Genomic DNA, 115,343 nt, shown 5'->3' with positions numbered 1-115,343 from the left:
GTCGTAATCAATTTCAGTTGAAAAAATCAACTAACATGAAACTTTGATTAAACCGTACGGCACATCCACAAGCCTTTCTTCACCTTGGATCGAGCTTAAACAAAGCCGGGATAAAGGAGACCGATCGGCTTAGAAGTTTGCCCCAGCTCCTCGCATAGTTCATTCGGAGGCAGCATCCAAGCTTGAGGGGAAAAGGAAAAAACCAGCTTCCTGGCGAAAGCTGGTTGACTGCTATTTATACTCCATCGTCACGGTCCCGGCATATTGGGGCACGTTCTCCTTGGACAAGTTCAGCGTCTGAACGTGAGTCGTCTTCGCCCCTACAGCCTGGAGAAATTTATCCTCCTTAGCGAAGAACAATCGCCCGAGTAGGCCGAGCGCCTTCGTGCTGTAGTGCATCGGAATTGCCACGGTCGCCTGCAATTGCCGCATCACCTGTGCCGCCTCCGCCCCGTCCAGCGTCATCCTTCCGCCCACGGGAACGAGGAGGACATCCACCGAGCCGATGGCGTTCACTTGCTCCTCCGTTAGCAGATGGCCCAGATCCCCGCAGTGGCAGATCGTCAACCCGTCCATCCGGAAGCGGAACACGATGTTCGGGCCTCTTTTCTGACCGTTCACCTTGTCGTGGAACGTGCGGAAGCCGCTAATATCCACGTCTCCTACGCTGTACTCCTTCGGCTCGTTCACGACCAAGTAATCGCCTGAGGCGGCTTGAATCTTATTGTGATCGCTGTGATCGTGGGTCACGACGACGATGTCCGATTCGATCGGGACCGGCATGCGGTAGCCGAGGAACTTATAGTAGGGATCGATAAGAATCCTGGTTCCAGCGTCCGAAGTGAACAGGAATGACGAATGGCCATACCACTTGATCTGCATGATTGTATGCGCTCCTTTCGTTTATCGGGTCGCGACTCTGGCCCCTTGTTCTGTGCTTTGTTTCTTAGCGTTATTCTAGCAATTTCTCCCTCTGCAGCTCGCCGTACACTTTAAAGTAAACCCAAACGGCATTCATTAAGAGCAGTGCGCCAGTGACAATGAAAACATATCGGACGCCGAGATGCCCTGCAATTTGACCGCCAAGCACCGAACCGCCAAAGACGCCAAGATAGGCAGCCGACATATTCAATCCGAACACGCGGCCGGTCAGATTGGACGGCGTGATCTTCTTCAGTAAGACGTTAACCGATGGATTTAGCCCGCCTGCCGCCAATCCTAGCAGGAAGCGAAGCGCCAACAGTTCCCAAGGATTATGGACGAACGCCTGCGGGATGAACAATATACCTGCCACGAGCAGCGTGAAGAGCATGATCTTATGTGCCCCGATCTTATCTGACAGCTTCCCCAACCGAGGAGCAGCAATGATAGTAGCCAATCCCGAAGCCGAGAAAATCGCTCCTGAAATCAATGCGACGTGGCCCAGATCATGTGCAATCTGATCGACAAAGACCGTAAGCACCGGTTGGACCGAATACGTGGCGATCGACATTACGAAGTACGTAATGAACAAGGTGATCGTTAAGCTTGGCTGCGGAACTTGAGCCCAGACTTCCTTGAAGCTCGGCACCTTTTTTTCCGTACGGACGAACGTCTCTTTCACGAAGAATAAGGTCGTCAGGAAGGCGATGAACATGAAGCCACCTGTGATGTAGAAAATGTTCTGCATCCCGAAATGCTCTTCGATTAAGCCGCCGATCAACGGTCCGAGCAGAGAGCCCGCGATGTTGGCCGTTGATAGCGTGCCCAGAGCCCAACCCGAATGTTCCTTGCTTGTCTGGGTCGCGATCAGCGTTGTGCAGGCCGTGCCATAGCCTGTAATGACGCCTTGCAGCAACCTTAAGCCGATCAGCCAGTAGACATTCGGCGCGAAGCCCATGCAGCCGATGACGATCGCCATGCCAAGGCTGGCTCTGAGCAGCATAGGCTTGCGACCATATTTGTCTGCCGCGCGTCCCCAGATCGGCGAGAATATAGCGGAGATAATATAAGTCACACCGAATGCGACGCCAGACAATTGGGAGATCCAGGATGCGTTCTCAACGCCGAGCTGCTTAATGAAGAGAGGTAAAACAGGCGCGATCTGGCTCATGCCTACACCCGTCATAAACATGCCGAACCAGCAGACCCATAAATTTCTTTTCCATATCTGCATTACAAATGCGCCTTCTTTACACCAAAGTATCGACCCACGCGTCTACCGTCACAACATCCGCCCGTTTGGTGAATACTTTCTCGAGCAGAATGCGGTGCACTTCTGGATCGTGATCGAAGCAAGCATCGGATAGAACGGTAAGCTGATAATCTTTATCCGCTGCTTCCGTCAACGTCGACAGTACAACGCCGCTCGTGGAGATGCCGCTCAGAATAAGCTGGTTGATGCCCTTAGCGCGAAGAATCATCTCCAGATCGCTGCCGGCGAAGGCACTGACGCGCTTCTTGGTAACGATCGGCTCTCCTGGCTCAGGCGCCAGCTCCGGATGAATTTGCGTCGTCTCGTCGTTCACCGTCATGCCGCCGTATTGAGCCGCTCTCGCGAACATTCGGTTCATCGGGCTGATCTCCGGATAGCCTTCGCGGAAGGCAACTCGCACGAAGATGACCGGAATGTTGTGATTGCGTGCGGCTTCCAGCGCTATCTTGTACGGGAACAGCGCTTGCTTGTCGCCAAGGTGCCCGGCAATAGCGTTCTGCAAGTCCATAACTAACAAAGCAGAATTGATCTGTGTCATTCGTTGAACACTCCTAGTCCATATGGTATGATTAAGCGGAGAACCCTCCACTTCATATTAAGCGGAGACATCTCCACTTGTCAACCGTGATCGAAATCGAATTCAAGGACGTGATGTACAGATGAAAGAAACCGATACATCCCCACCCCGTTCCGAACGCCGCGACGCGGCGGCGAATCGTCAGCGCATCTTGGATGCGGCGCTTCGGCTGTTTGAACAGCATGGTGTAGAAGCCGTCAGCATGAACCAGATCGCATCGGAAGCGCAGGTCGGGCCTGGAACGCTCTATCGCCGATACAAAAACAAAAGTGAATTGTGCCTGGATTTGATCCGCGACAGCGCCGACCTTCTATTCGAAGAATACGAGTCCTACCTGGAGCAACACCGCACGGAGCCGGCGCAAGAGCAATTGAAATATTTTATCCGTTTGTTCATCCGGTTCCGGGAGAAGAAATCGCAGCTCTTGATCGGCGTCGAGGACTCCTCGCAGACAAACCGACCCAAGTCGCGGACAAGCAGCCCCATCTACAATGAGCTGAACAAAATTTTTGTGTCGTTATTCGATAAGATGGCAGCTTCCGAGACATTAAGTGCAGACAGTGACAGTGTTTTTAAAGCCGATATGCTCCAGATGGTGCTTAGCCGTGACTTTTATTCTATCCAAAGAGATGTCCGCGGCCTTTCGCCCGAGTCGATATTTGAACAGATCTGCTTCATGTTCCACTTATGATGAAAACTCTTGAGAACCCTCCGAATAGCTCTCCCTAATAAAAAACCCCTAGCGCTCGAACAGTTACGTTCAAGTCTAGGGGCAGTTTATCTAAAAGCTCGTATCCATTCCTTATTCATTTCCCTCAAAATATCAACCTGATTCGAGCGAAGACATTAACATCGATACGTCGATCAGCTCGCTGTTGCGGAGTGCATCGCCCGGGCAGCAGCAGAAGCTCTTTCGGTGCCTAATCGATAACATCGCTATAAGTGTGTATGCTGTCTAATAATTTTCCCCGCGATAATACCGTTCCAGCTTTTGTTCCAAATGGACGAGCTGGTTTTTCTTCGCTTCAATGTCATCCAGCAGCTTTTGCTTCTGGTCTTGAATCAGTTGAATTCGTTCCGGAAGGGTCGATGTACCCTCTTTGACCTTGTCATAATACATTTTGATATCTTCCACACTCATTCCGGTTTCACGCAGACATTTGATAAACACCAGCAAATTCAACTCGTTCTCCGTATATAAACGGTTATTCTGCTCGCTGCGCGCAGCCGGTTCCAGCAGTCCTTTTCTCTCATAAAAACGGATCGCACCGATGTTGATTCCGACTGATTTTGCTACTTCTCCGATTGTAAGCATATAACCCCTCATTTATAAAAAAGTTTATGTTGACCTACACTAAGTGTAGCATAGTAACTTATAAATCAGGTAGCATAACCAATATACAGAAAGAGGGATTTGAATGAAAAAAACCGCCTTCGTAACCGGAGCCAATAAAGGAATCGGATTTGAAATCGTTAAGCAGCTGAGTGAAGCCGGCTGGAAAGTCATTCTAGGCGCCCGCAGCACCGAACGCGGCGAAGCAGCCGTATCTGAGTTGACTTCCAAAGGGCTCGACGTAGAATTTGTACAAGTAGATATGGAATCCTTAGAGTCTATCGAACAAGCTGCCAATACGATCCAACAAAACTATCCTGACCTGAAGCTGCTGATTAACAACGCTGGCATGCCTGGTGCATTCTCACGCTCGTTTACGGATACTAAAGAGGAGAATTTGCGGAACGCCTTTGAAGTTAACTTTTTCGGTACTTTCCGTTTGAACCAGCGTCTGTTCCCGTTGATCAAGCACAACGAAGGAACTATCATCAACGTCTCAACCGACATGGCCTCCTTGGACCATATGCAAAATGCGGAATCCACTCTAAACGCTTTTGATTATAATTCCTCCAAAACGGCAAACAATGCCATGACCTTATCGATGGCTTATGAAGTTAGAAACAGCGGCGCTCAAGTATTTGCGGTAACGCCAGGGTTTACAACCACCGATCTCAACGGCAATGCAGCAGGCGGTAAATCCAAGGAAGCCGCTGCTGCCATTATCGTGGGTTATGTCATAGATGGCAAACGCCATAACGGCGAGTTTCTGGATGAGAAAGGCATTTACGCTTGGTAATCAACTTCTAAGCCTTGCGTTTAGCAAGAGCTTGGTCTAAAGTATGTAGTTCAGAGAAGGGAGATCCTAGGTGGATTTCCCTTCTTCATTATCGCATCCGGTTCACCTCCGGAAAGCGGCTATCCGCTCCTTTCATTAACTTTCCGCCTTGATTTTTCAGATACATATCGAAGAAATCCATCATATAGGCATTGATAACGGTGTTCGCTCTTTCCGGGGCTATCTTTCCTGTAATGCCCAGCATCTTAAAAATCGGAGAAATGAACTGTATGTCAGTAAAATTCAAATGCTCCGTATTCTCGATATAGAGGACTTGTCCCCCTTCCTCGACCGTTTCGCGCATCCGTTCAAGCTCCACCTTTTTATCCGCCGCTACTTGATCCTCCCACTCTCTTGTTGACCCCATACGGTTAAGCTCTTCATCCGTGTAGGCCCGGTTATTCATCACCCTTGTTAATTGTTCGAAATAGCTTTCCGAGTTGATGAATAAAAACGGCTTTCGCAGCCCCTCTTTGTCACGCAGACGATAAAGCCCTCCATCAAGGTCTATTCCCACCGCAATGCGCGGATCGTAAGCAGCATCATAGGCCGTCGCTCCGCCGATGGAATGACCGAACACTCCGACATGACCGAGGTCAATCCTCCCATGTAGTTGACTTGGTATCTGCCCCGATTGGATGAGCTCGAATTGGTCCAGCACAAAAGCCACATCGTCGGTTAACACTTTTCCCAACTTGTCGCGATTCTCTCTTTCCGTCGCGTAATCATGGTCGGGCGAGAATAAATGGTCGGTTGTGCTGGTCGTGATTCGACCGTCCGGAAACTCAGTTGCAAATGTATTGTAGGTGTGGTCGATCACGGCTACGATATATCCGTGGCTCGCAAGATTTTCGGCTTGCGACGTGTGGAGGAACCTGGAAGAACCGTTGCCGGGATTCGCAAGAATCAGCGGGTATGATGTCTGTGCCGAAGATATTTCAGCATCCGAATAAGCATGACTGGATACATACTTCAGGTGTTGAAATGTAAACCCGGGAAGGCCATAGTTCGCAGCCATATAACGTAAAATCGGGGTATCGGGAATAAAGGGAGCGTATTTGCCAGTGCCTGCTTGAGCTGGATACCATACCTGAACCATCAATTCTCTCTTACGATCTCTAGCTTCGTCGAAAATCTCTTCCCTTTTTGTATCCACGAGATGAAAAGTTTGCGTACCCACCTTAAAATTGCCTGTCGGCTCAGGTAGTTTAAACACCGGGAAAGCATACATGAGACCCGCTGTGATGACCAGCATGATTACTATTGCGGTATAAACGGATCTCAACATGAATCGCGGGATTTTCTTTGGGCCTTTTTTATTAAAATAACGATAACCTGATATGGCTAAAAACATGACCGTTATACCATATGAGAATAAGAGCTGAACTCTGTATCCTTCCACCGTCCAATGAATGACCAGTACAAGCGTGGCGATCCCGCTTACAACGAATACTGGAACTCGACGCCGTCCTTCTTTCAATAGGACTGTTATGATAAACAAGCCGATGTTTGACAACAAAAGCAACAGTTCAAACAGCCTCATCTCGATTCCTCCATTAAGAAAATCTTTTCGTTTGCTCCAATGTTATCCTGCGAGGCTGGCCTAAGCTATCGACTTTCCTTACATCTCCCTTTCAAATTAGTAAGACGCTTACTGTCTACGCAATCATCCATACAAAACAAAAAAAGCCCCGATCATGAGTCGGGGTCAGCGTAAAAGCCCTGAATGTAAAGAGGTACTTGTTTCTCCTGCCTATTGCTGCGACTGTTCGCCTGGCACATTCATATCGAATGTAACCACGAACTTTTGTCCTTCACTGTATTGGGATCATGAGTTCTAAACTATAGTAGCACGGTATCCGGTTTTCTTACCTTTTTTAACTGCCTCAATATAGCCGTCAAAATAATATGGAATCTCATCTTCTTTACTGTTCTGGATTCTGCCTTTAACTTTATCGAATGCAAATATAGAAATTGAATAATCAGGCTCACCGGTAACCAAAACCGGTTGCTCTCTATCCTGTACCCAATAGTATTGGCCTCCATAATTCCTTCTTGCCACTTCAAAGATGTAGCTTCCAGCCATAGATGAAACAGAATTCAATGCGTCGTTATCCAGTTTATAATCACATAACTCTTCGAGAATATCGTCTAGCTTTCGTAGACTTTGAATACTAAAATCAAAATGACCCCGATCCGAAAAATTTTCCGCAAAGCTCTCCGCTGTTGAAATAATGTCTTGTTCTAATTGATTTCTCATAAACTCTATTATCTTTTCCTCCTTGTTTCACTCTGCTTCAACGGTATGGGCAGATAATCTTAGATGAAGTATTTCGAGAAAGTCATCACGCTATCCTGCCCGTTAGCGTACGTTGTGCTTTATAAGCGGAATTGGCAGTGATGATGAAGAGCTCCGGTTTTCCAGGGGCTCTTCTTGTTGTGACCCGTTATATCCCTTCAGCCAATGCTCTCGCCTGGAAGTTAAAGTAACACTTGAATGCTTATTCCGATTACTTTCCAGGAGCCCTCTAGCTAACGATACATCGTAGGGAATTAACGATTTGTGTAAGAGTAAAGCGGAGATAATTTGAGGTAAAGCCTCTTCCGGGTGGGTTTTTATGGAAGAGGCTTACGTTTACCGTTCATATTTCAAGTAACTTAAACCAGCGTAGAACCGCCATCTACGACAATGATCTGACCGGTGGAATATTTCTCGCGCATTAAGTAGAGAAACGCCTCAGCGCCGTCCTCCGGTTCACCGACTCGCCCAACAGGCAATGATTTCCCAGTATGTTCATACATTGCGTTCCGTTGTTCCTCAGGAATATCGTCCCACAACTCGGTGCGCATAAGTCCGAAGCAAACGGCGTTGACGCGAAGCGGGCTCAGCTCGACGGCCAACGCCCTGGTGAGCGACTCAACGGCACCGCATATGCTGGCTGAGACAGTAAATCCCTTCTGTGGACGAACTCCGGCAACACCGGAAGTCAACGTGATTGACCCTCCCCGTCTGATATTTCGGCTGCCGTATTTAGCGGCCATGAACGCTCCCCAGTATCGCACGTTAAACCATCGTTGCGCTGTGTCGACGTCGGTGGCGTCCAGACTTTCAACCATCAATGGATCGCCGGCAGTAAAGACCAAGTGATCGAATTCCCCGATTTCGCTGAAAAATTGACGAACTTGTTCCTCATTTGTCATATCAACCGCATATCCCTGGGTACCTTCAGGCAAACGTGAAACAGCACGGTCCACTCTTTCTTTTTGACTGGACACTACGACCAAGGATGCCCCTTCCCGTGCAGCGGCTTCGGCTGCCGCAAACCCGATTCCGGACGTTCCTCCAAGAACAACAACACGCTTTCCCTTGAAACAATGCCTACGTTCGATCTGTTCCGATTTCACCATAATATTCTCCTCCGTTTTCGATAGTTGGACCGACCTTGCAATATGATTCTCTTCAGCCGCGAACAGCTGCTCAATGCGAATTTCGATACAGCTTGTCTTATCTCCGACTCTCCTTCACGACGGAAGATAAGTAGATTATAATGAGTCATAGTACCAACAAATAGATCTGAATTTATACTGCTATAAATTCTATCACCATATGGAGAGGGAACTTCGTGATGAATGATGAAAGAAGACGTAAACAATTGGCTGACTTTCTCCGGTCACGCCGCTTGCGTTTATCCCCAAGAGAGGCGGGGTTGCTGGTTGAAACATCGCGCCGTCGCATAACGGGCTTAAGACGGGAGGAAGTGGCAAGCTTATCAGGCATCTCCTTGCCGTGGTATACCGCACTGGAGCAAGGCCGGGACATTCATGTGTCTGAGCAAGTCTTGGAAAGCTTGGTACGAACATTACGGCTTAGCAGCGACGAACGTAACCATCTGTTCGTATTGGCCAATCATTCCTCACTTCCTCAGCCGAAAGCGGATGATTCCGTTCCCACTTCCCTTCAGCGGATTCTGGACAGAATGGGAACTTACCCGGCCTACATTATCGACAGGCACTGGAACGTTCTTGCTTGGAACCGAATATCGGGTACGTTGTGCGGAGACTTAAACCGAGCCCCGGAGCTCGAAAGAAATATGCTCTGGCGCGTCTTCGAGGTCGAAGACAACAAGTCCCGCATCGTTAACTGGGAGAATGTCTCCTCTACGATGGTGGCTTTTTTCAGAAATCGGTTTGCCTTGTACATGAACGATTCGTGGTTCCAAGAGCTATTCGACAAGTTATATGACAGGAGCGAGGAGTTCAGGACGTTATGGGATCGACAAGATGTTTCCGGTATTTTGGAAGGAGAACAAATAATCCATCTTCCTGAAGCTGGCCAGCTGACTTTCCGTTACCATACGTTTACAATTTCTGAAAGCAGCGCTTTTGCAATGAGGGTGTTCACGCCACTTGAAAACTCGGGAACCGAAGAACAGTTGGAAGAGTTGCTTAAGTAAGTTCATGATCCCGATTTTGTTTTTTCTTTGGGAACAAAATTCATTTACAATAATGATCTATCTAATCTTTAAACTTTTCTGCCCATCAGCTGAATAAAGGAGCAGCTGCCGCCGGCAAAACTGCTCCTTCATTTTTAACGCAATCAACCTTGCTGTTGAGAAATCGACTCTTTCAGGACCTCTCTAAAACTTTTCGGAGGCCGGCCGATCAAATCAGCCAGAGACGGATCGACTTGTGCGAAGTCGCCCTGCCGGCTTGCCAGAAACATCCCCATCCGCATATTTATACTCGCTTCCGGCACGCCTTGAGCCATCATGCGATCTCGAAACTCTTCGTCCGACACAACGATTCGGCGGATGGTCCGCCCCAAGACCTCGGAAGAGATTGATGCAATCCCTTCCATGTCAATGGCCTCGGATCCCGTGAGATTGGGGGTTATGCCATCCAGTTTCTGCTCGCTGATGATCGCCGCCGCAGCCTCGGCCAAATCGGAGTGGGCTGTCCAGGCAACCGGACCATCCTCAGGAGCGATCAGTTCCCCTGTTTTTATGGCTTCACCGATCAACAGGAGTGCCGATGCGGCGTAGTAGCCATTACGGAGCGATGTGAAGGCCATACCTGAAGCTTTCAACAGTTTTTCCATAGCCGCATGGTGAATCATAGGGGCGAAGTGTGATGTTGGGGAAGAACCTATATGACTTGTGTATAGCACCCGAGTAACCCCTGCCCTCTTTGCCGTGTCAATCGCGGTTTGATGCTGCTGAATGCCATGCGGGATGTCAGCCTCGCCCATGATGCCGGACGAAACGATGAGAACCTGTGACGCCCCCTCAAAAGCGTGGTGCAGACTCTCGGCATCGTCGTAGTCGCCCCGACGGACACGAACTCCACGTTCTCGAAGCTCTTGTGCTTGATTCGGATCACGGACGCTGACACCGATCTCCTCGGCTGGTACACGCTTGAGTAGTTGTTCTACCACGGCCCGCCCCAATTTCCCATTGGCTCCGGTAACAATAATCATAACAAACAACATCCTTTCATTTGTATGATCGTGTTTATACGGAAACAGTCTTCCCGTTTCTAAATTGCATATTGGGAAAAGAAGCGCCGGCGATCTCCTGTTCTGGTATTGCGTCTTCTATTTCCTTGATATCTTCTTCGGTCAAATGAATATCGAGTGATTGCAAAGCTTCTTGAAGATGAACCGGCGATACGGTACCGATAAGCGGTATGATGTCTTCCCCTTTGGATAATATCCACGCAAACGCCAGTTGGGATAACGTCATTTGTTTTTTTACGGCGATCTCTTCCAGTTTTTTGGCCAGGGCAACGTTCTTTCCTATATTCTCTTCAAAAAACAACGGAACATAGCCGCCCTTGCTCTTTTCGATCCGCTCATCTGTCCATTGGCCGGCAAGAAGACCATGAGCCAATGCCCCAAAAGCAACAACGCCGATGCCCAATTCCCTCGCAGTCGGCAAAAGTTCTTTCTCGATGCTTCGGTTAAAAAGCGAGTATTCGACTTCCACCCAGCTGATCGGATGCGTCACATGCGCTCTTCTCAACGTTTCTGCGTCAACTTGGCTGACTCCAATCTGTCCGACATAGCCGGCCTTAACCAAATCAGAAATGGCGCCGATCGTTTCTTCTACAGGAATACCCAGATCGATTCTTGCGGGCTGATACAGATCAATATAGTCAAGATTGAGTCGTGTGAGCGAATAGGCAAGATAGTTTTTAACATGTTGGGGGGAAACATCCAGTCCGTACAAGGAGCTGCTTGGCGTATTCAATGCACCGAACTTCAGCGATATAAAATAGTCATCCCTTTTGTACCCCTTGAGCGCTTCGGAGATGACCATCTCGCTTCGGCCGGCACCGTAAAAGTCCCCTGTGTTGAGATGATTGATTCCACTCTCAAAAGCGGTATGAATAGCAGCAACGCCTGCACTTTTGGCAGCTTCATTGACATTTGACATATGGCCGCAGCCGAGTCCGATTCTGGATAGCTCCAGTCCGCTTGGTTGATCATTCATTATGGAAACCTCCTGAACTTTAAAATAAAATTATGTAGCCGTCTACATATTTGTTCAAAAAAATAATCACATGTGGTAAACTCATCCATTCGGCGGCTATTTTTCGACGTTTTCAAAAGCACGGGTCAGCAAAGAAACAAACATGGCTTTTTCGGCATCAGACATCCCTTGTGTGATCAATTCTTCAGATTTCGAGAAGGCATCACTCCTCTCGCTAAGAAATTGTTTGGCTTTATCTGTTATGTCAATACGGAGGTTGCGTCCATCCTTAGGGTTGCTATTACGCGTAATGAATCCGGACTTTTCCAAACCGTTCAATAAATTCGTCACAGACGGACCGCTTAAAGCCATTGTTTTTTCAAGATACTTTCGATTGATCTCTATATGCTCCTCTATGGATTGATGAATATGCGAGAGAAGAATCGCTTGCGAGCTATTCAAGCCGTGGTCCTTCAGAAGCTGGTCGATGATTTCCCGGACCCGTTGTGCAATAACTTTGATGTATAGGCTATAGGGGTACATTTCGAATACGCTTGGCATAGGTTTCTCCTTGAATTCATGTAGATGACTACACTATATATGGGGTATTTATTTTTGTCAATGACTCGTATGTATTGTACGCCGTTCGTTTAACCCCGAACAGAAAACAGCCATCTCCCCCCAGCGGACGGAAATGGCTGATATAACGGTACCCGGGTAGACATTTTGCCGCCGTCATCGAGCCTTCGCGAGTTTCGTGCCGCGAACCGATGCTGCAGCGTATACGACAAGCGCTGTCCAGATGAGCGCAAAGCCGATGAGAAGAACCGGCGAGACCGATTCTTTGAACACGAATACGCTCAGTAACAGCATGATTGTCGGCCCGATATATTGTACGAAGCCGAGTGTAGACAGGGCCATCCGGGCGGCCGCACGCGCAAAGAAAAGCAGCGGTAGCGCTGTTACCACGCCGGAAAGTAGCAGTTCGACGAAAGTGGACACAGGCAGCGTCCATGCTGTCGTTTTTCCCACGGCGGCCAAATAGATCCAGTAGCCAAGCGCAACGGGCAGGACTACAGCTGTCTCCGACAGCAATCCTACAGAAGCGTCTTGTCCGATCTTTTTCTTCGCGAGGCCGTACAAGCCAAACGTCGCAGCCAGTGAGATTGAAATCCATGGGAACCGTCCGTAATCGATGGCGATGAGGAGAACCGCGGCGCCAGCGATGGCAATCGCGAGCCATTGGCCACGGTTTGGCTTCTCACGAAGGAAGACAACCGCAAGCAGCACGTTCACCAACGGGTTCAAATAATAGCCAAGACTTGTCTCAACGACATGGTCGTTGTTGACCGCCCAGATGAAGATGAGCCAATTGGCAGCGATCAGCAGTCCGCTAGCGGTGAGCGACAGCAGGAGCGAGCGGCTAGACGCAATCCGTTTCATGTCACCCCAGCGACGCTGGACTGCGACGAAAATACCCATAAAGACGAATGACCAGACAACCCGATGTGACAGTATCTCGCCTGCCGGCACATCGTTAAACAACTTCCAATAAAGCGGGAGAATCCCCCACATAATATACGCAATAATAGCATTGACCAACCCGTTGTTCATCATCAACTTCCCTCTCCTTACTCCGATGTCTTAACGGATTATACGCCTCGATCATCGATTAAGTAAAGGGATTAATATTTTGGCCCGAATAAATCGCCATAAGCTCCACTTCAGACCGTTAAATCATTTTCTGATTTTATATGAATAGCTTCTTGTAAAAGTCTTTGGAGAACCGCAGCAAACACGGCGATCACCAAAGAGGCGAAAATAATGACCCATCCCATTGGTATGAAACTTGGAGGGTCAACTCTCCTTCCCAAGAGATAGTAGAGTGGCATACCTAACAGGTACAGAGTACTGATTGTGATGGCACAGTATCTTATATTTTTTAATGCTTTTACCGATAATTCCGAGAACGCTTGGTTCTTATCAATATAGCTTAAAAGTGTAAAGGCATGATACAGAGCAAAGTAAAAAGGAATCGCTGCTGCGTACATATCCATTAAAACGAGAGATTTCATATAAGCTATTTTGGGATACAATTCACCAGCAAAATTCCCGATCTTAGGCACTAAAAATATGCAAAATGCGAGAATGGGTATCCCAATCATAATAACAGCCATCTTCAAAAAGAGTGTTGTTCCTCGTTTCATAAGTGCACCTCACTTATTTGATGTCAGTTTTTACTTTGCCACATCATTTATTGTTTTACAATAAATTAATATCGTTTTTATAAAAAAACAAAAAAGCATTTCTCATTATAAAGAAATGCTCTTCCTTTAAAATGATAAATTTACAACTCATTCAACGAACTGTCCGTTAGCTTAACGCCTGCAGCTCAGATATAGCATCGGTTTAACACCGGGCCTGCTCATTCTTAAGGGGTCATAATATTAAAATTAGGGTCAATTTTATCAATGGCTTCTAGGAATGAGTACCATTTGTGTTTATCTCCCTGGATAAGGATAATGGAGTTACCAAAACGGTTGTTTGTCGCAACAAGCTCATATAATTGATCTTTCCACATGGTGACTGTGACTGCTGAACTACCTATTAATTCACTCTTTAAGTATCTGAAGATTCCGCGTTTGACTTCAGTCGAAGCCTTTTCCTTTCGGTCAGGAATGACGAAGTTAATTTTGAAGTCAAAATTTCCTGCCTTAATACCATTTATTCTAATACTCAATAAATATAAGATGTTTTCAAGAGGGATAACATCCAGCACCTCTTTTGTTATCGTTGAAATAGGAATAGGTGTTTTTCCGAAACGCAGCTCTTGAGCTCCAGTTAAATATTCATTTCTCCATGGGCCTGATTCAGCTACATACCCTAATTGCTCTAATGCATCGGCACACAACAGCTTAGCCGCTTCATTGTTTGGATTTGAAAAAATCACATGTTTGGTTACTTCTGCTACCCATTGATATTCACCATCTTGGAAAGATTTTTTTGCTTTTTCTAAAACCGCCTCCTCACCTCCCATAAATTCCACGTATTTTACTGCGGATTCTTCTGGGAGTAGCTTATTCAAATCGACTGGGTTTCCGTTATACCAACCCATATATTTTTGATAGACGGCCTTTGAGTTGTGATTGACCGTTCCATAAAAGGAGCTATTATACCATTCGTTACTTAAGCTTTCTGGCAATGTTACCATTCTGCCGACTTCTTCCAATGTGTAACCAAGATTGATCAATCGCAAGGTTTGGTCATTGATATATTGATATACATCTCTTTGTTTTTCCATATAATCGATACAATTTTTCGTACCAAAACGCGGCCAATTATGAACACCGAATACACTGGTTAAGCGATCGCCAAATAAATCAATTGCTTGTTGCAAATAAGCTGCCCAAGCAACAGGATCCCTTACTTGAGCACCTCTCAGAGTATAAATATTATGCAGAGTTGCCGTACAATTCTCGGCAATACATAATGACTTCTCGTCAGGAAAATACAAATTCATTTCGGCAGGCGCTTCTGTTTCTGGAGTCAGTTGAAACTGGATATTCACTCCATCAATCACTTTTTCAACATATGGCTGAAAAGTATTGTTCGAAATTTCTTGTATATTGCGTATTAATGTCACTGTTCCTTTGGATAAGGTTTTACCAATTCCATCATCTATCTGGCCTTTGTCATCATTAGGTAAGGGTTCCCCGTACATAAAAACACTACGTCTAGACATGGCCACACCTGTGGTCACATTTTCTTGAATTACGGATTTCATAAATTCATTTGGCGCATAGACATTCACTGGCCGTTCTGATGGAAGGACTCCTAATACGCCTCCGTAATGATCCACATGTGAATGAGTAAAAATTACCGTACTGATATGAAAGCTTCCAAAATACCCTTTTAATAATTGTAGTGCAGCAGATGCCGTTTCTTGAGATGTCAAACAATCAATGACAATCCAGCCGTTTTTTCCTCTAACTACAGTCAAATTGGCTAAATCAAACCCTCTCACTTGGTAAATATTCTCGGTTACCTTAAACAATCCAGAATGAAGATTTAACTTTCCCTGTTCCCATAGCTTTGGGTGGACGGTTTCTGGGATTTGTTCTTGTAATAAAAAAGAATATCTAGTTAAATCCCAAACAGTCTGTGAGGTGTTTTTTCGGTAGATGACAGGTAAAGGAATTTGAACCAGCATGTTCTGACTAGCCAGTTTTTGTTCTGTTTTTAATTTTGCCCAATTCATTTGTTGATAAAAACTGTTATTGATTACACTGGTTTTGCTGGTCGCAGTTTTTCTTGTGTTATTGAGATCCATTTCACGTATATTTCCGTAAAGGGTCATTTTAGTACCTCCGTTAATTGGTACTATAAGATTTGATTTGTGCAAAACAAGAACCGAAATCAAATATTCGCAAAATTTTTAATTCTGCTTGTTCTCTCCTGGCATAATCAGATTGGGTTGAACGACCTCATCGATACATTTTGATCCGTTAACCGCTTACATAACGATAGTTCGTGTGTCCACTTCTCAAACCACTCTTTATCTTTCCAATCCAAGGAGAGATCTATAAGTTCCGGTAAATCGTCCATACATATTACAGCGTTGTTATTCCAAGAAATCCGATCCGTAGAAACTTCGATAATTCCCAAATCATTTGGAATTGTGGCTTGAACCAAAACCGTGGATTCCCGCATCAGCAACAAAAAGCCGGTGACCTTCTGCCCTCTGTAGCTGGCAAATACCCAATCTCCTTCGGTCATCATCCCATCAGCCTCCAATGAATCTGTTACTTAGAATTAAAGGTTCGCCTTTGTTTATGTTTATGCTTCATGTCATCAAATTAGAAAAAAGCGCCTTATTATTCCAAGCTACCTTTGGTTAGCGTCTGGTCAGTTTATATTATTGGAACGCGGATCTCTAACTCAAATCAACGTTGTCACCATTGGCTTTCTTGGCACGCATGGTGATTTTCCAGCTGATATCTACCTTGTCCTCTGAAGACAGCAAATCCCCCTTCAGAATAAATACTCAAAGGGGGATTTGACTATTTCGCTATTCTAATGCAAGTCGTTGACTACGATTGAAGCTTGCAAATCTCCTTATCCATAAGAAGCTTGATAAATAACCCGCCTTGTACCGATCTGTTCTGGAAACCAACCATCTTCGCGTCGGTCGTCTGGTACCAATCGGTCATCGGAACGCGGCTCTCCGATTGATCGTAAGCGAGCCATAGCCGATCGACGATCGTATTGAAATCATCCTTGTCTTCACAGAGCGCGGCACTCCACACGATCCAATCGGATTTGGTGTAGGTGTTGCGATTGTCCAGCATAAGGCCGTAGGTACCCGAATGCTTCTCGATATAGGCTTGCGTCTCTGCCTTGAACGTATCCTCAGGGAATAAGTTCAGGTCGAAGATTTTATCCCAGATGGCATTATACTTCATGCTAAAAGAGCCGGGGCGATCGAACGCCAGACGGAACGTACCGTCATCGTTTGCAGCCATAGACTTCCATTGCTCCGCCATCGATCGGGCAAGTTCCATGAGTTCCTCTGCCTTTTCCTCGTTTCCTGCCATGCGATTCAAGATAGAAAAGCTGGCGATACCCATAATCGCTTTAAGCGACAAGTTGCAGTTATGGGCCAGGTGCCCTGCAAAATCGTCCGTACACAGCTGGTTATCCGGATCGATGCCGTTTTGGATCAAGTACTGACACCAAGTTTCAAGATGTCCCCAGTTTTCTTGCGCAAATGAAACATCCTGCTCCGCTATCGCGACCGCCGCAGCGCATACTAACATATTGCCGCATTCTTCAACCGGCATTTGCCAGTCGGGCGTAGTTCCGTTGCTGTATACTTGCCCATTCAGAAGCGGGTAAGTGCCCACATCGTGGGGAGCAAAGTCAAAATGCCAAACATCGGTTGATGCGTACTTAAATATCGGCCGAAGCATCCCTTTCACCAATTCGGGATTATATAGCAAAAATTGTGGAATGGATGGGTAAGTCACGTCAAGCGTAGCCGCACAGCCATTGCTGAAGTTCTCCTTGGAAATGAACAGAACTTCTCCATCCGGACCCGCTACGATTTTGTGGGCGGCAATCGCTTGCCGGTAAGCGAGGGATACCAGGTCTGCATACTTTTCGCTTCCCGATGCCGAGGCGTCTTGATACAATTTTTCAGCAAACCGTTCGCATTTTTCATACAACGTATCATATTCTTTTAGCGCCTGCTTTATCGCCTCTTCAATCGTCTCTCCGTCTTTTCTCCAATAGGCATCCAGCTTTTCGTGAAAATATTCAATCGATTTAATATCGTCATAGCCGACTGCAAAAAGCCCTTCTGCATTCTGCTCCGTATCCAGAACGATCGATAGCCCCATGGCATGATTTACGGTTCCGTAGAGGTTTATATCTTCGGAAGCGCTTACTGAAGCGCCGCTATGATTGGATGCGAGATAGACGTACCCCCAGTTAATTCGAAGATCATCCCCGCTTCTGGTTAACGGATGCTGAATTCTGCTGCCCACCTTGCCGCAAGTAAAACCAGGTTCGCTCAGATCCGTGTACACGGTCGGAAACTCATATTTCAAGTTTTGGCATAGCTCTCCATCTACAGTGATGGCAACTGTGACGTCATGTTTTTTCCCGTCGTTCGACTCGGTTGTCACATGAATATAAGACACCGGTCTGGACATGAGTTTCAAATCATCCAACAGCAATGGAGTCGTGAACGTAACGGTTAACCGAATCTCATCACATGCAAATTCGTATTGGCTTGACAATGCATGAATATCCAATTTTGTCTGCTCCATGAGCAGGCTATCCGGCTTAACGCCCATGAAAACATATTCTTTTCCATCTACAAGCACAGTGCCGGTCATCCGGTGTGGCTTGCCCGTCCAATGCTTGGTGTCCGATTCATTGAGCTTGTCTGCCATAGACCAGATGGAAAAATAAGGATCAACCGTAATCAGCGGAACAGCTGGTGCACGAAGATTCATTTGGATTCCTCCCATTAATGCGTTTCTTAGTGTATAATTTATCATGTTCCAAAACGTAATTTAATAGGATTTATCATTGTATATGTGAGGATTATCATGATGAACGAAACCATTTTCAATTTTTGGCATCTTAATGATTCCAAGCTTCCACTCAATGTGCTCATGTCGGGCATCTCTTACTGTGATAAGAATTACCGGATCGAACGCCATGGAGAAAACCTGTACTCGTTTGAATATATCATCGACGGCAGCGGCGTTCTAGAGATCAATTCCCAAACGCTGTACCCTCAGAAAAACGACGTTTACATATTGACTAAAAACAGCGACCATATCTATTATTCCAGCGAAGATCAGCCCTGGATTAAAATTTGGATTATTTTTAATGGTGATTTTGCCGAATCTTTATTCAAACAATATCTCCCTGAAAATACGTATCTCATCAAGGAGTGCAACATTCTCTCCTATATGAATGAAATTATTAATCTTTCGTCGGCCACACATATGGACTATCCCAGCTTTATAGACGAAGTAACCGTCCTTCTTCTTAAAATCGTATTGCGCTTAAAGAACCATTTAAAACATAAAGCGCCAACCGTATCCGAGCAGATCAAATCGTATCTGGACGGCAATATCGAGAATAAAGTGGATTTGGACGATCTGTGTGAACAACTCGGCTATTCGAAAAATCATATGATCAAGATGTTTCGGGAAACGTACGGGATCACGCCTTACGCCTATTTTCGCAAACATAAAATTGAATTGGCCGAGCAATATTTACTGAATACCCATCTCAGCATTAACGAAATTTCAAACAAGCTGAATTTCGCCGATCAACATTATTTCTCCTCTGTCTTCAAATCTATCGCCGGTGTTTCCCCTTCAGAGTATCGGCAGATTAAATAATAAAGAATGACGACCAAGGCTCTCTACCCATCGCTGGATTCGCCGGATTTAACCCGGACATCATCAGAAGCCGCTGCGGTCATACCATAGGCTTTAGGCTTTACTGGTTATGGGATAACTCGAAAAATTTTATTAGATGACCGAGCAAAATCTGAGGTTGAGCAGAAATATACGAAACATGATCTCCAGGCACTACGATGAGGTTGGTGTGAAGCAGCTCTGCCATTTCATTGGCGTACTCTGGGCGAATAATATCTCTGTCTCCAGTGACAAGCAGAACGGGCGCGGTAATTTGTTGCAATCGCGTCGGCTCAAGAAAATCCTCTGTATTCGGGTTATTCGCCATTTCTGCACCTTTGGCAATAAGTTTGGACCAGTTATCAGGATGGGGGGCTACACGTTCGTATTCTTGCTTCATCTGTAATGGAAAAGATTCGGCAGAAGCATGCTTTATGCCTTCGACGATATAGGGAAAATAGCCATCCATACTATAAATAGTCGAGGCTAGTGCCAGCTTGCGAACAAGGTGAGGATTAGACTTCGCCAGATGCAGTGCAACTGTGCCACCAGCACTATATCCAAACACATCTGCTTCCGTGATTCCTAGCTGACTCACAAGTTCAGCGGTGTCACGACCCATTTGAGCAAAACTTAAGGGGCGGTTAATGTCTGCGGTATGACCATGGCCTTGCTGTTCAATTAATACTACCTGGCGGTGAAGAGCCAACTCCGGTAATATGGGATCGAACATGCTGGCAGTCGCAAACTGCCCATGGAGCAAAATTAGTGGTTTACCACTCCCATGGATTTCATAATACATATGTAATCCATTTACTTTCTCGTAACCACATTTTTTCCCATTCATGCTTAAGCCTCCTAGCGTTGTATTTGTAAGAAATTCCATTCAAGTTTCGACCAACGGACGACTGGTATTTTTAATAGTATCACAGCAAAAGTTTCCAAGTTCTTTTGGATTGCTATCTTCAACCATGTTCTTGTCGTCTTCCATCTATTCAGATAAATGCGCAGCCGATTTGATATCCTTTTGACTTAAAAATTTCATTAAGTCATGACTCAGCTGCACAATCTCATGGTTAGCACGATTCGCATAGTCCGGTAACATCATATCGCGAACCATTTTAGTTCGTAGCCATGTCATAAAGAACAGATCCAATAATAAGTTTGGAAATTTAAGCACCACTTTAAGCATGGGTGGATCAATTGAAACGCCTGCATTTTGTATGGCCCTTAGATACTCTTTTAAAGTGACTGTTATTTGGCGTGCCGTCTTTCTGGTTCTGACTGTTTTTTTGTCAATTATTTTATTCTCAGAATGTATAACGCCCAACATGGCAATGTCGGATACCGAATGTGTGATGAGATAAGCTTGCATATCCTTTTTAATAACGTAGGGAAGCTTTGCTGTTTTTAATAATTTTGCGAGTTTTTTGATACGTTCTGTCACTTCACCATTCACTTCTCCAAATGCAGTTGCCGCTATAATCTTTGGTAGAAATCGAGCATGCAATACTCCATCTTTCATCTGTCCGCCAAAGCCGGGAAAAGCGGGTAAAAGTCGATCCCCTACGATATCCAGCCACGAAGAAAACCCAATTGAATTACTAGTCATCGTAACGATATGTTTGCTTTGATTATCTTTTAGCGCTAACAACGCTGATTCGGACCGGTCATAACGAACGGTGACGAAAATAAAATCGTAAATATCATCATTTTCGAGCGTATCAATGACCTGCACTTGTATCGATTTAACTGAACCTTGTTCTTTATACTGCAGGCCATTTTCGCTTAATGATTTAAATCTTTTCGAATGGGCAAGTAGGGTAACATCAAACCCTGCTTCAATAAACTTCATTGCGTACATACTGCCGATGACACCTGCACCAAAAATTAAAATTCTATCTTGTTTTGCTGACATGAAAACCACCCCTACTTATTAACATTTCCTTTGGATTATCAGACAACGTGTTGTATGATGTGATCATAAATCTTTATTATTCCTTGATCAACCATCAGTATTTTAGAATTTGTCGGATGATATTTTTATTGGCTAGTAGGAGGGTAACATGAAAAAGCAACCGCAAATAACGGAGAAAACAAGACAAACGTTTATAGAAGTTTTTTGTGAGTTATATAGACAAAAGCCGATTGAGAAAATTTCGGTTCAGGAAATTGCGAATAAGTCAGGATATAACCGCAGCACCTTTTATCAATACTTTACTGATATTTACGAATTGTTAGACTCGGTTGAGAATGACTTATTGAATGACATGAAAAAAGAATTGGCGAATCAAGAGCTCTCGATGCATACGTTTCAAGATACGCTCTATTGTCTGGACAAAAGAGAACATCTCCTGGTTCTTAATGCCCTTTTAGGAGATTATGGAAGTGCCCGTTTTATAAAACGCTTAAAAGAAGAAATCACTGTGGGGCAATTAGAATTAAACGTTCCGCAAAACCATACCTTAACGCCATACTTCATTGAGTTTTACCTGACAACGTCCCTTTCTTTATTTCGGCTTTGGATCCAGCGTCAAAAGGATTTATCGTCAGAACAATTTTTCAAGCTAGTGGAGAACTTATATTCAAGCGGGATTACGCCCTATTTTAAAGAATGAGTCTGTCTTCAGACCGATGAATTCCCGGATCGGCTGTCGTCTATATAAACGAAGGCATAAATGAACACAGACTAATTTGACGAAGAGGTGTTTTGAAAATGGCATTAATGTCCGCATTCACGAGCTTCAACCTGCCTGTAAAAAACGTAGCACAATCGAAAGCGTTCTTCACTGGACTCGGATTCGATCTCAATCCGCAATTCCCCGATAACGAGAATTCGGCAGCCATCATCATCGGCGACAACCTGCAGGTCATGCTGATCAATCAAGCATTCTTTACTACGCTCACGGAGAGGGAAATCGTCGATACGAGCAAGTATGCGCAGATGACGATTGCGCTGGCCTTCGAGAGCCGGGAAAAGGTCGATGAAATCGTGAATACCGCGCTCTCCTTGGGCGGGAAATTGCACGCTGAACCTGAAGATCATGGGATCATGTATCATTGGGGCTTCGTGGACTTGGACGGCCATCTGTGGGCCATTAACTACATGAACATGGGTGCGGCACAAGGTTAAGGCTAACGGGGAGCATGCTCATACCAGGGTTTAAAAAGAAAAGACGCCGGGCATCTTCCCCGGCGTCTTCTTCGCGATGATTAGTTTTGTTCGGTATAGGCTTTGAAATTGTCCATGATCGCTTGCCAGCCTGCTTGCTGGAACTCAACGGGATTGGAGCTTTCCGCGTCGAACGTTTCAATGACCTTCGTCTCATTCCCTTGATCGACGAAAGCAATATCTACTCTTCTTCCGTCTTCCATCGTGTAGCCGATCGCCTCATGCCGATTCACAACATCGTAGACGCCGCCAAAATCAAAGCCCATGCTGCCATCCTTCGCTTCCATCCGTGTCGAAAACTTGCCGCCAACCCGCAGATCGTTTTCCGCTCTCGGCGCATGCCAGTCCTCGGACGCTTGATTCCACTTCGTAATGTGCTCCGGCTCGGACCAATAGCGCCATACTTTCTCGACGGGAGCTTGAATGACGGTTTGTACAGTTACTTTCGTTGGTTGATTCGTTTCCATTGGATTGGACACCTCTCTCATCATATTCGTCGTTTGGTTAATCTCAATGATATAGACGAATGCCAAATACGAAATTCATCGGTCGAGTCGCTCAGACAGCCCAAATCGCGAAAATAATTTTGTATTGATGAAGTTTTGAACGTGCAGGATTTGATTTTCTTTGATTTCGATGACGTGGATGCCCCAGGGAACCAGGCCGGAGCCGTCTTTGTCCGGCATATACTGGGCCAACGCCGGATAACCGCCATTCACCGTAATGGGCACAAAACGCGAACCTTCGCAATGCCAGCGAGTAAGCGAATAGAAGGCGGACAAATCTTCCTTGCCGTGGATCCACATCTCGAAGGGCGGCATCGACATGCAGCCTTCCTCGTGGAACAGCGCTACGAGCGCAGCAATATCGAATTGCTCGAAGGCCTCCACATACCGGGACAGCAGCTCTTGCTCCGGTTGAACGTCCATGCTGCTGAGCTCATCCGAGCGAAGCTGCGCCCGGTCCATCGTCTCTCGTGCTCTCTGTAAGGCGCTGTTCACCGCTGCCGGCGACATCGCCAACGTTTCTGCGATCTGCTTGGAGGACCATTCAAATACATCCTTCAAAATGAGTACCGCACGCTGCCGCGGAGGCAAGGTCTGCAGGAGAGCAATGAAGCACAGTTGAAGGGTATCTCTGCGGACGAGTCGATCCTCCGGATTGCCCCCAAAGTCGGAAGACGGCCAGATCCAGGCAGAGTCCGGCAGCGTGTGGCGCGGCTCGACGATGGCGACGGCCGGGTCGAACAGGTCAACGGGAAGCGCGCGGCGTTTGGATTGCCTCAGCTTGTCCAAGCACAGGTTGGAGGCAATCCGATAGACCCACGTTTTGAACGAGGAATCCTGTCTGAACGTGCTCCAGCTCTGCCAGACCCGAATACTCGTCTCCTGAACAGCATCTTCCGCATCGTCCATGGAGCCTAGCATTCGGTAACAGAACGAGGTTAAGCCCGGCTTCAAGCTTGCAAATAATGGTTCGTCAAATGCTTTCTCGTTCATCGTGTCCTCCTTTAACGATCTCCCCGAAGGGCAGTACCTTCATTATATGCAATGAAGCGGTCTAATTCATCAACGTTTCTGTGCATTCTTTGTTAATTTAACTTGCCCGCTAGTTCAACAAAAGCAGATGATCATGATGGTGAACTGCTTCCCTGGGTTTTATGAAGGATAATTAATTTGTCTGTTTGTATAACGTCCCGAAATACTCCACAACTACCTCACGGAATTCGAGAGCAGCCCGCGAAATGTACCGACTCCTGTGCCATAACAAAGCTATCTCCCGTACCAATTCATGATTCTCTACTTTGAGATATTTGATATGTTCCCCAGAATACCTTGCCGTACTTGGTATAAAGGCTATGCCAATTCCCGCTTCTACTAAAGAACTTAGCCTTGCAGGTTCGTCACCCTCATACACATATGTAGGTTCAAATCCAACCGATTTGCATATAGAATCCACCAGATCACGAGTACCGTAGCCTCTTTTTACACCAACAAAACATTCATCCCTTAGCTCAGTCAAAGATATGCTGTTTCGGTTAGCAAGCCGATGCCCTTGGGGAACAGCTACAAGAATCGGGTCGATGAACATGATTTGACATTCAATGTCTTCCCCTTGTATAGGAGGTGAGGACAAGCAAAAATCAACCTCTCCTCTATGAAGAAGCGTAACCATTTCCTGCGTGGTGAGCATTTGCACATGAAATTGGATATCGGGACGCTTGTTCCGAAACTCTCGAAGGATCTGTGGCAATGTGCTTGCGGTGGTCACCGCCAATTCGAGTGTGCCATGTTCTTGTCTGGACACATCGCTAATCTCCTGCTTCCCCTGTTCCAATTCAAACAACGCCCTTTCAGCACGGCGATAGAATCTGCTTCCAAACTCATTCAATCGCAGTTTCCTACCTATTCGATCGAATAACGGGACCCCCAAATCCTCCTCCAAGCGCCCAATCGTTTTGCTTAGTGACGATTGAGTGACATGCAGACTTCGTGCTGCTTCAGTCATATGTTCCAAACGAGCTACCTCGAGAAAATATTTCAGTTGAAGAAGTTCCATTTCACACTCTCCTTTCATTCCTTTGAGTCAATGAAATCATAACATAAAATGCGTTGGAATAAATAAATGATTTCAAGTACGATGATGACACTACATACAGATCGGAGGGATAAAAATGAGTATTCGCAATAGGTGGTTGATGATCTCCGTTGGACTAGGGATTCTATTGAACCCATTAAATTCTTCAATGGTTTCAGTTGCTATCCCAAGGCTACAACATGTGTTCCAACTCGACTATACAGTGGTATCCTGGATCATTTTTTCTTTCTACATTGCAAGTGCTATCGCTCAACCTATCATGGGAAAAGCCAGCGATTTATTCGGTCGGAGGAGGATATTTCTTAGCGGGCTTGTTGTATCCTTCGTTGCATCATTATTAGCTCCACTATCCCTAAACTTTGGTTGGCTCATCGTGTTCCGCATTGTGCAATCCATCGGAACAAGCATGATGGTTGCGGTTGGAATGGCCATTGTGCGAATTCATATTAGGGAGAAACAAGCGACTGCACTGTCAGTCTTGTCCATATTCCTATCCGGAGCGGCAGCGATTGGCCCCTTTATTGGCGGGGTCATCATTCACTGGTGGGGCTGGCCTGCTATCTTTTTGGTTAATATCCCCTTCGTAGTGACAAGCTTTTTATTAGCTTGGAGGCATATTCCTAATGATGTTCCGTCTATGACATCCGTTGCTCGCAACATGTCCTTTCGCAGATGGTCTGATTTGATTGATGCGCCAGGAGTTCTGCTATTCACCGTGGGTCTGGTTGCTCTGCTCGTTGGATTATTGTCCGCAAAATCATCTGGTCAAATTTCATTTAGTAACGTTATTGTCGGGCTGATTGGCTTCGTTGGACTGGCAGCTTTCGTGCGACATGAGTTAAAAGCGAAGGCACCCTTTATTCCTTTACGCACATTCGCTAAATATCCTGCAATGACTTGGGTCAATGTCGAATTCATGGTCGTTAACTTGCTTTTTTACTCTCTCTTTTTCGGACTTCCTTCCTACTTGCAAATCGTACGTCATGTCAGCGAGTTCCATACCGGGATGCTCATGCTAAGCTTAGGCTTGTGCTCGCTCGTTGCTTCTCCGATGGCAGGACGATGGATCGATAAATCAGGACCTCGACCAGCACTGCTTATGTCCGGAGTGCTGATGACATTTGGGTCCGTATGGATCGTGATCATGACACTGGATCAGACTTCACCGGTTATCAGTGTGTGTGTGGCTTTAGCTGCATTCGGTATTAGCAACGGGTTAAACAGTGTCGCTATGCAAGCGGCCTTATTCAAAAGTTCACCAAAAGAAATTATAGGTGTAGCATCTGGCATATTTAACACCTCAAGATACCTGGGAACCATTCTCTCTTCATTACTCATTAGCAGCGTAATGGGAGATAACTTCAGCTTCGAGGGATTTCGAGTACTTGGGATTATCCTCACGATAATTGCATTGTCCTTGGTATTCGTATTTTGGCGTCACAAGGAGTCCGGGCAGCTGCATGAGTCCTAGTTATCTGACAGATGTAGCTTACCCTTCGTTACTTCAACAGAAACTAAAAAAAAGCCGCATCAATGCGGCTGTTAAGTGTGTATGTTCTTGAAGGAGAATTCACGTAAATCATGAATATCCCTTATCGGGGGACGTCCAAATAACCGGGCGTACTCTCGATTAAATTGTGAAGGACTTTCATATCCAACACGGAATCCTGCGTTAGCTGCATCCAGGTTTTCCGTAAGCAGCAGTCGTCTTGCTGTTTGCAAGCGAATGATCTTTTGATATTGAAGCGGACTCATGGCCGTTACTTTCTTGAAATGTCTATGCAAGCTCCTCGGACTCATCTTGACCGTCTTAGCCAGCTCTTCAATGATTAGAGGCTCGGAATAATGATTTCTGATCCATTGTATGGCTTCGGATATACATTGAGCATAGCTTCCGATCACGGCAAATTGCTTCAGCAGCTCTCCCTTCTCGCCTTGAAGGACCCTATAAAATATTTCCTTAACGATCAAGGGAGCCAGCATCTCAATATCAGTGGGGGTATCCAGAAGTTCTACAAGGCGTAAAACCGCTTTAAGCAAGTCCGAGGTTGACGAATTGAGCAGGATTCCTCGTTCAGTCGTCATCTTCTTCGAAGGACTGGATGTTTTCGATATATCGAGAAGAAGATCCGGATCGAAGGTCAGTTGTAAACTTAGGTACGGATGGCTTGGCGATGCTTGAGTAATTTGTCCGATCACAGGCAGATGAACCGGAGAGACCAAATAGCTACCTGGGTCCACATTATATTTTTCCTCGGCTAATTCCACCGTTTTAGAACCTTGGACAACGATGTAAAGGGAAGGATGGCTGCTACTGTAAACTGGCCGTGACTGCTGAGATTGACGTCTGAAATAAAGCTCAGGAATTGCCATGCTGTGTACGCCATCCATCGGTGTAAGACGATCCATGTACTGGACTAACTCGGAAATGAGCTCTTTCAAGTTTATGCACCAACCTCTTTTGTTCAAAAATCAGTTAAACCCATTATACTTCTCTGGCGGGATTAGGCAAGGAACGGGCATGAATGATCTACCGGTTGAACCGCCACTTTTCTTAAAATGAAATGTGTAAGAGACATATATTATAGAAGAAAGAAGTGGTGAGTGTGTCCGGAATACAAGATAAAGTCATTGTAATAACAGGCGCAAGTGGCGGAATCGGTGAAGCAACTGCAATGCTGCTTGCCGAGAGAGGAGCCCAAGTTGTACTTGGCGCGCGGCGATCGGATCAGCTTGAAGCAATAGCTAACCGGATTGAGAAGTCTGGCGGTAAGGCTGCTTATCTCGTTACTGACGTGAAGCGGTCCGAAGACCTTTCAAACCTTGTCCAATTGGCAAGCGAGAAATTCGGCAAGCTTGATGTTCTTATTAATAATGCGGGTTTCATGCCCATGTCTCCCTTTGACGATCTGCGGGTCCAGGAGTGGGAAGACATGATTGACATCAATGTTAAAGGAGTTCTATATGGGATAGCAGCGGCACTACCCACTTTTCGGAATCAGGGCTCAGGACATTTTATTAACATTGCTTCCACGGCAGCTTATCGGATTTTGCCTAATATGTCGGTTTATGCAGGGACAAAGCTTGCCGTTCGTGCGATCTCAGAAGGTCTGCGTCAAGAGGCCGGCGATAAGCTTCGCGTAACGATTGTTTCACCCGGATTCACAAACACACCTGGATCCATGCAATCGGATGCTCTGGACGCTATAAGGGACCCAGAGATGAAAGCCAAACTCGAAGCTTATCAGAATATTGGGTTATCCCCCTACTCTATCGCTAAAGCTATTGCGTTCGCAATTGAGCAGCCCCATGACGTGGATGTCAGTGAAATCGTGGTCCGCCCCACAGCGCAAGGATAGGAGACGGATCATGCTGACTAAAAACATCAGGAAGCCACCATTTATCGTTACCTTAAAATTGCTCAAAAGTAAGGAATAGTTTTAGATCACATACATGAGTCAGGTTTCATCTACCAGTAAAAGGACGTACCACTGCACTGCGTTGCGGTTTCGGTACGCCCTTTTTATAACAGCTTATTTAACACTTCTTCTTACCCAAAACAGCAGCCTACTCCAATGCGGTGTGCCAGCAAACCAGATTAACGTGTCTTTAAGCAGCACTGCTGCAAATAGGACGAGAAGATTTTTGTATTAATTAGCATGTGCTTGTTATCCCCATCCAGCTTGCTCAGCAAAATCCCTCCCTCCAACAAGGAAAATGCAAATGATGCTAGCGCATCCACATCCAGATCCTCTCTAAACTCCCCAGCTTGAATGCCGTCACGAATGATACTTTTCATCATATCCAAGAACGTATGCAAACCTTGTCTTGCCCGACCACAAAGCTCTTTATGCGTATCGTCACTTTCTACAGCTGTATTCTGCATAGGACATCCGCCGATAAATGGTGGATTGTTTACAACGTCCTCATAGACACGAAAAAAAGCCATTAACTTTCCTGAAGCAGACTGCTCTTGGTCGATCGCCTCAGAAAATTTTCTGTTGACCATGCCGGCAGCGTAATTGTAAGCTTCCAGCGCGATCTCGTCTTTACTGGCAAAATGTCGATAGATGCCCCCTTTCTTAATTCCTGTGTCGGCAATGATATCGTTTAGCGATGTGCCGGCATATCCTCTCTGGTTAAAAATTTCAGCCGATTTCATAATGATAAATTCCCGTGTTCGATCCCCTTTTTTCATGTGCTCCTCCGTATGAACCTCTTTTATTTCAATAGATGTAAATAAATTATACAATTCTGGCCTTGTCATTTACTAGAATCCTGATAATATAAAAGATACCGTTTGGTCTCTTTTATTGTACAGCAAGCCATTCCAAAATGAAATAGCGCTGGGTTTGGAATAAATAAACTTTTTAGGAGGATTGTTCAATGAGTAGAAGTAGGCATTAGATCGCTAGATATGTAACCTCTCACAATATAAGAAGGAAAGAAGGAAATCTCATGGAGGATGCTCTCCACAAAACGAAGACCGAGAAAAATGAAGTTCTCTTGCTTCCGCGTGAAGGCTTTATTATTACGTTGCTTTGCATTACTGTTGTGTTAGTCACCATGAATACGGCCATGTTTAATTTGGCATTAAGCGATTTAAGCCATGATTACAACCTGCCTTCATCTATCGTTTCGTTGACCGTCACCGGCTATTCTATTATGTTCGCCATCTCCTCGATCACCTACAGCCGGTTGTCTGATTTGGTTCCGCTTAACCGATTGTTCGGCATTAGTCTGGTTTTGACGGGAGGCGCCTCGGTTGGGGCGATGCTGAGCAACCATTTCTGGGTGCTGCTAACTGCCCGCATCGTGCAGGCTGCCGGGGCTGGGGCGGCACTCTCCCTGTCCATAGTGCTCCTAGCCCGTTACATACCTCAGGTACGCAGGGGGAAATCGATGACGTTCATCATGTCCTCCGTGTCACTGGGTTTTGGACTTGGCCCGGTCATTGGCGGCTTTGTGGTGCAATATCTCGGTTGGAAATATCTTTTTGCCATTACATCCTCGCTGTTGTTCATTGCCCCGCTGCTTATGTGCTTTATTCCAAAAGAGTCGATGTCCAAACGGTCTTTCGATGTAATGGGAGCAGTGACACTGAGTGCAGGTACAGCAGGTCTGCTGCTATTTTTCACCAACTATCATCCCGTTGCCTTGTTGATCGGAATTTCAGGGATAATCGTCTTTGCTCTGCATATCCGCCGAGCGAAACATCCATTTGTGCTGCCATCATTATTAGCGAACAGAACCTATCTTACGCTTGCTTTCATCGGAGTCTTAGCCTATTTATGTAACTTTGCAACGCTTTTTTTGCTACCGCAAATGCTTTTGAAACATTTTGGTTTGAGCGCAAGTCATGCCGGATTTGTTATTTTTCCAGGTGCTATTTTGTCTACATTGCTATCAAGGAGGGTCGGGGCGATGATCGACGAGCGGGGAAGCAGCAGAATGCTGCGTACGACTCCTATGCTCCTATTATTGGCGGCCGTATTATTCGCAGGACTGGGAACCCACTTTTGGGTGGCCAATGTTTTTGTATACATGCTGATGAATTTAGGCTTTGCTATCATTAGCAGCAGCGTTTCTAACGAAATTTCGTGCATACTCCCCTCTTCTCAGATGGGTTCAGGAACGGGATTGTACCAACTGATGCAGTTTATCGGCGGCGCATTCAGCATTGCGGTGATGTCCAGTGCAATGGAATGGCAAAAGCATCTTCCGCCTAGCCAGACGTATGCCACCCTATTCTGGGGGCTTGCCGTGGTGGCGGCTATATCCAATTTGTGTGCCTTTCTATACCTAAGACGAATAGCCCCAAAAGCCACATCATCATCTTCATTTTAGCAAAGTGCAGTTGATTCAAGTCGAGCTGCTGTTCTAACATAGGGAGGATGCCACTTTGGTGTGAATGTCTGTAACTTCAATACCCTCAAAACGCTCTACTTTTACAAGCCTATATCAGGAGGTAAATGCCCATGATCCCAACAAGTGAATGGCTGTCCCATTGGGAGCAGCAGCGTTGCAAATTGAAATGCCCTGTAGATTTGAATGATTATTTTATTTTGCCTGAAATAGCAGGCAAGCAGCTGGCAGTTATAGATTTTGGTCCCACCTCCATTCCTACCGGCCAAATTCTTGTTCGCGACCCGCTATGTTATTTGGGGAGTATAGAGGAGCAGCCTTATTTCCAAACAGCGTCCGTTGGAACCTACTCAGCCGAAGCCTGTGTGGTGAAGCCGGACGAGGAGGGTGACTGTGCCCGCTATGCCGCCGTTCGTCTGCGATTTTCCGATGTTCCTGCCGTCCGGTTCGAGGAAGCTCTGATTGGACATGAAGATATTTTAGGGATGGGAGACGGAGAGTTTTTTGGATTCAATGTAGATGCCGGTCTGGCATGTATTTGCGATAAGCAGGCGCATCAAGCTTTTTGCGACTTTGCTAGTCGGTGGCATCAAGAACATCCTGATGGTAATCTTTACGATGATTATTTTGCAGCCCTGTTTGCCAACAGTTATCGCGAAAATCCACAGTATCAACGCAGTGGTGGCGATTGGCTAAACTGGAAAATCCCTGATACCGAGTACCATATCCCCATGTTCCAATCCGGATTTGGCGATGGCGCTTATCCGGTTTATTGGGGATACGATCAAGCAGGTAAAATTTGCCAAATCGTCGTTCAGTTTATTGACATTCAATTGGCATATACGTAAGTCAGTTCTAAGGAGAACGACCGTCATAGGCGTTCTCCTTCTCGTCACACTTAATCTTTTTATTGCCTCTCTTGCTAACTGCTGGGCGTAACCTTCACCGAGGCCACACCACCAAAAATTCCGGATGACGAGCTTCGATATATTCATCACTCAGTGAATACAGAGGGTTACCCCTGTTTGTTACATATGTACCACCCCTCCTTACTCCTCACAAACATCGGTAAGATTTTACAATGAGGATATGCTGTGAGTAAAATCAGTCTTTTGCTCGTTTACGATACTATCAAAAGGTAGGAGCAGGGAATTCATCAATTCTCAACCGAAGTAAACTATATGGTTTTTCCCGCAGGTCTTTCCCATAATGAAATCTCGCCTGCCGATGTAGTTGATTCACAATGACATATAAGTATTGATCGGGGCCAATCGAAAAAGTATCCGGCCATAAAATTCTCGGATCATGTGCGATGGTTTCCATTGCGCCATTCGGCAATATTTTCCGGATGCTATTATTTTCATAGTCTCCTGCATAAACAGTTCCTTTTGAGCCGGTGATCATTCCATCAGACGCACCTTTTTCCCCCCAATACTGCACATATTGAGATAAATTCATGTCCTGTATCCTTCTGTCTCTTAGGGCTTCTGTTGAGATCGAGAACAGATGACGGCTGGTTAACGGAGCATAAAATAAAACCTTACCATCAACAGAAATCGCTAAACTATCGGAAGCCATTCTAAAAGGCGAAGTTGAGCCGTCCGGGTTTCGATTCATCAAAATTCTACCCTCTACTTTTGGTAAAAAATGAGAATCAGGTGAAGTTGATACTGCCCCATTTAACCGTCTAAACGCGTTTCCATTGTCTAAATCCACGACGATAATAGCCCCTGGCCCTCTGGAAGAAGAATCCGTTATATATGCATAACCTGCTCTACCTACCCGAAAATCCAAACGGACGTCATTCAGATAAGTTGTTGGCAAAACAACATCTTCAGTAAAGGTATATACTCTCCTTATTGTGTTCGTGCTTAAATCAACAGCAACTAATTTTGCTCCCCCTTGAATAGGTTCAGAAAAATTTGGTGCCCCTGTATCCAGTACCCAAAGTGTTCCTCTTCCGTCAGCAACGATGCTTTGGACACTGACGAAAGACATCGTTATATTTGCAGTATTAACCAAATTGGTTTCTAAATTGGGATAAGGCTGCAACTCACCCTTTACAATTTCCGCCACAGTAAATTGGACATCGTCTCCCCATTTTGGAAAGCATACAAAAATACGACCGGTTTCCGAAACACTGACACCAGTAGGCATAGCCCCATAAAAAGCATGCACTAGCTCAAACTGTCCAAAATACTTTTCCATAGGTAACATAGGTTGCATGATATCCTCCTCATCAAATCTAAACGGATATCACCTATATATGATGAAAATTTGATGTAGTGCCTGGTTCTTGTTAAATTCATTTCATTTGTTTCTATTTTTTAACCAGCTGTCAAACTCAGTTGCAACAAGGCGTTCACCTGTTAATCCTTCAGATTGCTCGGAAGCAAGATAAACGATAGGTTTCGCCATAATTTCCGGCTTCAGAAGCTGAGAGTTTCCTTCAAATTCCCTTTTCACTTCCTCAGGTATCATTCCGGTTACGGTGGCCCCGCCAGGAAGAAGCATATTTACCGTCACTCCAAATTCACGCAGGTCTTCAGCCATGATAAATGACAGGGACTCTGTCGCGGCACGAGAAGGGCCATATGGGACAAATCCTTTTCGTTTCATCGTTTCATAATTCATCGATATATTGATGATTTTTCCTCTTCCCTGCTCGACCATCAGGGGAGCGAATCCCCGGGAGGTTAGGAAATAACCGGTCACATTTGTATCGATTAAATTTCGAAATCCTTCCGGAGTGACCTGATAGAAAGGCTGCGGTTCGGTAAGGAATTTTGGGTTAACAGTCCTCATGCCTATCCCGGCATTGTTCACGAGGACATCGATTTTCCCCCATTCCGCTTTTACCCAGTTCACTGCATCTTGCACCGATTCCTCAGACTTGACATCCAATGGAAGTTCAAAAACATTCGAATATCCCTTATCCTGAAGTTTTTTTACAGCTTCCGTCATTTTTGGTCCCGGACGGGATGCCACTGCAACCGTTGCTCCTTCAACAAGAAGTGCTTCTACCATGGCAAATCCTAAGCCGCTTGATCCACCTGTAACAACAGCATGTACGCCAGTTAATACTTTTGCCACACTTTATCACCTCATGTTGGGTTTAATTTTCTCCAAACTCAATCTTACTTTCAGTATCTAAAAAACCTGGAATGGTTAAAAATCAGGGAAATCCCTACTGTGCTACAGCTTTATTATAACCCCAATTCCTGTGAACAATAAAAAAGCTGACCCTGTCAGTGTTCATAACAACCTCAGGGCCAGCTTGACTTCATGACGATTTGGCTTGATGATTTGGGATTATAATGTGTTTCCATTAGTTTGGATCTGAAATATCAATTATACGAGTTCGACCCAATTAGATGATTGGATAATTCAACTTGTAACTTGGGTAGCAATAGTACGGTGGTCTAAGTCCAATTTTAGACATCGGCCAGGAATCCTCTATATAGACCATCTTTACTTTTTCATTTGAATGGTTTACTAGCAATAGCTTTACTTCTGGATTAAATTCATATCTCAAAGTGGTAACTCCCTTCCATTAAGAATGTGTGGATTCTCCCCCATCCACATGAAGAACTTGACCAGTAACAAAACGAGAATCATCGGAAGCAAGATAGACATACGTTGGTGCAAGTTCAAATGGATGGGCAACTCGTTCCATTGGATTAAATGCTCCATATACAGCGACTTGGTCAGACGAGAAACTTGCTGAAATAAGCGGGGTCCAAATTCGGCCGGGGGCGACGGCATTGACTCGGATGCCTTGTTTCACGACATTTTTTGCCAAGGCACGTGTCCAACCAACGATTGCGCCTTTTGTGGACGTATAATCAATCATTTGCTGCTCACCCACATACGTCACTACTGAAGAAGTGCCTATGATTGAGCTGCCTGGTTTTAAATGAGGAAGCGCTGCTCTTGTTGTGTAAAAATGAGAGTATATATTTACTTTGAAGGTGTCATCAAATTGCTCATCTGTAATGTCAAGCAGACTTAGTTGTTGGAATTGAATACCCACGTGGTTACAAAGAATATCTAGACGTCCAAACGTATTTACTGTTTGTTCTACAATGGAGATACATTGTTGTTTGTCTCGCAAGTCACCAGGCATTAGAATACAGCGTTGTCCGAGTTGCTCGATCCTCGTTTTTGTTCTATTTGCATCCTCATGTTCATCTAAGTACGAAATAGCAACATCTGCTCCTTCTTTAGCAAACGCAATTGCAACTGCTGCACCAATACCACTGTCACCTCCTGTAATAAGTGCAACTTTTCCTGTTAACTTTCCGCTCCCTTTATAATTCGGATTTTCGATAATTGGAAGGGGTACCATTAATTTTTCCACGCCGGGATGGCTCAACTGACGCTGTTCAGGCAAACTTATCGGAATTTCTTCGTAACGTGTGATTTTCCCATAGTTCGGGTACATAGGATAAGGTTGAGTTATCATGTTCGCTTTAAACATTTGTTGCATTTGCCTTATTTGGTCTAATTGACGACTTTGGTCCTTTGGATCCATGGAAACCTCCTATAGAAATCATTTTCTTCTACAGGATGTATATGTTGTTTACTGCAAATAAAGTAAAAAAATTGTTTGCTTTTCGACACAGATGCGTATTTTCCCTCATAAGAGACAGCATTTTACGTTATTGAACTGACCTTTAGACAAGGATCTTTACTCAAAGTTCTAGCTCCTTGCAGCATTTATAACGAAAAAAAGCCGCAACTCTGCGGCATTTTAAGCGTGTCCGTTCTTGTCATCTTACTGTTAGTTAAGCATCGGATTGCCCTCTGTTTCTCCATCACACGAGGCTTCACTAGCGTGGCCGTGGTTCGTTCAGGAATCGTTGCAACAGACATGTTCTATCTTTCTGAAAGTTAGGAAAAAGACAGCCGGCTTTTGGGGGCGGCTGCCTTTAATGTTCATTGAGTTAACGTTCCCCGTTAGCTGAGAAATATTGAGATTGCTACTCTGCCTTAGAAGGCAGCTTTAAAACATATTCTTCAACTTCCTCAGCACGTGCATTGGAAAACCCCTTGTCTTCACCACAAATCTTAAATCCGCATTTTTCCAATACCCGAATAGAAGCTGTATTATCTTTTGCTGCACGAGCAAATAAGGGACGAATGCTTACATACTCAAGAAGTTGAGAAAGAGATCTAGTTGCAATACCTCTTCCCCAATACTCTCGTCCGATCCAGTAACTGACTTCTGGTTCACCGAACTGTTCAAAACTCGAAACATGCCCCGCCACTTGATCGTTAAAAAGCACGGTCTTTTTTATAATCCGATCGTCGTCTAATATCTTGTGCCAGTGAGACATAAAGGCGATCTTGTCCGTTGGATCTTTGGCAGTAAAGGCAGCCATATGGTTGGCAATCTTGTCCAATTGCTGCTCAAAAAATATCGGCAAGTCATCTTTATTCACGTCTCGCAATATCACTTCGTTATTCATATTCCACCTCACTAAGTGATGTTTTCCGATCCGAACGAAAACGTCCTATTGAAAACGGCCTTTCACCAGACCAGGGAAATGAAAATATCAGTCCATAGACGTTGTCGTTATCGTCCCGCATCCGTTAAATGATGCGAAATGCTGAAAACAATGGTTCATTGCTGTTCGCAACTGCTTTGTTGGCTGTATGCCGTTCTCGTACCATATATTTTTAACAATGAGTGTACCGGTTTTTCGCTCCGCGATGATTTCAGCTCGTCCGATTAGGCTTTCTCCGTATAATAGAGGCAGCACATAATAACCGAATTTCCGTTTGATTGCGGGCGTGTAAATTTCCCAGGTGTAATCGAAGCCAAACAATTCGCTGATCAGCTTTCTGTCCCAAATCAAATTGTCCAGCGGGGCAATCAGCTCGCAGCGAAATTTCGGTTCCGGATTTTGCAGGACGGCTTCAATTAGCGGCAAGTCCTCTGCGCGGCAGTACAGCGTATCCTTCAATTGCTCTACGGCAATAGCAACAATGCGAGCTTCGTCCAACAACTGCCGGAAAACCTCGTTACGCTGCACCGCTTTCAATCCCCATATGTTCAGCCAAGCATCGGATGCCCGATTCCATAACAGGCCAACAGCACCGATCCGGCGCAGTACCCGCCACTTGTGATGATCAAGTTCGGCCATCAGCGGCTCCGGCGCATTCAGCAGATTTGGCGGTATGTATTTTTCGGCGATATCGTAATATTTACGTGTTCCTTTTTTGTGATGGATAATCAGCTCGCCTGTCGAGTACATCTGTTCCAGCACCGACCGGGAAGTATTGTTTCCGCTGCTCCAGTGGATGGCCGATTGCCAAGAGAAATTCCCATCCAATTGTAGATCATCCGAGCTTAGCGCACCGTGATTGTGGATGTGAATCCGCACTTGCTCAGTCAACTCTTCCATTCCGGGGTAGCGCTCGGCATGTTGTCGGGCGGCCTGCCTGTACCGCTCAAAATACGGCCAGTCCTCGAGAGGCATAATAGCCAGATTCTTGTCAGGATAGTCGATCAGGTATCTATCTTTATACAGCAGCTCGTCGAGCATGTTCTTGGTAAATCCTTTGATTCGCGACTGCAGCACCAATTCGGCGTTTTTTCCGCAAACATCGATGGGATCGTATTGAATACAGCCGACCTGCCGCACAAAATCCAATACTCCCTCTTTTCCAGCAAATTGATATTCACCTAGGAGCCCGTGCTTCAATAACAGAAATTGTCTTGCCTGGCGGTTTGTCAATTCGATCATGAACGCATCGACTCCTTAACGAAACATTCGGGAGCTTCGTCTGCAATCCTGTTCCCTAATACCGAAAAGGGCTCTTTTTCAACGATTCCAACCACGCCTATTCCCCCTATCTGTGGAAAACGCGAAAACAAACACACGTTCCCATACATTTTACCATTATTTAGAGAATAAAAACAAGAAGGATTGAAAAATAACACTCGCCCGATCAGATCTTCCAAGGAAAAGGGGCACCCGATTTCGAGTGCCCCTTCAACCTCTATCACCAAGCCCTCATCACCCGTTGGCAGCCGATGAATAGACGACCGGGAAATGATCGCCCATCAGAATGTCCCCTTTGTTAACCGTGACATATGACAGCATCGGATGGCTGCCGTCCGGTTCGTAACGGGTATGTCCCGGCATGTAGTGAACGGCGATTGCCCGCCGTTTAAGCTCCGAACGGTTATGGGGGCTTCCGTGCCAAGTCAGGCAATGGTGGTAGCCAACCTGCCCCTTCTTGATTTCAAACGGTACCGCTTCCACTTTTGCTTCCTTCGGCAACAGCTCGGGCTGACGATGAAAAGGCATAAAATCGGGCGTGTTCGCCAAATAATGTTGATGATTCCCCCACTTATGGCTGCCGGGCACCATCCACATGCAGCCGTTCTCGATGACCGCATCGTCGAGCGCGACCCAAGCGCTGACCAAGTCCGCGGGCTGAATGATCGGCCAAAGCGGGTGGTCCTGGTGCCAGAGTGTCGGACCGCCGGAGACAGGTGGTTTGTATTGGATTTGATCATGCCATATCCGCAGCGTATCGGTGCCGCACAGCTGGGCGATCTCCTCACAAATGACTGGGTGAGCGGCGTGCTGAAAGAAAGCGTCGCTGGCCATCCAAATGTTGACGATTTGCACCACTTTCTCACTGACCGTCATTTTCATCCCCTCATGAAGGGAATCGCTGCTTTCCGCGAGCATGTTTCGGTTCAGTACCGGTTTATTCACCGACTTCCCTTCCATGACTAAATCAAGCTCTTCTCGTAGTCGCTCCACTTCCTCGTCGTTTAAGACAATGCCGCCCTTCACAAAACCGTTTTTCTCGAATTCGGCCAATTGATTTGCATTCAGCAACTTACCTCACGCTCCCGCCCGTTTTATAATGATGGATGTAAACGCCTTCCTATAGGTTTATCATAGATGGTGTGCTCATTATTGTATTTTCCGAAATCCATCATCTTTTTGGGTATTTGCAAGTTTAAGCTTCAGACGGAGGAGATTGGTCATGTATACCGGTACATTAGATATGATTACGCCAACGGTCAATTTCTCTGCCAGGGCAACGGCGGAGGCGGGAACGGACTGGGGGTATCGGAAGATCCCCGACAATCAGCTTTTCTATGTCGTGTCCGGCTGCGCAGAGCTCGAGATTGGAGGACAACAAGTAACCATTCGGCCGGGAGAATGCGTTTGTTACGGTCCGGAATGCCAAACAAAGCTGACGGCTATTCGAACGACTGATTATATCAGCGTTCATTTCCATTGGCACGCCTCTTCTCCTTTGCCCGTCCATCCCGGACTCCAAATCAAATATGGCGATCCGGGTTCGTTCAGTGCCCCGCAACTGTCCGTTTTTCATATACCGTCTTACGGAGAAGTGAAAGTTCCAACCTTGCTAACCATTGCCGGACTTGAACCGATCCTGTCTAAAATGGTTAAGGAATACGAATCCGAGCTCCCAGGATATACGCTGACACTGCGTTCGCTTATGATGCAGGCGATTACGCTGATCTGTCGACAGCTGCTCGGAAACGACTCCGTACAGGGTTCGAGGAACAAGATCGAACCGGCCATTCAAGCAATGCAGGATGAGCCCGGCATAAACTGGTCGGTTGCCGCACTTGCCAGCTTGTGCGGCTATCATCCGGTACATTTCACCAAGCTGTTCAAACATGAATTGGGGGTGACACCGAAGCATTTTATTATCAGAGAAAGGATCAAACGGGCGAAGCTCGCGCTTCTGCAGGGCGAGAAGCTGGAATTAATCGCTGAAAGATACGGTTTTAAGAGCCTTCACTATTTCAGTTATCAATTCAAGCAGGAGACAGGTCTCACGCCGACGGAATTCCGAATGAACGGCCGGACCGGCGGAGATGGATAGCGCCTTTGGCCATCGTTGGAATAGCTTAACCGTTCATCATGACCGGCTGCCGGCGCTGGCTTAACGAATCGATTGTCGGGTTGTTTGGTCGTAAAGGTCCGCAAGCGATTTGGCAATCCGCTCGATGACCGTCTTCGAACGGTAATACCCGCCGTGTGAATTAAGTGGGGTGCTGGCCAGAAAACCCGGGTTTCTGACCTCCACATCTTCTGTCACGGCCGCATCATACTCAGCGCTTAGACGCTTGAGCGGATAGGCGATCACATCATCTTTATCGTAGAAATTAACCCATTCGCCGTATGGGAGCCCCTCGGCCAAAAGAGCTGGCGAAGGAAACGATATCGGCTTGCCGAAGTCGTTATACCGCATCGTCCAGATCGCGATCGGGCTGCCCATTGTGTAAAAATGTGTTAGTGTATCCCCACGAACCAGTGCAGAAGGATTCTCACTTATTGATGCAAGCTTGCCGCTTGGCAGCCTGCCATTTTGCAGGTCGTATATGAAGTTACTCGCGATGATCGTGCCAAGACTGTGGCTAATGATGCACAGCGGGGCGCTGGGTTCTGTGCACTGCGCGAGCTCCTGCAGCTTTTCATAAAATCGTTCGTGAATTGCGGTGTAGATGTAGTTCCGATCATCGTCACCTGCTTTGTGGGGCAGCGGTTGATAGGCAATCGCGTCACCTAGAAAGCTGATGGCGTACCCCCGTGCATCGATCCACTTGTTCCAGTGCAGATGGTCAGGCGCAAGCTTTTCCTTGAGCTCATCTTCCAGCCGGTCCGTGATGTCCGCCCAATAAATCCCCTTGCTGACCAGCTCCACCGCTGGACATATTTCACCTAACCGCTTGCTAATGAGCCCTGCCATCGCCTCATGAAAATGTTCTTTTTGCTTTCCAATGCCGTGTACAAACCCTACCGCGATTTTCATCGAATTCCCCACCACCTTCATCGCAATTCAACTTCCATCTCATTCTAATTATAAGGGAGAGCATGGGGGCCGATCCAACAAAGAACAGCTGCCGCTTCTGGATAAAGGCTGTGTGCTCGAGGAGCATGGCAGGAAATTAAGTGAGATGGTTTCTCGTTCATTTAAGTTCCTTTTTTGTACTGTGCTTGGGATTGTGCCAATATACTCTAAAGATATGATATGACAATGGCTTCTTCTATTTTCAGGAAGGAAGATCAGCACATGCCGATAAGTCCGCAAATGCTGCAGAGGGGCGATACTGTTGGAGTCGTTACGTTGGGGAGTCCGCTCGCTGCAGACGTAATTAATGCACGAATCGAAATTTTGAGATCAATGGGATTTAATGTTGTATTGGGTCAATATGTATATGCACAAAACGGGTTTCTTGCCGGCACAGACGAGCAGCGGGCTTCTGATTTGATGATGATGTTTCAAGACGAGCGGGTTAAAATGATCCTACCCACCAGAGGCGGTACAGGAGTGGCGGGAATTCTTCCTTACCTTGATTATACGGTGATCCGCAATAACCCAAAAATTGTGACAGGTTACAGCGATATTACGGTACTATTAAACGTAATGCATCAATATGTAGATTTAATAACATTCCATAGTCTGCTGCTCATTGACTTCAAACCCGATACGCCCGCTTATAATTTCGATCAGTTTTTCTCTGCGACATCCGTGTATTCATCAACCCGGACCCTCTTCAATCCGCCGGGGATGCCACTGATCAGCCGTGTTCCGGGCAACGTTACTGGGCAGCTTGTGGGCGGTAATCTGACCTCCTTTATCGATACGTTGGGCACGCCTTTCGAAATTGATACAAGGGGTAAAATTCTCGTCCTTGAAGAAACACACGAACCTACCAATACCGTCTACAGGTACTTGAATCATTTGAAGCTTGCCGGAAAATTTCGTGACTGCATCGGCATTATTATGGGAGAGTGCTCAGGCTGCCAGGCGGCTTATGGTAAATCCTATGAGGATTTAATCAACGAATTTGTTGTACCTCTCGGTAAGCCGCTGATAACGAACCTTGCCACAGGTCATGGCTTTTATAAAGCTGCTTTGCCAATTGGCGCAACGGTTAATCTCGATTCAGTCAATAATAGAATAACTATAGTTGAACCTACCATCAGCGTTATGCAATCGTTATGACAATTCGTATCCAGGTGCGACGGTATATTCGGCTAAGGCAATCCGTAAGTGTTAGTAATTTACTTTCGTCGGCGATTATTTTATTTGATTTGACGGATGATCTCGTCAACGACGTGCTCGATCGGCGCGGTGGCGTCAATGATAATTCCGTTTTTCGGAATGTCTTCTTTCGTTTGGTGCAATCGCGCAATGAGTTTCCGTTCGGATGGCTTTCCACCCCACTCATTCTCCGGTCGCTCGTCAAGCCGCCGGTTCAATGTGTCCAGGTCGACATCAAGGACAAACACGCCGTCAAATAGATCTATGAATTTGGAAAAGTTCCTAGAACCACCGCAAAAAAATGTTACCGCTTCATCCTGATTGGCGACCAGAGCTTTTACTTTATCGACATGCCAAATGTGGTGCTCGTGCGTGATACCATCCGTCCGTATCCCCGTTTCCGGATCGCCTTGATAAGCCAATTCACGGTCACCATGAATGGCATGGTAGCCGCGCCGCTGCAATTCTATGCAGACCGAAGTTTTGCCGGTGCCAGAGACGCCTTCAATCAGATAATTCCTAATGCCCATGGCCAGACCCTCTCATTCTCCCATTACTTCTTATTCGTTTGGAATTAATTCATATAAGTCACGAACATCACAGCCGATGGAATCTGCGATCGATATGGCAATTTTGAGTGGCATCACTCTTTTGTTTTCCATAAAGTCATAAACCCGTTCCGGTTTAAATAGCAAGTCTTTTGCCAGCCATTCCGCTGACTTTCCGGATTCCAACAATCGTTCATTCAGCAAGCAACGTCCAAGTTCAAATTTCAATTAGCGATGACCTCCTGCGTAAGAAAGTAGTTATTTAACCTTAAGCGTTGTCCATTGCCAGCAAGAGTATACTTTATAATGGGGACCTAAACGATAAAATTCCACATGCGTCTGCCCAATTGGAAGGGCGAGTTCCATCGCCGGACTATATTTGCTTATTTGACCCGGATCCTTAGGAAACGGCAGCCGGCCAAAAAGCGGGCCACTTTGAAATGTCTTCTATGAGCTATTTCTTGTGATAGAGAAATCGCTTTTACCTTCATTAATTGATCGGTTCCAAGTCGCCTGGATATTCAGGAACTGGTACCTTTTTAGCTTCCTCCTCCGTACCGACAAAGAACTTTTCAACTTTAGGATATAGCTTACTGCTGTTATTATCATGAAAACTGCCTTCTCCTATAGTGTGATTATGGATTAGCTCCTCCATATCGATTTTCTTGCGATTCCCATTATCATCAACATAATAATATTCATCTGTAGCTGTACCATATTCTGGTTCTAAAGCAGATGCTTCATAGATTCCATTATTAGATATATGGATGATATTTTTACCACCCCTCTTTTCAAATTTCTCTCCATCTGGCTGACTGTAAATAATCTGTACCCAACCCACGTAACCTTCCGGAATTAATATCACATTTGGTGTTCTTATACTGCAAGCATTTGCTGTCATAGTAATTGTCAGCAATGCTGCAACAAAAAGTAATTTTTTCAAATTTTCCTCCTACTCACGGATAGTAATTAAGCGAATATCTCATGTTAATGTCCATTTTCACCTGCAGGGTATATCTTCAGCCTTATTTATTTCCATCTCTTTCTTGTCACCCTAAAAAGAGTTTATTTTTGAATCAAAATGTTGATTATTCCATTACTCTTTGTATAATGAACTTTCTTTCCGTATGCCTCTGCAATTCCTCTGATTGGCAAATATACACGCCCATTTTTCAAAATCGCTTCTTGACGAAGCTCAAAGATCTTGCCTTTATCTTTAAATTCTTTTTCCCCGATCTTAATCTTAATTCGCTCCTTTATATAATCGTCCGAATCGGTAAATGCAAATATCAGAGTTTTCTTCGTATTGTCCCACCAGATCCCTTTACCTGGTACAATAAAAGGAAGTGCGCCCGTTACATAAGTGGGATTCACCAAGATATTTCCATTATCTATCGTGTAATCTCCATTGCTTAATGTTGCTTCACTTCCATCTGGATACCCTACTTGTACAGAGTCGGGAAAAGGTGCTGCGGTAGCGGGAACGTCAAGTGCGATTAAGCCTAGTGAACACAATACAGCTGTGAGAATACTCCGCATCTTCATTAAATAAACTCCTTTTCTATCATTTTTTGATTACCTACTAATACAACGATAATGTAAGGATATTGTTGCATTATCGTAAAAACACAAAAAGCCGCAACTAGCGGCTAAAGAACATACATGTTGTTCTTGTCGTCTTACAACTACTCAAATTAATAATTCTGCTCGTTCCTTGCAGGCAAAAAAATCACATGGCTCCATAAGGAAAACTCGTGCCTTCATTTCTCAAACCCCTACTTTTCTTTCCAATCCAAGGACAGATCTATAAGCCCTACCAACGTTATAAGCGCCAACCTTGTATTTGTAATTCATATCAATTAAGGCTAACTAATTCTACATTATTACTCCGAGACGAGTTCCCGGATCCCCCGGATGATCTGCTCCCGTGCCTTAAGCTTGTCCTTGAGCCGACCAATTTCGGCCTCTGCATCTTCTGACCTGCCTGTTCCTTTGAATTCAAATCCGGTAATAATCCAATCGGTGGACACCTTGTACAGGTCGGCCAGCCTGGACAGCGATACCAGATCCGGTTCGGTCTTTGCGGTTTCATACGCGCTCAAGGTTTTATTGTTGATCTGCGTCAAACGAAATACTTCCATTTGCGTTAGTTTACGGTTAATACGGGCGTTGCGTAAACGTACGGCGATATCCTCCAATTGCGTCTTTGCCATGCATCGGCCACTCCTCCATAGAAATTCTATAGACTTTATCGTCTAAAGATAGAACGCACGAAAATCGAAAAAGTCCCATGGCAGGCTGCCCTTTTATGAAATTAGTAAGAACCTTTTTCTCTAAAAATAACAAAATGGATGCTAGTAAGCCCAACAGCTATCGTGTACCGCAAGCTGGTGGTCCAACTTGAGAACTTATTATGTCTGAATTTCTCCTGCAAAGAACTTAAGCGGCGTCTCGCTCCTGAATTTTCTTTTAGTTCGGCTCGCCCTACTTTAACCAATAATCGGCAGCTGTTTATTCGATAATAAATCATCAATAAGCATCTTATGTTCGGTGAATATGTTCTGTGGTAACTCTTTAAGAGAATAAAATTTATTTTGAATCGACTCCTCGTTACTTTCAACTAACTTTCCACTATACTGATCACAAACAAATGATATTAGGACAAGTGAGACTTGGTCGCCATTAGAAAATGTCTTGTCATACTGAGGGCCAGAATAGATCCCGAATAACTTAAGTTCTTCTAATGTAAGTCCCGTCTCTTCATAAACTTCTCTTCTTGCTGTATCTTGAACGCTCTCTCCTAAATCCATAAACCCGCCAGGAAAACCCCATTGACCATTATCCGAACGTTTCTGCATCAGGACTCGGTTTTCTTTGTCAAAAACAATTGCACCCGCAACAACCATAATGACCTTCTCGTTCCCTACCATTGACCTTAAATGTTGTATGTAATCCATCCACACCCTCCACTTTACTAGTCAAACCATAGCAATAGTTTATGTTTAATGGATTAGGCGTGGAATGGATTTTTGTAACTTGTGCATGGATATTTATAGTTCTTGTCGTCTTACATTACTTTATTCTAATAACTACTTTTCCCTTAGCCCTTCCGCTTTCCAAGTAATGAAATGCTTGCGCGGCATCTTTCAAAAGATACACCTTATCAATAACAGGCTTAATAAGTCCACCTTCAATATACCCCTTTATAACCTTTAATTGTTCTCCGCTCGGTTTCATAAATAGGAAGTGATACGTCGATTGGCTCTTTTTCTCTTGGGCTTTGATCTTACGGCTCGCGATCGACAAAATGGTTGTTTTCACCCAACCCAATTTCGCCTCTCTTCCAAATCTGGCGTTCGGCATGCCGGAAATGGATACAATTTGTCCACCTGGTTTCAGTATGCGGAATGATTTGTCCAAAGCTTCTCCACCTAAAGTATCAAAAACCGCGTCATATCCGTTAAGGATTTCTTCAAAATTCTCTTTTTTATAATTAATAATTAGATCAGCCCCCAACGATTTGACCAACTCATAGCCTTTTTCACTTGCAGTTGTAGCAACAAATGCACCCATCAGCTTGGCCAGTTGGATAGCGAAGGTTCCTACGCCTCCCGAACCTGCGTGAATCAAGATTTTTTGGCCTTTTTGAAGATTTAAAATATCAACAAATGCTTGGTAAGTCGTAAGTCCAATCAGCGGTATCGATGCCGCCTCTTCAAAGGTGAGATTTTCCGGCTTCAGACAAATATCTTCCTCATGAACAGCAATAAACTCAGCTAAAGTTCCGATCCGGTTCTTGCGTGGTCTTCCGTAAACTTCATCTCCTGGTTTAAATGTATTGACCCTGCTGCCAACCTTGACTACAACTCCTGAGAAATCATTCCCCAAAATTAGAGGAAACTTGTAGTTCAATAATAATTTCATTTTCCCTTCCTTAATTTTATAGTCAATAGGATTTAAGCTGGCTGCATGTATTTCTACTAGCACATCATGTTCTCCGATATCCGGCATTGGTTGTTCTGTCATGATTAATGGAACATTTTTTCCGTACTTGTTAATGGTCATAGCCTTCATTTCATATCACTCCTAATATTATGATTATTGGTTTAAACAATTAAACCAAATGTTGAATAAAAGCTCACTAGAACTTAACTCTTTTGGTTAATCACTGAGACCATCGCATTCGTCTTCAACGGCAGTAATTAATGACTTGAGTTGTTCAAGTGGTTTACGGACAGTCAACACATAGTAGTTTTCTACACCTTTTTTTTCGGATTTAATAAAACCAGACTGTTTCAATACCTTTAAATGATGGGATACCGCCGGTCTGGACAAATTGATATGTCCTGCTATTGTATTCACATTAAGTCCCGATTTGTTCTGTGCTAACAGCATAATCATAGCTTGACGGTTTACATCGGTCAGCACTTCCAATAGAGGGATGCAATCTTTAAATTGTTGTAGAATATCCTCCGTTTGCTGGCTCATGCCATTCACCTCTTAGGTTCATTGGTTTAATCTATTAAACATAATTATAGAGTGTTTATTAACAAAATCAAGCCTACGTAAAAACATACCTATAATTTGTGCCTTTGTGATAAGGTTCATCTGAATGAGTTACCCATCCGATTTCAATTTAATTTGAAGGCCTCTCCTCTTCATATGTCTTTAGGGGGAGGCCTTTATGTCATTATCTTTCGGTGGATGTGGGACTGCATCCGCAAAAACCTCATGCCCCGTCCATGCCATGGTAACAATAAGAGCCCTCTCGCCCGGCCCAAAATCCCATCGGATGCATAGACTGATTTATCCAATGTGAGTAAGGAGGAAAAGGCTTTTGGTGAACAAGAAAAATAAGGGCCGATCAAAAACGGTCTCACCCCGGCCCAAATTCCGCAAAAAACCAGTGCATATCAACGCATCTGAAAACGAGCTTGAGTGGTTGGCCAAAATCAATCCCGCCCGAGATCCCAAACAGGTCCAATTAGTTGTAGATCTCCCGAATGAGGTATATGAATACTTACAGGAGAATGAAGTGGAATGGGATCGTGCCTTTCAAAATGGTTTGCGTAGTGCAATGGAACCCGCGATAAACCCAGATTCGATCAAGGAAATAAAGTACCGAATTCAAGTAGTTACATCCGCTGACAGTAGGCAAAGTTAAACGACTTGGGATCTGTTTGAGACGCAGGATTTGCCTTGGTTTATGCTGTTGTAGCACCAGTTGTTATATTCAGCGCAGGACACCTTCGTCAACCGAAAGTTGTACGATCCTGCCTATTAACATTGCGACGGCAGCCGATGATTTTGGCCGGATGCCGTCGTCTTGCTCCCCGTTAACTTGACGTCGTTACCTATTGACCAGAACCTTGCTGGTTCAATGATCCAAAATCGATGAAAAACCGGATTTCTATTTTACTTTATTTAATAAGTTTGTTACCATTCTGCTCAATGTCCCTTGATCGATAAAAGGTGCAAGACTCGCCAGCAGATCCGGGCTAAGATGTTCAACTTCAACTCCAGCAATCAACTTTTCGAGATTTTCCCTGCCCAGAAAAGGAGCGAGGCTAATGATCCGGTTCGCATCGATGGTGCCGTCTACAACCCGATCTGCCAAACGACCTAATGTCTCTCTGCTGATGAAGGGTGCCAGTTGATTCACGACATTCCAGCTCACGCTGCCTTCTTCAGCTTCCAGTATCAACCGATCCACCTGCTCCCTACCCAGAAAAGGGGCGAGGCTTACAATTCGGTTCGCATCGATGGTGCCGTCTACAACCCGGTCTACCAAACGATTTAGTGTCTCTTTGCTGATGAAAGGTGCCAGCTCTTGGACCAAATGCCAGCTCAAGCCACCCTCTTCGACATGCTGCACCAACCGATCTACTTGTTCTCTTCCAAGAAACGGAGCAATTTCAACAAGACGATGCACTTCTAAGGAACCGTCAATCGATTTATCCACCAGTCGGTTTAATGTGTCACTGCTAACGAATGGAGCAAGTCCGGTAACGGCGTCCCACAGAATTTCGCTTCCTTCTACTTGACGAACCAGTTCATCTAATGTATCTGTTCCGAGGAACGGCGCCAGACTCAATATCACGTCTAACTTAAGGACGCTGCTGTCTAATCGTTCAGTCACCTTATGCAAAGCGCTTGCTTTTACAAGCGGCGCTACTTCTACAAGCTCTTCCAGTTCCATCTCACCGGCATTAACTCTCTCTGCAACTTGTTCCGGCTTGTTCTCTGCGATCTCCTCCACGATCGTTCCTAGGTGCAGGCGCTCCCGAACTTCTGTGTGATCTCCTGCATTTAAAATGTCGTCTACTGTTTTGCCGAATAATCTAGCCAACTGCGGAAGCGTTCCGATATCCGGTAGCGAGTCGCCCCGTTCCCATTTCGATACCGCTTGATGGCTTACATTCAGTTGATCGGCAAGTTCCAATTGTGTCAGATCCCGGTCTTTGCGAAGCTTCGAAATATAAGCTCCAATTTTACGTAAGTCGAGCATCGTATACCTACCTCCGATTAAACAAAATGTACAGTACGCACTGTCGATACCAGCATAACATTTCCAAAAACGTCATCCTATCAAGCGTTGGTTGAATGGGCACACTCCGCTTTATTCAACTGCCGGTAGAATTGCCCGGATTGATAATCGCTGGAGAGGCCAGCCAAATGTCCAGTATCATCTGCAGGCGAAATCCACTTAAGCTATTCGGTTCCCGTTCAGCTCAATTGGTTGCTATTCATTTTTTAATAATTCTGCTTTGTACCACATGCAGTAATAAAATTCATCATCACATATGCATCAGGCGAATTATTATTAATGGCCTCAGAAGCCAGTTTCATTTGTTCAAATTCATCTGAATTTATTACACCATTTTTATAAAAATGTACAAAACGGTTCATATCCATTTGTCGTTTAAACCCATCAATACCATGTACATCGCTATGTTGAATTACTGAATCAATATCAATATCAATAAATCCACTCTTTAATAAGAGACGTGGTAGACTTCTGCCTATGAATCGATTTCCACCTTTCTGTGCAATATAATCCGAGATTTTCTTTAGTATATTATGTAATGATGGGATTTCCGGGTTTACCGTACCAAACATTCCATCGTCAATATCAGTGATTACTAGTTTCCCACCAGGCTTTAGTACTCGATAAATCTCTTGTGCCGCTTCAAGTGGATTGTTTAAGTGGAGAAAAATTAATCTTGCTACTACAAAGTCAAAAGAATCATTGGGTAGATCCGTATGATAAACCGACGATTCCACAAATTTTATTCGTTCAGGTGGGACGTCACTTAGTAATTTTTTTGCTTGTTCGAGTAAAATACTATCGATTTCGAGAGAGGTAATATGACTGTCGGGTAAGTTATTAAGTAATTGCTCAGTTATATATCCAGGTCCGCTGCCAACTTCCAATACACTCATACCATTTTGCAATCCATACCATTTTAAGGCTCGCAACTCTTTCTGCCAACCCATCGTTGCTTGTACTTTCAACCGCTCGATTTCCTCTCGAAAACCTAATACAGCACTTTGGATATTGTAGGTTGAACGCTGATCTTTCATGCTTTCCCCTCCCATTTTTAAACTTAAATCTGGCTCCGTCCGTAATGTATTTTATGTGTTTATTGGCTGCCCTGCTCAGCTTCCTCCTCTACATCCGTGAACCAGAACGTATCGCTAGTTTCATTATCGCACCCGGTTAGCTTGTAATGAGACCCGTACTCTTTATTCTTCTCGAGTTCAATACCACGGCACACCGTGCTTGGACGACCTGCATCGCTGCCAAACCCGTCCCTCGAATTGTCATACGTATACACAATTGCCTCGGCCCCATCATAGACCAGTTCATAGAAGATTGGGTCGCCTTCATCCGTGTACTGTGTAATGCGCACCTGATTCGGCACACCCATGTCGAGATTCCCCAGAAATAGCTTCCACTTCTCTAAATTGTACATCTTCCCATGAACGTTCACGATATCACCATTCGCGGCTGCTTTGTCAGCATCATAAGGGTCAGACACAGCGGGGAACGCTTTCGGCTTCGATGGCAGTGAAGTCGTCTCCCCTAGTGCAGGAGCAGTGGAAGGAGTGGTCGTATTGTCGATAGATCCGCCCGACTTCTCACTGCATCCCGATAGCAAAACCAATCCAGCTGCTAATATTAACACCCATTTGATCATGAATCATCACCTCACATTTAACAACGCTATAGCGAGTATGAATGTTTCAATCGCATACGCGAGCACTAGACTATTCTTCTATTTGTTGAATTAAAATGTTCCGTATACTATGACCTCCATGTATTTAGTAAGGATTCCCAACACCTTGATGTTCTTACACATACACGCTATTACATCCCTTCATGCCTGGAGCCAGTTTTACTTTGTATCTCCATCCGCCTTTGATGAATATTTCCAAGTATAGCCAATTAGGGATTTTTCTATTAAAATTGTCCTGGGGTGATATTATGACGAAATTAAACCGTACTGAAAGCAACTTCAAAAGCCAGACGTGGAAGGCACAAAAGGATATTCGTAAGAAACACGGAGAGAAATTTAACATTTACATTGTGGATACAGAACTTGTGAGGGCTGAGTATGATTAAAAGAATAAAGCTTCGCGCGCTGCTCATAGGAGGATTCATTACCCTTCTCTTTGTTGTTCTGTTGATTCGGGTATTTACGCTGCAGGTTGTCAAAGGACAAGACTGGCACGAGCGGGCGGTATTCCAATGGACGAAAAAGGTCCCGATTCCGGCAACCCGCGGGATGATCACGGACCGGAACGGCGACGTTCTTGCATCCGATGTGCCAGCTTATACGGTCATCGTCAATCCCGCTGTGATCCACGAGAACGGGCTGGAGGACGAGATTGTCGAGGGACTGCACAAGTTGTTGGGCAAGGATGAAAGCGAGCTTAAGGCACTTGTAACAGCCAAGGACGAAGAAGGCAAATACCATAAAAACCGTGAAGTCAGGAATGAAGGATGGAAAATTAACGAAACGAAAAAGGCTCAGATCGCTGATTTCAACAAAGAGTTAATGGACCAACTTGAGAAAGAAAAAAAAGGTATGGAGACCGGGCTGGGCTTGCTTAAGGAGCAGAAGCGGTATTATCCGAAGGGAACACTTGCGGCTCATATTTTGGGTTATACCGACCGGGACGGTATGGCTGTCGCCGGACTTGAGGCAAGTCTAGATGATTACCTCAAAAGTACCCCCGGAGAAATGAAATACGAGAGCGACCGGCATGGTGACCAGCTTCCCCAAGCAAATATGGTGTACAAGCCGGCTGTTAATGGTAAAAATGTAAAGCTGACGATCGACGATACGATCCAGTATTATATCGAAGACGCGATGAAAGAAACGTATGAGCAGTACAAGCCGATCAGCATGACGGTCATTGCGGCCGATCCAAAGACAATGGAAATTCTCGGGATGGCGAACCTGCCGACGTTCAACCCGAATACGTATTGGAACACGAAGGACCAGAAGAACTTTTTCAACTATGCCGTCAGGGCTACGTACGAGCCGGGTTCCACGTTCAAAATCGTGACGCTGGCAGGTGCAGTGCAGGAGAAGCTGTTTAATCCAAATGCTTTCTACCTGTCCGGGGAAGTTAAGGTCCAAGGGACTGATTGGAAACCCCATGACATTGTCCGTTCAGGTTGGGGAACGATCACGTACCTGGAGGGCGTGAAACGCTCAAGTAACGTCGCCTTCGTCAAGCTGGGCTCGGAAATGCTCGGGAAAGACCGGCTGCTGAAATATATCAAGAATTTCGGTTTCGGCCAGAGGACCGGGATTGAACTGCCAGGGGAAGTTTCAATGGCGATCAATCTGCCGGGTCCGGTCGAAGTGGCGACCGCTTCCTACGGACACGGCGTGTCCGTGACGCCGATCCAGCAGCTGGCTGCGATCAGCGCGGTAGCAAACGGTGGAAAGCTTTTAAAACCTCATATTTTAAAAGAAATCACAGATCCGGATAATGGTAAAGTTATCAATTCTACCAATACCGACGTCGTCCGGCAGGTTATTTCCCCGGAAGCCGCCAAGGAAACGAGCAGCTATCTGGAGCAGGTTGTGGCAGACCGGGCGATCGGTACCGGAAAATACGCATATATCGAAGGTTACCGCGTTGCCGGTAAAACAGGTACCGCGGTCAAATACGGCCCGGACTTAAAACCGGATTATTCGAAATCCGTCGTCTCCTTTATCGGCTTCGCGCCAGTGAACGATCCGAAGATTGCCCTTATTGTCATTGTGGACCAGCCGAATGATCCGGATGTCGGCGGGGGCAAGGTGGCGGCGCCGGTCTTTAAGAAAATCGTGTCCCAGGCCCTGCCTTACATGGGTGTGCCGAAGTCGAACACCAAAAAAACGTCCGATGGCAAAACGACGGTGGAACGTCCTGCGGCTCCTACGCTGACAAAGCTGGCGGTGAAGGACGCCAAACAAAAGCTGCTGAACGCCGGTGTCGATTTTGAGACCATTGGCAAAGGGACCTCGGTCATCCGGCAGTTCCCGGCAGCGGGAACGCCGATGAGCCCAGGACAGCGTATCTATCTGCTCACGGAGGAGACCGATAAGATGACGGTGCCGGACCTAAAAGGCGAATCGCTGCGCGATGCGCTGGATATTTTGACCTTGCTGAAATGCTCGGTTACTGTCCAAGGGGAAGGATACGTCAGCGAACAGCTGGTCACGGACAAGAATGGTAAGCGTTCCGTCCAGCTGACGCTGAAGCCGGTCAAGGATGAAGAGGCAACGCAGGATGTTTCATCCTCCTCCACGGAGGGTGGTTCCATTTCGGAGGATAAGTCAACGGACGAATTGGCCGCCGGCAAGTCCGGTAAAGAAGCTGGCGATAACTGAATTGCGGCACAGATTACTCGACATCTATATAGTGAAGTGAAAAATAAACTAACCCCGCTTCTTTTCATAGAAGTGGGGTTTTTTAGCGTATAAATAAGCTCCTCATGCTTCTTGCTAATCTCGTTTACTTCTCGACAACCGGAATCCACATTTCCCCATATACAAAGCCGTCTCGCTGTCCCATCTCAACCGTTGCATTGGGTCCGCCAACATAAGCGTAATGTTCGGCTGCTGGCAAGACTTGACCAAAGGCAATCCCAGTAAGCGTATTACTCAACTCATCAGCCGACTTCCCTTCGCCTTTAACGACGAGGTATTGTCCCTTAGGGAATTGGATCACTCTGTGTTCTTCCGGGATCGAGGAATCTGTCATGACTCCAGCATAATACATCATCTTGTGATTTACCGCTTCGTTTACCGCAAAAATATAGTCGTTCGCAGCAATAGCCTTTAACGTTTCAAGTCTTCCATCCTGTTCCACGGACCGCCAAAAGTTCTCCTTCTCCTTGTTCATGCCGGCATAATCCGTGTAGTCGCTCTTCAGCTCCGTTCCAATACCAAGAACGCTAAAGCTGTCTTTTTCCTCAAAGGTATACGTTGCCATCATTCCAGCTCCTTTTTTTGAATGGATCAATTCATTGGTTTAATTACTTGATAGGCTTATCATAACCATAAACCATGTCAAAACATGATACTGTTTAGAGGGCAACCAATTGTCCTCCCCCGCGGCTCCCCTACCTAATATTAGGCAGGGGAAGTCTATCGGATCACAAATGAGGTTGCGTCATGTCACGCCTTTATTAGAGTCTGCGGCTTTTCGGACGCAGTGCCCAGGAGGCTATGCCAAGCGCGGCGTAGAAAAGCGGAAGAATTACATTGAACCCACCAACCCCGTAATCGTGAGCGAACACATGAGATAAGGTGGCGCCCGTCATTAGAAAAAAGATACCGCTATAAGCCCATTCCTTAAGACGGGGGAAGCCTGGCATGACGATCGCAAGGATTCCAAGCAATTTCCAAGTCCCGAGAATGTAAGTAATATATAACGGGAAACCAATATGAGTCACTAAATCGACATTGCCACCCAATCGCATCAATTGCCCGATCCCGCTTAATGCAATAGAGAATGCGAGAATGATGGTGACAGTCCAATAAGCGGCCGTCTTTCCGAACCGACGGGATTCAACCTTCGTTATTTTTTCATTACTGGTAATTGTATTCATTTCCATTCCTCCTAAGGTTTTATTTTGTTTTATTTACTTCTTCACAACCGGGATCCACATTTCCCCATATACAAGGTTGTCACGGTGCCCCATCTCGACCGTTGCGTTGGGCCCGCCGACATAGGCGAAGTATTCGGCTTCGGGTAAAATTTGACCAAAGGCAATGCCGGTAAGCGTACGACTTAAATCCTCTGTCGTCTTCCCTTCGCCTTTGATGACGAGGTATGGTCCATTAGGGAATTGGATCTCTCTCTGTTCTTCCGATAACAATGCTTCTGTCATGACGCCGACATAATACATCCTCTTACCGTTTACCAGTTCGTTTACGGCGAAGGTGTAGTCGTTCACAGCGACAGCCTTTAATGCATCAAGCCTTCCATCCTGCTCCACGGTCCGCCAGAAGTTTTCCTTCTCCTTGTTCATGCCCGCATAGTCCGTGTACTCGCTCTTCAGTTCCGTTCCAATCCCTACAACGATAAAGCTGTCTTTCTCCTCAAGAGTAAATGTTGCCATCATCCCAGCTCCTTTTTTTGATTTGATCAATTCATTTGTTTTTCTTGATGGGTTAATCATAACGATGAATCATGTCAAAATATGATACTGTTTAGAAAGCCCGATACGACACCCACAATTCTGACCTGCTTGATCAAACAAATTTGCCTTCTTACAGCACTCTCCATTGGCTTTAAGTGCTACATCATCAGGTTCTTTTCTAAGTTCCCAGACTATTGACGGGATATAGTCCGATATCTATAGTGTATTTATGTACGAAGTACACAAACTTAACGGGAGAATCTTGAAATGTCCACTAAAAAGAGATGGGTTATCACGTTTGTTGTCGTGGCAGCCATTGCCGTCGTTGTTGGAACTGGCCTTTTTGTCAAACACTTCATAGATGCTCTAGTGAGTGACCCGGATGATCGTAAACAAGCCGAGAATCTAACTCCTGCACCTTCTCCGAAACCTGGGCAAACCCGAACCGACCTTGGGAACCTTCGCACAGATGACAATGACAAAGTTGATCTACTGCTGAAAGACGCTTTAAAGCCCGAGATCGTTGTTGCAGAGAGTGACGTCGTCAACATCATGCACCATATGACCCATCAAAAGGTAAAGGCGAAGGAAAAGTGGGTCTCAATCGAAATGACGCCGGAACGGGTGCAGCTGCTGGAACAGATCATTCAAGTCAAGGGGACGAGTTGGATTAATTACGCAAGGATGCTCGATATCGCGAAGAAATGGGAGGCCGGCGACTTTTCTACCGTCGATGAGGATCACAACTTTTTTTGGATGATCGAAAATGGGTCGATCGGGAAAGCGAAAGGCGTTCTTACGGAGAAAGAGGAGCAGGAATTCATCAAGAATACGTTTCATAAACAATAAGAAGCCCTCAGCGGCTTCTTTTTTTGCCCATAAAAAAAGGCAACCTTCTGCAAGGCAGCCCCTTCTCGGTATTGGTCTATGCAGCCATTAGTGGAACGAAAAATTCACCCCACGGTTCTGCCATGCTTCCGGCATGCAGCTATGCCGCGACAGGGCATTCACGTTTGGGCGCTGGGCGCGTATCCTATCGGGAAAGGATTTTGATTTACGGAGGCATGGACAGTGGGATACTATGTGACAGTTGAGCCGGGGGTACAACTCTATGTGGAGGACATCAACCCCGCAGGAAGCAAAACAATCGTGTTTCTTCATGGCTGGCCGCTTAATCATGACCAGTTCGAATATCAGTTCAACGTGCTGCCGGGCATGGGTTACCGCTGCATCGGCATCGACTGGCGTGGCTTCGGCAAGTCGGACCGACCCTACGGTGGATATCATTTAGAACGGCTTGCGGACGATATTCGCGCCGTCGTTGATGCGCTGCAACTGAAAGACTTCGTGCTCGCCGGGCATTCGACCGGTGGAGCGATCGCGATCAAATACGTCGTGCGGTACAATGGCGGCGGCGTATCCAAACTCGTACTGATCGACGCGGCCGCGCCGCGCGGCTTCACCAAAGAGACGGCAGCGCAGCTGCTGAAGCAGTCGTTGAACGACCGGGCAAACATGATGCGCGGCGTGACCGACATTTTCTTCTTCCGGTACATCAGCAAGCCATTTGCGGACTGGTTTGTTCAGATGGGCATGCAGGCTGCCGGGTGGTCGACGGCCGCGATCATCGTCATGCTGCGGGACTTTGATTTAACCGCCGACCTGTCACACATCCAGGTTCCAACGCTGATCGTTCATGGCATTCACGACCAGGTCATTCCATTCAGCCAGGCGGAGGAGATGCAGCGGTTAATCCCCCATTCGCAGCTTGTACCGTTCATGTACAGCGGCCACGGCTCATTCTACGACGAACGCGACAAATTTAATGAGGTCATGCAGGAGTTCGTCGGGAATGCACGGCTCGCTCCGCAGCGGGTACCGCAATAGCAGCACGATAGGCAAATTGAAAAAACGACAGCCTTTATGCCGGTTGTCGTTTTTTCGTTTCCCTGATGATGCACAGTTAGTCGAAGAAGGTGTCTCATCCCTCACAAAGAACTCTATAAAATCATTTGGATTGCATGCCATTCACCAAATCTCGCAGCGGTCCCAGGTCGGCCGTCGCGTCGTACGGATAACGATTCAGCACCTGCAGCAGCAGTTTACGCAGCGTTCCGTTGTCCGTTTTCTTCAGAAGATCTTCCACTTGAGCAATCAGCTGCTTATACTCCTGATTATGATAGGGTCCGTACACCTCGAATTCAAAGAAGGAGTTTCCGAATACGGTGGCACGTTTCACACCCTGGAATTTGACGTAACGCGCCTGCTGCGGATCGAACGTAATGATATCCAGAAGATTGCCCTTAGAGGTGATCACTCCGTCATCGCCGGACACATTCGTCCAATTCGTTTTGTCCGTAGATACGAGCAGCTGGTATTTTTCGGCGTAGGCTCCTTGCCACTTGATGATGACCTTGCCGACGTCTTTTGGCTTGCCCAGATCGACGATAAACCACGCGTCATCCACGTAAGCGCTCGACCATCTGGACAGTGGAGACATATCCCCGTCAACCGCCTTGTCAGAAGAGTAATACGGGAATTCGAGTTCGGACGACTCCGCGGCCTGATGGAGCGCCAAATTATCGCCGCTCAGCAGCTCGATCGGTTTATTGTAGATCATGACGTTATCCAATACGCCCTGATACGCATTCGTTTCGCTTCCGATCCTCAGCGTCGGCAGCACAAGCGTATTTAATTTCGGATATTGTTCCTCCAGCCTTTCCACGTATTCGTCCAAATTAACGAACAGTGTCACGCCTTTTTTGTCGCCCTTCAGCGTAATATGCGTCCACTTGCCTTCCTGAACCGAGTAGTTAAACGTACTGTCGTAATGCTCCTTTGTGAAACCAAGCTTGCCGCTGCTGCCTTGTTTCAATTTTAGCGATCCGGCCGGAGATTCCATCAATACAGCGTTATCGGGGTTGTTTTTGTCAGGTTTGATCCACATCGAAACCGTCCAGCCGATACCTAAGGCATCGATCGGCGTTTGAATATAGCTCTTCCCGCCATTCAGTCGAACACCATTGCCGTATTTTCCTTCCGTCATATTGACGTTCACGCCCTTGCCGTCAAAGAGGTTTCCGGATTCGTCCTTGAATTTGTTCTCAAAAAGATACGAAATGACTTTGTTATCATTGTTACTTACGGTGATTTTGTGGGACATGTCGGCGTTTGGCGCATCGGCGATTGCCTTCGCCCGCTGCTCGAATTTCTCGTAGGATCGGTCATCCCTCGTTCCGGTCCACATTTTTTCCGAAACTGCTTGAATTCCCGGAAGCAGACGTTCATGCGAATCGTCCATCGACAGGCCGTTGGCTTCGGACACGTCATTCCATAAGCAGAACATACCGCCTTTGACGCGCGGATGGCCGTAAGGAAGTGTCGTAGATTCCCACTTAACTGGCTCCCACTCATTGTAGATGAATTGGGAATTCAAATAGTCGCCGTATAGAGTAGGGACGATGTACAGGAATACGTTTTGGGTGTTGATGACGTCATAGCCGAGATCCACTGCCTGCTGCGGAGAACCATAAGGTTCATGCCATATGTTCATGGTAGCGTCGGTGCTGATCGGCGTCGTGCCGTTATGTTGTGTAAGTTCGCCCCACAAATGCGGATGTTTGCCTTTGCTGTTGAGATGTTTGATCATCGTATCCATATAACCGCGGAACACTTCGGTATTTCCGCCGTATTCGTCTGTACCGATGTTGACGTCCGGACCGATGAACGTCGGATCATTTCCGTCCACATATTCATCCCATAAAGATTTAACGAACTGAACGGTTTCCGGTTTGGTAATATCGAGCCCCCGGTCATTTCCAAGCGCCGGATTGTAGGAAGTGAATGCTCGGGAATGTCCCGGCGTATCGATTTCCGGAATGATGTTTATGCCGTATTCCATGCCCAGCAGCTGCAGATCCTTAAATTCCTGTTTCGTATAATGGCCGTTCGGACTTGCCAGCCCTGGATAGGTGGTGCTTTCGAGACGGAAGGCGGCCGTTGTGCCGTCCGCAAACGGTGTGCCGACGTCATCGTTCAAATGGATTTGGAATGTGTTCATTTTGTACCAGGACAACAATTTCACGTAATTTCGGAGAAAATCGATCGTATAAAACTTGCGCGCGACGTCGATCATCAATCCGCGCTGGGCGTATTTCGGATAATCCATGGCTTCGCCTCTCGGAATCGTCCGGTCCGGATGCTGCTTGATGATTTGCAGCGCGGTTCTCGTACCGTAAAACGCTCCTTTGGCGGACACGGAAGCGATCGAAACGTAATCGCCGACCTTGAACCGGTTGCCTTCTTCGCCGAGCCTTGTCAGGGATGGATCGATGGACAAGTACAAATCACCGGCTTTCGGTTTGCCGGCCACGATCTTGAGATCATCCCCGGTCAAATCCAGCAAATCCCGGCGGGTCAGCTCGGCCGCATTCCGCAAAGCGGATTCGTCTTGCGGATTCACGACGATGCGCGAAGAGTTTTTCAACCTAAACTCGCCGGTATCCCCGTACCATTCCTTCAGGGACGGAATGACGTCCGGTTCGGCGTTCCGGTCCGGAGTTTGCTTATGCAGTCCCGGCACCACAACGGGAATATTCCCCGAAATCAGCTTCCGGTTCGGGTCTTTCTCATCTTCCACTTGTACAATGAGATTGACTTTGGCATCCACCAGCGGTGTACGGATTTGGCCGTCCTGGTCGATGACAGGCTGGCGGTCGCTTCCATACAGGCTGACTTGATAACCCTCGGGCACGTCCACATCCGACCAATCGAGTTTCGTTTGTCCAGGCTGGACTTTCAATGCCGCAGAGACATTGTCGATAATCGTTTGCAAATCATGTAATTGGTACACTTCGAACTCATAAAAAGAGTATCCGTACAGCGTACCTTCGACAGGCGCCCGTTTGACACCCTGGAATTTTACGTACCTTGCCTCTCGCACAGAGAAGTCGATACTTTCGACGCCACCTTTGCATTGAATAATGCCGTCATTATCCCTGACGTTCTCCCAGTTCTCACCGTCAACTGACACGAGGATTTTGTAAGTGTCGGCAGGGGTTTGCCAGCGAATGACGACGCGGTCGATATCCTGCGGTTCGCCAAGATCAACGTAAAACCACTGGTCATCTTCTATTGCGGAAGACCATCTGGTGTTTCCTTTCCCGTCCACGGCAAGCTCCGGATTCAAATAGTCTACTTCGTTGCCGGAAGCGAAAACCGGTTTATTCAGAGCCAAATTGGTTCCGCTGAACGTGGAGGATGCAGCCATCAGGCTGGCGGCTTCATCCTCCTGGGGCCCGTTTGTGGGCGTACCGGAATCCTGGCCGTAAACGGCATCGGTGACATTTGGGGGCTTATCGCCATTTTCTTCTTGCAGTTGAGGCGGCAGATCATTTGGCCCAACAGCGGAAACATTCATGATGTCCTGAGTTTCGGGCTTCGCGAGCGCGGCTGTCGGTTGAACGGCAGGCGTCAGCATGACAGCAGCGGCTAGCAGTACAGAAAATGCTCTCATTTTTGTTTTCTTCATTGGTCCCTCCATGCATGGTTTGGTTTGATGGAAAAGCCTTATATTATCTCGTCAAACGAATGGATCCCCCCTTTCACGGATTTCGGCACATGTCTTATATTGTAACCGCTTTCAAAAAAACAAAATTCTCGTTCCCACTTCCTTCTTTACTCGCGAACTTACGCAGCATCCGGGGCACACAGTTCCCAAGCCCGGACGCCGCGGATATCCGCCATGATTACTTCGCAACGAGTGATTCTGTTGAATATTAGGCTTTCCCACATCGTCTCACAGATTTCAACAATCAAACGCCCGCTTCTTCCTTCTGATACATCTCTGTCAGCTTGATGCTTCTGCCCTGCTGCAGACGAGATCGTTCGGAAGCGAAGGCCATCAAATGGCTTTGCAGGGAAGCTGTAGCCGATGTAAGGCCTTGGGTCATGTTGCGATCAAACTTATGTACATTTTGGAGGAAGGAGCTCACCATGCGCTGATCCCCTCCGCCGTGACCGTCTCCCTGAACGCTGCATTTAATTTCAATCTCTTCTCCCGTCGTATAGCGGTACAGTGTAAATGAGCCCTTATCCATATCGCCAATGATCTCACCCTGCGTGCCCATAATCTGCACACGGCGAGTAGCGCTCTTGGTTAATCCCGACATAATAAAGCTAGCGTTGGCACCACTGGCAAATTCCATATTGACGACCTGATGGTCGACAACATTGTTATCGCAGCGATAGACGCAGCGGCCGAACGGTCCTTCTTTAAGGGCCCGGATAATGCCTTCTTGTGATAAATCGTGCGTCATATAGCGCGCCCAATGATCGGCAGGCTGCTCCAAATACATTTTAATCGCTGAAAAGGCACATTCCCTCTCTGCTTCGCAGCCATCGATGCAGCGGTCGGCTGCCCCCTCCGGCGCGTTCTCGGCTTTAAAATGAAGCAATGAGCCAAAGGAGCTGACCGCTGTGCACGGCTCATCCATCAGCCAGGAGATGAGGTCCAAGTCATGGCAGGATTTGGCCAGAATCATCGGGCTTGTTTCCTCGGAATTGCGCCAATTGCCGCGTACGTAGCTATGAACCATATGGTGATAGCCTACGTTCTCTGTCAGCTGAATGGTGCCGATTGCCCCCAGCTCCCCATCCTCGACGCATTTCTTGATGCCCGACCAGAACGGGGAATAACGAAGCACATGCGTGACTGCCAGCAAACGCTTATGCTTAAGGGAAGCTTGCTCCAGTTCGATGCATTCCCGCACATTCGGTGACATCGGCTTCTCAAGCAAGACATGGTAGCCAAGCTCCAGCGCTTTCAATGCCGGTATATAATGCATCCGATCAAGCGTGCAGATGATCATCACGTCGGCTATTTTTCCCTGCTCAAATGCTTTTTCCCAGGAATGATAAACATGCTCTTCAGCGATTTGATGAATCTCGGCAAAATGTTGTCTGCGTTCATCATCCGGCTCGGCAACTGCAACAAACTTCAGCTCATTCGGGAATTTTTCCGCATATGGTCCATAGATGTATCTTCCTCTGCTGCCTGCGCCTAATAGTACAGCCGTTAATGCTTTCAATGTTCTTCCCCCTTGCCTATATACAATGGCATCGATCATGATTTCATTGTAAGGGGTGACCCCGCGCATCAAAAGAGATCATTGATTACATCCCATATACATTTATTGACCTTGCTGCATCGTTTCGGCACGGGCCGTACGAAAATCCTGAGGTGTCATATCATTTTGCTTCTTAAAGAAGCGGATAAAAGCAAGCGCTGAATTGTAGCCGAGCTTGGCGGCAATTTCATTAACCTTCATGGATGTATTGAGCAGCATGTCCTTTGCCATGACATTGCGGTAATCATTTACGTATGTAGACAGTCCAATGCCCGTGATCTGCTTGTAAAGCCTTGATAAATAGGATGGATTCAAACTGACATAATCTCCAAGCGCGGTAAGGGATATATCATCCGCAATATGCTCCTCTATATAGCGATGCACTTTATTGACGACCTCTACGGGCAGCTCTGTTCCCCTGATCGCATTCCATTCAAAATAGCAGTCCGCAATTTGCCAATAGTAAGGAATGAGCTCCGTCCATGAAGCGGTTTTCTCCTGGCGGAACAGCAAATCCAAATTCATCTGGGTATTGATGTAATCTCGCATCTCTTTATTTTTGTGCAAATGCGCCAGAAATACCGCAGATAGTGAATGGTACAGCTCAACCTTTCGACCATCCGGAGTATCCGGATCTTTCCAGCTGTCTGTCAATTCAACAAACAGTTTATTGAACTGCTCCCGGTGATTATTTTCCAGACAGCTCATCAGCAGCTGTACTCGAGCGTGGAACATGCCGTCATGATAGCTTTTTGCCCTCTCTTTTTCTTCGGACTTCTGAATATCTTGATCGGTCATAATGATTTCATGGAACAAGCCACGGCCTTGCATAAGACCGTATTTCATCGCATGAAAACGATCCGACAGCCGATTCCATGGAACGGCCTCGCTGCCAATGAGAAAAGATACGGAGAGTCTCAGCAGCTTTTTGCTGGTAGCCTGGATTGCCTCCAAATTGCCGCTCACATAGCGATATGCCCGGGTCCATTCCATCGTACCGGTATCCGCCGTTAGCTCCGGACTGGCTTTGGGCTGAAAGATCCATACCATTTTGTTCATGTCAAATACGACGGAGAAGCAGCGCAAATGGGCGGATAAATACTCATCGGCGATATTTTGAAGAGCGTAAGCGAGCAAAGCCTTGTCCGGCGCCGTGAATATTTCCTTCCAGGCATCGATCCGGCCAATCAGCAAATAGACCGGCAGCGATGCGTCGAGCGGAATGTCCATTTCCGCAAAAGCGTCCCGAAGCTGCTGCTCTGTCATCATCTTGCCTTGAAATAAGCCCCAAATATATTCCTTCTGCAAGGAGGGCAGCGCTTTTCTCATTTTGGACTGGGCCCGCATGATCATTTGCGCCTGATCCTGTTCCTCTTCAATTTCCTCTATCGCCCGTTTAACGGTATGAATAATCTTCTCGTCGCTTTCCACTTTCAGCAAATAATCAAAAGCCCCAAACGTCAGGGCGCTCTTCGCATAGTGAAAATCATTGTACCCTGTCAATAAAATAACTTTGCACTTCGGCCACTGCGATTTTATTTCCTGCAGCAGCTCAATACCCTCTATGCCAGACATCTCAATATCCGAAATCACAATATCCATTCGGTGATGAGATAGTACCTCCAATGCCTCCTCGCCTGAATAGGCTTTCATGACTTCAAGCTCCAAATGATCCGTCTTCTCGAACAACTCCAGAAGACCATCTACGATAATCGGCAGATCATCTACGATTAGAAGCCTGTACATGGCGATTCCTCCTTAGCTCATGCTCAGTTTAATAATAGCTTGAAGCCCGCCAAGCTCAGAGCGTGATACGGTGATCCCAAACTCTTCTCCATAACGAAGCTGAATTCTGCGATGAACATTAAACAGGCCGGTTGTCTCCTCCATCTGGTTTGTTGAATAACGCAGCTTCTTGCCTAGCGCTTCGATCTCTTCGTCCGTAATGAACTCGCCGTTATCTTCTACATATATGTACAAAGCATCATTTCGCAGCTTGCTGTGCACCCATAGCTCACCCGTGCCCAGCATATTGCCGAGCGCGTACTTATAAGCATTCTCAATAATAGGCTGCAAAATCAATCGGGGCACTTCAATCGGCTGGGCTTCGACGTCAAACAGTACTTGTATTCGATCCCCGTAACAGATCGACTGCATCTCCACATAAGTGCGGGAATGCTCAAGCTCCATCTCCAGCAGGATGTCGTCATCATTATGGCGAGTAATGAACTGAAAATATTGCCCGATGTATAAACAAAACTGGTAGGCTTTTTCCTTCTGGCTATCAGATTTAATCAAACGGCAAAGCACGAAAAAGCAGTTATATAAAAAATGAGGATTAATTTGCGATTGCAATCTTTTCAGCTCCGAACGCTGCGTGCGAATTTGCTGCTCATAATTTTCCTCAATCAGTGTTTTCAAAGATTTCACCGTATCGTTAAAAGCCTGGTATAAATAGCCGAACTCATCCTTCCTGCGGTCGATCAGGATCGGCTCCAGCTCGTTTTGCTGCATGCGGCGGAAAGAACGCACCAGCTTGATCAATGGACGGTATATTAACCGGATTAAAAAATAGGTGAAGAAAAATACAATAATAACGGCAAGCACGCAGGCCCACCAAAATAAAGCTTTATATACTTGCAGCGAACCGAGAATCATCTCTTCCGGAATGCTCGTTACCATGTAACAATTCCAGAGACTGGAATATTTGAATACAGTTAGAAATCGCTTGTTTTTATAATGGATCGTATCATACCCTTCATCCACGTTCGCTGCCTGCTTCTCAAAAGCCAGCTGCTTCATCAGATCATGCAATTCAAGGTCGGGGCCGCTATTGATTTCCCAATCGCGCTCCAGATTAAACAATACGGTTTGTCCTCCCCTGCTATTGCCGATTTGCGCTAAGGTCTCTTTAATTTTGCCGGTTGAGAGCTCTACGCCTACCACATAGAGCGGGTCTTTTTTGCCTGCAGGGTACTGCATCGTAATAAACAACCGGTCCTGCCAATAAATAAAAGGCCCCGTATACAGCTTCTTGTCTGGCTGCATCGCTTCATATTCTTCCGCATTCAGCTTGGTTTCATAGCTGTTGCTCAGCACTGTGCGCTCGATCTGCGGAATGTACGCCTTCGACTCGCGAATAAACGGACTGGAATTTTTCATTAAATCCAAGCGGTGCTGAATATCCAATATTTTATAAGACCGCTCATAGTAGTTCATCTGCTCACCTGTCGCAGCGACTTCCATTAAATCCCTGTCCATGACGTAGTTGGGTAAATATCGGCTGATCCGGTCTGCTTCCTGATCCAGAGAGTCTAGATAAAACCGTGTCGTATTCAAAATCGAATCGGATATTTCACTGCGGATATGATCGGCCCCTTGCTCATTCATCATCCAGGTAATAGCCATAAGCGGCAGCAAGGCCGCCAAAAAGGCGGCCATTATTTTTTTGAATATGGAGGAATCCTGTAAAAAGAATATACTTTTCATCGTTTGTTCTCCTGTGCCCGAGATCTACGACCTTCCTGCCTATTCTTTTACACTTCCCATTACAATGCCTTTAATGAAAAACCGCTGCAAGAATGGATAGACAATAAGAATCGGGAAAGCCGCAACGAAGATTTGTGCTGCCCTGCTTGTACGGTCTGACAGCTTGAGCATGAGTTCCACATTTTCTGATTTAATAAATCGAAAATCCATCTTAATAATAACGGTTTGCAAAAAGGTTTGCAGCGGATAATTTTCCGGATGATTCATATAGAGCATGCCATCAAACCAGCTATTCCAATGCCCTACCATCGTGAAAAGCCCCGTAGTCGCCAGTGCAGGCAACGATAGCGGAACATAGATTTTCCAAAGTGTTGCAAAATGCCCGGCTCCGTCAATCCGCGAAGCATCCTCAAGCTCCTTGGGCAAGTTGCGGTAAAAGTTCAATAGCAGGATGACGTTGAACACATTGATCGCCGCAGGTAACACCAGCGCCCCGAGAGAATCAATAAGTCCCAAGCTTTTAATGGTCAAATAAGTAGGAATAAGCCCGCCGTTGAACAAAATTGTAAACACAAAGATCCAGGCATAAACGGTTCTTAGACGAAACGCATTGCGGTCCTTGGATAAAGGATAAGCTGTAACAATCGTTAACAGCATGCTTAATGCCGTCCCTGCTACAACCCGCTCTATAGAAACGCCAAAGGCTCTTAAATATTCAGGCTTACCGAACACATTATCATAAGCTGCCGTTGTAAATTCTACAGGCCACAGCGCAACCTTGCCGGCTGCTGCCGCCGAACCCGAGCTAAAGGAGATCGCCAAAATATGAATAATCGGCATTAAGCATAAAAGAGATACAAGCACAAGAAAGAGTAGATTGCTAACTAGAAAAGCCCTTCTTCCGAATGACGGTTTCATGACCACGGTCTGTCTCCTTTCTGAATCACCGAATTTTCCACTCTCTTAGAAAATGCGGTAATTCGCTAGTCGGTATGCGAGTACGTAGGATACGGAAATGAAAATAAAAGATACGACTGATTTCAATAAGCCGACAGCTGTGGCAAATCCGAACTGGGCTTGCTGGATCCCCATGCGGTAGACGAAAGTATCAATGATATCAGCACTTTCATAAACCGGCGCGCTGTACAAGTTAAATATTTGATCAAATCCGGCGTTCAGCACATTCCCTATATTAAGTGTAAGCATCAGAACGATGATCGGCATCATGCCCGGCAGCGTCACGTGAAGCGTTTGTTTCCAGCGTCCCGCGCCATCCATTTCAGCGGCTTCATACAGCGTAGGGTTAATTCCGGTCAGCGCTGCCAAATATACAATGGTGCCAAATCCAAATTCCTTCCATACATCGGAGACGACCATGACGTAGGGGAACCAGTTATTATCGCCAAGAAAGAAGATCGGCTTCATGCCTAACCATCCAAGCACCTGATTAAATATGCCGGAGGAAGGTGACAAAATATCGACCAAAATACCGCTCAGCAGCACCCAGGATAAAAAATGGGGCAGATAGACCAGGGTTTGGAACGTTCTTTTCATCCACTCTCTACGCAATTCATTAAGCAAAATGGCAATGGCGATCGGCACGAACAAACCGGCAACGATTTTCATGACAGCAATATATACCGTGTTAAAAAAAATACGGCCGATATCCGGATAATCCATTAACAATTGGAAGCTCCTCCACCCGATAAACGGGGAGCCGAACAACCCTTTATTCGGCACATACTTTTGAAAAGCCATCATGATTCCGGTCATCGGAATGTAACTAAAAATAATAATAAAAGCCAACCCCGGCAGCAGCATCAAATGAAGCGGCCATTCCTTCTTCCACACGCGCGTCAGACTTTTCATATCCTCACCTCGCTGATTCACTTTTCATGCTGTGCATTCCCTACTCAAGAACCTGATTGTTCTTGAAAAAAGGAGGGATTGCATCGATTCAATCCCTCCCAGCGCTGCAGATCTATTTAAGCGATTTATACCACTCGTTAACTTCTTTCGTGATCTCATCACCGCCAAGCTTCTTCCACTCTGCAACGAATTTATCAAACTCGTCTACGGATACTTGGTTCATTATGATTTTGATGAATATTTCATCACGTTTTTTCGTTAAAATTTCTTGACGGTCTGCCATCGTCGGAGTAGGCGCCCCGTAGAATTTGTTTTGGAGGTATTGCTTGTTCTTTTGAATTTCTGGCACATGAGAAAAGGCTCCATGAGGACCCGAGATTAAATATTCCCACCACATGTTTGTATCGCCTTCAACGTACTGCATGGCGCGTGCATAACGCGTTTTTTGGTCTGCTGTCTCAAGGATGCTTTCGTCTTTGTTTTCAATGGCTTTGGGCAGGATTTCGCCGTTATTGTCAAATTGTTTGCCGACTCGAAGCGGATTAAGCAGCCAGTAGTTGTTGCCTTTTTCAACTCGGTCTTTACCATACCCATATACTTTCTGCTCTTCTGTCGGATGATTGTCAGCGACGATCCATTGGTTTAACAAACGGATCACGCCTTCCGGATGCTTGGCTTGTTTAGAGATAACATAGTATTCATCAACGCCAAGACCAATTTGATTTAATGTAGGCTTGTTATCAATTGAAGGAATCGGGAACACACCCCATTCTTGAACAACCTTGCCGTCTTTCACAGCCCCTTTCGCAAGCTGCGCCGGTGTCCAGGAAGCGCCAAATACCATACCGATGCTGCCGTCGTAGATGAGCTCAGCAGCTTTTTCCGTATCTTTGACCGAAAACTCAGGATCGATCAACCCTTTTTTGAACATGTCTTGCAGCGCTGCAAGCGCCTTCTTCATCTCGGGCTGAATATCACTGTTCATCAAACCGCCGTTTCCGTCTTCCATCCAAATGTTTTCATAAGCATGATAGCCGTTCAAGAAAGCTCTCAGACCGGTAACGCCTGTCTCTAAACTAAATGGGCTCTTGCTGACCGCAATACCGAAAGCTTCCTTGGTGCCGCCAGGGTTCTTCGCTTTGAACGCTTCGGCAATTTTCAAGAAATCATCCATTGTTTTAGGTTCAGGCAGGCCCAGCTCCTTCAGCCAGTCCGTACGAACGAACAAAAATTGATAGTTGAATGGGTTGTATGAGCTCGGAATCCCCATCATTTTCCCGTCGATCATCGCTGTTTTCATTTGCATGCCGCCGTCCATGGTCAGAAACTTTTTCGTTTCTTCCGTAGCATACTGATCATAAATTTCGGTCAAATCCATGATCATATCCGCTTCCGTAAGCTCTTTAAGCTGTGTAGCGTTTACAGGCAAGAAATCCGGAAGATCGTTGGATGCGATGGCTATTTTTACCCTCTCTTTAAATTGGCTTATATCCGCAACCCATTTGTTTGTAATTTTGACACCGATATCTTTTTCATAAGCATCATAAACTGAGTTTTTGTCGAAGCTTTCACCTTCGTCAAATTTCAAGTAAGGATCGCTTGGCGAAACCGTTGAAACCTCTATCATATCATTGCCGTTTCCTGTGCCTGTCGCTTCGATCGGTTCCTTGGCATTTCCAGATGAATGGTTTGTCTCAGACGACGTTTTGCTGCTGCAGCCTGACATCGCCAATGCAAGCGTCAAGGAGACGATAGCAAGTGCCTTTTTGCTCTTCACATTTTACCCCTCCGGTATATTTCGTTTTAGTTTTCGCTGCAAATTGCACTGCTGGCTTTCATAATCCTAGTATAGAAAGAAGCTCCCCGCGGTTCTATATACTGATTTTTACTTTCGTATACTCCTCTTGACACCAGGCAAAAATCAATAAATGAAGTGTATCAACAAAAAATCACCGGCATAAGTGCCGGTGATTTTTTGGTATATTATGGAGTTGGTTATGGCATCTTGCTTTTTAATTGATAACAATATCAATTACAGCTAATCATACATGTTCTTGTCGTCTTGCAATAATTTCATAGTAAGTTCAAACCATAAATCCGCTTTGAAAACATAAGATGACTATGATCTTTTCATTATACAGTCAGAAAAAAAAGCCACCATTACGGTGACCTTTTTCGAGTGTTTATCTATAACATTTTGCTTCATGATCCGCCTAAGCAACAAATCCATTTAGATTATATTATGAAAGGATTTGTTTTACGATAGGGCTGCCATCAAAAATAGAGTTAGAACAATATTTCCCTTTTGTTTACCTTCTCACCGGATAGCGACCGTTCAAACATATCCAGAATAAACAAAAACCTCTCAGCTTCCCGAAATACATGATCTGCCAGCAGGGGATGAATGATACTTTTTATACGGCATTCCTCGATTAAATCTCGGGCTGTCTTCTTAAAATCCCGTAATGACTTAACGGAGACCCGGTTCTCATCAACAAACTGACTCAATAATGGAATCGTCTGGGATTGGGGCCGCATTGAACTTAAATCGATCGCTTGGTACATAAGGGTATCAAATTCATGGCTGAACTCTCTAGCTTGTTCAACAAGCTTTCTTTCCGAAGGATCTAGAAGGTGTCCTATAAATTTAGCGTGATCAGCCATGATTTTGAGGAAGAAAACATTCTCATCAATAATGGCATCATGTAAAGGCTCAAGCCTTCCGGAATTCAGTTCTTCCAGTCGGTTTCTAAAATAGTTGGCTTCCCGGCTAATATGATCAACAAGTAAAGGAAAATTATTCTGTCCTGGCAACTTGCACTGCAGGATTAGCCCCAATACCTTTCTTTTAAAAGCCCAAATATGAGCCGCTGCATTGTGTACCTCTACGTTGAATTCCCTAATGGTTTGAGGATCTGTGTTTACAGAAAATGAATACGCTCTTCTTTCGATATCTTCAAAAATGGCTTGGAATTGGTTAGCTTCGTTAATTAGTTGTGTATCTTCACTTCTAAAACCTAATCGAAGGAAAAACGAATGTTCCTTCATGATACGTGACCAGAATCGAATTTCGTCTAATGACCGTTCTACAAATACGTCTGGCAAATATATCCCTCCTTCTTAGAGGCCAATGAATCGGATTATACGCAGAATATATGGCGTTTGCTTGTTCCAATATGCTGATGAGGTGTTTTTTTATTTCCTTAAAAATCAGCAGCATAAGCAGCTCGAAATTAACGGAGCCTCTCCATGAGTTCTTGTTCGATCATCTCGGTGACTTGGGTTCTTAACACACTCATTTCTTGATCAACGACGATCGTGAGATCGACAAATAATTAACCTGATAATTTTTCAAGAACATATATCAGTTAAAACAAAAAAGCCGCGTCTACGCGGCTATTAAGAGTGTATGTTTTTGTCGTTTTACAAATCCACTTTAATCAGCGTGTCCTCTCCTCTCCCTTGGTGGCTCCTTGTTTGCTTTCTCAAACATCTCCCTTAGCCTTTAATTAATTTCAATGCTTGATTTAAATCTAGATCTTCATTCCATAATAAAAAAAAGGCAACCAACCCCTGGTCGCCTTATTAGTACATTCAGCAGTTATAAGAAAATCCGATGCCTACGTTGAACAAATGGTTAGATGTTTAGTCGAGATTTTTTAGTGTCTGTTTACTTAAGTCGTCCAGCTTGGTCGCTTCCTCTTCGGTCAATTCTATGTCAGTGGAATGCAGGTTCTCAAAGAAATGCTTCTCGTTCTGTGTGCCCACGATGGCCGAGGTCAGGCCATTCCGGCCTAGCAGCCAGCTAATTGCGATTTGCGAGAGAGTGGCACCTTTGGCTGCTGCGATTTCCCCTAAGAGACGGATGAGGTCCTCCGTCTTCCGCAGGTTTTCTGATTGGAATAAAGGCCTCTCCTTGCGAAAATCCGTAACTTCTTTGCCTTTGTGGAAAATTCCGGTCAAAATCCCCTTAGCGAGGGAGTTGTAGCTCATGATGCTGATGTCGTTTTGCAAACAATAGTCAAGCAATTCGTCTTCAATGCTGCGCTGGAGCATATGATACTCCGGCTGGATCGCGTCAACCCGTCCATATTGCATCGCTTCTCTCAGTTGAGCCAGAGAGAAATTGGAGACACCGATTGCACGAATTACGCCTTCTTCTTTCAACTTGCTCAGCTCTCCCATAGTTTCCTCGATTGGGATGTCGTTACTGGGCGTATGGATGTAATACAAGTCGATATAGTCCGTGTTCAGCCGGAACATGCTTTGCCACAGGGCCGTACGGATATCTTTGGGCCGAAGATGATGAGCGCTTATCTTCGTTGCGATTACGCACTGTTTTCTTACATTGGCCAAGGCTTTTCCTACAATAAACTCTGAACGTCCGGCCCCATAGAGCTCAGCGGTATCGAATGAATTGACCCCGTGCTCAAAAGCTTGACGGAGAAGCCGGATGTTGTCCTCTTCGGGCTTCAGCTCCCAACGAGTCAATCCGCCTGAGAAGGCATTGCCCCCTCCCAGTTCCATTGCGCCGTACGTAATGCGTGACACTTCCATGTCTGTTCTGCCGAGTTTTGCGTACTTCATAAGACATCTACTCCTCTCTCGAATCGATATGTACAGGATCGAGTACAACCTATATTTTCATATTCGCGAATCGATTAAGCGATCCTGCCTGTTAGCTGAATTAAGATCATTTTATAAGGGCAAGTAGATAAGCATATCCATTACGGCTAACAAAAAAAGCCGCAGTTACGCGGCTATGAAGAGAATATGTTCTGTTCTTGTCTCCTTACATCCCCAGCCAACTCCTCTCAAGGCGGGTCGGTATAAATCCATCCATCACCCGGATAGTTCAACGACCTTGGTGGCAATGTTGCTCACAAATTCGCTGTCATGCTCAACAAACAGAAGCGTCGGTGTGTATTCGAGCAGCAGTTCTTCAATTTGGATGCGGGAGATGACATCAACGAAATTAAGCGGCTCGTCCCAAATATACAAATGGGCTCTTTCGCTGAGACTTCTAGCGATCAATACCTTCTTCTTTTGCCCGCCGCTGTAGGTTGAGATGTCCTTTTCAAATTGCAGTCTCGAGAAATCAAGCTTCCGCAATATCGACTTAAACAGGCTTTCATCAATCCCGCAGCTTTTCGCATATTCGGACAAATCGCCCCGAAGATGGGACGTATCCTGGGCTACGTATGATATTTTTAGCTGGGCGTCCTTATGGAAGCCTCCGTTGTATGGGATATTCTCGCCGCAGACCAGCTTCAAAATACTGGACTTGCCTGAACCGTTTGCACCGGATAGCGCAATCCGCTCCCCTTGTTGAATCTCAAAGGTCACGTCTTCGCATACCGGGTTCGCCCCGTATGAAACCGAGATATGATCCAGCTCGGCAAGGCGCTCTTTGTAAAATGGAAGCGGGGAAATTTGGAGACTCTCCGTGTTCTCGATATTTTTGAGAAGCTTACTTTTCTCCTCAATGGCAGAGAGTTGCCGCTGCTGAATTGCTTTTGAGCGTTTCATCATTTTGGCTGCTTTATGACCGATATACCCCTTGTCCACTTTGGAGCCGGAATTTCTCGTGCCGTTTTTGGTACTTTCTACTTCATGCGACCAGCCGCTCGTCCGCTTGGCAGAATCTGATAAGCGTTGAACGTCCCGTTTCAGCTTTTCGTTCTGAGCCAGCTCGAACTGGTCCTGCCTCTGCTTGTTCTCCCACCAGGTCGAGAAATTGCCCTTCTGGATCTCGATATTGGTTTTGTTGATGGACAAAATATGATCGACGCACCGATCCAGAAAGGCCCGGTCGTGGGAAACCAAAATAAACCCGCTCTTTCGGTTGAGATAATCGGCGACCAGCTTTCTCGCATGCGAGTCGAGATGATTTGTCGGCTCGTCAATAAGTAAGAAATGGTTGTCCTTGATGAATAAGGCTGCCAGCAGCACCTTCGTCTGCTCTCCGTTCGACAACGTATTAAACGGGCGGTACAGCACATCCTCCGATACCTTCAGCCAGTTCAGCTCTCGAATCAGTTTCCATTGAAGAAAGTCTGGATAAACCTCGCTGATTACGTCTATAGTAAGGTATTCCTTATGTTGTACCTCGAACGGGAAATAATCGAATTCGACGTTCGCGGATATGGTCCCGCTGTATTCGAGCTGCCCCTGCATCAGACGGAGAAATGTCGTTTTCCCTCTTCCATTCCTGCCCGTAAACCCTAATTTCCAATCGGTATCGATCTGAAAATGGACGTTCTCAAAAATGTTGTCATAACTGCCCTCATAGGCAAACGTCAGGTTTGAAACATAAATCTGTGACATCAAATCAACCTCCAGTTAAGTGTAGGCAGAAAATAAACCGTTCCCGCCTGTTACCGGAAGCCAACAAAAAACGCCGAAAGAACACCAGTTCAACCAGTGCTTCTCGGCGCTTATACGAACCCGACCATACAATAAATAAACCGAGCGACATTCATTCAAAAATCGCTTGGCAGATGTATACATGGGGGATAAAGCTCCGGTAACTGATTGTTTATTCGGTGAACCATGCCAAAACGCGGATGTGACAGGTTCACTTGAACATCTACAACCTCTAATTCGGACATCGCTTTATCCCTCCCCTCAAGATCTCATGAATATGAACACAACTTAGCATATCCGTTCACTGAGGTCAAGATTCCGTTCCTTTGGAAGTAAACTGTTTATTAAAAAGTTCGGCCGCGGTTAAGGATACAGCATCAATGCAGGCTCAATGTTGCCATTAACGGTAGATGGTCTGAGGCAGCCGGAATCTTGTTAATGACTTCAACGGAAGTAATCTCTATATTCCGGGTGGTGAAAATGTAATCAAGCTGCAAAACGGGACGTAACGACGGAAACGTATTGCTAGGCGTTTTGGCCGCCATATAACAATCCTGAACAATTCCCGCTATGGTGCTCCATGCCTTACCTCCCCGTTTCATATTCCAATCCCCCGCAATGACAACAGGTGAACGATCCTCCTTAATTTTGCTCGCAATAAATTCAATTTGTTTATTACGTCTGCGTGGATTCAAACTGAGATGGGTGACATACATTTTGAGTGGCTTATCATTTATGAGTACATCTGCTTCCAATAAAGATCGGCCTTCGATCATACCAGATTTCATAGGATGATTTTTCTCCGATACAATGGGATAACGAGACAAAAGGACATTTCCATACTGTCTGATCATGTTACCCTTCTTTTTCTTGATGGTGATCGCTGCCCCAAAAGCCGCATTCATCTTTAATCGTCCGGCTAACCATGATACTTGATCCAAGTAATGGCTTCTTTTGGAAAAATACCTGTCGACTTCATTTAGAGCGATAAGGTCAGGCTCACTTTCTTCTATAGCTTCGGCAATTCTGTTCAGGTTTATTTTTCCATCCGCCCCTTTCCCATGATGAATATTGAAAGTGACAACCTTGATCTGCAATTGAATCCCCTGTCTTTCTGTTTTGAAATGAACGTTTGAGTTTGTTGAACGTAGCAATGGCCAGAATCGTGCATGATTCCATTTTATTCTTAACAGCATGTTCCGTAAATATCAGGGTGAACACCTAAAGCGAAAACAAAAAAGCCTGCAAACATGTGGACTTTAATAATGGGCTTTGATTTCAATATTTCCCCTCACCAATCCTACCCGTTAACATCCTTCACCTGATTTTGTAGTAACATTTATGCGCCAACCACGCCATTGATAATCCTTTTAATTTCGGCTAGGCATACGTATTCTTGTCTTTTTCGGCACACGATAAAATAACGCAAAACGTCCCCGCACCGAAGCTCTTTCGGTACGGGGACGTCGGTATTAGATCATTGCTTGGCCTGCTACTTGCCCAAATTAGCGCTCCACATTTCAATAAGTGCTTGTACGCTCCGATTGAGCGTTGTTTTTGCTTGATCAGAAACGCCATTCTGCTTCTGCTCTTTATTCAGCTGCTTCAGCAAATTCTCCAGATGCTTGATCCCCTGCTTCCAATCCGGCTTCTTCTTGCTTACCGCATCGGCGGCATGCTCAAGCTCCTTATCCAGCTGCTTCCGGATCTTCTCGTCTAACTGTCCGGTTGAGCCAAACTCCTCCAGCAGCTTGCCGATGGCAGGAGCGTTAATGGGAGCGGGGAGAACCGTGAAATTGTCGTAACTCGTTTCATTCATGTACGTCCGCATGCCGACCTTACCGTGTGTAAATGGTCTGCCGCTGCGGTCCGTATAATCGATAACCGGCTTGCTCATATCATCGACAAATACTTGAATGCGAGCACCCTGCGCTACGACTTTTACATGCTTCCATTCGCCTGATTTCACCTCGAGCGGCTCTCCTGTCAAATAAGTCCAGCCGTAATTCAGCTTGCCGAGATGAACGCCCTGTTTGTTCAGGTACGCGACATATCCCTGCACGAAATCAGCGTTGTTCTGGTTCAGCTCCTTGCCGTGAGCCGGGTTGCTCGCCCGGAACAGAATGCCTCCGTCGCCTGTATCGCTAATCAGCTTGATATCAGACTCCACGCTGTAATCCGACCAATTGGCGTCTCCGATCAAGGTTTTCCCGAAGCTGCCGACCGCTGCTTGATATTCACCAGCATGAGCAGCTTTCGGTTCGATCGGATTCTGATGAATTCGTATTCCCTGGAAGTCGAATTCTCCTACCACAGTTTCGACCTTCAAGGTATGTGCGCCCGCCGGGAGATAAATGCCTTGCTTCGTTGTTGTCGCCCAGTTCTCCCACGTGACGGAATTCGGGATATTGACTTCACCGGTCAGATCGGTTGTATCGTCGAGCCACAGCCTGACTTTCGCCCCATCCATCGATGTAGCGGTCACGAAATCGACGTTATACACGCCGGCCTTGGCAACGTCTACGTTGTAGGCCAGCCATTCGCCGGTAGCGTTCCAGCCCCCATTGTAGCTGCCGCCCGCATTCCGGCGGATGTCGACCGCATCATTCCGGTATTCCGTGCCGATGTTAGCGGGAGTCAGATCATGGTAGCCCGTACCTTCGCCGCCTGCCTTATAATCAGCAGCCTGAATAAATCCGGGCAGCACGTGCGGCTTATCGAACTGGGTGAGCGATAGTCTCGTCATGTCAAACTCGCCTTTGACAATTTCGACCTTCAGTTCATGATCACCGGCCGGCAGCTGGATACCGGATTTCGTCACCGACTTCCACTTATTCCAGTCGCCGGAAGCAGGAACGTTCAGTATACCAGTCAAATCGGTCGTGTCATCCAGCCACAGCCGGACTTGTGCATCCTTAAACGTCGTAGCTGCCCACAAGTCGAGATCGTACAATCCCTCTTCCGCGACACGGATGTTGTACTTCAACCATTCGCCGGTTTGATTCCAGCCTACGATCTGATCGCCTGTTGCAGCGGATCGAATGTCGACGCTATCGCTGCGGTATTTGCCCCCAATGTTCTCAGGCGTCAAGTCATGATAGCCAACGCCTTCACCGCCGGGCTTGTAATGCTCAGCCTCGACGACGCCGGGCACGGGTATCGGCTGATCACTCCTCGTTAACGCTATGCTTGCAAAATCGAATTCTCCGCGGACCGTCTCCGCTTTTAGCGTATGCTTGCCTGCCGGCAGAGTAACACCGGATTTGCGCACCACATTCCAGATATTCCAGTCACCGGTCTTCGGAATGTCTACGATGCCGGTAAGATCCGTCGTGTCGTCCAGCCAGAGCCGGATTTGACCTCCATCCATCGTAGTAGCCACTTTGAATTCTGCGTTATAGGTTCCGGCTTCCGCTACGTCAATGTTAAACTTCAGCCATTCTCCCGTCTGGTTCCAGCCGACGTTGTAACCGCCGCTGGCCGGATTGGAGCGAATGTCGACCGAATCTCCCCGGTACTCGCCGCCGATGTTTTGGAGTGTATTCTCATGATAACCTACACCCTCTCCACCAGAGATATAGTGGACTGTGCCAATCGTACCCGGGATCGGATGATAGGCGTCATAAGCCTGCTCCTCTTCGGCAATGTCGGACTTCACGCTCCAGAAGCCTTCATACCGCTGCCAGCCGTCGTCTTGTCCATCATCGAAGTTATCATAGAGAACCGGAACTTCCGCGTGCCGGTGGAACGACAGCTTGTCCAGCGAGGTCGTCCCCGATGCGGCAGTGACCTTCAAAATATGCTCACCTGCCGGCAAATCCACCCCATTCAGCTGTGCGGTTTGCCACCCTGCATCAGCAGCGTTGCTGTCAGCTGCCAGCTCAAACTCACCCAGCGGTTGTCCACCATCCAAAGTGAGCTGTACTTTGCTGCCCAGAGCTGCATCTGCATAAGAGAGATCTATATCGTATTTGCCTGTCTCCGCGATGTTCAGCCGGTATTGCAGCCATTCGCCTTTCTCGAAAGCGGTGACATGTGAGGTGCTGTCATCTGCTGTGTCCGTATCCACGCCATCTCCACGGTATTTGCCGATGGTGCCCGGCGTCTCGTCGTGATATCCGACTCCTTCGCCGCCTGGCAGGTAATGAACGGCTTCGACTTGCCCCGGAACCGGTTTCGCAGCATCAAAATCGCTGCTTCCGTTCACGTCATTGCTGAAAGCAACATAACCGAAATTAGCCTTCGCATTTTCCGTGACGTAACCGATACTGCCGCCGCCTAGCTTGGCGCTGCGCGTCTGCTTCAGCATGCCGTCGACGTAGATCTTGAACGCGTCCCCTGCTTTCTCAACCCGGATATTATGCAGTTTTGTATAATCGTATCCTTCCGGAAGCGTGCTCTCCTCCCATCCCAGATCGGCGCCGTTCACCCGGAACTGTGTCTTCAGCGAATTGCTCACCGGATCTAAAAGCGCTGTACCGAAATCGTTATCTCCCTTGTAGGAGAACACGGCCCCGAGCCGCTGGCCTTCGGCTTTGCTTGACTCAGCCAGCTGCAGGTTAAATTCTGCCGTATAGCTGCTTCCGGCCTCAACAGTAGTCAACAGCCTGCTTGTACCGGCAGCTTGCTGATGCAGAAGTCCCGAATCCATGCTCCAGTTAACACCGTCTGCATTCGTCCACGCCGTGCTGAGTTCCGTACCTTTGAACCGGTCCTCAAAATCCGGCATCTCCGGATCCGGCTGTTCGGTTGCTGTCGGTCCGAGCACGGACATTTTGTCACCGTTGAACACGATCCGGTCCATCCCCATATGGCGAAGAGGTCCGACAATGCCTTTTCCTTCGAGATTGTGGTAAATAATATAGCGGGCATCCAGATTCGGGCCAACGACGACCGTATTATGGCCGAGACCGACGGTCGGACCTTCCGTGCTGATCAGAAGCGGGTTGTCCGTATCACGCACGAATCCCTTGAGCGGGTTTGTGCTGACCGCGTAGTCGACTCGATAGCCTTTGCTGAATACATGGTTGCCGGTATACGTCATATAGTATTTGCCGTTGCGTTTGAACAGCGTAGAACCTTCCGTCCAACCGTTCATGCTTGCCCCCGTATTGACGCTGTTACCGATCGTCGTCGGCGTAGGCATTTCAGCTGCGAGAATTCCTTCTCCGTTCGCATGATAGAAATACCACTTGCCATCATCGTCAATAAAGACGTTGCCATCAATCGAATGTCCCAAATTGCCCGTTTGAACTGTAAACGGACCCGTCGGGCTTTCACTGCGCAGCACATAATGACCATTGCCGGCAGGAGAGGTATACATGTAAAAATATCCGTTCCAATAAACGACTTCAGGAGCGTAGGCTCCCTTCGTAACCGGATCGGTTGTGGCCAGTCCTCCATAGCTCCAGTTGACAAGGTCAGGAGAGCTCCACACTTTGACCCCGACATCGGTGTCTCTTGTGCTCACATACAAATAATATGTACCGTTAAACTTCAGCACGTAAGGGTCGCCAAGTCCATATTGCCCCCATTCGTCCGGCAGCGATGCCGGGTTCTTATAGGCGAATGCCGCCTGAGGGGCAAACAAGAGCAGCACACACATCACGACCGCAATACTCCGTTTTAATATCAAACTTATCACCTCACTGATTTTATTAAAACGCTTACATAGTAAAATGATCGTATCGATCTTCACCTGCCACCGATATCCTATCACCTCCATTCATCCAATATATTTGTAATACATCGTGAGTATATCGGCATTATCCAGACAAAGTCAACGGTTTATTTCAATTATCTTGTAATATTCAAAGAAATATCTGTTTTTTTAGCTTATCATACAATAATAATGTAATAAATGAGATCGCTATGGGCAGTTAAACGGTAGGTGATTACACCCATGCAAATATCAAAAGGAGCTGTCCACGACAGCTCCTTCAAGATCAATCAACATCATCAACAAAACTCCTGTACGGCAGACATTCATGACTCATAGCCCGCTTTCACCATGAGCGGTAACTTTGTACTCGTAGGTTTGATAAACCTCCGTCAGATACATTTGGTGTAGTAAACCAGATCCAGCATTGAAGCATCAATTCGTTGCTGGATTTCGTCAGCCAATTGGAAACGAGTGTTTTGTTCGCTATCCTCAATCCGTTCGATTTGACTGTCGATCGCAAATACATTTTCCGCAAAAGACTTCGTTCCCATTGAAGATAAAAGGGGTTTTAACGCATAGTCAATCGAAAGTAAGTTCGAAATGGTGCCTCCTACGAAAAAAGCAGCTACGATTTTATCTTTAAAGCCGTTTTGCGGTAATAAATCAACGTAAGCTTTTAGGACGCCTGTATAAGTCGTTTTATAAACCGGACTTGCAATAATGATACCGGACGCTTCTTCCACTTTAGCGTGTGCACTTAATATCAGTCTGCTATTGAAATTGGCGTGCATCAAATCAGCGGGAGGCAGGGAAGAAACCTCAATGATCGCCACTTCGCAGCCTTGTTGCTCCAATTTCAGCTTGGCATAGTTGATCATGCCGTTTACTCGGGATTTATGGTTGAGACTTCCGGAAATGATCGCTATTTTACTCATGAGTTTGCTTCAGCTCCAGTAGTTGTTCTTAGAGAAGATACGTAAGCTAACGTCATACCATGCTGTGGCGGTAAGCCCAACAGTACTCTTCCGTATAACTCAAGTCCCGTGGATGCAGTAGTCAACGCATGATTGGAGCCGCCTCGAATGTCGCGGAAGATTTGGGACAAGCGATTGGAATCGGCAATAACACTCCCTCCACTCTCAGCCATTAGCATGTCTACAGCTTCCCAGCATAACATCGCTGCATAGGTCATATCCGTTTGAAGCTGAGCAAGCTCTTTTAGACTGAATATTTCCGCATTTTGTACATGCCGCTCCATATGATCAATCGCCCGACTGATATGAAGATGCGCGGATTCAACCTTCATGGCCGCGAGCCCTACTTTATACTGAATATGGCCTACTGCCGCTTGAGAGGTATGGAAGGTCATCGTAATTCCTTTATGAGGCGCCTTTTCAACAAAATATTCAACGGCCCCTCTGGCAAGCCCGAGGATCGCGCTGATCCCTGTTGTAATGCTTGTTATAAGCTGAACATAAGGTCTATATCTGTCACGTCCTTTTAATTCGGCAGACAAAGAACGTATCTGTTCTGTGTTCTGGGTGACGACATATTGATCTGGAATAAAGACATTTTTTAATTCCAAACTGTTACTTGCAGATCCTTTTAAGCTCATCGTATACCAATCATCTACAATGGTAACTTCACTCATCGGTACTATAGCCAACGTCATTCCCAAATTTGCGCTTTCCTGCATGGACTTCACGTCATTCAAATTTAACAAAGCATGGGTTGCATGCTTAGAACCTGAACCGAATCCCCAAAAGCCCTCCTCTACCCAATAACCGCCGTCTACTTTTTTTACAACAGCTTTGCGTGCTGCTAAGACAGAACAAAAACGCACCTCCTCTTCCTGGCTGAAGAGCGAGTCTAATACTTGGGAAGGGAAAGATAATGAAGCGGTATAATTGTTCCCGTTGATGATTTGAACGACCCAGCCAACAGAACCGTTCCCCTTAGCTACCTCCGAAATAATTTCAACCATGGCACGAATACTAACCTCATGACCTCCGTGCTCTTTGGGTGTTCCAAGTTTAAACAAACCTGCATCCGAAACTTTTTGAATCACCTCTTCGGGAATATGTCTTTCCTCATCTATAAGCCTTCCGAATTTTTGAAGATAGGGAACTAACGCTGTTGCGTTGTTTAGTAATTGCTGTTCAAGTGCAGTGAGTTGATGATCTGTGCTTAAGTTGGCCATATTTATCACTCCTACAAAATCAATATTAGACAGATGTATATTTAAACTGCCTTTGTAGATTAAATGATATGATGTATAATGTACCTCATCAACCGATAAAATCGCGAATATGTCGAAAAACGATACACGGAAAGGAATCTGTCATGGTTAACAAAACAACGGACGACCTCAGAGTCCGAAGAACCCACAAGCTTCTGTACAATGCTCTGTTTGATCTAATGGAAAAACACTCCTTCGAACAAATCACAGTGAAGCAAATTTGTGATTTAGCGATGGTGCACCGAACTACGTTCTATACGCATTTTCAGGATAAATTTGATTTACTTTCACATGCCGTGATGCAAATTGCTGAGGAGGAATTTCGGAACTTTGCCGAAGTATCCCTTTCTCCATCGGATAATTTCCGGGAATTGTTTTCTATAGCAGCGAAACATAAAACCTTATTTTCACAGCTTCTATTTGAAGAAAGGGATTCCCTAAGGAATTTGTTGCGGAGGGATATGGGGAAAGGCATGAAGAAATACTTAGCCGAACAGCACGCCATTGAAGTAAATTCCATCGAAATACAAATTAAAATAGAGGCCTATATCGGAGCCGTTTTAGGTGTCCTAAATTGGTGGTTTGAGAACAACATGTCCATTGATGAAGAAGAAATATATACCAAAATGAATATCTTTACAGGATGGAATTTCGCCGAATGATCTCGAATGGTTCTATTTTCGTTCGGTCAATCTGACTTAAAAAAAGGGACCCATCCACATTGGATCGGTCCCTACTTCATTCCTTTTACGGCTTGGCATTTTTGTTTATCTTCTCGAAGTATGGTGCCAGCTTAGAGGCTAGCTGCTCAAACCTCTGCTGTTCTTCTTGGGTCAGCTTCTCCTCATGTTTGACCCCTTTTTCATCGGTGATCTTCAGCTTTAATTGGATCAGCTGCTTTATCAGCACCTGATACTCCTTAAATTCATCTTCCGTAAGCTTGCCTTTTGCTGCCTGCAGCATTCCCTCAATCTCTTGATAATCCTCCTGTGTACCGCCGTGCTGTTCAATGGTTGAAACAGAACCGAATAGATCATCGGCTAGATAGGAAGAAGCAAATACCGCGGACGGAATCAGGATGGCTACTGCGGCAATACCTGCGAGCACTCGTTTTTTCATGGGAGATCTACCTCTCTTATCATTTGCATACTGATGATAGGACTGTCGGACACGACCATACAATTCGGGTGGGCACTGCATCGAATCCGCCACCTGGCGAAGCTCTTCACGCAATTCCTTCTCAATGGACATACGCGTCTCCTCCCGTCATTTCGATCCGTTTCCGGAGTTCTTTCATTGCCAGGTGATGCCTGGATTTCACTGTGCCAACGGGGATCTGTAGAATGTCTGCAATTTCTTCCAGAGCGTAGTCGTGAAAATAGCGAAGGATGACGACCACACGTAATTTGTACGATAATTGGCGGACAAGGCTGAAAAGTTCATGCTGCATCTCGAACTGCAGCACAGCTTTGTCCGTCCCGTCGAAATGTTCACATGTCATCCGGCGGTTTCGTTCAAAGAGGCGAATTCGCCGCCATGTCTTTCTTTTCCAGTCTTGGACTAGACGGACAGTAATCCCGTGCAGCCAAAACCGGAACGGCCGGTTCGGGTCGTAGGTTTGAAACGTCCGCCACATGCTCATGTACACTTCATTCACGATATCCTCAATATCCTGTTTGTTGTAGACGAGAAAAGCAACCGTCCGATAGACGTCTTGGTGAGTCGCCTGATAAACAAGCTCAAAGGCCGACTCGTCACCCAACTTCGCTTTTTCAAGCCACGATAGTAACTCAATATCTTTCATGGGGGCCCCTCCTGAACGTGTTACAACCCTTAATTCGCTCTCATGGGGAAAAAGGTTCAGTACGAGAATAAAATTTTTTGGCGATGTTATAGGAAATTCTTCAGGATGACCGTTATAGGATTTTCACACCTATATTGTGAAACAAAAATAGCCGCTGCTACGCGGCTTTAATATGTATGTGTTTATCGGAAGCTTTTGAATTTTATCGGAATAAACGTTGCACTCAATCAACATGAAACACACCAATTACGGATTCACCATCAACGTCATACAGCGGAATATCACGACCATCTGGTGATCTACTGTTCTGTATCGCAATGGCTTCATCGGGTGATTTAGGTAGCTCACCATCTAAATCTTTCTTCAGCACATATCCTTCAGTGCCATCTACACCAATAGCCCTGATTAATTCAGGTTCCATACCAGGAGAAGCAGCATCTGCGCTAGAACCGTACGTCTGTCCGTGTTTATTTTTAGGAAAGTTCACATTCTTGGCGCCAACATGAAAAGTACCAATTACCGTTTTCCCATCAACATCATACAGTGGAACATCGCCAGGTTCACCGAGGTAATCTTTTTTCAGCAAATACCCTTGAATACCATTCACACTTCCTGCATGGATTAAATCAGGCAGCATATCAGGAGAGTTGTCCTCTTGAGCAGAACCGTATGTTTGCCCATGTTCATTTTCAAAATAGTTCAGAGAATGTGTGTTGCTTTGATTCATTGTACTTTTAGCATCCGTGCTTTGGAATACCATGACACCACCCACTCCAAAAACGATAAAACCAACAACAATCAATATTCTAATGCTTGTAAAATACATCCTCACATTTGTTCACTCCTAAACATTTCCTCGCTCTTCACTTCATAGCAGTTATAATTATTAAACGCATCCAAATAATAGAAAGTTACCTATTAGCTTCAATTTGATTCTTTCGTAGCTTACAAACTCAAAAACCTCCACTCCTTATTGCAAGAAGTGGAGGTCAATTACATTTTCTAGATAAGTCATTAATACTTTACATTAATTCATAATGTAATGATCCAGGAACGAATTCCGAAACTTCCCGGTTGGATCGTATCGAAGCAGCAACTGACGGAAATCCGCTAACCGCTCATACCGGGCTTGTAATCTTTCCGGCTCCATCGTAAACAACTTCGCCCAATGCGGACGTACTCCAAAGGGTTCCAGTTCATGTTCGATAAGCGGAAGTAACTCGCGCACCCGCTCCCATTCCGGCTTCCATGTAAAATGCAAACCAACGCTGTCTTGATGGTAGCATGGGCTCATCCAGAAAGGATCCGAAGCAATTGTTCGTATCTCGGAAATGAAGAGCAGAGGCGCAATTCGATCACTCAATTTGCCTAGCACATGTATCGCTTCGAGCGCATGCCGCCTCGGAATGAAATATTCACTTTGCAGTTCATTGCCTGCGCTGGGGGTAAAATCCATGCGGAAATGAGGCAGCCGTTCGTACCATGGTCCCGGAGCGCCTAACTGCTCGCTACAGTTTACGACAGATTGGCCAGAAACCATATGCCGTTTTTCCGGAGCGGGTATAGCCCCGAAGAAATGGGACGGTGCCTCATCTTCCCCGTTTGCTCCCAGCTTTCGTTTTACCCACACTTGATTGAATATGGGCTCTGCCCAATTCGTAAACAAGCTGACACTGTACGCGGCAGATAAAATGTCTTCAATGTCACTCTCCAGTGCAGAAAAAGGAAGACGTTCATATACGGTCTGACTTACCTGAAACGAAGGTACTAAGTCCAGTGTAAGCTTAGTGACAACCCCCAGTCCGCCAAGCCCGACGACAGCCCCATCAAACTCGGGATCAACCCCTCGCGTAAGCACCGTAACTTCTCCATCCGATTTGATTAGCTCAATAGCACGGACGGAAGACGCCAGACTTGCATTATGGACGCCCGAGCCGTGGGTAGCTGTCGCCACGGCGCCAGCCACGCTAATGTGCGGAAGCGACGCTAAATTATGCAACGCGCAGCCATGATCATTTAAATAGCGGCACAGATCACCATACCGAATGCCACCCTCGACAGTTACAATGTTCTGTTCACGGTCGAGATCGATGACCCGATCCATCTTTCGAAGCGAGAGATGGCTGCCACCGGTGTCGGCAATCCCGTTAAAAGAGTGCCTCGACCCAAGCACGCGTATGCTTCTGCGGTTAACTACCAGATCCTTAACCTCTTCCAGATTTTTAGGCTCAAGCAGCTCCAACGAGCTGTAGCGATAGTTCCCGGCCCAGTTCAACTGATCTCCCATACGACTCTCCTATTTAAGATGCAAATTTTTGTCTGAATCAACTTGATTATTGAGGTATTCGGCATAGCGATCCACAATCCTGCCCAGTAGCTTCGTTAACCTTTGAAAGTAGTAGTCATGCTTAAACTCGAACCTTGTACTTGGTTAGTCGCGCGATTTATACGATAGGCAATTCCAGCGTCCTGCTTCTCGGTTTGAATCCTTTGGCTTCATAAAATCCGATCGCATCTTCATTGAATTCCGCTACATGCAATTCGATACTGCTAAACTGCTGCGATTTTGCGAGCCCTTTAATATAGTCGATAAACTTGCTTCCGATATCGTTCCCTCGGTATTCTTCTGACACACAGATATGGTCTAATTCGATATATCTTCGTTCTACATAAGCAGCCCTCTTCGGTGCATCCATGAAATTTATAATGGTGTAGGCGATTATTCGGTCACCGTCTTCCCCGATGAAGACCTTTACGTTGTCATCGTTCAACATTGAAATATAATAATCGTAATCGAGCGGTTTATCGCAAGGTCTGTAGATGTCCGGCCGGTTCTTTGCATGGATGCTGTATAATTGACCAACGAGCTCGTTGATCGCATCAAAGTCCTCCGGTTTCGCCTCTCTTATTTTCCAATGCATATCTAGTTCCTCCCTTACACGGCGCAGATATTTCTTATTACCCTGGGTTGACGATTATAATGCAGATTAGCGGCCAAGTTACATTTTTGTCTGGATGGCATGTATGTGTCCAAATAGGTGTCACCACATGCTGTGGTAAGGATTTACAAAAATAAAGGCCGACTCGTTAACCGAGTTGGCCTTTTCATTTACTAACTGCATTCTGTATTGCTACGGAATTTCATTTACTTGCCGTTGGAAGCGCGTTATTTCATTAATGCCCGGGGTCCAACATCAATGGTCGTGAGCGGCCGATTGGTTATGGATTTGCCGATGCTATATTCATCTGCGCCCACATCCGGCGCGTATCTCATCTGGCCGTCCATGTCGTCCAGAGCCAGCAGCGGGCTGATGGCCGCATCGATGGCCGGACTGTATACCGACAACCGGATTAACCCGTCATTACCGCGGACCAGCCTCAGATCCTCTTTGCGGATTGCCCCGCCAACAACGGAATTGTTCGAAATAGGCGCAATGCCTTCTACCTTGTTCCCTTTGTATTCGGGTCGTTCCTGAGCTGGTGCTTTCATCATAGCTTCCGTCTCAGTAAACATGGTGCCCGCATGGCTGAAGATCAGATTGTTATAGATCTTCGTCCCAACCGGCTGATACGTTCTTCCACCGAGGGTAAACACAGGCGTGTTGTTGCCGACATTCACAATCGTATTATGGTAGATTTGGACGTTATACTGCCGCCAGTGCCCACGCAGCAGCTCTGTTCTTTCCTCTTCCGGAAGGCTGTTTAACACAGCGGTTTGTTCATTCTCTCCGCCCCAGCGGACGGTCGGGTTCGTTCCGCCTTCCGGTCCCCCGTCATGCGTGCCGCCGTCAAGGCGGATAATTTTATCCGTTAGCCCCTCCATGTAATTGTTGAAGATTTGATGGTCGTTGCCATAGATCCGGAAGCCGCTGAGCCCAGCCGTTTTTCCATCGCCGAGAATAAAATTGCCATAGAAGCGGTTGCGGTTCCCGTGACGGGATACGATCCCGCCATACGAATTGCGCACCGTATTGTAGCGGATAATGTTATCGCTGCTTTTTACCGAAATAATTTCGTCTTCGCCGTTTAACCCGTCAAATAGATTATGCTGGATTGTCACATAGCCTGAGGATAATGACAAGCTGGATAACCCGAGGCGAATCGCTTCCAGGCCGTTGCTGACCCGGGGGCCGATATCGTGAAAATGATTGTATTCAATCACATCGTATTGCGAAATGCTCTGCCCGCTGTGGCCCTCGCCGTCATAGATCACCACAGCGCCAAATCCCTTCTTGGGACCGATGTCGTTATAAGCGATCCGGTTATGGCTGCTCGTACCTTCGACCCGGATATAATGTCGGTTGGTTCCATTGTCGGTTAGCAGCTTATCATCTTCATACGGTGTCGACCCGCTATAAACTTCACCGCTCGGATCATAGCTGTTTTCTCCATAGCGGCAGCTCCCCTTGATGTTGACCAGGCACCACACGGAACGCTTATCTGCCTTGAACCGGTACGGCTGACCGGTCTCATCGAGCGCGAAGGTGTTCCCCACAATGGAGATATGGCTGGAGCTCTGCAGCTGCACGCCAGGATGGACACCCGTCAAGGAGCGGTTTTCTAATCCGCGTTCGACCAGGGTTTGATCTCCCGTCTCATCTCCGATGCCATTCCGGAATTGGAGTCCCGTTACCTCAATGTAGCTGGAATTCTCAATGTGCATGTAGCTGTTCCCTGTAATCACCGCTTTGCCGGATTTCGCTGCCGTTACCCGGATCGGATACGCTGCGGTACCATGCTTTTCTTTAATGACGAACGGGCCATTTTGTTCATAGCTGCCATGCTGAAGCTCAATCCATGTTCCGCTGACGGCTTCATCAAGGGCCGACTGCAGCTCCTTGGCCGTCCGGACCTTAATATGATTGAATTCAGGAGGTTTGACCTCCCCTTCCTTAACACTTCCCGCGTCAGATGGAGGAGGGGCCGGTTCCCCTGTCTCTGGCGGGTTTCCTGCATACAGCTCCACTTCCATAATGCTGTTCCAATTTCCCGAGCTTCCGCTGGCACTGTTTCCATATCCCGTAAGACGGAGGTATCTCGCCTTCACCGGCTGATCAAACACATAGGTCTGCAGGATGCTCTCCTCCGGCTGGAGCTGACGGCTGGACTGCCTGCCAAGAACGACGGTCCCCGTCTCGAAATCAGGCGTATCCGATGCAGTGATTTCAAAGCTGGAAAGCCGTTCCCGTGCGTTTAAAAAAGCGATGTTCGCATAAGTTACCTTTTGCGGCTGTCCCAGGTCAAACTGAAGCCATTCCCCTTGCCCGGATGCAGACCAGCGGCTTTGCTGGCTGTCTGCGTCTTCTCCCCAGATCCCATCCACGACCTTTTCAGGTACATAATTCGTGTTCGGCTGGTATGAGCTGGCCGTCACACCGCTCACTGCTAGTTTCATATGGCTGCCTCCCGTTTCATTCGCTGCTCCATTCACCTGTGAAGGTTGTAACGTTAATGACCCTAATAACAACGTCAGTAAAAGTCCTATCCCTACTCTGCCCGTAAGCCTCTGCCTGATCGTTTTTTTCAGTAACGTACTCAATACGCTCCACCTCTTTCTTTAATTAACGGTGTAAAGCACTAAAATACACGGTGAGACCAGCCCCGTAGTTTCGCGAGCGCCTCCACATAATAATAATCCCCGTAGATCAAGGATACATTGACATTGACGCCTTCCGGCTTATGCCCTGTCGCGCTATGCAGAATCCCTTCGTGCTCATCGTCGCCGAAAGTGGAATAGCGTTCAGATAAAGAAGCGATAATACGTGTGGCTGCATGATGATATACAGCCCCCACTTCGGGAGATGTTAATTCCGCAAGCTCCAGCAGACCTGAAGCGGCAATGGCCGCAGCAGAGGTATCCCGAGGCTCGGTCTCCTGGTTCGGAACACGGAAATCCCAAGGCGGAACCATATCCTCCGGCAATGAAGCGATAAAGTGGTGTGCCACCCGCTGCGATGCCTGCAGATATTCGTGTTCCCTCGTGTACCGGTATAGGTTTGCCATGCCGTATAATGCCCAAGCATTCCCTCTGGACCAGCAGGAATCCGGAGCATAGCCCTGCCCGCCTTTATATTCCAGCAGCTCGCCGCTCGCGGGATCAAACACGGCCACATGGCAGGTAGAACCGTCTGGCCGGACCATATACCGTAAGGCCATGTCGGCATGCGCTTTGGCTATATGGCTGAATCTCGGATCCCCGCTCTCGTCTGCCGCCCACAACAGAATGGACAAATTCATGAGACAATCGATGATTGCCCATCCCGGGAGATCGCGGTTCCAAGCCCGCAGGTACTGGCCAGCCAGGTTGAACCGGCCTGCCAGAAAATTGGCAGCTGCCAATCCCCTCCTTCTGCCATCGGCGTCGCCGATTAGCTTATATTTCAGAATCGAGGTCGGCAAATATTGAAATCCGACATCATGATGAAAACGGTTCTCCTCCAGCGTCAGCCGCTCCATTCGGATGTCCCAGTCCCAAGCTGCATCCAGGTACCTTTGATCTCCTGTCATATCGTAATAAATCCACAGCATTCCCGGCCAAAACCCCGATATCCAGTTATCCAATGTCAACCCGTCGTATTCTCCGGATTTTGCCGCATGCGGCGCAAGCAGAGGTTCCTTTTGCATCAAACGCTCCACTTTTTGCTGAGCCTGCCTCCACCATGTCTCCACATGCTTGTCATTTACGCTTCCGAGCTTATTCATCGTAAACCTCCCTTGGCTACTCAACTTTTTTATCCCTTAATCGCCCCAATCAAGGCCCCTTTGACAAAATACTTCTGCAGAAATGGATAGACCAGCAGAATCGGAACGGTAGCCACGATAATCGTCGCGTGCTTGAGCGTTTCACCGATAATGGCAACCTCTCCACCGCTGGCTCCGGTGGCCATGGAGCTGGCATCATTGAGCAGCAGCAGCTCGCGGAGAACCAACTGAAGCGGATATAGGGATCGGTCCTGCAGATAGATCATTGCGTTAAACCATGAATTCCAGTGGCTGACCCCATAGTAAAGCAGCATCACGGCCACCACCGGCATACAGAGCGGGATCATGATCCGGAAGAGAATGACGAACTCATTCGCCCCATCGATCTTTGCCGATTCCTCCAGGCTGTCAGGCACAGCCTCGAACGCCGTCCTCATAATAATCAGATTAAAGGCCGAAATCGCCTGGGGGATCATCAGAGACCACAGCGAGTTCGTCAGGCCAAGCCCTTTTACCGTGAAATATAGCGGAATCAGGCCTCCATTAAAAAACATCGTAAATACGATAAACAGCATGAGCGGCTTACGATAACGTAGTCCCTTGCGCGATAACGCATACGCCCCAAAGGCTGTTAAGATGATATTGAGGACAAGTCCGCCGGCAAGAATAATGAAGGTATTGACATAGCCCTTAACAATCATTGGATTTTCAAACACCAGCTCGTAAGCATGGAAACTGAATTTTAACGGTCTCCATAATATCCCGGAATGCTGCATGTACAGCGTCGGATCGCTTAGAGAAGCGAATAAAACATAGACCAGGGGGTAAACCGTAAAGATGGTGATAACTGTTAATAAAGTATAGTTAAAGGCATCGAATGCTCTCTCACCTAGGGATGGTCGGCCGATTCTTCGTTTCATGAGCAAGTTCCTCCTACCATAAGCCCGTATTGTTCATCTTCCGGCTCAACCAGTTGGAGCAGATGACCAGCATAAAGTTGATGGCGGAATTGAACAGTCCTACGGCCGAACTGAAGCTGTAATCGAACTCCTGCAGTCCTACACGATACACATATGAACTAATCACATCCGCGGTTTCATAGGTGGACGGATTGTATAGGAGAATGATCTTCTCCCCTCCCACATTCATGACTCTTCCCATTTCCAGAATGAACAGGATGATGATGGTGGGCATAATTCCCGGCAATGTCACATGGAGCATTTGCTTCCAGCGGCTTGCGCCGTCCATTTTTGCCGCTTCATACTGCTCCTGGTCGATACCGGCTAACGCCGCCAAATAGATAATGGTCCCCCATCCGATATTTTGCCAAATTCCTGATGAGACAAAGATCGTACGGAAATATTGGGATTCAAGCAGTAAAGAAACCCGCTCCCAGCCCAACAACGCCAGCAGGTCGTTAATGATCCCATCACTCATCGTAAACTCTTTGATCATGCCGCATACGACAACAAGCGATATAAAATGAGGCATATAGGTAAAGGTTTGGACGGTCCGTTTAAATACCGTCTTTCTCACTTCATTCAGCAGAAGGGCGAGAATCAGGGGAGCGGGAAATCCAAAAAGCAGCTCATAGAAGCTGATTAACAGCGTATTTTTAATGACACGCCAGAAATAAATGCCTTCAAAAAAGGACTCGAAGTGTTCCCAGCCTACCCATGGACTTCCCATGATTCCTAATCGCGGGGAAAAATCTTTGAAAGCTATCAGGGCGCCGTACATCGGATAATAGTGAAAAATAGTGAAATAGAGCAGCACCGGTGTCAGCATGATATAGAGCCAAGGATTTCTTCGGATATCCTTCAGAATTCCCCAGCGGATCAGGCTCCTGCTTCCGGAAGTGGTCAATAGAGCCGCATGCTGCTCTTGAGGCGGATGTTTCGCCATGCCGTTGTCACTCCTCATGATCAATCTAAAGCCCAGAAGAATCGGGCGGTTATCGCCCTCCTCCGGGCTGATCAACACTTACCGCTCGTTATACCGATCCAGCGCGTTCTGATAGATTTCGACCGCCCGATCAATCCCGAGCTTCTTAATCTGTGCGACGTAAGCATCATAATTCTCCATCGGTTCCTTCCCAACGATGAACTTCACGAACATCTCTTCCTTATAGTTGCCTACGTCCGTCAAGATTTTGCCGAGCTCCTTGCTCTCCTCGTCCGTTGGGGTGAGGAAAGCGGGCAGTGTGTGCTTTTCCGCGTCTGTCTGAGACCATATTTTAACGGCCTCATCCTGTTCAGGGAACGTATTCCAATTGCGGCGCTCATCCGCTTCATACGGACCATTCGGTTTGGAGTATTGGGATACCATTTGCTGCAGGCTGTATTTCTCGTTATTTTTGATCAAATCGGTATACACCGGAGTTCCGTTGTCCATCGAATAGCTCTCGCCTTCAATGCCGAAATTGAACAGCATGGCACCTTCATCGCTGTATGCATAGTCCAGCCACCTTGCGACCAATTCCGGATTTTTGGCGGCGGTTGTAATCGCTTTGCTTGGACCGGGGTTGTATTTGAAATCACGCTGACCCGTAAACGGAACCTCACCTTTCTGAATCGTTGGATAAGGGGCACCCACCAATTTAAACTTCGGGTCCTGTTTCTTCATAGCATCCATCCACTTTCCAAGGCCGCCGCTCAGCAGCGATACCGTTGCTCCGGTCTGGCCGGTCAAAATCTTGTTATCCAGAGCTTTGCCGTCCGTAAGTGCAAAATCCTTATCGAACAAGCCTTCGGCAAACCATTTGCGGAACAACGCCAGAAAATCCTTGTACTGTGGATCGACCGGACCATACTTCACCTTGCCCTCGTCATCAATATAAAAAGAGTTGGACGTATGATAGGCACCGATAAAAGCATCCCGGATTTCAAAATTTCCTCCCGTGTACGTGACGCTAAGCGGAGCTTTCGCCCCTTTCTGATCTTTGAAAGCTTTTAACGTGGTTTCCCATTCCGCAATCGTGGTAGGTACAGGCAAATTCAAGTCGTCGAGCCAGTCTTTTCGAATGATCGGTCCCCGGAATACCAGCCCGGACGGGTTGCGGATCATCGGAAATACGTAATATTTGCCGCTATCCGTTTTCACCATCTTGTCGAGTTCCTTGTCTGCTTCCAGCTTTTTCTTGAGGTTTGGCGCATACTTATCAATGAGATCATTGAGTTCCAGAATGACCCCATCTTTGATCGCCTTCTCCGGTCCCCCCGGATACGAGCCTGCGCTTCGCCCGGTCCAGTCATATTCGACCGTATCCGGCAGCTCATCAGAAGCGATCATCAGATTAAATTGTTCCTTCGTCTGCTGATCATTCGGATGGACATACTTCACGTTCACCCCTGTTTTCTCCACAAGCGCCTTTCCAAACGGTGTTTCGGCTAGATTGGAATAGAAGGTGACGGCATTATTGTTCAAAGCTTCCCATGATGTGAACCCTTCGCTCGTCTTCAGCGGATAGGTCGAACCGATATCTGAGGATGCGCCCGCTTGATCTTTCGGTTCACCTTCCTCAGTGCTTCCTGTTGAGCATCCCGCCAGGATCAAACTCATGAGCAGGACAGAAGAGACACCCGCTTTAAAACGCCTTATTAAGATTTTGCCTATCCGCAAACGTCGATCCATTGCCATTCCCCCGATTCAGGATAGTATGATGAATACCCTTTCAAAACAAAGTATCCGAAGCCATTGTTCAACAAATCCGCGAAAGTGAACATAGACAAAACATAAAATGATAGGCAATTCTTGAAAAAACCGTGATCTTGTCTGTCCTCTGCGTTATTGCGCCGCCTTTTGGAATGCTCCGGGAGTCATGCCTTCAAACTTTTTAAAGGTTCGTACAAACGTGCTGACATCCGCATAACCGACACGGCCAGCGACTTCATTGACGGTCAGCTTGTTATGCTTCAGGAGGTTTTTGGCTTCGGCCAGACGCGAACGGTTAATCGTGTCCAGCAGCGCTTCTCCCGTATGATCTTTATAAAGACGCGAGATATAGGACGGGGTCATCCGGAATACATCTCCGATCATGGAAATATTCAAATTCGGATCGTGCAGATGGTTCTCTATGTAGCGCTGTACATCTTCAATTAAATAGCGGTGGTGATCCCGCTTCTCGGCTTGAATCCAGCTGCAGACCTGACTCAGCTTGACCTTCAATTGTTCCTTCATTTGCGGGACATGCTCACATGAAAGGAGCGGTTCTACATCCAAGAGATGCGCCTCCAGCGATCGTTTGCCGGTAATGCTGACTTCATCAACCGTATTAAGCATCGTGCTGGCCATGTTATACATTAAGCATTTGGCAAGTGGAACGGATACCGGGTGTCCCGTGAAGTTTTTCTGGAAAATATCTTCGATCAGCGCCTCAGCCTTCGCGTAATTTCCGCTCTTCACTACATAGATGAGCTGCTGTTCGACGCTGAGTGGGAAATAATAATGATGCGGCGGCGCCTGATTCAATTGCGTATCCCGATACCGGATGAACTGTCCGCTTCCAAGTACAATCCGATACTCCAGGGCATCCAGTGCCTCATGATAGGACTGTGCGATTCCATAGATGTCTGAATAGACCTCGCCAACCGCGATCGTCAGCTCAACCTGCATCTGTTCCTGCATAAATTCACGAACCTGATCGGATATGCGATGCAGAGTAAGCCGCTCCCGCTCTTCAGAATCGCTTTTATGAAAATTCACAATACATGCAAGAACATCATTCATTTCCGTCGTGTATATAGCGGCATCATCCGCTGCTGCATCCACCAGGACATTTGTCAGAATAAAATGCAGCATCTGCTCCTTTTGATCCGACAGGCCGTTCTGGCCGTACTGTTCGAATTTCCCGAAACCGTCCACGGACATGAGAATGACCACAAAGCGGTCGGATGAGAACTCAATATGATGGGCAGCAAGGGATTCGTGTAGAAGAGCCTCCTTTTCTATGGATCCCTTAAGAAGCCTGCGGATGAGATGGGCCCGAATCGTGTTACGGTGCTGGTCTAAACGCGCACGCATATCTTCCTTCTCCGTAAAATAATGCTGAATGGCCCCTTGTAGGAAGGAATATTCACTTGAACCTCCGTCAAAACGCAATCCGAATTTATGCGAAAGACTTTGGAGCATCACTTGGATCGGCATATAATTTTTCCGCAGAAAAAGGACGCAAATTACGCCTCCGACCAGGAAGCACATTCCGATGCTGATCCATATGAGCTTGCGCATATACTGCATTTTCTCGTTAAAGAGGGATGCCGGTAATACGGAAACGTATTTCCAGCCCGTTATCCTTGAAGTGATATAGGAAACGGCTGCTTGCTGCTCCTGCACATCTTTATACACGATGCCCTGCTGATCCCGAAGCTCCCCGTAGGTGAGATGCTGCGGCAGGAGGCCTGGATCTGTCCGAGCGGCGATATACCGGCTCTCCGTATCCAGAATGAACATCCTTGCATCCGGATGCCGCGGGGCGCTTTCGATTAATTTCGAATCCTTCATGACAAACAGCACGATTGCCGGCGGCTGCCCCGGTGTGTTAAAAACAAGGGATCTTGCAAACACAACAACCGGCGTTGAAGTCCCTCCATCCCAAAACGTCATCGGCGTATAGCCGTTTACATATTTTCGCTCAAATAAGCTATTCCATTGTTCAAAAGAGGTATCGTCCTGCTGGCGCAGCTTTTGAAACAAACCCTGGCGGTTCATATGATCGTAGGTGGAGATCACCGTATCACTGTTTGTATACATGACATAGATTTGCTCAATGTAATCATTCGCATTTTTATACGTGCGCAGGCTTTCGGAAATTTGGAACAAATCATAATAATGAGCATCGCTGAGCGGGGGATCGACACTCGAGAAGCTGGAGATATTCCGGTTTAAAGCAATCTCCAGGCTCAGCTGCTCCAGCCCCTTCAGCTTGCTGTCAATCGACATCTCCATCTGTTCCAATAACAACGCATTCGAACGGTTTGTTTCCGTCTTGACCTGTTGATAGGTAATGAAATACAGAACAATACTGATGAGAATGGGCACCATTAACACGGTAATATAGGAAATGAGCCAGGTCACTATCACGCTTCGGTTGTACTTGCGCAGTTGCTTAAACATGATCATTCATGCCTCCCTGGGCTTATTTCGGGAATCCATACAATCGCCATGGCTTCCTGCTTCCAAAAAAGTGCTGCATGCCCGGCTCAGCCGGCACAGGTGCAATTACCCGTGGCTCCTCACCGTCTGAAATATACAGCACGGCCTCATCGCCAGATTTCAGCACAATTTCGATCGATCTATCCTCATGTAATATATATTGGGCCCTCTTACCTTGAACTTCGATCACAAACCCTTGCTCCGAATATGCAAGATCTGTTAGCAATCTGCATGGCTCCCCGGCAAGACTCTGGATGCGGATAAAAACCGTTTGTCCCGCCTTCGAGGCAGCGCTTACAAGGAATCCTCCTTCAGCACGCAAATTGTGAAAAACAGCCTCCTGCCACGTCTCCGGAACCGCAGGAAATACCCGAATGATGTTCCCCCAACTTTGCAGCAGCATGTCATGAATCGCTTCCGCCCCGGCTAAAGGCGTCTCGATGACCGGACCCGCCTCTTTATACATCGTATTTGGTTTAATCAAATGCATTAAGCTTCGCAAATAGGCTAGTGCTTCATCGCCCAGACCCATGGCTGCTGCAATAGAAGCGGCTCCGGTGAAGCTGAACCCGCGCAGATCACCTTCCTTGGCTATCCAATGTCTGAGGGAACGAATGGCGAGCTGCCGTTCCTCCTCAGAATTTCCGGTAATATGCAGCGGGAATACAGCCAGCAAATGACTGAAATGACGATGGCCGAATTCCAGGCTGAGATCCCTTCCGATTTTGTATCCTGTTTGGTCTACCGGCAGCGGCGTTAGCCTGGCAAGAATATCGGCCCAGCGCGCCTGCAGCGGATCTTCGATCCCCATTCTTTTGGCAGCATACAACAGTGTTTCGCAGCCCCAGCGCAGCAGGGAGAGGTCGTAATGAGCATCGGGGGTCTTGAGTTGTTTAAACGAGCCGTATTCAGGCGATACCGTGGGTGGCAGATGGAGTCTGCCGTCCGTACCTTCCTCCAGAAGATGCATATAGAGGCAGATGCTTCGCCGCAACAGCGGATAAACAAAATCACGGAGCAGCGTCTCGTCCATCGAATAGCGGTACTGCCTCCAGCAATTATGCATGATCCACGTTAAATTTCCGACCTCATCTTCAACCGGGCTGTTCAGATCATAGCTGCTGCTTCGCCCCAGGCCAGCCGAATCGCTGCGGAAAGATTCGTCAACGTTACGAATCAATTGCTCCTGATGCTGCCGCAGCGAAGAAATAAGGGATTGTCCGAGCTCAAGACGGTTCGCGGTATATACCGGTGAATAGCTCATCTGAACGTTCATATTAAACCATAATCCAGGCCATGGCGTTGAGGTCATCCACGGGCCCTGGTTATCTATTGGAAGGAGATCTTTTCTTGTTGCAGAGGCCAGTTTGTACATTTGGATCCAATAAAAGCTCTCGAGCTGCGTGTCCGGAATCGAGATAAAGCTTGCCGGATAATAGTCATGCCACCAACGGCGATGTTCGGCTATCCACGAAGTCAAATCTTCCTGGGGCACATTCTCAAGTTCATGGCGTGCAATTTCCCTGTCTTCATTTGATATTCCGTTGACCACCGTCAACAGGCATAAACGGTGATACCTCACATCATTTTCGCATTCTCCGCTACCTTCCTTCACTCTTCCGTAATTGTGCACCTTCCAAGCCGTTGTGCAGCCTTCGCCCTTGCCATAGGATTGAACACCGATGCCAGTCCCTTCCTCTTCCGTCCGTTCGACAGTGATCTCCGGTATGTATTGGTTCAGGTTGATTCCATCGGCATTCTTCAGAATGGGATCGACCTCAGGATAGGAATACCATCTCATTTCCGCCCTCTGCTCACCTTCATCGCTATCAAGTTCAATGGCCAGAACCGGATATAGGGCATGGATCAATGCCCTTAATCTGACTTCTCCCTTCGTCGTAGGGATCACCGCGCGCATTTCAGCATTCCAGAGATCAAGCCGAATCTCACAAGGCTGATAGATCCACCCCTCCATTTCCAACGCGATCTCACCAATAGGGACCCGCACAGGAAACGCCTTAGCCTCCCCTTCATGCGAAGCCGTCACGTCGGTCCGTCCCAGCACGAACCTCAGCACATGTCGTTGATCCCGATGCTCCTCACTATATATCATGGCTCCAAGAAGACCGTTGCCTATAAAAACTCCTTCATCCCAGCTTATAGGTTTGGTTTGCCATAACATATCGTGACGGGACAAGAATGCGGGCCAATCGATGTGGGTTTGAATGCACATGCTCATTTGCTTTTCCTCCTCTATTTTCGGGTAGTTGTAATAACCTAAAGACCTGCCTTACAGTATGTATCCGCTTACATATTCAGTCAACCCAAAAGACTCGACCTTCATCCAAGGCGGTTTTACTTATCCAATACATTATACATCTTCTGGTTTACTGGCAGTTTTGGTTTTTGTATCAGGATCCTAAAAGTCTCTTACGTGCAGGAACGGGTACACATCGTGACACGGCACTGTGAAGAAGATGGCGTCGCTTACGCTCTGGCCCAACTCGGAATATGCCGCATGGATCCTATCATCTAAACACGTTAAAACCCTCACCTACCATAACCTGATAAGTGAGGGTTTTATCTTGCCAGACCTTGATACTTCTGTTAATGACTAAACACCAAATTGATTTAAGTGATGGTCCAAGTGCTTGTATAATCCTTTTCCCCATTGCTCAGGAGTCAGTTTTCCAAAAAAGGGATGTGGGTGAGACGTACATTTTTCCGGGCCATTGCTTTGGAATGTTACAATTTTTTGTTTTAATTTTACTTTTTCTGTTTCAAATTCTTTTTCTTCTACAATCATAATTGTAGGAATCGTGGACATGTTGCGGGCTGGTGGCTTGTCATTATAAAACATTGGTTTCACAAACGTTCCAATGAATATGCCTAACCAACCTCTTGGGGGAAAGGTATTGCCCATTGCAATGTCATGGAACGATGAGCAATGAGCTAGCATTTGGGCAACATCCATCTTACCCCATTGAGCGCGTGAATTTGGACTCAATTTGTCTATTCGGCTCAAGATCTCCATAGTGTCCGTTTGATTAAAAATGTTTTTCATCACAGACTCCTTCAATTTATTGACTGACAAATGAATAGCTGGACAGTTACAAAGCTTATTATACCTTTATTCGCATACTCGATTTCTTCGGGATTGCTATTCCATTGCAGCAACCTTTGCCTGCAAACGTCTACTGCCTGATAACGTAACGAGGGCAGCCGATGATTTGGGCCGGCTGCCGTCGTGTCATGAATGAGCTATTGTTCACCGACCTTCATATACCCTTGGTACTTCCCCTTATCGATGGTCATGCTCTTCGTCTGTTTTATTTACTGCGGCTATCATATGCCGTCTGATAAATTTCGAGATACCGCTTCAGATTCATAGCATCCAATTGGCTGACATAGCTATCCCAGTCCTGATCCAAACTTGCATCGCCAATCACGAAGCGGGCGATCATTTCATCGACATAATCGTTGATCGTCTTGGCCAAATCTGCAGCCTCGGTTGCCTGCTCATTGGTCAAGAAGAGCGGAGGAAGTGTACTCACATCCGTCGGCTTATAGGGTTCATATTTATTTTTCGTTTCCTGATATAAAATAACCTCCAGATCGTCGTCCCCTTTTGCAACCGCAGACAATCGGAAGTCATTGGTACGGAGCGCCGGGCCCGTCTGTGCCCAGTTCACATTTTGCACGGTGCCGAACGATTTAAGCTCAGACCATACCGCCGGCTTGCCGTTAATGCCAATCTCCCCTTTCTCCGCATCACGCCACTCCTGCCCAGGACGGCCGTAAACGCTGCGCAGTGTCTGCTCTTTTTCGTATAACCCATCCGCCCAGCGCATCGCCAGCTCGGGATTCTTCGCTTTTTTCGTAATCACAAACGCGCCTGGAGTCAATGCCGTAGTATCCACGGCTGCAAACCGCTTGCCTTCCGGCCCTTTTAAAGGAGGGACAGCTTTATATTCAAGCCATCGGCCGCTGTCGCCAAGCAGTTGGGTAAACACCCCTTGGTGCCCGCCCGTGGATGCTCCCATGATGACGGCATCCTGATTTTCGCCCAGCTGAATCAGCTGGTTTTCGTCCTGGGTAAAAGATTCTTGAGCAATCAGGCCCTCTTGGTACAGCTTTTGAATATACCGAAGGCCTTCACGCCACTCCGGCTTGTTATAGCCGACGTCGACCTTGCCCTCCTTGACGAACATATGCTTATAGCCTGATCCATAGATCGGGTTATAGATAAACGAGTTCATGAGGAAAGCGTCGATCGAGGATCTCCACGACTTTTGAGTGATAGCCAGCGGAATTTCATCTTTTTTGCCGTTCCCGTTCGGATCCTGTTCTTTGAACGCCTTCAGTACCTTGTACAGGTCCTCCGTCGTTTCAGGCATCTTCAGATTCAATTTTTTGAGCCAAGGCTCGTAGATCCACATCTTTTGGCTCATGGAACAATGATAGCAGTCATTGACTTCCGGCAGTGCATAAATGTTTCCGTCTATAGCTGTGATCATGGATTTAATTTCCGGATTATCTTGAAACATTTTTTTCGTTTGCTGCCCCTGCTTCTCAATCAGATCATTCAATGGAAGAAAAGCGCCCTGCGAGCCATAAATCATTTGCTGTGACGGAGAAATGTTCAGGCCCATAATCACGTCGGGATAATCTTCACTCGCCAGTACAAGGTTCAGTTTTTCCTGCATGCTTTGCTCCGGGACGACTTCCCATTCTATATGCACATTCGTTTTTTCCTCATACCATTTCGTGAATTCGTTCGTTTCGAAATTTTCGACCAGCGGGTTGCCGCGCACCATGACCTTAAGTGTTGTCTTCTCTTGGACCAGCGGGTAGGTGCCTGGCGATGTCAGTTGAATGTCCGTTCCGGATGCATTGCGATCCGGTTCAGCTGGCTTGGATCCAGATTCCGTAGAGCATCCTGCCAGCAGCAAGCTCAGAACTGCAGCCAAACCAATGGTTTTTTTCACGAAGTTCCTCATAACAGCCCTCCATCATATTGGGGTATTAGCCTTTCAACGATCCGATCATGACCCCTTTGACAAAAAATTTCTGGACAAACGGGTATACGACAAGCAGCGGAAAGGATGTGACCACAATGAGCGAATATTTTAGCAGCTCCCGCAATCCCTGCCGTGCAGCAGCGGTTTTGGCATCTCCGAGCATGTCAATATTGACCTCGTTTTGAACCAGGATGTCGCGGAGAACCAATTGAAGCGGATACAATTCCGCCCGTTTCAAATAAATCATCGCGTTAAAATATTGATTCCAGTGGCCTACTGCATAAAACAAGGCAATAACCGCTAGTATGGGTCCGGACAAAGGGAGAACGATGCGGAGCAGGAATCGTAAATCGCTGCACCCGTCAAGTTGAGATGCTTCGAGGAGTTCATCCGGAATCGTCGTCTGAAAGTAAGTCCGCATAATGATCACATTCCAAACGGAAAGAGCAGCTGGAAGCAGCATCGCCCATACGGTGTCGATCATGCCTAGATCTTTGACAAGCAAATATGAAGGAATGAGTCCCCCGCTAAACATCATCGTGAATACGAAGATCAGCATAAAACCATTTCTTCCTCGAAAATCCTTGCGGGACAGCGGATAGGCTGCCATCACACTGAATACCAAATTGATCCCGGTCCCGGCAACGGTATAAAACATCGTGTTCAAAAAGCCTTTAACGACCATGGCATTTTTGAAGACAGCCCGATAGCCTTCTAGAGTAGGCTCAACCGGCCATAGCCACACCCTGCCGGATAAAACAGCCGTGCTGGAACTAAATGACGCACTGACGACAAATATGAGCGGGTACAGGACAACGATCAAAATAATGGACAACACGGCATAATTCAGTAGGGTGAACCATCGGTCGGCCCTGGCTTCCTTCATTATGGATGGTTTCATAACTTGCATCCCCTTCTACCATAAGCTTTCTTGCTTCAGTTTCTTCGCGGTCTGATTCACGACTAGCAGCAGAATAAAGCCGATGACAGACTTGAAAAGTCCGATCGCCGTTGCATAGGAGAAGTTCATGGCCTGCGAGACCAGGCCGACTTTATACACATAAGTGTCAATGACTTCCGAGGAACGGAGGTTCAGTGAATTTTGCATAAGCAAAATTTTCTCAAAGCCTGTCTCCATCATTTGACCTGTATTCAGAATCAACAGGATGACCGCAATGGGCATAATCCCCGGGAGATCGATATGCCGCATGCGCTGCACCTTGGTAGCCCCGTCCATCACGGCTGCTTCATGCAGCGCGGGATCAATCCCTGAAAGCGCAGCCAGGTAAATAATGCAGGAAAAACCCGTATTTTGCCATACGTTAGACCATACGTAGATCGATTGAAACCAGGAAGCCTTGGCCATAAAATGGTAGGGTCCAAGCCCTGCCCATCCAAGCACCGTGTTAATCATTCCTGTCCGCGGATCGAGGAACTGCAGCAGCAGTCCTACCAGTACAACCAGTGAAATGAAATAAGGAGCATAGGTCACCATTTGAACCGTATTTTTGAAACGGCGGTTTCTGACGTAATTCAGACCGAGTGCAAGGGCAATCGGAAACGGGAAGCTCGCCAGTAATGTGTAGAAACTGATGGAGAGCGTATTTTTCAGCAGCCTCCAGAACTCATGAGACCGGAAGAATCGTTCAAACTGCCCAAACCCGACCCAAGGACTCCCCGTAATCCCTTTGGTCACATTAAATTCCTTGAATGCGATTTGGGCACCATACATCGGCACGTATTTAAAAATGATGATATACAGCAGCGGCAGCAAAAAAAGTGCGTACAACTGCCAGCCTTTTCTCAACTCCTTCAACGTCTTCAGCTTCATCCCCCCCTTACTTTGCTATGTGGTACCGGCCGGTGATCGAAGTATAGAACGGGGAGGAATTCCGGGTAAATCTGCACGTTTTTTGCACTATGCGAAATTTTAGAAAAGGCATTATTCCCGATTTATGGACTATACAAATCTCAAGTGATGAAAGGATTAGACTTGATTTAAACGCCTGTATTCGGTCGCGCTTACCCCATTGGCCCGTTTAAACGCACGGCTGAAAGAATTAAGGGAAAGGTAGCCGACGGAGAGGGCGATTTCACTAATAGGCCTGTTTTCTCCGGCGAGTAAGGCTTTGGCCCTGTTCATACGGATATCTTCCAAGTAGTCGGAAAAGTTAAGCCCTATGTGCTCTTTAAAAAAGTAGGATACGTATGCCTCGGAAGTACGTGCCTCCCTCGCCAGCATAGCCAGACTGAGGTCCGGATCATGAAAATGTTCGTGGATAAAGGAGGCGAGTTGGACGGCGAGCTTATCATTATGGCTTTTTTTACGCTGCTCGTTCTGTCTGCACAGCTCAAGCAGTGCCCGTTGAACCATTTCTATCAAAGAAGCCGGATCCATGCGGGGGTCGGACGCCTTCAGAATGGTATCTATCTCCGGCATCATACCGTCCGGTCCCTGCTGCCCCCGTTCGCGGCATTTCAAAAGGGTTCCACAGAGCTCCTGTGACAGGATGCGTTCTACAGCAAGGGACGGCTGCAACTCTACATTGTTTTTATCCCGAATCATCTGGATCAGCTTTTGAGTTTCCTGGTAATTCCCGGATTTCACCATTTGAATCAGCCTCTGCTCCACGTCGGAAGGGAAAAAGTATGCAGGAACCGCCAACTTCATGTCATCATGAAATATAATCTGTTCTCTTCCGCCCCAATAGGCATGATTCTGGACGAATATGGCCTCCCCAAAAGAACGGTAAATTTCCGTCAACCGGCTCTGCTGTCCGCCGACCGCAATGGTGATTCCGGCTTGGTGCAGACTAAGGATTTGATCAAAAATACGGGTCAACCGGCGTTTGACTTCTTCGCGGCACTGCTCTTCCGTGTCTGCATGGCTGCTTAGCAATAAGGCAAGCTGGTTTTCTCCAAGATCATGAATTTTTAACGAGTCGGGTTCCATCTCTGAAATCCGGTCGGAGACCGCCAGCTTTACAATATCGAGCTCCGTGAGCATCCCCTCATTATAAGGTGCCTGATATCCCCCCAGCCGGATGACCGCCAGCGTATGGCAGGTGCCGCATATGGAAATCTTGGCATGATCCATAGCGTTCTCCACGTCTTCCATAGAGGTAAAGCCGCCCTTTAGAAGCCTGTCAAAAAACACGTTTTGCATGAGCGGGAGCTGCTCATCCAGCCTGCGTCTTAACTCTTCACGGCTGTCAATCAGCGCAGATACCGAATGGTGGATATCCTCCATCGCGTTTAGCCGGAGCAAGCGGTTCCGATTCGTCCCCCTTCTGTCGGCCGAAGGAAGCATCCGCTGGAGCTTGATGACGGGAGTGCTGCTGCGGTAAGCCAGAACAAAGGCCGCGGCAAGCCCCAAAGCCAGCGACGCCGTGAACACACTTAGCGTCAGCTCTTTGATGTAATGTGCCTTTCTGAGTACGACTGCCTCGGGCTGTGCCGCCACATAGGTCCATCCATTGTATCCGGAGGTTGTTTGAGTGATCAGCATATCTTCGCCCTTCCACTGGCCTCTGGAAAACCCTTCTCTAACTGCAAGCGCTTTCAAATTTGAATCCGGAAATACATCTCCAATTTGGCTGATCACCCTCCCGTTCTGATCCGCAATGTAAGCAAAGCCCCCTTGCTCTATATCGACGTGGCCCAGCATCTCCTGAATCTGCTTATTATCGATTAACACCGTAATCATTCCCTGGCTGTCCCTGCTCCCGAAAGACTGCATGTAACTCACTACCGAATAGGCTTTGCCTTCATACTTTACCTCAGTTCCAGGCATGTAGGTCTTATAATGAAATTCATTGAACAATTGCTTATACCAATCCTCATAAGATAACCCTTCATAATGAAGCTGCAGATCATAAAGCTGCCTGCTTGTGTATACCTTTCCTGGCGAAACGACCATACCGCTGTTTTTGTAAGCGATATAATAGTCAACGATAAAATGATTGAAGACCTGATAATCGAACAAGCTTTTTTCGAGTTCCCAGAGCCTGTAGGGATGCGTATCGGAAAAGGGTGATTTAACAAACTGAAACGAGAGCACTTTGGATTCGCTGGACATTTGCCGAGCGATCGTCTCGATTTCGGCAAACCGTCGATCAAGCGATTCCCTGACTTGGCCCAGTACTGCTGAATTCCTTTCCCGCGATTCACTCTCAACCAGCTCGGATGTTTTGTGATAAGCAAACCAACCAGTAGCGAGGCCAATAAAATGACGGCGTACGGCACAAATAAGCGGACTAACAGCACTGCATGGCTACCTGATGCTTCTTTCAAATGGGTTCCATCCTTTCTAGAGTTATCGGTAACTCCAATATAGCAAGAACCTCGTAACCCGTCATTACTAATGAAGATTATGCACCGAAAAGGCATGGAGAAACAGGACAACCTGGCTGTGCTCGGACCGGAAGACCTCTCCTGCGAGGATATGGCAAAGCTTCTGACCGAGGCGCTCGGAACGCCGATTCGCTTTGAGCAAATGTACTCGACAGCTACAAGCAATTATTTCTTGGCATGGGCTATACGGAGGCCATGTCCGAGAGGATGATGGACATGGACATAGCCGGAGCGGACGGGATCTTCAACACGCTTTAGCGTACGCCGGAAAACACCTCGCCCACCAGCTTCCGCCATTGGGCCGTTACGGTTCTAAAGCCGGCTCTCGACGCTATTTGAAAGGAATTTGAGAACCCCAATTCGTAATAGCTGCGGACGATATTATCTGCCCGCGGTTTCTGCTGGTTCTTCCTGTTCCCTTAAGAATGGAAATTTCGGTAAATATGTACTTCATGTAAAACTTAAATTCTATAATCAAAAGAACCACCCGCAGCTGCAATGGTACCAGTACGTACCCATTTCATTGCCTGCAATACCAAAGGCGATGAATTGTTACCATTGACTTCATCAAAGTCCAGCCAAATAGCCCCTTCTGAATCTTGTCCTTCAAACGATTCAATGGCATTAGCGATCTCTTCTGAATCAACATCAACTTCATATAGAATGGCAATATGATGTAAATTTTCTATTGTATGATCTTGTAAGGTCCACATCACAGAAAAATCACAAACACCAATATTTTTAAGCTTTCGAACTGTGTATCCCGTTTCTTCCCGGAGTTCTCTTATGACCCCTTGCTCTAAAGTTTCCATTTTCTCTAATCGGCCACCAGGCAAATCATATTTCCCTGTGTAGGGACCTAATACCTTTCGAATAACTAAGATACAGTGATCAGCTGTACAAATTCCATAAACCCCCATATGCCGATGAAAATTGTCATTGATATCAGCCACCCTGCCATTCCCCCAAGCTATCTGTAATTATGCCTACCATTTTATTTTCGGCCTAACATGGTTCAATGTCGAGGATGAATGTTTACTCGTTCAATCAAAAAGAAGAGCGCGGTCCATAACAATGGGACTGCGCTCTCGTTGATATGAGCCCGCTGAGGATGTCCTCAGCGGGTACTTGATTAGGTCACTTAAAGGTTACTCAGCAATTTCTTGCCTGCCGCAATGGTATTTGCTGTATTCGCCACACGTTTTCCAAGGGCTTCTCCCAGTCCGAGACCCTTCGTAAATAGCGATTGGATCAGGTCATCGCGGGTATCTTCAACAGGGGATGTCACTCCGACCCCATAATAACTGCCGTACAGTGCATTCTCCGGAATATTAGCCGGCAAGCCGACAACCATCATGCCTTGATGCAGCATCGGTGTAACCAGGTTTAGCAAGGTCGCCTCGATCCCGCCATGAATGGTTGCCGTCGTACAAAATACTGCGCCGATTTTATCAACCAACGTCCCGTTTGCCCACAAATATCCGAGCTTATCGATCCACTCCTTTAAGCCGGAGCTAATCGTGCCGAAGTGTCCGGGGCATCCCCAAATAATCGCATCCATATCGGCAAGATCTTTGACGTTTGCCTTACTTACGTGATTGATGAACACCTCCGTGCCTTCCACGCTTTGGGCGCCTTTGGCAATGGAACGGGCCAGCTGTTCTGTATGCCCCGCTTCACTATCATACACAATATAGATTTTCATCGATTGATCTCCTCTCTTGATCGCTGTTCAAACGCGCTTCTTTATTTGTTTTCCTTTAGGAGCCCGTTCAATTTCTTGAGCGTTTCCCGGTAAGCTTGGTCGGGGGACATTTCTTCATCCGGTTCCGCTACCTCCTGGTTAGTGGCATCCTTCAGTTTCAGCAGCGCCTTCCGGTACTCTTTATCGGTGAATTGCCCTTCGTCTTTCTCAGGCTGAGACGGGGTTAAAAACCCTCGAATGGCATTTCGGAATTCGCTATCCTTGTTTTGCATGTCCGCGTGAGCCGCTACCTCCGCGAGTGCCGGTTGTTCTACCGGTTGGGCTACAGCTGCAGCTGGCGCCGGTTGGGCCTTCGACTCACTCGCCTCGGGCGCTTTAACCGGTGCCTGCAACGTATCCTCTTGCGGCTTCACCTTGCGGATGAAGAACGCCAGAACAAGCGCAGCGACAGTCAGCCAGGTGGCCACGACGAAGGACTGGTTGATGCCGTAAATGGTCGCCTGCTGCGTGACCTCGGCCATCTTGACCGCGTCTTTCGGGTTGATATGGCCTGCGATGACGAGCTCTTTCCCATGCGAGGCCGCTCTGTTCGTCATGACCGTGACGAGCAAGGCGGTTCCGAGCGCGCCTGATACGTTCCGGAGCGTCTGGGACATCGCCGAGCCGTGCGCGTTCAGGCGGCGCGGCAGCTGGTTGAGGCCTGCTGTCTGGATCGGCATCATCAGCATGGACATCCCGAACATCCGCGCCGTATAAATGAGCATCATATGGTTGTATGATGAATCGGCTTCCAGATGGCTGAACTCGTACGTCGTGATCGTTGTGATGATAAGACCAGCGACGGCCAGCCAGCGCGCGCCGATTTTGTCGAACACCATGCCCGTGATCGGGGACATGATACCCATCAGAATAGCCCCCGGCAGCAGCAGGAGACCGGAATCAAGTGGCGAAAAGTGGCGGATGTTCTGTAAGAAGATTGGCAGCAGGATCATGCCGGAAAACATCGCCATGGTGATGATGGCGTTAATCAGGGACGTGAGCGAGAACATGGAATATTTGAACACGCGCATTTCGAGCAGCGGATTCTTCACCATGATCGAGCGCACAATGAACAGGATGAGCGCGACCGCGCCGACGGCCAGGCAGATGATGACTTCCTCCGAGTCCCAGCCTTTCGTACCGGCTTCACTGAAGCCGTACAGCAGTCCACCGAACCCAAGTGTCGACAGGATCACGCTCAGGACGTCGAGCTTCGGACGCGACGTCTTGATGACGTCCTTCATCGAGAAAGCGCCGAAAATCACGGCGATGATCGCAAGCGGCAGCACGATGTAGAACAGCACGTGCCAGTCATAATTCTCGACGATCCAGCCGGAGAGCGTTGGTCCGATGGCCGGCGCGAAAATCATTGCGACCCCCATCAGGCCCATTGCTTTACCACGTTCCTCGACCGGGAAGATGGTCAGCGTGACGACCGTCATAAGCGGCATTAGAATGCCGGCACCGCAAGCCTGCACGAGACGGCCGGCCAGCAGCCAGCTGAAATCGCCGGATAACGCACAGATGACCGTGCCCAGTGCAAACATGGATGAGGCCACCAGAAACAATTTCCGGGTTGTAAACCGGTTAATCAGGAAGGCACTGACGGGCACAAGTACGCCGTTAACCAGCATATAACCGTTAGACAGCCACTGGATCGTGCTTTCCGTTACATTGAGATCCGCCATCATTTTCGGTAGCGCGACGTTAAGCACCGTTTGGCTTAACAGCGCCACAAACGCGGCGATGAGCAAGGAGGCCATGATCGGCCCCTTGCGCAAGTGATTGGATACCATAGTGGTCATGGCTTAAGCTTCTTCCTCTCTATAATTTCTTAAAAGTTGCAGTACTTTTTGCTGGATGCGGTCAAGCTCCCTCTGGTCTTCCTCAGGCAGCTCAAGCAGGGACCGCATCATGTGCAAGCGGGTGGCTTCCGTCTCGCGCCAGAGCGCCATCCCTTTCTCGGAAAGGGTCAGCGTCATCGCTCGCCTGTCGGTTTCAGTCCTCTCCCGGTCCACGAGACCGGCCTTGACCATCCGATCGACGATGCCGCTGGTCGTGCTGTTGCCGAGCTTCACCTTTTCGGCAAGGTCCGAAAGGCGGATCTCAGGGTGCTCCCGCAGCACCCTCAACACGATCAGCTGCAGCGCAGTGAGTTTATGCTTACTCGCCGCTTTGGTCATCAGCTGGAAGAACGCCTGATGGACCTCACGGTAGCTTTGGAATATTTCCAGGATCCGTTGTTCTTGCAACGTTAAGCTCCCTTCGCAAATATTTCGCATGCGAACTATTATCTAACCATTTAATCGATATGTCAATAAGTTCATAGTAGTAAATGTAGTCACGAACGATCTGTTCAACCATGACTGTCATTGTACAGGTTACACCTTCTGGATAGGACAAATCTGACTTTAATGTGGTATCAATCGATAGGATAAGGGCTTAATCAACGGGAGCAATGAACCCTTAGGATGACACGTTCAAGTAAGGCTCTAAATGGTTTTATGGTTATAAAAAAAACCGCAGCTACGCGGCTACCCAGCGTGTATGTTCTTGTCGTCTAACATTATTATACAGGCACTTCCACCTCTCCATTCATCCTAATATTTCCCTTAACGGAATTAATATCTCTAATCTACCAAAAAATAAAACACCAATGATCATTATAATGTGAGCATTTTCAGCAGGAAAATCCATGTAAAAAAGGTTACTGCAGACTCCTGAGAAATTTCAAAATGATCCCATGTAACCTGACACTGTCATGTGTCTGGGTATCGCTCCATCACCATGGATAAAAGGGACTACATCTTTTCGTGCCCGCAGTATTCTTGGGCAGCACCAAAGCACCGTTAGTTTGGCTGCTGTACAATCAGCATGTCAAGTCATCATACAGTTACCCCTTCATCAGCAATCAGAACCATACTGCCCTTTTATACCAACAAAAAAAGCAGCCTAAGATTTGCCGGCTGCTGTTGTGCTGTATGGTCTATTGTCCCCCGTTAGCTTAAAGCTTATTTATTAATTTCTGAATGGCCAAGTGCTGCGTTAATTAAAGAAGTATCAAAATAATAAGGAAATGCTTCTACGACTAAATCGTCCTTAATTTTTAAGATTTGAGCGAAAGGTAATTGAACTTCTTTCTCAGATTGTCTAGCCTTTGCCACTAAAGTCCCCCCCATAAAAAGGGTGTCACCATCTAATGTGGCAACGATGTTCTCAACATTCATGGAACTCCAAGTATTATGCATCGTATTAAAGAGTTTTCCAAGATCTTTATAACCACACCAATCGCCCGGATAAGGCAGGGATGCAGGCTCATGAACAACGATATCGGGGTAAAAAACAGATGTTATACCGCTAAAGTCATTTCCATCCGAACGCATAAATTCCATTTCGGCTGAAAACATTCGATCCAATATTTCCATTGCCTTATTGCTGTTATCACTCCAAGTATTATCCATTCATATTAGCCTCCGTTCATATTAACCTCCGCTTCATCTGTGATTATAGAACAAAGGATCTTTCGATTTGTTGCTGTGATATCCCGCCTAATTGAAAAAGGTGCAGCAAATAGAAGCTAATTTTTCACAACAATAACGAATGTTACGATCGCCGCCATATCCGTCTTCGGCAGTGAATTTGGCGGGTTATAGAGCGTGATGTAGTACGTTCCGGGTCCCTTCTCCGGCTTGAATCGGTACGAGAAAGCACCATCCTTTAAAGGAACAGTGACAGTCTTACTATCGACTTTATCCACATGGTAGCTGAGGCGAAGCGAATCGAAGGATAATCCGTTCAGCTTGCCCTGAATGGTAACATAGCCGGACTCGTTCGTCTCCGCATACCCGGCCGGCCAAGCAATACCGTCGGAGGACTGCAGCTTAAGCTCCGTCTTCAAACCATCATAATACGGGATACCGCTATAACGAAACGGAATTTGATTCGGCGAAAGATCAGCCTTGATCGGCACGTTCATAATAACCTGCTTCGTCTGCAAATCTTGCAGCACAAGCTCGTTATCGCCGGGAAGCAGTGCAATACTGATATCAGCAACGTTATATTTGAGGCTGTTATAGCCAACCGGCGGTTTGTGCTGCACATAACTCCAGCCATTCCAGCTGCCGTCCCGGCTGTAGCGGCTGTTGCTGTACGTAAAGGAAGGCCCTCCGACGCTGAGCACGGAGACCGGATAATCTGCCTGATCGCTCGTTTGCAGCAGCCGATAGTTCCCAGCCCAGTGGCGATCATGAACCGTAATCTGCTTGAGCGCGGCGTTGTAATCGATCGGCAGGCCGAACTGCTCGGTCATAAAACGGAGCGGAACAAGCGTCGTGCCCGCTTCCACCCGGATCGGCAGGGTGGCGATCTTCTTGCCGCTGCGATCAACCTCACCTGTCTTTAAATTTAGCTTCAACTCGTTATGCCAACCGTTTTGTGACAAATAGACGGCTCCTTCATTGCTCACATACTGGATTTCGCCACCGATCACATGCACGATATCCCGCAGCGGCAAAAATACCGATCCATTATAAACAACCGGTTTATGATCTAGCCGGATAAATCGGTTTTCATAAGGCATAAACATGTGGTCGCGCCCAATTTGCAGATTGAGCTGCTTATCCACCGGAAGCAAAATAACGCTTGCATAATCCAGCAAATTAATAACCGGCCGGAAGCTTGTCAGCATGGATGTAAAATCGGACTGGACTGCTCCAGTCAATACAAAGGAGTAGAACGTTGAGCCATCCACGGTCCAGCTTGCGGCATAGGTGACGTTAGAAGTCCCCTGTCCCGTTATAAGTACCGTGCCTTTAGAGCCGGCTACCGGAGCACCTGATTTCGCTAGGCTGCTAAACATTTGATAGAGTGGATTGGCCTGCGGATTGCTGCTGGCCTGCAATGTTTGACCAGAAGCCTCTCCCTCCGCATAGTAATCCCATCCGTCCTTATTGAGCAGCAGCGAGGCCGTCGACGGAATTTGCAGCTTGGCCGATCCGGCTTGTCCCGCCTTTAGCCGAAACAGAACATTAGGGGCTTGCAGCACTTTCGCAGAATCGGCTTGCGCTGCCGATACCGGCAGCGTATCTTTAACCGCCTGCAGCTCCGGCGTCCGATAACCTAGTATTTCATAGCCGTCCGATGTGAGCCGGCTCTTGTAACCGTAATACTGCCAAGCCGAATCCGGCAACCGGGTCGGTAAAAACGCGGTAACCGTACTATGCAGGTATAATTGTTCAGCCATCGGTCTCATAAAATAGTTATAGTAGCCGAACCCTGGCTCTAGCGTAACATGATCTTCGGGATTTTCCGTATAGCCCTGAATGGTTTCCGCATAGCCATTTGGTTCAGCAAGTACAGACGTTTCGCTATACGCTTGAGTCACTGCTATCAGTATGGCAGTAGTTACAGTAGCCTGCAGCCACCGCTTCACACTTTTCTTCCTCATCATCGATATCCCGCCTCCAAACACATTCATTCGAACCTTACGCCGGTTTCGCTGAACCGCCGCTGTCCCCTTTATGTATCATATAGACGGTCATTTTCCCGCTTTGTTGCGAAACTATTGTTCATTTTTGATCTCAAAGATTTTTTGCAGGGTACGAATGTGCAGCGTTTTTTCATGATCCGTTTCCTGGAGTTGGTCTCCCGATCCTGCATCCATATAACCTTCTACCAGCCTATAACCGAACAAAAGGAGAATCATCTCATAAACGCAGTTATCCGTTATGTGCGAAATATCCGCTTGTTCCGAAAAGCCCTTGTAATACGCCGGGATACATCTATGGTAGTATTCAACCATGTGTTCAATATCGGCTTCGTCCGCGATAAGACTTGCCAAATCTTCACCTAAATAGCCCCACCCCGTGGTATCCCAGTCGATGAGTATAATGTTACCGTCTGAATAAATGATGTTTGTCACCCAAAAATCCCTATGGCAAAGCACGATGGGCAGCTTTTCAATACGGTTGAATATTTCGTCTGCGCTTTCATCTATGTCGATGAGCATTTTACATAGATGCTTCGGGATACCGCAATCGTCGGAACGGATATAATCATACACTCGATTCCATGACCGGTAATGAAGATAGATATCCTTCATATACTCCGCTCTGCTCAGATTGGACATATTTTGTAAAAAAGCTGGCTGTTCGGCAAATAACTTGCCCTGGAACCGTCCTAATTCCTCGGCTGCGCGTTCATGCATATTGCCGGTGAGGTCCAAGCCCGATATGCCGTCGGTATATTCCATCCATATCTGTGTTTCGTTCTCTTCTTCGTTCATTTCCACGTGATAACATTCGGGCCAACGGAATGATTCAGAAAACAAGGCGCCAAAATTGGACTTATAAAAATCATATTCTCTGCGCCATGAATCGGGATCCCTGTAGCGTTCCCATTTCCTCTGCGTTTTTACAACGATGTCATAGGTGATTTCCCTGCCATCTGAGGTTTTGGCAATGCCCGTTACAAGCTGTACATTACCTACTGTACCGCCATGTAATGGTTTGGTCTGGATATCGGCACAGATGATTTCAGTACCGAGCATTTGGCTTATTACTTTTGTCAGCGTTTCGGCTTTGATTTCGCTCATCATGAAGTCCTCCAATCGTTTGAACAAGGTAAACCTTTGTCGTACTTCAAGTTTAGGTTTTCATCCTGTACAAATGAAGGGAAAAAGTAATTTTAAAAAAACTTCCCCTGAATGGGGATTTTTGATCCGATGTACTTGACTATGACGTAAGGTCATAGTGCATAATTCTCACTATAAATTAATTGGGGTGAGAGAAATGAATATAAGAACACTGCGCTCAGATCGTATTTATCAGAAAGTTGCCCAAGCATTGCCCGAGGACAAGCTCGAATTATTTAGAAACGAAATGATGGCTCCCTTTATGAAACAATGGCAAATTCAACAGATCCCTTTTAGAGCTGAAGAGGCGAATGGGTTTGACGTTATCGCGTTTAACAGCATGATGCATCGATCCCCGGATCAGATTACCCCTCAGATATCGGCAGAGATCGAGCAGATTTCGTCCGAATCCTTTTGGTTAGAATGTGAGCATACTGTGAAGAAAAGCCTGGATCTATTTGCAGAGCATGGAATTGACCTCCCCGTATCCGAATATTTGTTTACCGTGCAGCTAGGGAATCCGGAAAGCCGTGCTCTAACCATAAACGAAGGATATAGCGGCTTTGGGGGCATTCCCGGGTTTATCTGGGGCACGCTCTTGCCTAATGAATACACCATCCCTCGCATGAAGGTTGCGCTGGCGCACGAATGCAACCATAATGTGAGATATCAATTTATTCAGTGGGATCACACCGTTCATTTAGGCGAGCTCATTGTCAGTGAAGGATTAGCTGAAAACTATGCTGCGTTCATGTTTGGCGAAGAATGGCTCGGCCCTTGGGTAACGAAAACAAACGCAGACACCCTTAACAGGCACATTAAGCCTGTGATTAGAGAGAAATGGCAAGTAACAGGATTTGATCAAATCGCTCCGTATCTTTACGGCGACGAGATCGCAAAACTTCAAAACTTTAAACCGGTCAATATGCCTTATAGCGCTGGTT

The 115,343-nt window shown here is 46.8% G+C and carries 99 protein-coding genes (1 of these 99 only partly in view); 18 read left to right on the top strand and 81 right to left on the bottom strand.

All coding sequences use genetic code 11. The features are described 5' to 3' along the window. Positions 1-231: 231 nt before the first annotated feature. From K2F33_RS22520 to K2F33_RS22510, 3 genes are all read right to left on the bottom strand, one after another. A complete protein-coding gene (locus K2F33_RS22520) occupies positions 232-882 on the bottom strand; it encodes an MBL fold metallo-hydrolase (protein WP_263878676.1) in 651 nt (216 codons plus the stop codon). Between the two features lie 70 nt (positions 883-952). Next, the gene (locus tag K2F33_RS22515; protein ID WP_263878675.1) at positions 953-2,155 is read right to left on the bottom strand and encodes a multidrug efflux MFS transporter; all 1,203 of its coding nucleotides are present in this window, start codon (positions 2,153-2,155) and stop codon (positions 953-955) included. 16 nt (positions 2,156-2,171) lie between these two features. Then, the gene (locus K2F33_RS22510; RefSeq protein ID WP_263878674.1) at positions 2,172-2,732 is read right to left on the bottom strand and encodes a cysteine hydrolase family protein; all 561 of its coding nucleotides are present in this window, start codon (positions 2,730-2,732) and stop codon (positions 2,172-2,174) included. 121 nt (positions 2,733-2,853) lie between these two features. Here K2F33_RS22510 and K2F33_RS22505 point away from each other — a divergent pair, with 121 nt between their 5' ends. Continuing rightward, a complete protein-coding gene (locus K2F33_RS22505; RefSeq protein WP_076165104.1) occupies positions 2,854-3,462 on the top strand; it encodes a TetR/AcrR family transcriptional regulator in 609 nt (202 codons plus the stop codon). Between the two features lie 264 nt (positions 3,463-3,726). Here the strand turns inward: K2F33_RS22505 and K2F33_RS22500 are convergent, their stop codons facing one another. After that, positions 3,727-4,086 carry a MerR family transcriptional regulator gene (locus tag K2F33_RS22500; protein ID WP_263878673.1) on the bottom strand — a complete coding sequence of 120 codons (360 nt, stop codon included), beginning with the start codon at positions 4,084-4,086 and terminating at the stop codon, positions 3,727-3,729. Between the two features lie 103 nt (positions 4,087-4,189). Here K2F33_RS22500 and K2F33_RS22495 point away from each other — a divergent pair, with 103 nt between their 5' ends. Next, positions 4,190-4,900, top strand: coding sequence for an SDR family NAD(P)-dependent oxidoreductase (locus K2F33_RS22495; RefSeq protein ID WP_263878672.1), 711 nt, complete (start codon positions 4,190-4,192; stop codon positions 4,898-4,900). 88 nt (positions 4,901-4,988) lie between these two features. On the opposite strand, the gene K2F33_RS22490 is transcribed toward K2F33_RS22495, so the two are convergent. From K2F33_RS22490 to K2F33_RS22480, 3 genes are all read right to left on the bottom strand, one after another. Then, positions 4,989-6,482: an alpha/beta hydrolase family protein gene (locus tag K2F33_RS22490; protein WP_263878670.1), complete on the bottom strand. Its 1,494-nt coding sequence runs from the start codon at positions 6,480-6,482 to the stop codon at positions 4,989-4,991. Between the two features lie 294 nt (positions 6,483-6,776). Next, positions 6,777-7,199, bottom strand: coding sequence for a hypothetical protein (locus K2F33_RS22485; protein WP_263878668.1), 423 nt, complete (start codon positions 7,197-7,199; stop codon positions 6,777-6,779). A gap of 398 nt (positions 7,200-7,597) precedes the next feature. Next, complete coding sequence (locus tag K2F33_RS22480; protein WP_263878667.1) at positions 7,598-8,347, bottom strand: SDR family oxidoreductase; 750 nt, start codon at positions 8,345-8,347, stop codon at positions 7,598-7,600. Between the two features lie 218 nt (positions 8,348-8,565). Between K2F33_RS22480 and K2F33_RS22475 the strand changes: the two genes are divergently transcribed. Continuing rightward, positions 8,566-9,393, top strand: coding sequence for a helix-turn-helix transcriptional regulator (locus K2F33_RS22475; RefSeq protein ID WP_263882424.1), 828 nt, complete (start codon positions 8,566-8,568; stop codon positions 9,391-9,393). A gap of 143 nt (positions 9,394-9,536) precedes the next feature. Here K2F33_RS22475 and K2F33_RS22470 read toward each other — a convergent pair whose 3' ends face one another. The 8 genes from K2F33_RS22470 to K2F33_RS22435 all read right to left on the bottom strand — a co-directional run bounded on the left by K2F33_RS22470 (position 9,537) and on the right by K2F33_RS22435 (position 18,428). Then, the gene (locus tag K2F33_RS22470; RefSeq protein ID WP_263878666.1) at positions 9,537-10,415 is read right to left on the bottom strand and encodes an SDR family oxidoreductase; all 879 of its coding nucleotides are present in this window, start codon (positions 10,413-10,415) and stop codon (positions 9,537-9,539) included. Positions 10,416-10,449: 34 nt separating this feature from the next. Beyond that, complete coding sequence (locus K2F33_RS22465) at positions 10,450-11,430, bottom strand: aldo/keto reductase (protein ID WP_263878665.1); 981 nt, start codon at positions 11,428-11,430, stop codon at positions 10,450-10,452. A 96-nt stretch (positions 11,431-11,526) separates the two neighbouring features. Next, positions 11,527-11,970: a MarR family winged helix-turn-helix transcriptional regulator gene (locus K2F33_RS22460; protein WP_076165084.1), complete on the bottom strand. Its 444-nt coding sequence runs from the start codon at positions 11,968-11,970 to the stop codon at positions 11,527-11,529. A 174-nt stretch (positions 11,971-12,144) separates the two neighbouring features. Beyond that, positions 12,145-13,023: an EamA family transporter RarD gene (gene rarD / locus K2F33_RS22455; RefSeq protein ID WP_263882423.1), complete on the bottom strand. Its 879-nt coding sequence runs from the start codon at positions 13,021-13,023 to the stop codon at positions 12,145-12,147. Between the two features lie 110 nt (positions 13,024-13,133). Continuing rightward, positions 13,134-13,616: a DUF2975 domain-containing protein gene (locus K2F33_RS22450; RefSeq protein ID WP_076165082.1), complete on the bottom strand. Its 483-nt coding sequence runs from the start codon at positions 13,614-13,616 to the stop codon at positions 13,134-13,136. Positions 13,617-13,840: 224 nt separating this feature from the next. Continuing rightward, complete coding sequence (locus tag K2F33_RS22445) at positions 13,841-15,766, bottom strand: alkyl/aryl-sulfatase (protein ID WP_263878664.1); 1,926 nt, start codon at positions 15,764-15,766, stop codon at positions 13,841-13,843. A gap of 107 nt (positions 15,767-15,873) precedes the next feature. After that, positions 15,874-16,188 (bottom strand): IDEAL domain-containing protein, encoded by a 315-nt coding sequence (locus tag K2F33_RS22440; RefSeq protein ID WP_263878663.1) that lies wholly within the window; start codon positions 16,186-16,188, stop codon positions 15,874-15,876. A gap of 311 nt (positions 16,189-16,499) precedes the next feature. Then, positions 16,500-18,428, bottom strand: coding sequence for a glutaminase domain-containing protein (locus K2F33_RS22435; protein WP_263878661.1), 1,929 nt, complete (start codon positions 18,426-18,428; stop codon positions 16,500-16,502). 96 nt (positions 18,429-18,524) lie between these two features. Between K2F33_RS22435 and K2F33_RS22430 the strand changes: the two genes are divergently transcribed. After that, on the top strand, positions 18,525-19,331 hold the full coding sequence (locus K2F33_RS22430) for an AraC family transcriptional regulator (protein ID WP_263878660.1): 807 nt from the start codon (positions 18,525-18,527) through the stop codon (positions 19,329-19,331). Between the two features lie 100 nt (positions 19,332-19,431). Here K2F33_RS22430 and K2F33_RS22425 read toward each other — a convergent pair whose 3' ends face one another. Next, the gene (locus K2F33_RS22425) at positions 19,432-20,196 is read right to left on the bottom strand and encodes an alpha/beta fold hydrolase (RefSeq protein WP_263878659.1); all 765 of its coding nucleotides are present in this window, start codon (positions 20,194-20,196) and stop codon (positions 19,432-19,434) included. A 144-nt stretch (positions 20,197-20,340) separates the two neighbouring features. Beyond that, positions 20,341-21,267: a ketopantoate reductase family protein gene (locus tag K2F33_RS22420; RefSeq protein ID WP_263878658.1), complete on the bottom strand. Its 927-nt coding sequence runs from the start codon at positions 21,265-21,267 to the stop codon at positions 20,341-20,343. 148 nt (positions 21,268-21,415) lie between these two features. On the opposite strand from K2F33_RS22420, the gene K2F33_RS22415 reads away from it, so the two are divergent. Continuing rightward, entirely contained in the window at positions 21,416-21,967 is a 552-nt protein-coding gene (locus K2F33_RS22415) for a TetR/AcrR family transcriptional regulator (RefSeq protein ID WP_263878657.1), read from the top strand. Positions 21,968-22,065: 98 nt separating this feature from the next. Then, the gene (locus tag K2F33_RS22410) at positions 22,066-22,482 is read left to right on the top strand and encodes a VOC family protein (protein WP_263878656.1); all 417 of its coding nucleotides are present in this window, start codon (positions 22,066-22,068) and stop codon (positions 22,480-22,482) included. An 80-nt stretch (positions 22,483-22,562) separates the two neighbouring features. Here K2F33_RS22410 and K2F33_RS22405 read toward each other — a convergent pair whose 3' ends face one another. The 3 genes from K2F33_RS22405 to K2F33_RS22395 form a co-directional block, all read right to left on the bottom strand. Then, complete coding sequence (locus K2F33_RS22405; RefSeq protein ID WP_076165061.1) at positions 22,563-22,988, bottom strand: SRPBCC family protein; 426 nt, start codon at positions 22,986-22,988, stop codon at positions 22,563-22,565. Between the two features lie 75 nt (positions 22,989-23,063). Next, on the bottom strand, positions 23,064-24,020 hold the full coding sequence (locus K2F33_RS22400) for a sigma-70 family RNA polymerase sigma factor (protein ID WP_263878655.1): 957 nt from the start codon (positions 24,018-24,020) through the stop codon (positions 23,064-23,066). Positions 24,021-24,192: 172 nt separating this feature from the next. After that, the gene (locus tag K2F33_RS22395) at positions 24,193-25,080 is read right to left on the bottom strand and encodes a LysR family transcriptional regulator (RefSeq protein ID WP_263878654.1); all 888 of its coding nucleotides are present in this window, start codon (positions 25,078-25,080) and stop codon (positions 24,193-24,195) included. 115 nt (positions 25,081-25,195) lie between these two features. Here K2F33_RS22395 and K2F33_RS22390 point away from each other — a divergent pair, with 115 nt between their 5' ends. Beyond that, positions 25,196-26,590 carry an MFS transporter gene (locus K2F33_RS22390; protein ID WP_263878653.1) on the top strand — a complete coding sequence of 465 codons (1,395 nt, stop codon included), beginning with the start codon at positions 25,196-25,198 and terminating at the stop codon, positions 26,588-26,590. 71 nt (positions 26,591-26,661) lie between these two features. On the opposite strand, the gene K2F33_RS22385 is transcribed toward K2F33_RS22390, so the two are convergent. Beyond that, positions 26,662-27,561 (bottom strand): AraC family transcriptional regulator, encoded by a 900-nt coding sequence (locus K2F33_RS22385; protein WP_263878652.1) that lies wholly within the window; start codon positions 27,559-27,561, stop codon positions 26,662-26,664. A 164-nt stretch (positions 27,562-27,725) separates the two neighbouring features. Between K2F33_RS22385 and K2F33_RS22380 the strand changes: the two genes are divergently transcribed. Then, positions 27,726-28,478, top strand: a complete 753-nt coding sequence (locus K2F33_RS22380) for an SDR family oxidoreductase (protein ID WP_263882422.1) — start codon at positions 27,726-27,728, stop codon at positions 28,476-28,478. A 239-nt stretch (positions 28,479-28,717) separates the two neighbouring features. On the opposite strand, the gene K2F33_RS22375 is transcribed toward K2F33_RS22380, so the two are convergent. Beyond that, the gene (locus K2F33_RS22375; RefSeq protein ID WP_263882421.1) at positions 28,718-29,317 is read right to left on the bottom strand and encodes a TetR/AcrR family transcriptional regulator; all 600 of its coding nucleotides are present in this window, start codon (positions 29,315-29,317) and stop codon (positions 28,718-28,720) included. Between the two features lie 260 nt (positions 29,318-29,577). Between K2F33_RS22375 and K2F33_RS22370 the strand changes: the two genes are divergently transcribed. Further along, positions 29,578-30,966, top strand: a complete 1,389-nt coding sequence (locus K2F33_RS22370; protein WP_263878651.1) for an MFS transporter — start codon at positions 29,578-29,580, stop codon at positions 30,964-30,966. A 131-nt stretch (positions 30,967-31,097) separates the two neighbouring features. Further along, on the top strand, positions 31,098-31,832 hold the full coding sequence (locus K2F33_RS22365) for a DUF4241 domain-containing protein (protein ID WP_263878650.1): 735 nt from the start codon (positions 31,098-31,100) through the stop codon (positions 31,830-31,832). A gap of 283 nt (positions 31,833-32,115) precedes the next feature. Here K2F33_RS22365 and K2F33_RS22360 read toward each other — a convergent pair whose 3' ends face one another. The 6 genes from K2F33_RS22360 to K2F33_RS22335 all read right to left on the bottom strand — a co-directional run bounded on the left by K2F33_RS22360 (position 32,116) and on the right by K2F33_RS22335 (position 38,846). Continuing rightward, positions 32,116-33,210, bottom strand: coding sequence for a major royal jelly family protein (locus K2F33_RS22360; RefSeq protein ID WP_263878648.1), 1,095 nt, complete (start codon positions 33,208-33,210; stop codon positions 32,116-32,118). An 84-nt stretch (positions 33,211-33,294) separates the two neighbouring features. Then, on the bottom strand, positions 33,295-34,077 hold the full coding sequence (locus K2F33_RS22355) for an SDR family NAD(P)-dependent oxidoreductase (RefSeq protein ID WP_263878647.1): 783 nt from the start codon (positions 34,075-34,077) through the stop codon (positions 33,295-33,297). A gap of 460 nt (positions 34,078-34,537) precedes the next feature. Continuing rightward, positions 34,538-35,518: an SDR family oxidoreductase gene (locus K2F33_RS22350; RefSeq protein ID WP_263878646.1), complete on the bottom strand. Its 981-nt coding sequence runs from the start codon at positions 35,516-35,518 to the stop codon at positions 34,538-34,540. A gap of 448 nt (positions 35,519-35,966) precedes the next feature. Further along, positions 35,967-36,455: a GNAT family N-acetyltransferase gene (locus K2F33_RS22345; RefSeq protein WP_263878645.1), complete on the bottom strand. Its 489-nt coding sequence runs from the start codon at positions 36,453-36,455 to the stop codon at positions 35,967-35,969. Between the two features lie 87 nt (positions 36,456-36,542). After that, positions 36,543-37,736 (bottom strand): winged helix-turn-helix domain-containing protein, encoded by a 1,194-nt coding sequence (locus tag K2F33_RS22340; protein ID WP_263878644.1) that lies wholly within the window; start codon positions 37,734-37,736, stop codon positions 36,543-36,545. 273 nt (positions 37,737-38,009) lie between these two features. After that, on the bottom strand, positions 38,010-38,846 hold the full coding sequence (locus K2F33_RS22335; protein WP_263878642.1) for a phytanoyl-CoA dioxygenase family protein: 837 nt from the start codon (positions 38,844-38,846) through the stop codon (positions 38,010-38,012). 151 nt (positions 38,847-38,997) lie between these two features. On the opposite strand from K2F33_RS22335, the gene K2F33_RS22330 reads away from it, so the two are divergent. After that, entirely contained in the window at positions 38,998-39,873 is an 876-nt protein-coding gene (locus K2F33_RS22330; RefSeq protein ID WP_263878641.1) for an AraC family transcriptional regulator, read from the top strand. A gap of 60 nt (positions 39,874-39,933) precedes the next feature. Here the strand turns inward: K2F33_RS22330 and K2F33_RS22325 are convergent, their stop codons facing one another. Continuing rightward, positions 39,934-40,803: a chemotaxis protein gene (locus tag K2F33_RS22325; RefSeq protein WP_263878640.1), complete on the bottom strand. Its 870-nt coding sequence runs from the start codon at positions 40,801-40,803 to the stop codon at positions 39,934-39,936. Positions 40,804-41,064: 261 nt separating this feature from the next. On the opposite strand from K2F33_RS22325, the gene K2F33_RS22320 reads away from it, so the two are divergent. Then, entirely contained in the window at positions 41,065-42,000 is a 936-nt protein-coding gene (locus tag K2F33_RS22320; protein ID WP_263878639.1) for a S66 peptidase family protein, read from the top strand. An 80-nt stretch (positions 42,001-42,080) separates the two neighbouring features. Here the strand turns inward: K2F33_RS22320 and K2F33_RS22315 are convergent, their stop codons facing one another. The 8 genes from K2F33_RS22315 to K2F33_RS22280 form a co-directional block, all read right to left on the bottom strand. After that, entirely contained in the window at positions 42,081-42,569 is a 489-nt protein-coding gene (locus K2F33_RS22315; RefSeq protein ID WP_263878638.1) for an AAA family ATPase, read from the bottom strand. A gap of 30 nt (positions 42,570-42,599) precedes the next feature. Continuing rightward, the gene (locus K2F33_RS22310; RefSeq protein ID WP_263878637.1) at positions 42,600-42,815 is read right to left on the bottom strand and encodes an XRE family transcriptional regulator; all 216 of its coding nucleotides are present in this window, start codon (positions 42,813-42,815) and stop codon (positions 42,600-42,602) included. Positions 42,816-43,077: 262 nt separating this feature from the next. Next, positions 43,078-43,530 (bottom strand): DUF6843 domain-containing protein, encoded by a 453-nt coding sequence (locus tag K2F33_RS22305; protein ID WP_263878636.1) that lies wholly within the window; start codon positions 43,528-43,530, stop codon positions 43,078-43,080. Positions 43,531-43,652: 122 nt separating this feature from the next. Continuing rightward, positions 43,653-44,132, bottom strand: coding sequence for a copper amine oxidase N-terminal domain-containing protein (locus K2F33_RS22300; RefSeq protein ID WP_263878635.1), 480 nt, complete (start codon positions 44,130-44,132; stop codon positions 43,653-43,655). A gap of 338 nt (positions 44,133-44,470) precedes the next feature. Continuing rightward, positions 44,471-44,800, bottom strand: coding sequence for a helix-turn-helix domain-containing protein (locus tag K2F33_RS22295; RefSeq protein ID WP_105442747.1), 330 nt, complete (start codon positions 44,798-44,800; stop codon positions 44,471-44,473). Between the two features lie 276 nt (positions 44,801-45,076). Then, the gene (locus K2F33_RS22290; RefSeq protein ID WP_263878633.1) at positions 45,077-45,544 is read right to left on the bottom strand and encodes an NUDIX hydrolase; all 468 of its coding nucleotides are present in this window, start codon (positions 45,542-45,544) and stop codon (positions 45,077-45,079) included. A gap of 115 nt (positions 45,545-45,659) precedes the next feature. Beyond that, entirely contained in the window at positions 45,660-46,661 is a 1,002-nt protein-coding gene (locus K2F33_RS22285) for an NADP-dependent oxidoreductase (protein WP_263878632.1), read from the bottom strand. 87 nt (positions 46,662-46,748) lie between these two features. Beyond that, positions 46,749-47,075 (bottom strand): ArsR/SmtB family transcription factor, encoded by a 327-nt coding sequence (locus K2F33_RS22280; protein ID WP_212983947.1) that lies wholly within the window; start codon positions 47,073-47,075, stop codon positions 46,749-46,751. 352 nt (positions 47,076-47,427) lie between these two features. On the opposite strand from K2F33_RS22280, the gene K2F33_RS22275 reads away from it, so the two are divergent. After that, complete coding sequence (locus tag K2F33_RS22275; protein WP_263878631.1) at positions 47,428-47,751, top strand: hypothetical protein; 324 nt, start codon at positions 47,428-47,430, stop codon at positions 47,749-47,751. Between the two features lie 246 nt (positions 47,752-47,997). On the opposite strand, the gene K2F33_RS22270 is transcribed toward K2F33_RS22275, so the two are convergent. The 3 genes from K2F33_RS22270 to K2F33_RS22260 all read right to left on the bottom strand — a co-directional run bounded on the left by K2F33_RS22270 (position 47,998) and on the right by K2F33_RS22260 (position 50,788). Then, positions 47,998-49,095: a helix-turn-helix transcriptional regulator gene (locus K2F33_RS22270; protein ID WP_263878630.1), complete on the bottom strand. Its 1,098-nt coding sequence runs from the start codon at positions 49,093-49,095 to the stop codon at positions 47,998-48,000. 245 nt (positions 49,096-49,340) lie between these two features. Then, a complete protein-coding gene (locus K2F33_RS22265; protein WP_263878629.1) occupies positions 49,341-50,171 on the bottom strand; it encodes a class I SAM-dependent methyltransferase in 831 nt (276 codons plus the stop codon). 59 nt (positions 50,172-50,230) lie between these two features. Continuing rightward, on the bottom strand, positions 50,231-50,788 hold the full coding sequence (locus K2F33_RS22260; protein WP_145133033.1) for a DUF4362 domain-containing protein: 558 nt from the start codon (positions 50,786-50,788) through the stop codon (positions 50,231-50,233). A 417-nt stretch (positions 50,789-51,205) separates the two neighbouring features. On the opposite strand from K2F33_RS22260, the gene K2F33_RS22255 reads away from it, so the two are divergent. After that, positions 51,206-53,482, top strand: coding sequence for a penicillin-binding transpeptidase domain-containing protein (locus tag K2F33_RS22255; RefSeq protein WP_263878628.1), 2,277 nt, complete (start codon positions 51,206-51,208; stop codon positions 53,480-53,482). 124 nt (positions 53,483-53,606) lie between these two features. On the opposite strand, the gene K2F33_RS22250 is transcribed toward K2F33_RS22255, so the two are convergent. The 3 genes from K2F33_RS22250 to K2F33_RS22240 all read right to left on the bottom strand — a co-directional run bounded on the left by K2F33_RS22250 (position 53,607) and on the right by K2F33_RS22240 (position 55,218). Further along, a complete protein-coding gene (locus tag K2F33_RS22250; RefSeq protein ID WP_145133029.1) occupies positions 53,607-54,086 on the bottom strand; it encodes a GyrI-like domain-containing protein in 480 nt (159 codons plus the stop codon). Positions 54,087-54,282: 196 nt separating this feature from the next. After that, positions 54,283-54,705 carry a DoxX family protein gene (locus K2F33_RS22245; protein WP_212968256.1) on the bottom strand — a complete coding sequence of 141 codons (423 nt, stop codon included), beginning with the start codon at positions 54,703-54,705 and terminating at the stop codon, positions 54,283-54,285. Between the two features lie 33 nt (positions 54,706-54,738). Next, entirely contained in the window at positions 54,739-55,218 is a 480-nt protein-coding gene (locus tag K2F33_RS22240; RefSeq protein ID WP_263882420.1) for a GyrI-like domain-containing protein, read from the bottom strand. Between the two features lie 288 nt (positions 55,219-55,506). Between K2F33_RS22240 and K2F33_RS22235 the strand changes: the two genes are divergently transcribed. After that, positions 55,507-56,088, top strand: a complete 582-nt coding sequence (locus tag K2F33_RS22235; protein WP_163875272.1) for a DUF6241 domain-containing protein — start codon at positions 55,507-55,509, stop codon at positions 56,086-56,088. Between the two features lie 222 nt (positions 56,089-56,310). Further along, positions 56,311-57,126 carry an alpha/beta fold hydrolase gene (locus K2F33_RS22230; protein ID WP_145133022.1) on the top strand — a complete coding sequence of 272 codons (816 nt, stop codon included), beginning with the start codon at positions 56,311-56,313 and terminating at the stop codon, positions 57,124-57,126. A 121-nt stretch (positions 57,127-57,247) separates the two neighbouring features. Here K2F33_RS22230 and K2F33_RS22225 read toward each other — a convergent pair whose 3' ends face one another. The 14 genes from K2F33_RS22225 to K2F33_RS22160 all read right to left on the bottom strand — a co-directional run bounded on the left by K2F33_RS22225 (position 57,248) and on the right by K2F33_RS22160 (position 81,952). Beyond that, positions 57,248-60,769, bottom strand: a complete 3,522-nt coding sequence (locus tag K2F33_RS22225; protein ID WP_263878627.1) for a discoidin domain-containing protein — start codon at positions 60,767-60,769, stop codon at positions 57,248-57,250. A 283-nt stretch (positions 60,770-61,052) separates the two neighbouring features. Then, entirely contained in the window at positions 61,053-62,327 is a 1,275-nt protein-coding gene (locus tag K2F33_RS22220) for a Gfo/Idh/MocA family protein (RefSeq protein WP_263878626.1), read from the bottom strand. A gap of 102 nt (positions 62,328-62,429) precedes the next feature. Next, positions 62,430-64,112, bottom strand: a complete 1,683-nt coding sequence (locus K2F33_RS22215; protein WP_263878625.1) for a response regulator — start codon at positions 64,110-64,112, stop codon at positions 62,430-62,432. Positions 64,113-64,124: 12 nt separating this feature from the next. After that, entirely contained in the window at positions 64,125-65,855 is a 1,731-nt protein-coding gene (locus K2F33_RS22210) for a sensor histidine kinase (RefSeq protein WP_263878624.1), read from the bottom strand. A 39-nt stretch (positions 65,856-65,894) separates the two neighbouring features. Continuing rightward, the gene (locus K2F33_RS22205) at positions 65,895-66,773 is read right to left on the bottom strand and encodes a carbohydrate ABC transporter permease (RefSeq protein WP_076164971.1); all 879 of its coding nucleotides are present in this window, start codon (positions 66,771-66,773) and stop codon (positions 65,895-65,897) included. A gap of 45 nt (positions 66,774-66,818) precedes the next feature. Then, entirely contained in the window at positions 66,819-67,724 is a 906-nt protein-coding gene (locus tag K2F33_RS22200; protein WP_263878623.1) for an ABC transporter permease, read from the bottom strand. A 112-nt stretch (positions 67,725-67,836) separates the two neighbouring features. Further along, positions 67,837-69,501, bottom strand: a complete 1,665-nt coding sequence (locus K2F33_RS22195; RefSeq protein WP_263878622.1) for an extracellular solute-binding protein — start codon at positions 69,499-69,501, stop codon at positions 67,837-67,839. A 509-nt stretch (positions 69,502-70,010) separates the two neighbouring features. Beyond that, positions 70,011-70,829: a DUF2935 domain-containing protein gene (locus tag K2F33_RS22190; protein WP_076164966.1), complete on the bottom strand. Its 819-nt coding sequence runs from the start codon at positions 70,827-70,829 to the stop codon at positions 70,011-70,013. Between the two features lie 540 nt (positions 70,830-71,369). Continuing rightward, on the bottom strand, positions 71,370-72,311 hold the full coding sequence (locus K2F33_RS22185) for an aldo/keto reductase (RefSeq protein ID WP_076164963.1): 942 nt from the start codon (positions 72,309-72,311) through the stop codon (positions 71,370-71,372). 255 nt (positions 72,312-72,566) lie between these two features. Then, positions 72,567-74,051, bottom strand: coding sequence for an Lsa family ABC-F type ribosomal protection protein (locus tag K2F33_RS22180; RefSeq protein WP_263878621.1), 1,485 nt, complete (start codon positions 74,049-74,051; stop codon positions 72,567-72,569). A 416-nt stretch (positions 74,052-74,467) separates the two neighbouring features. Next, positions 74,468-75,187 (bottom strand): endonuclease/exonuclease/phosphatase family protein, encoded by a 720-nt coding sequence (locus K2F33_RS22175; RefSeq protein WP_263878620.1) that lies wholly within the window; start codon positions 75,185-75,187, stop codon positions 74,468-74,470. Between the two features lie 395 nt (positions 75,188-75,582). Next, on the bottom strand, positions 75,583-79,734 hold the full coding sequence (locus K2F33_RS22170; protein ID WP_263882419.1) for a carbohydrate-binding protein: 4,152 nt from the start codon (positions 79,732-79,734) through the stop codon (positions 75,583-75,585). Between the two features lie 407 nt (positions 79,735-80,141). After that, positions 80,142-80,687, bottom strand: a complete 546-nt coding sequence (ssuE, locus tag K2F33_RS22165; RefSeq protein WP_263878619.1) for an NADPH-dependent FMN reductase — start codon at positions 80,685-80,687, stop codon at positions 80,142-80,144. Further along, positions 80,684-81,952, bottom strand: a complete 1,269-nt coding sequence (locus tag K2F33_RS22160) for an acyl-CoA dehydrogenase family protein (protein WP_263878618.1) — start codon at positions 81,950-81,952, stop codon at positions 80,684-80,686. The genes ssuE and K2F33_RS22160 overlap by 4 nt, the downstream gene beginning before the upstream one ends. A 143-nt stretch (positions 81,953-82,095) precedes the next feature. On the opposite strand from K2F33_RS22160, the gene K2F33_RS22155 reads away from it, so the two are divergent. Then, positions 82,096-82,653, top strand: coding sequence for a TetR/AcrR family transcriptional regulator (locus K2F33_RS22155; protein WP_076164951.1), 558 nt, complete (start codon positions 82,096-82,098; stop codon positions 82,651-82,653). A gap of 85 nt (positions 82,654-82,738) precedes the next feature. Here the strand turns inward: K2F33_RS22155 and K2F33_RS22150 are convergent, their stop codons facing one another. The 24 genes from K2F33_RS22150 to K2F33_RS22035 all read right to left on the bottom strand — a co-directional run bounded on the left by K2F33_RS22150 (position 82,739) and on the right by K2F33_RS22035 (position 114,363). Next, positions 82,739-83,242 carry a DUF3600 domain-containing protein gene (locus K2F33_RS22150; protein ID WP_263878617.1) on the bottom strand — a complete coding sequence of 168 codons (504 nt, stop codon included), beginning with the start codon at positions 83,240-83,242 and terminating at the stop codon, positions 82,739-82,741. Continuing rightward, positions 83,232-83,795, bottom strand: a complete 564-nt coding sequence (locus tag K2F33_RS22145; RefSeq protein ID WP_263878616.1) for a sigma-70 family RNA polymerase sigma factor — start codon at positions 83,793-83,795, stop codon at positions 83,232-83,234. Before K2F33_RS22145 ends, K2F33_RS22150 begins: the two co-directional genes overlap by 11 nt. A 223-nt stretch (positions 83,796-84,018) precedes the next feature. Further along, complete coding sequence (locus K2F33_RS22140) at positions 84,019-84,627, bottom strand: hypothetical protein (protein WP_263878615.1); 609 nt, start codon at positions 84,625-84,627, stop codon at positions 84,019-84,021. Positions 84,628-84,822: 195 nt separating this feature from the next. Then, positions 84,823-86,082, bottom strand: a complete 1,260-nt coding sequence (locus K2F33_RS22135) for an FAD-binding protein (protein WP_263878614.1) — start codon at positions 86,080-86,082, stop codon at positions 84,823-84,825. A gap of 157 nt (positions 86,083-86,239) precedes the next feature. Then, positions 86,240-86,716, bottom strand: a complete 477-nt coding sequence (locus K2F33_RS22130; protein WP_263878613.1) for a GNAT family N-acetyltransferase — start codon at positions 86,714-86,716, stop codon at positions 86,240-86,242. A 245-nt stretch (positions 86,717-86,961) separates the two neighbouring features. Beyond that, a complete protein-coding gene (locus K2F33_RS22125; protein ID WP_263878611.1) occupies positions 86,962-89,190 on the bottom strand; it encodes a chondroitinase-B domain-containing protein in 2,229 nt (742 codons plus the stop codon). Positions 89,191-89,372: 182 nt separating this feature from the next. Then, entirely contained in the window at positions 89,373-90,497 is a 1,125-nt protein-coding gene (locus K2F33_RS22120) for a glycoside hydrolase family 88 protein (RefSeq protein ID WP_263878610.1), read from the bottom strand. Between the two features lie 29 nt (positions 90,498-90,526). After that, positions 90,527-91,417 carry a carbohydrate ABC transporter permease gene (locus K2F33_RS22115; RefSeq protein ID WP_263878609.1) on the bottom strand — a complete coding sequence of 297 codons (891 nt, stop codon included), beginning with the start codon at positions 91,415-91,417 and terminating at the stop codon, positions 90,527-90,529. Positions 91,418-91,430: 13 nt separating this feature from the next. Then, positions 91,431-92,402: an ABC transporter permease gene (locus tag K2F33_RS22110; protein ID WP_145132987.1), complete on the bottom strand. Its 972-nt coding sequence runs from the start codon at positions 92,400-92,402 to the stop codon at positions 91,431-91,433. Between the two features lie 78 nt (positions 92,403-92,480). Beyond that, positions 92,481-94,130 carry a type 2 periplasmic-binding domain-containing protein gene (locus K2F33_RS22105; RefSeq protein ID WP_263878608.1) on the bottom strand — a complete coding sequence of 550 codons (1,650 nt, stop codon included), beginning with the start codon at positions 94,128-94,130 and terminating at the stop codon, positions 92,481-92,483. 153 nt (positions 94,131-94,283) lie between these two features. Then, a complete protein-coding gene (locus K2F33_RS22100) occupies positions 94,284-96,611 on the bottom strand; it encodes a helix-turn-helix domain-containing protein (RefSeq protein WP_263878607.1) in 2,328 nt (775 codons plus the stop codon). Positions 96,612-96,633: 22 nt separating this feature from the next. Further along, a complete protein-coding gene (locus tag K2F33_RS22095; RefSeq protein WP_263878606.1) occupies positions 96,634-98,889 on the bottom strand; it encodes a glycosyl hydrolase family 95 catalytic domain-containing protein in 2,256 nt (751 codons plus the stop codon). 375 nt (positions 98,890-99,264) lie between these two features. Next, on the bottom strand, positions 99,265-99,714 hold the full coding sequence (locus tag K2F33_RS22090) for a DUF1569 domain-containing protein (RefSeq protein ID WP_145132980.1): 450 nt from the start codon (positions 99,712-99,714) through the stop codon (positions 99,265-99,267). Between the two features lie 265 nt (positions 99,715-99,979). After that, positions 99,980-101,650 (bottom strand): ABC transporter substrate-binding protein, encoded by a 1,671-nt coding sequence (locus K2F33_RS22085; protein ID WP_412973939.1) that lies wholly within the window; start codon positions 101,648-101,650, stop codon positions 99,980-99,982. A gap of 25 nt (positions 101,651-101,675) precedes the next feature. Then, entirely contained in the window at positions 101,676-102,572 is an 897-nt protein-coding gene (locus tag K2F33_RS22080) for a carbohydrate ABC transporter permease (protein ID WP_145132978.1), read from the bottom strand. 15 nt (positions 102,573-102,587) lie between these two features. Then, positions 102,588-103,502 (bottom strand): ABC transporter permease, encoded by a 915-nt coding sequence (locus K2F33_RS22075; protein WP_163875335.1) that lies wholly within the window; start codon positions 103,500-103,502, stop codon positions 102,588-102,590. Between the two features lie 156 nt (positions 103,503-103,658). Further along, positions 103,659-105,812 (bottom strand): AraC family transcriptional regulator, encoded by a 2,154-nt coding sequence (locus tag K2F33_RS22070; protein WP_263882418.1) that lies wholly within the window; start codon positions 105,810-105,812, stop codon positions 103,659-103,661. A 673-nt stretch (positions 105,813-106,485) separates the two neighbouring features. After that, positions 106,486-106,977 carry an NUDIX hydrolase gene (locus tag K2F33_RS22065; RefSeq protein WP_263878604.1) on the bottom strand — a complete coding sequence of 164 codons (492 nt, stop codon included), beginning with the start codon at positions 106,975-106,977 and terminating at the stop codon, positions 106,486-106,488. A 188-nt stretch (positions 106,978-107,165) separates the two neighbouring features. Next, positions 107,166-107,729 carry an NAD(P)H-dependent oxidoreductase gene (locus tag K2F33_RS22060; protein WP_076164879.1) on the bottom strand — a complete coding sequence of 188 codons (564 nt, stop codon included), beginning with the start codon at positions 107,727-107,729 and terminating at the stop codon, positions 107,166-107,168. Between the two features lie 41 nt (positions 107,730-107,770). Next, positions 107,771-109,573 (bottom strand): DHA2 family efflux MFS transporter permease subunit, encoded by a 1,803-nt coding sequence (locus K2F33_RS22055; RefSeq protein ID WP_263878603.1) that lies wholly within the window; start codon positions 109,571-109,573, stop codon positions 107,771-107,773. A gap of 3 nt (positions 109,574-109,576) precedes the next feature. After that, the gene (locus tag K2F33_RS22050) at positions 109,577-110,020 is read right to left on the bottom strand and encodes a MarR family winged helix-turn-helix transcriptional regulator (RefSeq protein ID WP_076164873.1); all 444 of its coding nucleotides are present in this window, start codon (positions 110,018-110,020) and stop codon (positions 109,577-109,579) included. A 759-nt stretch (positions 110,021-110,779) separates the two neighbouring features. Then, positions 110,780-111,229 (bottom strand): nuclear transport factor 2 family protein, encoded by a 450-nt coding sequence (locus K2F33_RS22045; protein ID WP_089547551.1) that lies wholly within the window; start codon positions 111,227-111,229, stop codon positions 110,780-110,782. A 116-nt stretch (positions 111,230-111,345) separates the two neighbouring features. Further along, on the bottom strand, positions 111,346-113,217 hold the full coding sequence (locus K2F33_RS22040) for a stalk domain-containing protein (RefSeq protein ID WP_263878602.1): 1,872 nt from the start codon (positions 113,215-113,217) through the stop codon (positions 111,346-111,348). Between the two features lie 111 nt (positions 113,218-113,328). Beyond that, positions 113,329-114,363, bottom strand: coding sequence for an aminoglycoside phosphotransferase family protein (locus tag K2F33_RS22035; RefSeq protein ID WP_263878601.1), 1,035 nt, complete (start codon positions 114,361-114,363; stop codon positions 113,329-113,331). A gap of 193 nt (positions 114,364-114,556) precedes the next feature. Here K2F33_RS22035 and K2F33_RS22030 point away from each other — a divergent pair, with 193 nt between their 5' ends. Next, positions 114,557-115,343 carry the 5' portion of a DUF2268 domain-containing putative Zn-dependent protease gene (locus tag K2F33_RS22030; protein ID WP_263878599.1) on the top strand. 140 nt of this gene lie beyond the right edge of the window, so the window shows 787 of its 927 coding nt (coding positions 1-787); the start codon lies at positions 114,557-114,559; its stop codon lies off the right edge, out of view.

It is taken from the genome of Paenibacillus sp. PSB04 (assembly GCF_025809195.1).
Classification (GTDB): domain Bacteria; phylum Bacillota; class Bacilli; order Paenibacillales; family Paenibacillaceae; genus Paenibacillus_AQ; species Paenibacillus_AQ favisporus.
This window is presented reverse-complemented; position numbering and strand designations above follow the sequence as displayed.

Coding starts and splice junctions, on each gene's coding strand:
- K2F33_RS22520 (WP_263878676.1), bottom strand. CDS start 882: ATGCAGATCAAGTGGTATGGCCATTCGTCATTCCTGTTCACTTCGGAC.
- K2F33_RS22515 (WP_263878675.1), bottom strand. CDS start 2,155: ATGCAGATATGGAAAAGAAATTTATGGGTCTGCTGGTTCGGCATGTTT.
- K2F33_RS22510 (WP_263878674.1), bottom strand. CDS start 2,732: ATGACACAGATCAATTCTGCTTTGTTAGTTATGGACTTGCAGAACGCT.
- K2F33_RS22505 (WP_076165104.1), top strand. CDS start 2,854: ATGAAAGAAACCGATACATCCCCACCCCGTTCCGAACGCCGCGACGCG.
- K2F33_RS22500 (WP_263878673.1), bottom strand. CDS start 4,086: ATGCTTACAATCGGAGAAGTAGCAAAATCAGTCGGAATCAACATCGGT.
- K2F33_RS22495 (WP_263878672.1), top strand. CDS start 4,190: ATGAAAAAAACCGCCTTCGTAACCGGAGCCAATAAAGGAATCGGATTT.
- K2F33_RS22490 (WP_263878670.1), bottom strand. CDS start 6,482: ATGAGGCTGTTTGAACTGTTGCTTTTGTTGTCAAACATCGGCTTGTTT.
- K2F33_RS22485 (WP_263878668.1), bottom strand. CDS start 7,199: ATGAGAAATCAATTAGAACAAGACATTATTTCAACAGCGGAGAGCTTT.
- K2F33_RS22480 (WP_263878667.1), bottom strand. CDS start 8,347: ATGGTGAAATCGGAACAGATCGAACGTAGGCATTGTTTCAAGGGAAAG.
- K2F33_RS22475 (WP_263882424.1), top strand. CDS start 8,566: ATGAATGATGAAAGAAGACGTAAACAATTGGCTGACTTTCTCCGGTCA.
- K2F33_RS22470 (WP_263878666.1), bottom strand. CDS start 10,415: ATGATTATTGTTACCGGAGCCAATGGGAAATTGGGGCGGGCCGTGGTA.
- K2F33_RS22465 (WP_263878665.1), bottom strand. CDS start 11,430: ATGAATGATCAACCAAGCGGACTGGAGCTATCCAGAATCGGACTCGGC.
- K2F33_RS22460 (WP_076165084.1), bottom strand. CDS start 11,970: ATGCCAAGCGTATTCGAAATGTACCCCTATAGCCTATACATCAAAGTT.
- rarD (WP_263882423.1), bottom strand. CDS start 13,023: ATGAACAACGGGTTGGTCAATGCTATTATTGCGTATATTATGTGGGGG.
- K2F33_RS22450 (WP_076165082.1), bottom strand. CDS start 13,616: ATGAAACGAGGAACAACACTCTTTTTGAAGATGGCTGTTATTATGATT.
- K2F33_RS22445 (WP_263878664.1), bottom strand. CDS start 15,766: ATGACCCTTTACGGAAATATACGTGAAATGGATCTCAATAACACAAGA.
- K2F33_RS22440 (WP_263878663.1), bottom strand. CDS start 16,188: ATGATGACCGAAGGAGATTGGGTATTTGCCAGCTACAGAGGGCAGAAG.
- K2F33_RS22435 (WP_263878661.1), bottom strand. CDS start 18,428: ATGAATCTTCGTGCACCAGCTGTTCCGCTGATTACGGTTGATCCTTAT.
- K2F33_RS22430 (WP_263878660.1), top strand. CDS start 18,525: ATGATGAACGAAACCATTTTCAATTTTTGGCATCTTAATGATTCCAAG.
- K2F33_RS22425 (WP_263878659.1), bottom strand. CDS start 20,196: ATGAATGGGAAAAAATGTGGTTACGAGAAAGTAAATGGATTACATATG.
- K2F33_RS22420 (WP_263878658.1), bottom strand. CDS start 21,267: ATGTCAGCAAAACAAGATAGAATTTTAATTTTTGGTGCAGGTGTCATC.
- K2F33_RS22415 (WP_263878657.1), top strand. CDS start 21,416: ATGAAAAAGCAACCGCAAATAACGGAGAAAACAAGACAAACGTTTATA.
- K2F33_RS22410 (WP_263878656.1), top strand. CDS start 22,066: ATGGCATTAATGTCCGCATTCACGAGCTTCAACCTGCCTGTAAAAAAC.
- K2F33_RS22405 (WP_076165061.1), bottom strand. CDS start 22,988: ATGGAAACGAATCAACCAACGAAAGTAACTGTACAAACCGTCATTCAA.
- K2F33_RS22400 (WP_263878655.1), bottom strand. CDS start 24,020: ATGAACGAGAAAGCATTTGACGAACCATTATTTGCAAGCTTGAAGCCG.
- K2F33_RS22395 (WP_263878654.1), bottom strand. CDS start 25,080: ATGGAACTTCTTCAACTGAAATATTTTCTCGAGGTAGCTCGTTTGGAA.
- K2F33_RS22390 (WP_263878653.1), top strand. CDS start 25,196: ATGAGTATTCGCAATAGGTGGTTGATGATCTCCGTTGGACTAGGGATT.
- K2F33_RS22375 (WP_263882421.1), bottom strand. CDS start 29,317: ATGAAAAAAGGGGATCGAACACGGGAATTTATCATTATGAAATCGGCT.
- K2F33_RS22370 (WP_263878651.1), top strand. CDS start 29,578: ATGGAGGATGCTCTCCACAAAACGAAGACCGAGAAAAATGAAGTTCTC.
- K2F33_RS22365 (WP_263878650.1), top strand. CDS start 31,098: ATGATCCCAACAAGTGAATGGCTGTCCCATTGGGAGCAGCAGCGTTGC.
- K2F33_RS22360 (WP_263878648.1), bottom strand. CDS start 33,210: ATGCAACCTATGTTACCTATGGAAAAGTATTTTGGACAGTTTGAGCTA.
- K2F33_RS22350 (WP_263878646.1), bottom strand. CDS start 35,518: ATGGATCCAAAGGACCAAAGTCGTCAATTAGACCAAATAAGGCAAATG.
- K2F33_RS22345 (WP_263878645.1), bottom strand. CDS start 36,455: ATGAATAACGAAGTGATATTGCGAGACGTGAATAAAGATGACTTGCCG.
- K2F33_RS22340 (WP_263878644.1), bottom strand. CDS start 37,736: ATGATCGAATTGACAAACCGCCAGGCAAGACAATTTCTGTTATTGAAG.
- K2F33_RS22330 (WP_263878641.1), top strand. CDS start 38,998: ATGTATACCGGTACATTAGATATGATTACGCCAACGGTCAATTTCTCT.
- K2F33_RS22325 (WP_263878640.1), bottom strand. CDS start 40,803: ATGAAAATCGCGGTAGGGTTTGTACACGGCATTGGAAAGCAAAAAGAA.
- K2F33_RS22320 (WP_263878639.1), top strand. CDS start 41,065: ATGCCGATAAGTCCGCAAATGCTGCAGAGGGGCGATACTGTTGGAGTC.
- K2F33_RS22315 (WP_263878638.1), bottom strand. CDS start 42,569: ATGGGCATTAGGAATTATCTGATTGAAGGCGTCTCTGGCACCGGCAAA.
- K2F33_RS22300 (WP_263878635.1), bottom strand. CDS start 44,132: ATGAAGATGCGGAGTATTCTCACAGCTGTATTGTGTTCACTAGGCTTA.
- K2F33_RS22295 (WP_105442747.1), bottom strand. CDS start 44,800: ATGGCAAAGACGCAATTGGAGGATATCGCCGTACGTTTACGCAACGCC.
- K2F33_RS22290 (WP_263878633.1), bottom strand. CDS start 45,544: ATGGATTACATACAACATTTAAGGTCAATGGTAGGGAACGAGAAGGTC.
- K2F33_RS22285 (WP_263878632.1), bottom strand. CDS start 46,661: ATGAAGGCTATGACCATTAACAAGTACGGAAAAAATGTTCCATTAATC.
- K2F33_RS22280 (WP_212983947.1), bottom strand. CDS start 47,075: ATGAGCCAGCAAACGGAGGATATTCTACAACAATTTAAAGATTGCATC.
- K2F33_RS22270 (WP_263878630.1), bottom strand. CDS start 49,095: ATGCTCGACTTACGTAAAATTGGAGCTTATATTTCGAAGCTTCGCAAA.
- K2F33_RS22265 (WP_263878629.1), bottom strand. CDS start 50,171: ATGAAAGATCAGCGTTCAACCTACAATATCCAAAGTGCTGTATTAGGT.
- K2F33_RS22260 (WP_145133033.1), bottom strand. CDS start 50,788: ATGATCAAATGGGTGTTAATATTAGCAGCTGGATTGGTTTTGCTATCG.
- K2F33_RS22255 (WP_263878628.1), top strand. CDS start 51,206: ATGATTAAAAGAATAAAGCTTCGCGCGCTGCTCATAGGAGGATTCATT.
- K2F33_RS22250 (WP_145133029.1), bottom strand. CDS start 54,086: ATGGCAACGTATACCTTTGAGGAAAAAGACAGCTTTAGCGTTCTTGGT.
- K2F33_RS22245 (WP_212968256.1), bottom strand. CDS start 54,705: ATGAATACAATTACCAGTAATGAAAAAATAACGAAGGTTGAATCCCGT.
- K2F33_RS22240 (WP_263882420.1), bottom strand. CDS start 55,218: ATGGCAACATTTACTCTTGAGGAGAAAGACAGCTTTATCGTTGTAGGG.
- K2F33_RS22235 (WP_163875272.1), top strand. CDS start 55,507: ATGTCCACTAAAAAGAGATGGGTTATCACGTTTGTTGTCGTGGCAGCC.
- K2F33_RS22225 (WP_263878627.1), bottom strand. CDS start 60,769: ATGAAGAAAACAAAAATGAGAGCATTTTCTGTACTGCTAGCCGCTGCT.
- K2F33_RS22215 (WP_263878625.1), bottom strand. CDS start 64,112: ATGTACAGGCTTCTAATCGTAGATGATCTGCCGATTATCGTAGATGGT.
- K2F33_RS22210 (WP_263878624.1), bottom strand. CDS start 65,855: ATGAAAAGTATATTCTTTTTACAGGATTCCTCCATATTCAAAAAAATA.
- K2F33_RS22205 (WP_076164971.1), bottom strand. CDS start 66,773: ATGAAACCGTCATTCGGAAGAAGGGCTTTTCTAGTTAGCAATCTACTC.
- K2F33_RS22200 (WP_263878623.1), bottom strand. CDS start 67,724: ATGAAAAGTCTGACGCGCGTGTGGAAGAAGGAATGGCCGCTTCATTTG.
- K2F33_RS22185 (WP_076164963.1), bottom strand. CDS start 72,311: ATGAAGTACGCAAAACTCGGCAGAACAGACATGGAAGTGTCACGCATT.
- K2F33_RS22180 (WP_263878621.1), bottom strand. CDS start 74,051: ATGTCACAGATTTATGTTTCAAACCTGACGTTTGCCTATGAGGGCAGT.
- ssuE (WP_263878619.1), bottom strand. CDS start 80,687: ATGAGTAAAATAGCGATCATTTCCGGAAGTCTCAACCATAAATCCCGA.
- K2F33_RS22160 (WP_263878618.1), bottom strand. CDS start 81,952: ATGGCCAACTTAAGCACAGATCATCAACTCACTGCACTTGAACAGCAA.
- K2F33_RS22155 (WP_076164951.1), top strand. CDS start 82,096: ATGGTTAACAAAACAACGGACGACCTCAGAGTCCGAAGAACCCACAAG.
- K2F33_RS22150 (WP_263878617.1), bottom strand. CDS start 83,242: ATGTCCATTGAGAAGGAATTGCGTGAAGAGCTTCGCCAGGTGGCGGAT.
- K2F33_RS22145 (WP_263878616.1), bottom strand. CDS start 83,795: ATGAAAGATATTGAGTTACTATCGTGGCTTGAAAAAGCGAAGTTGGGT.
- K2F33_RS22135 (WP_263878614.1), bottom strand. CDS start 86,082: ATGGGAGATCAGTTGAACTGGGCCGGGAACTATCGCTACAGCTCGTTG.
- K2F33_RS22130 (WP_263878613.1), bottom strand. CDS start 86,716: ATGCATTGGAAAATAAGAGAGGCGAAACCGGAGGACTTTGATGCGATC.
- K2F33_RS22125 (WP_263878611.1), bottom strand. CDS start 89,190: ATGAAACTAGCAGTGAGCGGTGTGACGGCCAGCTCATACCAGCCGAAC.
- K2F33_RS22120 (WP_263878610.1), bottom strand. CDS start 90,497: ATGAATAAGCTCGGAAGCGTAAATGACAAGCATGTGGAGACATGGTGG.
- K2F33_RS22115 (WP_263878609.1), bottom strand. CDS start 91,417: ATGAAACGAAGAATCGGCCGACCATCCCTAGGTGAGAGAGCATTCGAT.
- K2F33_RS22110 (WP_145132987.1), bottom strand. CDS start 92,402: ATGGCGAAACATCCGCCTCAAGAGCAGCATGCGGCTCTATTGACCACT.
- K2F33_RS22105 (WP_263878608.1), bottom strand. CDS start 94,130: ATGGATCGACGTTTGCGGATAGGCAAAATCTTAATAAGGCGTTTTAAA.
- K2F33_RS22100 (WP_263878607.1), bottom strand. CDS start 96,611: ATGTTTAAGCAACTGCGCAAGTACAACCGAAGCGTGATAGTGACCTGG.
- K2F33_RS22095 (WP_263878606.1), bottom strand. CDS start 98,889: ATGAGCATGTGCATTCAAACCCACATCGATTGGCCCGCATTCTTGTCC.
- K2F33_RS22090 (WP_145132980.1), bottom strand. CDS start 99,714: ATGAAAAACATTTTTAATCAAACGGACACTATGGAGATCTTGAGCCGA.
- K2F33_RS22085 (WP_412973939.1), bottom strand. CDS start 101,650: ATGAGGAACTTCGTGAAAAAAACCATTGGTTTGGCTGCAGTTCTGAGC.
- K2F33_RS22080 (WP_145132978.1), bottom strand. CDS start 102,572: ATGAAACCATCCATAATGAAGGAAGCCAGGGCCGACCGATGGTTCACC.
- K2F33_RS22075 (WP_163875335.1), bottom strand. CDS start 103,502: ATGAAGCTGAAGACGTTGAAGGAGTTGAGAAAAGGCTGGCAGTTGTAC.
- K2F33_RS22060 (WP_076164879.1), bottom strand. CDS start 107,729: ATGAAAATCTATATTGTGTATGATAGTGAAGCGGGGCATACAGAACAG.
- K2F33_RS22055 (WP_263878603.1), bottom strand. CDS start 109,573: ATGACCACTATGGTATCCAATCACTTGCGCAAGGGGCCGATCATGGCC.
- K2F33_RS22045 (WP_089547551.1), bottom strand. CDS start 111,229: ATGGATAATACTTGGAGTGATAACAGCAATAAGGCAATGGAAATATTG.
- K2F33_RS22040 (WP_263878602.1), bottom strand. CDS start 113,217: ATGATGAGGAAGAAAAGTGTGAAGCGGTGGCTGCAGGCTACTGTAACT.
- K2F33_RS22035 (WP_263878601.1), bottom strand. CDS start 114,363: ATGATGAGCGAAATCAAAGCCGAAACGCTGACAAAAGTAATAAGCCAA.